Raw genomic sequence first — 113,039 nt, forward strand, 5'->3', positions numbered from 1 at the left:
GTGCCGTGCATCGCAAGGCGGAGGGGCGCCCGAGTACTGGACGTACTCGGGCGCCCCGACAACGCGGCGAGGTGCGGTGCCAGGCGGCGCGGGTCCGGCAAGATCCGGAAGAGACGGCCTAGGCCGGGCGGTCGTCCCACCGTCCGGCCGGCGGGCCGCCGCCGCGTGCCGACACTCCCTAGAACGGCCTGGTCGGGAGGTACTTGCCGTCGAGGGTGATGACGGCGCGCTCGCCGCCTTCGGGATCCGCGACCTTCCTGACGTCCAGCTTGAAGTTGATCGCGCTGATGATGCCGTCGCCGAACTGCTCGTGGACCAGGGCCTTGAGGGTGGTGCCGTAGACCTGGAGCATCTCGTGGAACCGGTAGATGGTCGGGTCGGTCGGGATGCCGCCGGGGATCGAACCCCGGGTCGGGATCGTCTGCAGGAGCAGCGCGGCCTCGGCGTCGAGGCCCAGCAGCCCGGCGACGGCCTCCGCGGAGGCGGCCGGCAGCGGGTGCTGGCCCAGCACCGCGGCGGTGACGAAGGCGACCGACAGGCCGGCCGCGTCGGCGATCTGCTGCCAGCTGAGGTCCTTGCGGATCTTGGCGTCGACGGCGGCGTCGGCCAGGGCCTGGCGGGCGGAGGGGGCGAACTGGGCGTGGATCACGAGGGGTTCCCTTTCAGGGGTGGGGTGGCGGGAGGGGCGGATCAGGCCGCGGGGGCGGCGGCGGGCAGACCGGTGGCGGGGTCGATCTCCTCGACCCTGCCGGTGGGGATGTCGTAGACCCAGCCGTGCAGGGTGACGGCGTCCGCTGCCAGAGCGCGGGCGACCGCGGGATGCGTGGCGAGGTGCGCGAGCTGCGTGGCGACGTTCTTGCGGATCAGATCCCCGACCTCGCCGTGCGGCGTCCCGGCGGGCGCCGCGTGGCGCAGCCAGCCGGCGACGGCGGGCAGCTCGGCGAGGTCCTGGCCGGCGGCGAGGGCGGTCATGGCGCCGCAGGCGGAGTGTCCGCAGACCACGATGGACCGGACACCGAGGACGGCGAGCGCGTACTCGATGCCGGCCGCGACCCCGTCGGCGCCGCTGCCGCCGTCGCCGGCGGCCGCATGGGCCGGTACGAGGTTTCCGGCGGTCCGGATGACGAACAGCTCGCCCGGCTCCCGCTGGGTGATCAGCTCCGGGACGACGCGGGCGTCGGAGCAGCTGATGAAGAGCGTGTGCGGCCGGTGGGTGGTCGCCAGGCGGGCGAAGAGCTCCGCCTTGGCCGGGAAGACGTCCTGCTGAAAGTGCGCGACGCCCTCGGCGAGGTCTTGCACGGTCACTCCCTTCGGTGGTGCCCGCCCTGGTCGGGCTGACGGGTTCCACCCTGCATGAGCTGTACCTATAGCGTCCAATACGCACTACTCATGTTTGCCATTGGTCTCATCTATAGTGGGCTCATGCCCCTGGAACTGCGCCATCTCCGCTATCTGCTGGCCGTGGCCGAACACGGCAGCTTCACCCGCGCCGCCGAGGAGCTGCACGTCTCGCAGCCCACGCTGTCGCAGCAGATCCGGCAGCTGGAGCGGAGCGTGGGGGTCCAGCTGCTGGACCGTACGGGGCGCGCCGTACGCCTGACCGACGCGGGCGCGACCTTCGTCCCGTACGCGCGCCGCGCGCTCCAGGACCTGGCCGCCGCCGAGCGGGCCGTCCTGGACGTGGCGGACCTCTCCCGCGGCAGCCTGCGCCTCGCCATGACGCCGACGTTCACCGCGTACCTGCTGGGCCCGCTGGCCGCGGAACTCCGTGCCCGGCACCCCGGAATCACCCTGAACGTCAAGGAGATGACGCAGGATCGGCTGGAGTCGGCCCTGCTGGCCGATGCCGCGGACCTGGGGATCGCCTTCCAGGGCGGGCACCTGCCCGGCATCGGCGCCACCGACCTGTTCACCGAGTCCCTCGGGCTGGTGGTCGGCCCGGCCCACCCGCACGCCGGCCGTACCGAGCCCCTGCCGGTGTCCGAACTCGCCACGTGCCCGCTCGCGTTGCTCAGCGGCGACTTCGCGACCCGGGCCCACATCGACGCGTACTTCCACCGGCACCGGGTCGAACCGCCGATCGCGGTGGAGGCCAACTCCATCAGCGCCCTCACCGAGATCGTCCGGCGCACCGGGCTCGCCACGGTGCTCCCCGGCGCCCTCACCCGCGACCACACCCCGCTGCACCCCGTCCCCCTCGCCCCCGCCCTCCCCGCGCGGACCGTGGTCCTCCTGCGCCGGGAGAGCGCGTACGAGAGCGCCGCCTCCCGCGCGTTCGCCGCGCTGGCCCGGCAGTGGGCGGACGGCTGAAACCGCGGTCAGGCCGCGAACACCAGCGCCACTTCGGCGGCGTACGCCCGCAGCAGGGGTTCCAGTGCGGCCGGGTCCGCGGCGGGGCCGGGCAGCAGGCGCCGGGCCTCGTCCTCGGTGGCGTGGCTCAGCAGCCACGCGCGGGCCCAGGCCGGGTCGGCGGACCGGTCGGCGCTGCGGATGCGCGCCTCCGCGGCGGCGTAGGCGGCGCCGGGCACCCGGGCGGCGATCACCGGGAACACGTGCTGCTCCTCGGCTTCGATGTGCTCGGCCAGCAGGTCCCGCTGGTCGGCGAGGAGCCCTGCCAACCGCCGGGCGTGGCGCCCCGGTTCGGCGGCGAAGCGGTCCGCGGCCGCGTCGCAGGCGGCCTGGAGCGCGTCGAGCGCCTCGTGGTCGTGGAGGAAGCGCACGATGTCGGCCACCGCGTCGGCCGCGTCGGGTACGGCGTCCAGCACCACCGGCCACAGGATCTCGTCCTCGCCGCGGTGGTGGCCGCGTACGACGGAGTGGTAGCGGTGCACGTACCGGGCGACGGCCTCCGCCCGCGCGGGCCCGGCCGGCTCCGCGGCCGCGGCGAGAGCGGCGAGCAGCCGGGCGAGGCGCTCGATGTCGGCCAGGATCGCGCGGTGGGCGAGCCGGATGCCGGTGAGGTCCGCAGCCGCCGCAGGGTCGTACCGCCGCGCGGGGGTGCCGTGTTCGCTGTCCATGTGCACGACTGTGCACACCCGTCGTCTGCGTCCGGTCAACGTTCGATGAACGCCGCCCGTCCGCTGCGCCATAGGCTCGGGGGATCCGTGCCCCCATCGCCTCGGGAGACCCACCATGCCGCCCACCGGTCCGCAGTCCGCCGATCGCGCGCTGGCGATCCTCGACGCCGTCGCCGACGCGGCCGGGCCGGTCAGCGCCAAGGCGCTGGCACGCCGGACGGAGTGCTCGCTGTCCACCGCGTACCACCTGCTGGCCCCGCTGACCGAACGCGGGTACCTCCTGCGCACCCCGCAGGGATACGTCCTGGGACCGCGCATCCCCGGGCTGCACCGGAGCCTGCTGCGGCAGCTGGAGCCCGCGCCCCGCATGGCCGATCTGCTGACCCGGCTGCGCCGCGCCACCGGCGCCGAGGCCTACCACACCGCCTACCGGGGCGGCCTGATCACCGTCGTCGACACCACCGCCCCGGTCACGGACGAGGCGAACCCGTTCACCCCCGGGCGGGAGACCCGGGCGCACGCCACCGCGCACGGCAAGGCGCTGCTCGCCGAGCTGCCCCGGCCGCTGCGCCGGCGGTACCTGGCCGAGCACGGAATGGCCCGCCTGACCGGGGCCACCATCACCAGCGCCGAGCTGCTGGAGGCGGAGCTGTCCCGGGTCCGGGGGCAGGGTTTCGCCCTCTCCGTCGGGGAGGCCGACCCCTCGTACACCTGCCTGGCCGTCGCCCTGCCGCGCGGGCGCGGCGACGACGGCGACGCGGTGCACGCCCTGTCGGTGTCGCTGCCGACCGGGGAGTTCCGGCGGCGCCCGCAGGAGATCCGCGCCGCGCTCGCGCAGGCCGCGGCGGACTGCGTCTGAGGCCCCCCGGCGGGCGGTTTTTCCGGCCCTGCCGGAAATACAGCGCGATGGGGATGCGCGGCCCGCGACGGCCTGCCAGGCTGGTCGGCATGATCTTCATCGCCGTCAGGTTCGACGTCCGTCCGGAGCACAGCGACAACTGGCTCACCCTCGTGGACGAGTTCACCCAGGCCACCCGCAACGAGCCGGGCAACCTCTTCTACGACTGGTCGCGCAGCGTCGACGACCCCAACAAGTACACGCTCCTGGAAGCCTTCACCGACGCCGAGGCGGGCGCCGCGCACGTCGCGTCCGACCACTTCAAGGCCGGTATGGAGACCCTCGCGGGCGCCATCGCCGCCACGCCGGAGATCATCCACGTCGAGGTGCCCGGCCAGGGCTGGAGCGCCATGGCCGAGCTGTCTCCCCGGGACTGAACCGCGCCGGCCGGCCCGGCTGCTACGAAGAGGGCTCCAGCAGCCGGGCCCCGGCCTCGCGCATCTCGACCTTGCGGATCTTCCCGGTCACCGTCATCGGGAACTCGTCCACGACGTGCACGTACCGCGGGATCTTGAAATGGGCCAGCCGTCCGTCGCAGAACGCGCGGACGGCCGCCGCGGTCAGCGGCTCCGCACCCTCGCGCATCCGCACCCACGCCATCAGCTCCTCCCCGTACTTGGGGTCGGGGACGCCGACGACCTGGACGTCCAGGACGTCCGGATGGGCGTGGAGGAACTCCTCGATCTCCCGCGGGTACACGTTCTCCCCGCCGCGGATGACCATGTCCTTGATGCGGCCGGTGATGCTGAGATAGCCGTCCCCGTCCATCACCGCCAGGTCGCCGGTGTGCATCCAGCGCGCCGCGTCGACGGCCTCGGCCGTGCGCTCCGGCTCGCCCCAGTAGCCGAGCATCACGGAGTAGCCGCGGGTGCACAGCTCCCCCGGCTCGCCGCGGGGTACGGTCCGCCCGGACTGCGGATCGACCACCTTGACCTCCAGGTGCGGGCCGACGCGGCCGACGGTGGACACCCGGCGCTCGACCGAGTCGTCGGCGCGGGTCTGCGTCGACACCGGCGAGGTCTCCGTCATCCCGTAGCAGATGGACACCTCGCGCATGCCCATCCGGTCGATGACCTCCTTCATCACCTCGACCGGGCAGGGCGAGCCCGCCATGATCCCCGTGCGCAGGCTGGACAGGTCGTACGTGTCGAAGCCGGGTGCGGCCAGCTCGGCGATGAACATCGTGGGGACCCCGTACAGGGAGGTGCAGGCCTCCGCCTCGACCGCGGCGAGGGTGGCCTCCGGGTCGAACGACGGGGCCGGGATGACCATCGCAGCGCCGTGGCTGGTGCAGGCGAGGTTGCCCATGACCATGCCGAAGCAGTGGTAGAACGGCACCGGGATGCAGACCCGGTCCTGCTCGGTGTAGTGGCACAACTCGCCGACGAAGAAGCCATTGTTGAGGATGTTGTGGTGCGACAGGGTCGCGCCCTTGGGGAAGCCGGTGGTCCCCGAGGTGTACTGGATGTTGATGGGGTCGTCCGGGCTCAGCCCGGCCCCCGCGCGGACGAGGTCGGCCGGGTCTCCCCGGCGGCCCTGCTCGAGCAGGGCCGTCCACCGCGGCCCGTCCAGCAGGACCGTGAACTCCAGCTCCGGGCAGTGCGGCCCGACCTCCTCGATCATCCCGGCATAGTCGGAGGTCTTGAAGCGCTCCGCCGCGACGAGCAGCCGGATCCCGGACTGGCGCAGGACGTACTCCAACTCGTGCGAGCGGTAGGCCGGGTTGACGGTGACGAGGATCGCCCCGATCTTCGCGGTGGCGTACTGGACCAGCGTCCACTCGGCGCGGTTGGGGGCCCAGATGCCGACGCGGTCCCCCTTGGTGATGCCCAGGTCCAGCAGGCCGAGCGCGAGGGCGTCGACGTCGGCGGCGAGTTCCGCGTACGTCCACCTGCGCCCGGCGGCGAGGTCGACGAGGGCGTCGCGGTCGGGGAACCGGCGGACGGCGCGGTCCAGGTTCTCGCCGATCGTGTCGCCCAGCAGCGGCACTTCGAAGACCCCGGATGCATAACTCGACGACGCGGTGCTCGACGCGGCAGACACACGTACCTCCTGGACTCGGTGGCGGGGCGGGGCCCGGCGGGCCGGCGCCCTCCTCATGATCCTCTCCATCCGGAACCCCGGCCACCCTCGTGGCGCCGTTCCCCCGAAGGGTGTTCCCCGTTCGCCCTGCGGTGTTCAGCGCAGGCAGCCGACGATCCTGACGGAGACCTCCGCGCTGCCGGTGGGTCCGCCCGCCGGGTCGGTGGCGCTGAACACCACCTTGTACGTGCCGTCGGGCAGCAGGGGGACGAGGAAGCGGCCCGACGCTCCCGCGCCCAGGGTCACGGGCCCGTTCGGCCCGTTGATCCGCCAGGTCGTGTACTGCGGGTCGGTGAGGGGCTCGTTGCCCGGGCGGGTCCGGGCCGTGCCGGCGAACGACTCCTCGCAGCCGCGCCTCAGTTGTCCGCCGGCGCCGGGCTGCTGGATGCTCACCGCCGGGGCCTGCGGCTGCTGCCGGGTCGGCGAACTGCTCTGCGACGGGGTGGCCGGCCGGCTCGGACGGCCCGTGGTCGGGGTCCCGGGGCTGTTGGGGCTGCCGGGTGTGGGCGAGGTACCGGGCGAGGCCGACGGGCCCGTCGTGGGCGAGGCGCCGGGGGTCGGGGCGGACGGCGACGCCGAAGGTGCCGCGGAACCCGTGGCGCCCGGCGCCAGGTCGAGTGCGTGCGGCAGTTCCGGCCGGGTCACGGCGGGCGGCGAGGGAGCCTTCGCGGGCTCGGTGGGCTTGGCGTCGATCTTGGCGCAGACCGCGCTGGCGACCAGCTCCTGGCTGTCGGGCACCGGCAGGGCGCGCAATGCCTGGTCGTCCGGGCCGCGGCCGTGCGTGTCGAAGTAGCCGTTGCCGGTGAACGTCTCGCGATCGCTGTGCTCCATCCAGACCGAGTTCTGGTAATCGGAACCGGCCTTCTGCTGGTTCATGCCGGTGACGTGCCATGCCGTCACCTTGCGGCCCGAGGGCTCGCCGGCCGCCGGAGCGTCGGCCGGCGCGTACAGCCAGCCGTCGCCGAAGAAACGCGTCGGGGCCTGCTCGCTGCTCGACTCGTTCACGGCGGGGAACCGGAAGCCTCCGCCGACCACGAGTTTGCCCTTCGGACAGGACACGGCCGCGGCCGCGCTGCCGCCGGCGGTCACTGCCACCTTCGTGGTGGCCACGGAGACGCCTTTGAGCCGGACACAGATCGGCCGGACCACGACCGCGTAGTTCGCCTCCGGGGGCTGCGGGGCCTCGATCCGGGTCTGGTGCTCGATGAATTCCGATCTGCGGATCGGGAACACACCGGCGCTCAGCCGGGTGCCCGGGTTGAGTGAGGCAAAGGGCCAGGACTTGGGGTCGTCGGCCGTCACCTTGGGTGTCAGGCCGTCGAGCGGGACCGGCGCGACGGGGCGGCCCGTCAGGGTGCGTTCGGCCCGGAATTCGACGCCGACCGCGGTGAAACCATCGGAGCACCGGGGCGCGGCGCCGGGGTCGTAGGCAGGCACGGCCGCGAACGGCCCGTCGGTGGTGAGGTCGTGGATGGCCCCGCCATCGCTGGCGGTGGTCATTTTGTTGAACCGGTCGTGGAACGCGTACGCCCGGGCGTTCCAGCCGCTGGTCCAGAACTCCGGACTCGCGTTGACACACAGGGCGTACGAGGTGAGCGTGGCGGGCGTGTCGTCCGGGTTGTACGCGGCAGCCAGCCACGCGTCGCCCACGAAGAGACTGCTCGTGGCGAAGCCGGTGCCGGTGATCGCGTACCCGCCGCCGAGCGCCTTCTCGTGCGTCTGGCAGGGGGCGACCGCCGCCTGCTCGCCGTGCGCCGCGACCGACACCGAGGCACTGCGCTGGACGACCGCCAGCTGCGGTCCGCCGCTGACCGCCCATACGCCGACCCCGACGGCGCCGGACACCACCAGGGCGCCCGCGGCCGCCACGGCGGCCGTCTTGGCGGTGATCGCACTGCCCAGTTTCGCGAAGACTCCGGACCCCATCGTCGACGCCCCCTCCCCCGGCCGCACGTGCGGCACCCACCCGCAGCTGCGGGGCGTGGGCAATGTAGCGCTGCGTGCGATACGCGTCACAGAGGCGTGAAGTATCGGTTCTGCTACGGACTCCCCGCGCGGAGGCAAAGCCGCCCCGGGAGTGGACAGGACGGACGGGCCCCAGGTCGTGTCGGTGGTGGTACCACTGCCACCCCCGATGCGGATGCCAGTGGTATCGAGGGGCGGGGGGCCGGCGCGGGACGATCGGGGGGACCAGCCGGACCCCAGGGGGAGTTCAGAGATGCACGTGTTCAAGAAGCCCGCCCGATGGCTCGCGGCCGCCGCCTGCGGGCTGCTCGCCGCAGCCGTCCTGCCCGTCGCCCACGCGAGCGCCGCGCCCGCGGGCGGCGGAGCTCCGGGCGGCGGGAGCCCGCGGATACCCGGCCGGTATCTGCACCAACAGCTCGACTGGCAGCCCTGCCCCGGCGGTTCGCTGGAGTGCGCCTCGATGTCCGTGCCGCGCGACTGGTACCACCCGGACTCCGGACCGAGCCTGACGGTCGCGGTCTCCCGGCACCGCGCGGCCGATCCGGCGAAGCGCCGGGGCGTGCTCATGATGGCGGCCGGCGGCCCCGGGGCCTCCGGGCTCCCCCGGCCGGCCCGGCTCGCCTCGTACAGCCCGAAGCTGGCGGACGCGTACGACATCGTCAGCTTCGACCAGCGCGGTGTGGGCGCGAGCACGAAGGTGGTCTGCGCGGACCAGGACGAGGTCGACGCCATGTTCGGCGGCGGCGATCTGCGCGACCGGTCGGCGGCCGCCGTCCGGCAGACCCTCGACCGCGCCCGGGACTTCGTCCAGGACTGCAAGCGCAACTCGGGCGGGCTGCTGCCGTACATCACCACCGATCAGGCCGTGCACGACATGGACCTGTACCGGGAGCTGCTCGGGGAGGAGCAGATCTCGTACTACGGGCCCTCGTACGCCAGCTTCCTCGGGGCGTACTACGCCACCGAGTTCCCCCGCCGCGTGGAGCGGGTGGTCCTCGACAGCAACATCGACTTCACCGGGGACTGGCAGTCCTTCCTGACGGGGCAGCCGATGAGTTTCCAGCGCCGGTTCGAGCAGGACTTCCTGCCGTGGCTCGCGAAGAACGACGCCACGTACCACCAGGGCCGCACCCCCGAGGAGGCGAAGGCCTCGTACGAGCGGCTGCGGGCCGCGCTGCACGAGAGGCCGCTGGACGTCGAGGGGACGGTCGTCACGCCCGACCACCTGGACGCGGCGGCCACGAGCGCCCTGTACAACGTCGACCAGTTCGCGGACCTCGGCGCGCTCCTCGGCTTCCTGGAGCATCCGGAGCAGGCACCGGCGGAGACGAGGAAGGCCGTCGCCGGGCGGCTGAAACACGTCATGGGCGCGGACTTCGTGGCCGACTTCTTTGCGGTCACCTGCGGCGACACCCCGTGGAACCGCGACAGCCGGTACTGGGTGAAGGAGAGCGCCGAAGCCACGCGCAGCCACCCCCTGGCCGGGGCGCGGGAGTTGACGTACGCGGCGGTCTGCGCGAACTGGCCGCGTTCCAAGGCGCCGCGCATCAAGGTCACCGGCGAGGGGCTGCCGCCGGTGCTGATGCTGAACTCGAGGAACGACCCGGCGACGTACTACGAGGCCGCCGTACGCGCCCACCGGGGGATGGCGGGATCGCGCCTGGTCACGGTCGAGGGCGGCGACCACGGGCAGTTCCAGAACCACAACGCGTGCGTGGACGCCCACGTCGAGGGCTATCTGCTGGACGGCGCCCTGCCGGCCGGCGACACCACGTGCCCGGCGGCTCGGGGCTGATCCGCGCAGCCGGGTACGGCGGCGCCGTCACTCCTCGATGGCGCCGCCGGTCCGGCGCAGGTGCCGGCGGAAGGTGTAGGAGGGGTCGGCCTCGCGCAGGACCAGGTAGTCGGCGAACGCCGTCTGGCTGCGCAGGGTGTCGCCCGAGCGGATCCGGCGGGCCTGTTCGCGCTCGGTCTCCCGGATCCGCAGCGCGGTGTCCAGCACCTCCTCCACCCGGTCGGCGGCGACGAACAGCACCCCGTCCGCGTCGCCGAAGACGAAGTCCCAGCCGCCCACCAGATGCGGCCCGAACCGGGCGGTGACCAGTGCCTCGGGCTCGCGTTCGTCCAGCCGGACCGGCCCGGGCGGGTGACTTCCGTAGCTGAACACGGGCAGGCCGATCTCGGCCAGCTCGGGCGTGTCGCGGTGCAGCCCCCACACCACGAGGCCCGCGACGCCCGCCGTCTCGGCCTCGAGCACGGCGAGGTCGCCCACGCAGGCCTCGTCCGACCGTCCGCCGTTGTCGATGACCAGGACGTCGCCCGGCTCGGCGGCTCCGTAGGCCTCCAGGAACACGTCGACGCTGCCGTAATGGCGGACCGGGAGCGCGCGTCCCGCGAGCCGGTGCTCCGGCAGCACCGCCCGGATGCCGGGCGGTGCGACGCGCAGCGGAACGCCGATGCGGACGCAGGCGTCGGCCACGAGCGGCGTGGACAGGTCGGTGAAGGCCTTGAGCATGCCGATCCCCTTCTCTCCCGGATCTCCCGGATCTCCCGAACGGACGGCTCGGGTCAGCCACCACCTCCATGGTGCCTTCCCGGCCGCCCGGGGCGCCGGGTTCGGCGTGCGGCGCCCCGGGATGTCGGTGTCAGGGGATGTCGGTGTCCGAGGGCTCCGCCTCGTAGACGTGCGGCTCGTCGCCCTGCCATTCCACGAGCGCCGATCCGCCGAGGACCACCTCGTCGGGATCGGGCACGCCGGCCCGGCGCAGGAACTCGATCACGTCGGCGTCGTGGAAGGCCGTGCCGAGGACCGTGTCCTGCCCTTCGGCGCGCAGGGAGACCCGGCGGCCGCCGGCGGGGGCGATCGGGTGGACGAGGATCGGCGCACGGTGCATGGGCCCAGCCTCCGCCGGGACGGACGGGGCCGCATCCGGACGGAGCGGCCCCGTCCGCCGCCCGGACACCATGACGGACACCAGGACGGACACCAGGACGGGCCCCCTAGAGATCCGCGGTGACCGGGAGAGCCCGCAGGGCGTGGAAGCGGAACGTGGTCGCCCAGGGGAGCTCCTCCACGGGGCGGGCCGGGCGGAGCCCGGGCAGCCGGTCGAGGAGCGTGCCCAGCGCGAGCGTGATCTGCAGGCGGGCCAGCGGAGCGCCGAGGCAGTAGTGCAGCCCGTGGCCGAGCGCGAGGTGGGCCTTGTCCTCCCGGCCGATGTCGAAGCGGTCGGGGTCCGGGTAGCGGGCCGGGTCGCGGTGCGCCGAGGCCAGGCAGAACAGGACCGTGTCGCCGGCCGGGATGCGGACGCCGCCGATCTCCACCGGCTCCGTCGGGAAGCGGCGGATCGCCGTCTGGTTGGGGCCCGCGTGGCGCAGCAGCTCCTCGACGGCCTCCGGGAGCCGGGCGGGGTCGGCGCGCAGGGCGGCGAGCTGGTCCGGGTGGGTGAGCAGGGTCAGGACCCCGCCGGACACGACGTGCTGCACGGTCTCGCTGCCGGCCATCAGGATCAGGAAGGCGAGCGAGACCAGCTCGTCCTCGGTGAGCCGGTCCTCCTCGTCTCGCGCCGCGATCAGGCTCGACAGCATGTCGTCGCCGGGGCGGGCGCGCCGCTGCGCCACCAGATCGACGAGGAACCGGTGGACGTGGCCGACGGCCGCCACGAGCTCCTCCTTCGAGCGCGGGGCGAGCATGGTGGCGACCCAGTCGGAGAACCGGTCCTGATCGGGGGCGGGTACGTGCAGCAGTGCGCCGATGGTCCGCAGCGGCAGCGGTCGGGCGAACTCGGCGACCAGGTCCGCCTCGCCGGAGCGGGCGATCCGGTCGGCGAGGCGGGTGGTCAGCTCGTCGACGGAGTCCTGGATGCCGGCGCGCAGCAGCTCGACGTGCCGGGCGGTGAAGCCCTTCGACACGAGGCGGCGCAGCCGCAGGTGGTCCTCCGGGTCGATGTTGAGGAGGTTGGCGTCGAGGGCCGGAGGGAGGGAGAAGCCGCTGAACCCGGTGGTCGAATGGCGCTTGTTGACGGAGAAGCGCGGGTCGGCGAGCCCGGCCCGTACGTCCGACGCGTGGGTGACCAGCCAGACCGGGGAGCCGTCGGGCAGTGCGACGCGGTGCACCGGTCCGGTGGCCCGCAGTCGCGCGTAGACGGCGTGGGGGTCTCGTGCGAACGACGCGTCGAACGGGCACGGGAGGGGTGGTGTGGTGGTGGTTGCTGCGTTCCGGGTCATGCCTCGTCTCGTTCCTTCTCTGGTGCCGGGGGGCGGTTCGGGTGGCCGGTGCGGGTGGGCCGGTGCGGGTGCGCGCCGGAGGTCACTCGGCGCCGATGCGGCCGCCGAGCCACTCCATCGCGGGCGGGATCTCCCGCCTCCACGTGTTGAAGCCGTGCCCGCCGTGGTCGAGGGTGATCGACGAGACGCGCGCCGGCGCCTTCACCTTCTCGATGAACCTCTGCGTGGGCTTGTAGTTCCCCTCGCCCTGCTGTGAGGTCGCCACCAGGAAGGAGGACTTGCCCTGCGGCAGGTTGTCCAGGCTCCACAGCAGGTCGGATCGTTTCTCCTCGGTGGTGTTCCCGTGGAACAGATCGCCGGAGTCCTCGTCTATCTCCGGCTTGTAGTCCGCCGAGAGCCCCACCCCTGCCGCATAGTGTTCCGGGTGCTGCAAGGCTACCTTCAGCGCGCAGTAACCCCCCGTGGAATCCCCCATGATGGCCCAGCTCGAGGGCGAGGTCCCGACGCGGTAGGCGCCGGAGATCGCCTTGGGCAGGTCCGTACCGAAGAAGGTCTCGCTGAGCGGGCCGCCCGGCACGTCGATGCACTGGGTGTTGCGGGTCGGCACGACCGAGGGCTGCATCATGACCATGATCATCGGCGGCATCTTCTTCTGCTTGGCGAGTTTCCACGCCGTCTTCGGGTAGTCCAGCCCCTTGAGCAGGTTCTCCGCCATCCCCGGGAATCCGGTGAGCACCACGGTGGCCGGGAACTTCCTGTTCTCGTTCCCCTTCTGGAAGTACTCCGGCGGCAGGTACACGTACGCCTGGACGGCGGCCTTGGACCGCTCGCCCTGCACCGTGACCTTCTCGATCTCGCCGCCCACGTGCGGCGTTCCGCCGCCCGGCACGTCCGTCGGCTGCCGGCCGAGGACCCGCACCCCCGGGCCTGCGGCCGCGTCCTCGCCCATGGAGGGCATCGGCCGTTCCATGCCGGCCAGGTCGGCCCAGGAACCGTAGAGCAGGAAGGTCCGGTTGGCCGCGAGGCCGACCGAGGCGAGCAGCAGCACCTGCAGCGTCAGCACCACACCGACCCGGCCGAACAGCGGCCGCCGGCCCCGGCCGCCTAGTCGCGGCCACAGCCGGACGGCGGAAGCGAAGGCCAGCGCCGTGGCGAGTACGACGATGATGAGGAGCGTGCCGCTTGTCAGACTCACGGATCAGGGGAACTCTCTGCGTGGTGTCGGCCCGGACCGGCCGGTCCGGCGGCGCCGCCGGTGCGTGCGCACAGGGCTAGACAGCAACGGGAGCCGATCCGTTCCACACCGTTCCCGGGGACCGGAGCCATCCGGCCAATCTCTTGACATGGGCCTGACATTTCAAGGTCCCTGTGGGACCTTCCCCGGCGTGTCTCGAAAGCTCTCTCCCCCGGCCCTGACGGAAACCGCCCCCGACGGCCGGGTGCACGCCGGCGAGGCCCCCCAAGGCCCCGCTTCCACACCCCACGAGGACGTGGCGAAGAGGAGCGACAGGATGAAGATCTCGACATGGCCGGGCGTGACCGCCCTGGCAGCAGCAGTGATCGTCGGCGGGGCGACGTCGGCGACGGCGCTGGGCCCCACGGCCGATCAGCGGCTCGACGGCGTCATCGTCGTCGCCGGCAACACCTGTACGTGGACCAACGCGCACACCAGCGCCAACCCCCCGAGCGCACTGAGCGTCGACCGCACCACCATCAACACACCGGGCGGCAACCTCGGCTGCAACGGCAGCATCACGGCCACCCTCAACAACAACCCGGCGTTCACCTTCGACGACGCCGCCGGCGTCGCCAGGACCGACGCCATCGACATCACCGGCAAGCAGAGCTTCATCTCCTGCCGTTACAAGGCCACGAACATCACGTGGAACCGTGACGGAGCCACCCGCAAGTACGTCAACCAGGCCTTCACCGCGACCAAGACCTCGGGCAGCTTCCTGTGCCCCGGCTCGGTCACGACGGCGGCCGGGGACGCCTCGATGCTCTTCCACTGATCCCGCACCCGCCGCAGCCCCGCCCGGGGCTGCGGCACACCGCTTGCGACGCCGCTCAGGGCCGGATCTCGAGGGTGCAGCACTTGACGCTGCCGCCGCCCTTGAGGAGTTCGGACAGGTCCATGCCGATGGGGTGGAAGCCGCGCTCGCGCAGCAGGCGGGCGAGCCCCTCGGCCGCCTCGGGAAGCACCACGTTCAGACCGTCGCTGACGGCGTTCAGCCCGAATGCGGCGGCGTCCTCGGCGGACACGAGCAGCGCGTCGGGGAAGAGCGTCTCCAGGAGGGCGCGGCTGCCGGGGGCGAAGGCCTCCGGGTGGTACATGATCTCGTCACCGTCGAGGACGGCGAGCGCCGTGTCGAGGTGGTAGTAGCGCGGGTCGACCAGCTCCAGGCTGACGACGGGCCGCCGGAAGAAGGCCTCCGCCTCCTGGTGGCTGCGCTCGTCGCTGCGGAAGCCGTGGCCGGCCAGGACGAAGCCGGCGGTGACCAGGAAGTCGCCCTCCCCCTCGTTGACGTACTCCGCATCGTGCAGCTCGGTGAAGCCGTTCCCGCGGAACCAGTCCAGGTACGCAGGCCCCTCGGGAACCCGTTCGGCGTTGCGGAAGCGGGCGCCGAGGACACGGCCGTCGACGACGGTGGCCCCGTTGGCGGCGTACACCATGTCGGGCAGGCCCGGCACCGGGTCGATCAGCTCGACGGTGTGCCCGAGCTCGCGGTACAGCTCGCGCAGCCGCTCCCACTGGAGGACGGCGAGGTCGGCGTCCACCGGCTTCGCCGGGTCCATCCAGGGGTTGATCGCGTACACCACCTCGAAGTGGGAGGGGCGGCACATCAGGTACCGGCGCAGGCGCTGCTCGCGCGGCCGGGCGGAGGGCGTCGGGACAGGGCTCATGGTCGCTCCCGGGTGGGGGCCAGGGGTGGTGGCCGGTGTGAGGGGCGGGCTTTCGAGCCGAGCCTGCGCGCCCCGGACGAACGGGAGGTGAAGCGGGCACGGCCGTCGGGCAGCTCCGGTGGGTCAGGCCGGGCAGATGCCGCGTTCGTGGTCGACCGTGGCCGTCGCGCTCGAGTACTGCCACTGCGGGGTCAGGAGCCGGGCGTCGAGCTGCCCGGCCGCCGTCGGGCTCTCCACCACGTAGCCGAAGTCCTGGAGCCACGACGGGTAGAGGTTCTTGGAACCGATGTAGAAGGCCGAGCCGTCCACGGAGACCACCTTGTGGTGCTGCGCGTACGGGTGCCCGTCGGCCCACCTCGGGCTCTGCGCGCTGCGGAACGTGGCCAGCTGGAGGTTCGAGCACATCGCGGCCTTGGCCGCGCCCCGGTCGCCGGTCAGCAGGGCGAGGCGGCCCTGGAGGGTGTCGCTGATCTCCGAGAGGGACTTGATCTGCGAGTAGCCCCCGCTGCCCACGGCTCCGCGGTTGGCGGGGTCGCTGACGACGATGCGGACCTTCACGCCGGCGGCCATCCGCGCGGCGAGGGCGTCGTAGAGGCGGATGTCGTAGCGGGGCAGCGGCGGGCAGGTCGCGTTGACGTCCTGCTGGGAGATCTCGATGTGCCGGTTCGCGCTCGAGATCAGCGTCCGCAGGGCGCTCTCCTCCGGGTTGACCGTGTCGTAGTCGCGGTCGGCGTTGGTGTTGTCGTGCAGGCCGACGGTGCACTTGGTGTCGGAGGCGCTCGGCAGGGTGGGCCGGAAGGCCGAGGACGGGTCGTTGCGCATGATTCCGACGCCGAGTCCGCCGACGGCGACGGCCGGTACGCTGCCCGGGCTCGCCGGCGGCGTGGCCGCAGGCGCGGCCGGAGCGGCGGCCGGAGCGGCGTTCTGGGTCAGCGTGGGCATGCACCCGGCGCCGTTGGACGAGGCGAACCAGACGCTGGCGATGTTCCCCGTGTTGCGGCAGGTCCATGACCACAGCTCGTCCAGGTAGCGGCCGGCGGAGGCGGCGGCCGGCCCGCGCAGGGCGAGGTCGACGTCGGCGACCGGGTGCGCGGTCTCCAGGTAGTCGCCCTTCCAGCTGTTGATGCCGCCGGTGATCACGGACCGGCCGTCGACCACGAGGAGCTTGGAGTGGTTCCACGAGAAAGCCGTCTTCGAGGTCGTCATCGAGGCGACGTTCAGGTCGATGGCGCGGGCGTCCGCACCGAGCCTGGCGACGAGCTCGTCACGGTACTTCGAGGGCATCACGTTCAGGTGGTAGAGGGGCGCGGCACCGACCAGGACGCGCACCTTGAGCTTGTTCCCCCGCGCGGCCGCGGACTTGAGACCCGCCACGAGGGCGTCCTGGAACGCGCCGTCCGGTAACGGTGCGAGAGTCGATATGTCGATGGTCTGCGTCGCCTCGGAGATGTTCTCCGTCATCTTCGAAAGGAGCCGCTCGGTTCCCGGCCGTGCGGTGCAGGTGTCGTCGCCCCAGCAGCCGGGCGTCTGCAGCAGCCAGTCGGCGCCGCCGGGAGTCGAGGCGTCGAGGACGTTGCCGGCGGTGCGCTCCCACACCCGGCCTTCGAGGCCGGGGGAAACCTGGCGGAGCGTCTGCTCCACCGCATCGAGGTGGGGCGCCGGCGCGGCGGGGTCGGCCGCCGCGGCGGCCGTGGCGGTGGCCGGGCCGGCGGTGAACAGGGCCAGCAGGACCGCCGACACCGCCCGGCGGGTGGCGGGAGCGGACGGGCGGAAAAGGGAATGGCGGTGCAATGTGACTTCCTTGCAGGAGGGATCGCCGTCGCCGCGTGGGGGCGACCGGCCAGATCAACTCGCGGAAGTTACCACCGGGTCGGAAGCGCCCGGAATTCCCGCTCATCGGATTCGGCCACCTCGGCGCGGCGGCCGCTGGAGGGATCGCAGCCGGGCCGAACTGGCCGGATTGGACAAGTGGTCGATGGAACGACCACGATGATGCGCGCTAGATCGCGGCCGCTCAGGGGGGCAGAACCGCCCATATGGTGATGTTCCTCCGATCGTTGCGCTACGTCCCCGTTTCCGACACCGGAGAGTTTCCGCCATGAGCTTCGGCGACCCGAACAACCCGTACGGCCAGCAGCCCCCGCAGGGTCAGCCCGGCTACCCGCAGCAGGCTCCCCAGGGCGTGCCGCCGCAGTACGGCTACCCGCAGCAGCCCCCGCAGGGCGTCCCGCCGCAGTACGGCCACCCGCAGCAGACCCCGCCGCCGTACGGCGCTTACCCGCCGCCCGGGATGCCCGGCATGCCCGGCGCCGGTATGCCGCCGCTCGCCCACTGGGGCCAGCGCTTCGGCGCGTACCTGCTGGACCTCCTGATCATCGCGGGCCCGATGTACGCGCTGGGGTTCATCGACCTCGCCACCGCGGAGAACTCGGCCACGGCCGAGCCCGGCATCTTCTTCACGATCGGCGTCCTGTACGCGATCGGCATGGCCGTCTTCCAGCTGTACAAGGAGGGCGCCACCGGTCAGACGATCGGCAAGAAGGTCCTCGGCATCAGCGTGCGCCGCGAGGCCGACGGCAACACCCTCGGCTTCGGCATGGCGTTCGTCCGCAAGCTGGCCCACGCCCTCGACAGCCTCGCCTGCTACATCGGCTGGCTGTGGCCGCTGTGGGACGAGAAGAAGCAGACCTTCGCCGACAAGGTGTGCAGCACCGTCGTGATCACCGTCCCCAAGGGCTGAGGCCGCCCCTCCCCCCTTCTCCCCACCCGGCAGCGGAGCTCCTCCGCTGCCGGGTGGACGCGTTTGCGGCCCCGGAAGCGTTCCGGCGGTACGGTCTCCGAGCCGGGGCCCGCCCCGCCCCGGCGCCCCGACCGTACCGGCCGGCCCCTCCCTGCCGACCCGCTACGAACCCGCCGCCAGCGCCTGCCTCAACCGCCGTGACTGCGTGACGAGTTGCGATGAGCCGCTGCGCGCGGCGGCCTCCGCCAGCCCCGCCGGGGCGGGACCCCGCGCACCGCAGCGCTCCACACAGTCCGCGGCCACCGCCAGCAGCTCGCCCGTGCCCCGCGCGGCGGCGCCCCCGGCCAGCAGCGGCGGCAGCGCCTCCGCGAGCACCGCCCAGGTCGTGGCGTACGCACCGGTGGCAGCGGCCGCGCGCGCCGCCTCGGCCAGCCTGCTGGGCTTCACCGTGCCCAGGCCGAGCAGTTCGGCCAGATCCCGCCCGACCCTCGGGGCGTCCAGCTCGCCGCGGGCCGCGAGGAGCAGCAGTGCGTCCACGGCCGCGCGGCGGTCCTCGGCATGGCCCGCGCCGAGGCCGGTCGCCACCGCCAGGTGCAGGGCGGGGCCCGCCGGTCCGCCCAGCTCCGCCAGCCGCGGCAGCGGCGCACCCGCGCCGCGCTCCCGCGCCGTGGCCCCCGCGGTCACCTCGGGCAGCAGCCAGGCCGCCTGCGTCTCGCGGTCCTCGGGCAGGACGGCCTGCTGGACGAGGCCGCCCTCGCACGTGCGGGAGCAGCTGCGGCCCGGCTCGGCGAGCGCCAGGTCCAGCCTGCGGAACGCCGCCGGGAACTCCTGCCGGACGACGCACCGTTCCCGGGGCTCGAGCACGATCTGCCGGGCCGCCGCCGGGGGCCGGTCCCACCAGAGGCGGCCGGCCTGCGGGTCCGTTGCCGCCGCCGGGACCGCCACGCGGCGCAGCACCGCGGGCGGTTCGCCCGCACCCGTGAGCCAGGCCGCGAGCCGCTCGCCCTCGGGGGTGCCGAGCCCGGCTGCCGCCGGCGCGGCCCCGGGGTCGCACCGTACGCGCAGCAGCGCCTGGGCGAAGTCGGCCGGGGCGGGCTCCGCGCCGAGCCGCCGGTACGCGGCGAGCCGTACGAGGAGCTCCTCGGGCTCCACGGAGCCCGTCTCCCAGGTCGGGGTGGCGAGCAGGAACGGCAGCGGGTCGGTGAGGACGCGGTGCGCGGCCTCCGCCACCCGGGAGGCCGTCACGGCGCTCAGCGCGGCGTGGACGCAGTCCGGCCGGCAGCCGTCACCGCGCGGAACCCGCTCCGGTCCCAGGTCGTACGCACGGACCCGGCCGAGCACCGCGGCCGCCATCAGCTCCAGCCCGGACAGCCGCTCCGGATCCACCGGCCGACCGCCCCCGGGGCGCCACCAGCGGCCGCCGAGGACCGGGCGCAGGGCCTCGGCCAGGGCGGCGCGGTCCTGGTGGGCGTGGCGGACGAGGCCGTCGAGGGCGGACTCGAACGAGGCGGCGGTCTGCTCCCCGCACGCGAGGGAGGCCGCCACCAGACCGACGGTCCCGGCGAGCGTCGGGGGTTCGGCGGCGAGGCGGCGGCGTACCGGCGCCGGGGGCAGGACCTCCTCGTACGCCGGCTCCGCGCAGCTGCCGCCCGCGGACCCGAGCAGCTCCGCGGCGGCGCGCCGGTGGAGCGGGCTCAACGCATCGGTGTGGAGGGCGAGTTCGCGGCGCAGCTCCCGGTCGCCGGGCCGCAGGTGCCGGACGAGCAGCCCGAGGGCACGCTCCTGCAGGGCGGTGTCCTCGTGCCCGAAGGCGTCGGCGACGGTGGGCAGCACCGCGTGCCTGGCGGCCGGGTCGCGTCGTAAGGCCTGGCCCAGGAGCGCCAGTTGGGCGCGGACGAGCTTCTTCTCCGGTCGGCGGAGCAGGGAGCGCGACATCTGCGCGAGCTGCTGCGCCGGCAGCTCGCCCGCCTCGGACAGCCGGGCGAGCACCTGCTGGGCGTGTCCGGCGAGCGGCGACGGCCCGTCGGCGGCCATCGCGATCCAGTCGGCCGTGTGCTCCCGCTCCTCGGCCGGGGTGAGTTCGAGGCGTTCCAGCATGGTGAGGAAGAACTTCAGCTGGTTCTGCCGGCCACCGCGCAGCAGCCGGGCGACGCAGCCGTCGACGAGGACGCGGCGCTCGACGATCCCCTCCTGCGCGAGCGCGGCCAGCTCGGACGGCCAGTGGTTCGGGGCCGTCGGATCGCTGCACCAGTGGAGCGCCTCGGGGGATTGGGCCGTCACGAAGAGCTGGGGCACCAGCTCGCGTGCGTACGGATCCTGGCGCAGGACGATCGACAGCGGGCTGTGCGTGGAGCGGGCGCGGTCCATCGTGAAGATGGACCGGACCCAGCCGTGCACGAACGCGTCGGTGGTGGGAACGCGGCAGCCGGCGAGCCGGACCAGCTCCCGGATCAGCGGATAGTCCGCCTCGGCGGTGGTGGGGAGGTCTGCGAGGCGGTGGGCGAGGTCGCCGAGCCAGCCGGGGTCGCGGTCGGCGAGCAGGCCGAGCAGCAGCCCGGTGGGTAACTGCTGCCCGTCGCGCAGATCGGGCGCGCCGATCCAGGAGGCCGCGGCGGCCGCGTCGGTGTGGCAGCCGGCACCCGCGACGAGCAGGCCGGAGCGGATGCGGTCGCGCTCCTGCCAGTGGTTCCAGTCCCAGCCGCGTATCTCGCGGCGCAGATCGGCGAGTCGGCCGAGCAGCTCCCGGCGCTCGGGCGGCGTGAGCGGCTCGAGCAGACGGGGGATCAGGTCGGTGCGGCCTTCGCGGACCGCCTCGAGTATCGGGTTCATCGGGCTCCTCCGGTGACGGGTCCTGGGGTGGTGAGGGCCTCGCGCTGCGCCGTGCGCCGTGCGGCGCAGCGCCGACGGCCCTGCGGGTGGGCGTGCTCGTGGATCTGCGTGTGGGCTGTGCGCGTGGGGCTGTGCGTGTGGGGCTGTGCGTGCACGGGACTCGGCGGCCACGGTAATCCGGCCCGCGCGCGGCACGTGCCGGCTCAGGCCCCCGGCTGGCCGATTCCCGGTCCTGGCGGCGGTGTTCGCCCGGGGGACGACCACGGCGGCGGTGGCGTCCGGGTCGTGGGCGCCGGGCAGCCGGGGTGGTGGCGGTCGGCGCGCCGGGACATCGTAGGGCAGGCGCTCGCGATGCACCCGGTGCCGGCGCCTGCCTCGTCATCTGCCGCCCGCTTCCGGGTCGGCGCGTGCCCCGTACCCGGCGGAGCGCCGGCCGCGACCGGGCTCGCTCCCCCGGCGCGATCCCCCCAGGGGCCGCCCGGGCGGGCTGCATACGGGCCGTCACCTCGTCGGCCCCGGTGCCGTTAGTGGGGCTGCCGCCCTGCGGGGCCACCGACTCGGGAGGACCTCCGATGCCACGATCCGACCGGCCCCGGCCGTCCCGCCGCCCGGGGCTCCCGGCCCTCCTCGCGCTGCTGGTCCTCGCGGCCGCCCCGGGCGGGACCGCCGCGCTGCCCGTCACCCCGTCGGCGGAGCCCGCCGTGTCCGCCCGGATCGCCGCCCCGGCCGCCGGCCCGGTGCGCGCCGGTGTTCCCGCCGCCCGGGCCGCGGTGCGGCGGCTGCTGCCCCGGCACGCCGGCCAGTTCATCCTCCTGCCCGGTCCCCGCAGCGCCGACGGCCAGGACCGCTTCACGGTGTCCGGCCGGGCCGGGGCCGTCGTCGTCCGGGGCAGTACGCCGGCGACCGTGCTGACCGGCGTCGGCTGGTACCTGCGGCACGTCGCCCACGTGGACATCGGCTGGCCGGGCGACAGCCTGGACCACCTCCCGGACGTCCTGCCCGGGCTCCCGCAGCCGGTTGTCCGCAGCGCCCTCGTCCGCCACCGGTACGCCCTCAACGACACCGACGACGGTTACGCGGGCGCGTACCGCACCTGGGAGGAGCGCCGCCGGCAGATCGACCTGCTCGCCCTGCACGGCATCAACGAGGTGCTGGTCCAGGTCGGCGCGGAGTACCCGTACTACGCGGCCCTGCGGCGGTACGGGTACACGGCGGCGGAACTGCGCGCCTGGATCCCGGGCCCCGCACACCAGAGCTGGTGGCTGCTGCAGAACCTGAGCGGGTTCGGGGGTCCGGTCGGCGAGCGGCTGATCGAGGAGCGGGCGTCGCTCGGCGGGCGGGTCGCCGACGAGCTGCGCGCCCTCGGCATGACCCCGGTCCTGCCCGGCTTCTTCGGCACGGTGCCGCCCGGCTTCGCCGACCGCAACCCCGGCGCCCGGGTACGGCCCCAGGGCACCTGGGACGGGTTCACCCGGCCCGACTGGCTGGATCCCGCCGGGCCCGTGTTCGCCGCGCTCGCGGCCGACTACTACGCGGCGCAGCGCGCCCGGTTCGGCGACAGCGCGATGTACCGGATGAGCCCGCTGCACGAGGGCGGGACGGCGGCCTCCGTCGACGTGAAGGCGGCCGCGGGCGCCGTGCAGAAGGCCCTGGACACGGCCCGCCCGGGGGCGGTCTGGGCGGTGCTGGGCTGGCAGGACGATCCGACGGCGGAACTGCTCTCGGGGGTGGACACCTCCCGGATGCTGATCGTGGACGGGATGTCCGAGCGCTACGAGAACCTGGACCGCGAGACCTCCTGGGCACACACCCCGTACGCGCTGGGCACGATCCACAACTTCGGCGGGCACACGACGGTCGGCGCCAACACCTCCGTCTGGATCGGGCGGTTCGGCGCGTGGCGGGCCGAGCCGGACAGCGCGCTGACCGGCATCGCGTACATGCCGGAGGCGGCCGGGAAGGACCCGGCGGCGTTCGAGCTGTTCACCGATCTCGCCTGGGAGCCCGGGCCGATCGACCAGCGGGCGTGGTTCGCCGCGTACGCGCGCAGCCGGTACGGCGGTGCGGACGCGTACGCGGAGGCCGCCTGGGAGGCGCTGCGGCGCGGCCCCTACAGCACCGGGACGGACTCCGCGCAGCCCCAGGACAGCCTGTTCACGGCGCGCCCGAGCCTGACGGCGAACAAGGCGAGCGCCTGGACGCCCGGGGGGATGCGCTACCCGGCGGCGTCGGTGCGCAGCGCGCTGGACGCGCTGCTCGGGGTCGCGCCCCGGCTGCGCCGTTCGAGCGCGTACCGCTACGACCTGGTGGACACCGCGCGCCAGGCCCTCGCCAATCATGCGCGGGTGCTGCTGCCGCAGATCAGGGCCGCGTACCGGACCGGGGACCTGGGCCGGTTCCGGCTGCTGGTGGCGCAGTGGCAGCGCGACGAGCGGCTGCTGGCGGCCGTCACCGGATCCGACCGGAACTTCCTGTTCGGCCGGTGGACGGCCGACGCCCGGTCCTGGGGCGTGAACGACGCGGAGCGCGACCGCTACGAGTACGACGTCCGCTCCCTGCTGACCACGTGGGGCACCCGTACCGCCAGCGAGCCGCCGTTCGCGCTGCACGACTACGCGAACCGCGAATGGGCCGGGCTGCTGGAGGAGTTCTACGCGCCGCGCTGGGCCCGGTACTTCGCCTCGCTGGACCGGGCTCTGGTCTCGGGTGGGGCACCGGAGGAGATCGACTGGTACGCCGTGGAGGAGGCGTGGACGCGCCGTACGAGCGCCCATCCGACGGAGCCGAGCGGGGATCCGTACGCGCTCGCGCGCGCCGTCGCGGACGCACTGCCGCCCGCGGACGCACGGACCTGAGGCCTCCGGTCAGCCGGTGCCTCGTCGACACGACGTGATCGACACCCCCTAGTCGCCCGGCCTGCGGGGGGCGAGCCGTTCGACGACCTCGGCCAGGTCCTCGCACACCTGCTCGATCTTCAGGCGGATGTTGTTCTGTTCGGTGACCATCGCGGACAGCAGGAGCGCGGTCAGGGCCGCCGAGCCGTTGAGCGCCTGGAGGTTGACCATGATCTCGAAGAGGGTGTGGCCGGCGAACGGTCCGGCCTGATCGGTCGCCGCCCAGATCACCACCACGGACACGACCAGGACGCAGGGCGCGCTGCCGGCCAGCTGGAAGCGCACGGCCGACCAGATCAGCAGTGGGAAGACGAGGAAGAGCACCGACAGGGAGCTCCGGCTGGCCGCGAACGAGACGACCCCGGCGGCGACGGTCAGGGCCACCGCCTCGGCGACGCGGTAGGCGTCATCCGACATGCGGATCGTGGGCAGGACGAGCAGCACCGGGGTCACCACGAGCACCCCCATCGCGTCGCCGGCCCACCACGCCGACCACACCGGCCAGAACCCGCTCGGCGCCAGGTCACCGGTGGCCACCAGCACCCCGGTGCCGAGGGACGCACTGATCAGCATCGGCACGAGCCCGCCCAGGAAGACCAGTGCCAGGCCGTCCCGCAGCCGGTCGATCTCGGTGCGGAAACCCACGCGGCGCAGCAGCAGGTACGCGCACAGCGGGGCGAGGGTGTTCCCCAGGACGATGCCGGCGTCCCGGATCTGGAAACTGCTGAGGTGTTCGATGGCGAGGTACGTGCCGAGGGCGATCCCCGGCCAGATCCGCGGGCCGAACCACAGCAGGGCGGCGACCGCGATGCCCGTGGGCAGCCACAGGGGTGTGACCTCGGCGCCCTCGACGACCACGCGCAGCAGGAGGCCGATCCGTCCGGTGGCGTAGTAGGCGGCGGCGACGCCGAGGATCGCGAGCAGGGTTCCTGCGAGACGTCGCCATTCCTCGGTGCGCACCACAGCATCAGACAACAACCGCCGCCTCCGGGCGGAGCGTGACACGCACTACCAGCGGCGGGGGCCTGCCGCGTCATGGCTGAGGACGAGCACCGCCGCGTCGTCGGCGTGGCCGGTGGAGTCGGCCACCTTCATGATCTCGGCGGCGATCTCGTCGGGGTCGGCGCCCGCCGCCTCCCGGACCACCCGGGCCACGCGGGCCAGTCCGACGTCGATCGGGAACGACGGCCCTTCGACGACGCCGTCGGTGAGCAGGACGATGGAGCCCGCCTGGTCCAGCCGGCGCCGGGTCACCGCGTATCCCGCCCCGGGCTCCACCCCCAGCGGCAGGCCGCCCTCGTCGTCGGTGATGCCGTACCGGCCGTCGACCGTGGCCCAGACGGAGGGCACGTGGCCGGCCCGTGCGCTCTCGAGCTCCCAGGTCTCCGGGTCGAAGCGGAGCAGGGTGCAGGTGGCGAAGAGTTCGCAGTCCATCGACAGCAGTACGTCGTTGGCCCGGCTCAGCACCTCCCCCGGGTCCTCGACCACGGCGGACACCGCGCGCATGCCGACGCGGACCTGCCCCATGAAGGCGGCGGCCTCGACGTCGTGACCCTGTACGTCGCCGATGGAGAAGGCGAGGGCGCCTTCGGGCAGCGGGAAGCCGTCGTACCAGTCGCCGCCGATGTCCAGGCCGTGCCGGGCGGGTACGTAGCGGGCGGCGCTGCGCAGCCCGGGCAGGGCCGGCAGCGAGGCGGGCAGCATCTCCCGCTGCAGGGCCTCGGCGAGCTCCACCCGGGCCTGCTGCATCTCCGCCCCGGCGCGCGCCCTCTCGGTGAGCCGGCCCAGCGTGGTCAGCAGGTCGTCGGCGCTCACCGACTTCGGGGGACGGCGCCGGCTCACGGACCGCTCCCGGGTGCATCCATACGTCCCGTCCCTGCTCTCGGCTCTCGGCTCTCGCCGCGCGCGGTGCGCACGCAGCGCCGAAGATCCGAGCACATCATATTTCCGGCCTCCGGGAGTCGCGACAGATGCGGCCGCGCTCCCCGGGACCGGGCCCGGCGGCTGCAGGTCGGCCGACCACAGGGCGTGAGCTATGTTTGAAGACGAGTGACATGAGAGGGAGGCCCATCGGTGTCATCGGGGCAGCAGGCACGCGCACAGGCGGCTGCGATCACGCCGAGTGGGCAGGCGCCGCCGGTCCATGAGCGCGCCCCGGGCGACCGGGTCCGGGCCCTGTTCGACGGCCACCGGCTGTCCCCCGGGCAGCGCCGGATCGCCCAGTACCTGATCGACCACCTCACCGAGGCCGCGTTCCTGTCGATCACCGAACTCGCGGAGCGGGTGGGCGTCAGCCAGCCGTCGGTGACACGTTTCGCCACCTCCCTCGGGTTCAGCGGCTACCCGGCCCTGCGCGACGCCCTGCAGCCGATGGCACTGAGCGCGGTCGCCGGCTCGCCGGAGACCCGTGAGCAGTTCCGCCGCAACGAGCTGCAGGCCGCCGTGGACGCCGAGATCCTGAACCTGGAGAACGTACGGCGGCTGCTCGCCGACACCGACCAGGTGCTGGACATCGGCCGCGAGCTGGCCCGCTCGGTGCCGCTGACGGTCCTGGGCCTGCGGATCTCGGTCTCGCTCGCGGAGTACTTCGCCTACGCGGCACGGCGCATCCACCCTGATGTGCGGCTGGTGACACGTGGAGGCAGCGTCGCCTACGACGCCCTGCTCCAGTCCCGCGAGGCGGGCGGGACGTGGGCGCTGGCCTTCGCCATGCCCCGGCACGCCAAGGAGACCCTGGCGGCGCTGCGGGCCGCCCGCAGCGTCGGGCTGAAGATCGCACTCATCACCGACACGACGCTGGGCCCGCTGGTGGACGAGGCGGACGTGGCACTGACCGCCGGGACCGGGGCGCGGCTGGTGTTCGACTCGTACGCGGCGCCCGGGATGCTGTCCGCGGCCCTGCTGCAGGCGATGGCCGACGCGGATCCGGAGCGGACGCAGGCGCGCCTCGAAGGGTACGAGCAGGTCGCCGACCAGCACGGATTCTTCCTGTAAGGCCGATTTTCAACCGGTACGAGGCAGTCCACTTTCACGCCGTCCGCGCGTATGTAATTTTTCATTCTCTTGTTTACTCGACGGTATATATGTTTACTAAGCAGCGCGCCGGATCCACCAGACGCCAAGGAGAGCGACCCCACGCCCTCCCAGAACGGGCACCCGCGCGGAACGCTCCTCCTCACGTTCCGCCTCGGTGCCGGTTCCCGGCACTGGGATCCACCAGAGCGCTTGTGGCGGCCTCGGTCAACCCCTGGGCCGAGGCCGCCCGCCAACGTCTCGATCAGAGTTCGACACCATTCGGAAGCGACGAGAATGCGCCAGACGGCCTCCACCACGCTCAGCCCGGACTGGCCTTGTCAGGTCAAGGCCCCCGGTACCCACGACTGGGAACGCACGGCCATGCGCTGGCTGCGGGACCTGCTCCCGGCACGCTACGGCAGCTACTCGACGCTGACGCGCAGCCCCGTCCTCCTCACCCGGCACGCCCAGCTCCAGCTCCAGCACGAGATGCGCGCGGTCCGGGTCGCCCTCGAGACCAGCCGCGCCGAACTGCCCTCGATGGGCGTGGCCGAGTCCGTCATCGAGAACTCGATCCGGATGTACGCCGTCGAGCTCCAGCAGCTGGGCCGGCTCTCCCGCGCGGTACGCCTCGTCGGCGACGCGCTGCGCGTCACGTCGAGCTGACGCGCCGGCTGCCGCGTCACACCCAGTTGACCTGCGCCCGGCTCAGCAGGGGGTCGTCCACCAGCTCCCACAGCGGGACCGCGTAGTTCCCGAAGCCGTAGCGGCCGCCGTAGTGCAGGCCGAGGACGCGGTGGTCGACGAGGTCGAAGACCGGCGAGCCGCTGTTGCCGCCCAGCGTGGAGCAGTCGTGCTTCACCGTGAGCTCGCCGGGCACCAGCCCCGTCGTCGTACCGGGCTGGAGGCGCTTGACGTTGTAGACGTCCATGAAGATGCGGCGCATGGCCTCCGGTTCGTTGCGGCGGCCGTCCTCCGCCGGGTAGCCGATCACGTACACCGGCCGGCCGGGCACGTCGGCGGGCGGATCGGCGGCCACCGCCACCGGGGTCGCCGGAGCCCGGCCGTCCCCGGCCGTGTCGACGCGCAGCAGGGCCATGTCCACGTCGGGGTGGATCCCCACGACCTCGGTGACCGCGAACTCCAGCGAGCCGTCGCCGGGAACGGCGGCCAGCTCCTCGGCCAGGTCCAGCCGCGCGCTCATGCCCGGCCGGAACGTCCAGCCCGCTCCGTCCCCCGTGGCGAACTCGACCGCCACATGACGGTTCGTCATCACGACGCCGGGGCCGACGAGGAACGCGGTGCCCAGCCAGTCCAGACTGGCGTGTCCCGCGACCTCCACCCGGCCCACCCGGGCGATGGACTCCCGGATGGCGGCCCGCTGGCCCTCGAGCACCACCCAGTCACCCTGCTGGGCGGGAAAGTCCTGGCCCTGGATCAGCAGGGCGGGCCGGCCTTCGAGGAGGACGATCGCCTCGACGCCGAAGTACTCGTCGTCGTCGACCTCGTCGGCCCGCCCGGCGGCGAGTTTCTCCAGCCCGCTGACGCCCGCGCTCAGCACCCGCGCCCGCTCACGGCGAGCGAACTCGCCGATCTGCCCGGCCGGCGCCCGGTCCGCCGGGAGGCTCTCCGAGGACTCGAGGATCTCCGCGTCCGCGTCCGCCTCCAGTGCCCGGCGTACCCGTTCGGCGACCGCGCGCAGGTCCTGGAAGACCTGCTCGGGACCGGTCGCCACCGGTGAGCTGCCGCTGCCGCCCATCTCATGCCTCCTCAGGCCGGCCCTGCTGCGCCGGCGCCGACTGCGCCGCCGTGATCTCGGCGTGCACCTCGGGGCTGTGCTCCCGCAGGTGCCGCATGACGCTGCTCATCTGGGTGCCGACGTTGACGAACGCGGTGGTCTTGCCCTGGAAGTTGACGTCCTCGACGCGCCGCGTCCCGCGGTGGAGTGCGACCACCTGCCAGTCGTCGGTGAAGACGGGTGATCCGGAGGAGCCGCCCCGGGTGTCGGTGAAGTAGCGCACGTCGTTCTCGTTCGCCTCGTAGACGAGGTTGTTGCGCAGCGCGACCCGCTTCGGCTGGCCGCCGGGGTGCTGGATGATGTTGACCGCCACCGGCTCCCCGGCGATCGTCAACGGCTCGGTGGCCACCCGCAGAGCCGCCCGGGCCGGCTGGCCGGTGAGCCGCAGGACCGCGTAGTCGAGGGCCTCGTCCCAGGCGACCAGGCCGCTGGCGGCCACCTCCTCGGTCTCCGTGTCGTCCGCGCCGTAGTCGAAGCGCGAGCGGGAGTTCTGCGCCTGCAGCTGGAGGTCCGCGGGGTCCACGACGCCGCGGTCGGTGGCACTGCGGGTCCGGGCGTTCACCACGTGGTGGTTGGTGACGAGCAGGTCCGGGGCGATGAGCCAGCCCGTCCCCGAGTGCGGGAAGCCGTTCGGCTGGAGCGGGGCACCGGCCTGGTACGGCAGGACCTTGATCCGGGCGACCGCCCTTCCCGCCTCCTCACCGCCGCGCAGGAACTCGAAGGGCACCGTGTCGTCCCGATGGATGATCTCCTCTTTCGTCTCCCCGGCGGGCAGCCCGGCCGGCACGTCGGGCTCGCCGGCGGCGTCGCGCGCCACCTCGTCCAGGGCCTTCTGGAAGACGGCGAGCGGACCGGCCTCCACGGTCTGGGCGACGGCGTTGCGCAGCCAGATCTCCAGCGGTACCGAGCCGTCGACCAGCCGCTCCACGCGGTTCATCTCGTTCAGGTCCGAGTGCACCTGCATGCCGGGCGCGGCGATCAGCGGCAGCGTGCCCCGGTACTTGGGCATGATGCCGTCGAGGAGCAGCCGCCGTACCGACGGATCGGCGAGCCCGGCCTCGAGCGAGGCGTCGACCAGCCGGACGATTTCCTCGGAGGGGAGATACGCGTCGCTCATACGGGTTCAGGCCGCTCGCGGGCCGTTCCTTTCGGCTGTGTCGGCTGCTTCTGCTGTTTCTGCTGTTTCGGTAGTGCGTTGCGGTGCCGACGGCGCAGGGCAGGGGCCACCCGCACCCATGGCTGTCGCCACGCCGGAGACGAGCGCGCCGCTGTGGTCGTGCAGCACGAGGAGCCGCCGGGCGAGCGCGTCGAGGGTGCCCCGGTCGCGGGCCTCGCGGAGCATGTCGGCCATGGAGGGCTGTGGCGGGGCCGGGGGCAGCTGCTGCTCCACGGACCGGGCCGGCGTCACGGGGCCGACGGCGTTCTCGAGGATCTTCGTCACGGCGAGCTGCAGCTCGGGCTGCTCCGCCAGCACGCGGACGATCGTGTCCGCGAGGCCGTCCAGGGCCCCGTTGTCGGCGTCCGGCAGTCCCACGACGTCCAGGGTGTGGCCGAGCGCGGCCGGATCGTGCCGGGACACCTCGGCCGCGACGGCCCGGACGAGGACCGGCTGTTCGGCCAGCGCCTCGTCGGGCAGCTGCCGCAGCTGCCGGGCGAGGCGGCGGTCGATGTCGGCGCCGCCTTCGCGCGGCGCGGCCAGCCGGGCCCGCGCCAGCGTGGCTGCCAGGGCATCGAAGTCCCGGCCGAGGCCGGTGGCGATGTCCTCCGCCTCGGCCAGGTCGCGTTCGGCGCCCGGCACGTCGCCGTCCTCCTCCGCGAGCCGCGCGGAGAGCAGCAGCAGCTCCAGCTGCGCATCGACGTCGCCCGCCTCCTCCGCACGGTCGACGGCCTCCTGCGCCGTGTCCCGGGCCTCCGTACGCCGTCCGCTGCGGGCCAGGGTCTCTACGAGCAGGGGATCGAGGGGGCTGCCCGGTGTCCAGGGCCGGCGTTCGGCGAGCCGGGCCGCTGCCTCGTCGGTGAGGCCCTGTGCCAGCAGGTCCTCGACCTCGCGTGCAGCGATGCGCTCCCAGTCCTCCTGGTCGGCCTCGTGCAGCGCCTCGTCGGGGAGGTGCCCGCCGAGGCGGCCGGTCAGGAACGCGGCCGACCGGGAGGTCATGTCCTGGTCCGCGCGCTCGAGGTAGCGCTCGACGCCCTCCTCCCAGCGCTGCTCCACGGAGCGGGGGTTCTCGTTCAGACGCAGCCGGTGGTAGATCTCCTCGGCCCGGGCCTCGAGCCCCTCGCGGGCCGCGTAGTACTCCACCGCGCGCTGCCCGACCGTGCGCATCATGTCGGTGCGTGCGGTGTCCGACAGGCGCAGCATGATGGCCCGCAGGTCGGAACGGTGCCGCAGGGCGCCCGGCCCGGCCGGTTCCATCAGGTCGAGCCGGGCCAGCCGGCCGAACAGGCGGCGCGCCCGCTCCGGGGAGTCCACGTCCAGTCCGCACGCCGGGGCGAGGACGTCCCGGACGAGATCGGGGGTGATGGTGCGCAGCGCCAGGCCCGCCTGGGCGAGGGCGCGCGCCTCCGCGTCGGCGATGTGCTTGAGGATGCGGTCGTACAGGATCCCCTGGACGAGCATCTGGTCGACCTTGCGGTAGAAGTACCGGCGCCGGGCGGGCAGGCTCTCGACCAGTTCGCCGAGCGGGCCGGCCTCCTGGTGGGCGAGCACGGCGGCGTGCGCGGCCAGCTTCAGGCTGAGCGGGTGGCCGCCGATCCGCTCGGCCAGGGCCCGGGCCACGCCCTCGTCCTCGACCCCGCAGGACACGAGGAGCTCCACGGCGGCGTCCGGCTCGAGGTCGCCGAGCGCGATCGTCCTCGGTTCCGCGACCTGCGCCGGGTGGTGGACGCCTGCGCGTCCGGCGACGATGAACCGCAGCCGTGGATACCCCTCGTGCAGCGCCGACCAGATGGCCCACATGCGGCCGAGTACGGGGTTCGCGCGGTACTGGGCCTCCTCGAACGAGTCGATCACGATCACCAGCGGCGGGCCTGCGTCCGCGCCGCCGCCCGCGTCCGCCACCGCCTGGACGAGGCATGCGCAGACCCGGCGGACCAGGTCCGTCTCGCGGGCGCGCGCCCTGCTGTGGAACTGTTCGGCGGCTCCGCGCCCGGCTCCCGAGCGGGTGGTGGAGAGCTGGTACAGCTCGTCGACGGTGTTCTGCTCCTCCCGCTGGGTGCGGGCGGTCTCCTCGCACTCGCCGGCCAGTGCGTCGAACGCGGTGCGGTGTTCGGGGTACTGGACGCCGAGCTGCCGGGCGATGTCGGCGACGAGGGTCACCGGCTCGTGCACCGAGAGCGTGGGCCGCTCGAAGTCCACGTAGGCGAAGGGGAAGTCGTAGGGGAGGTCGAGGAGGAACCTGGCGAGCAGGGTGCTCTTCCCCATGCCCCCCAGCCCGTGGATGAGCAAGGGGGGATCCTCGGTTTCCTTGCCGGGCAGGTCTCCGCCGACGGGGCTTCGGCCCGGCGGCTGCGACAGCGGGACCGCCGTCGGTGCGGGCGGTTCGCGGGGCGGAGAGGCCGGGGGCAGCCCGACGTACGCACGCAGCTCGTCCAGCTCGGCGGCGCGCCCGCAGAACCTGCCCCTGACCAGGCGTTCGAGCGGCTGGCGCAGTCGGGCGCGCTCCAGCAGCCGCTGGACGTGCTCGGGGTCCGGTATCCCGGTCGTGTGCGGGATCTGCACGAGCCACAGCACCGCCTGGAGGATGCCGACGAGCCCGTCGACGTCCTGCTCCCCCAGGGCCGGCGGCGAGCCGGAGAGGTAGGCGAGCGCGAACCGTTCCGGTCCGGGCCCCCCGGGGACCTGGCCGAGGTTGGCCTCCAGGCCGAGGCGTGCGGCCTCCGGGCCCGCCAGGCCGCGCAGTGCCGCCTCGCGGACCTCCTGCCTGAGGACCCAGCCGGCCCGGGGCTGCGTGCCGAGGGTCCTGCAGTCGTGGACGAGTTCCAGCGCCGCCCGGCCGCTGCTCGTCCCCTCGCCGGGCAGCCGCAGCTGCGTGGGATCGAACCCGGAGAGCAGGCTCGCGGCCTCCCGGTACGCCCTGCGGCTGTCCGGGACCGCGGGCGCGGTCCCGGCTCCCGCGACGAGCAGCTCGCCGCGCAGCCGGGCCTCGAGGTCCTCACCGGATCCCAGCGACCGGTAGAGGCGTACCGTCCGTTCGGCCGCGGTGCAGATCTTCCGCATGTAGCTGTCGTCCCCCGGTTGCTGCGCGGCGACGAGGATCGCCGCCACGGCCGCGTCGGTCAGTGCCGCGATCCCGGCCGTGTCCCGCGGCCCGGCGGTGCCCCCCGGTCCGGGCGTCTGGGCGAAGAAGGTCCGGAAGAAGGTGTCCAGATCGTCGGGACCGGCGACCCGCGCCGTGTCCCGGTAGATGTTGTTGCGCAGGTCGTGCGGCAGCTGGCGCATCGTCGGCCCGTAGCCCAGCAGTACGAGCCGGGGCACGGTCTCCTCCTGCACGGGCGTGTAGTCGTAGATGGCTTGGGCCAGCTGGCCGATGCAGTCCCAGACGTCGGAGTTGGTGTCGACCTTGTCGCACTCGTCGAGGACGAGCCAGAACCGCTCGTCCGCGGCCGTGGCGCGGCTGACGATCCGGCGGACGGCGTCGTCGACGCACGGCAGTGGATCGTTCAACTGTGTCGTGTTCAACGGTGAGATGCCGGGGTCCCGGTCCCCGACGAACTCGGCCAGCCGCCGGACCAGCTGGGCGGCGGTCGAGGTGCGCGACAGCGTCACCCGCACCGGGCGGAACCCGCGGTGCTGGCCGAGGTGCCGGATCAGGTTGTAGGTGTACGAGCGCCCGCTGTCGGCCTCGCCGTCGACCACCAGCACGGCCGTCTCGGGGTCGTCGAGGATCTCCCGCAGGCGTGCCCGCAGGTCGGCGCGGTCGATGAACACCTCGGTGCCGTTCTTGAGCACGCAGGCGAGGGAGTGGTCCGGGGCGGAGGCGTGCACGTTCGCGTCCTCGAGCAGCCTGGCCCGGAAGCCGTCGGCCTCCGTGCCGGCCGGCAGGGAGCTCAGCTGATCCAGGCTGACCAGGACGTTCAGCAGGTGCAGCTGCTCCCCGATCTCCCCCCGCGAGGCGCGGACCAGCGTGACGGCGTTGTCCCAGCTCTTGTTGGTCAGCGGGAGATTGCCGATGAACTCCGGGGAAAAGCCGTTCTGGGCGAGCCTGTCATGCGGGTCCGGGGTGTCGAGGAAATATTCGGACACCCACTTGGTGACGAGGCCCCATTCCGTTTCGGTGAGCGGCATACCGCACCTACCCGGCCGCCCCTGACGGGCGACGGCAGACGGATTCGATTGCTATCTGTCATGGTTTCACCCGGTCTGTTGTGTGGCAAGGCGGCCGGTCGTGGAGTGACCGCCGGCCGAGTGCGGGCAGCGCGGGCGTTGCTCCGGCCGCCGCGCCCGATCGAGCGTCGCTGGGCGCCGCGCGGTTCGGCGGGCCCTGCGCCGCGGAACCCATGCCCGAGGTGTCGCCCCATCCGGTGACACCGTGCCCACCGCATCCGAGGAGGACCTCATGCCCGCTGGCGTGTCCATCCACGTAGGACTCAACAACGTCGACCCCCGCAAGTACGACGGCTGGGACGGACAGCTCATGGCGTGCGAGAACGACGCCCGCGACATGGCCGAACTGGCCCGCGGAGTCGGGTTCGACGACACCGTGATCCTGACCGAGGACGCCACCGTCGGCACCGTCACCACCGCACTGCGCAAGGCGGCCGGGAAGCTCGGGGCCGGGGACATCCTGCTCCTCACCTACTCGGGCCACGGCGGCCAGATGCCCGACAGCGACGGCGACGAGCCGGACGAACTCGACGAGACCCTCGTGTTCTTCGACCGCCAGTTCCTCGACGACGAGCTGCACCGGGAGTTCCAGCGGTTCCACAAGGACGTCCGCATCATCACCTGCCTCGACTGCTGCCACAGCGGCACCGCCACCGAGCTGATCGACGCCCCGGCCCAGGGGGAGGCGGTCCGCCTCATGCCGGTCCTGAAGCAGCAGCAGATCTTCGAGCGGGACAAGGCGTTCTTCCAGGACCTCCAGCGCGAGCTGCGGGGTACGAACGGCGACGGCGGGGAACCCGGCGTGGTGCTCATCTCCGCATGCCAGGACGACCAGGTCGCCCTGGACGGCCGCGTCAACGGCAAGTTCACCGAGACCCTGCTGCGGGTCTGGAACGGCGGGGAGTTCAGCGGCGACTACGAGACCTTCCACCACGACATCAAGAAGCGCATGCCCGCCACGCAGATCCCGAACTTCTTCACGACGGGCAACCCCGACGCCGGGTTCCTCTCCCAGAGGCCCTTCACGATCTGAGAATCGGTTCGGTCACCGAACTGATTTGCTACGGTGGGCCCATGACGCTCCCCCGCGACTACCGCGGCCAGTCCTGCTCCCTCTCCCGCGCCATGGAGGTCGTCGGCGAGCGCTGGACCCTGCTGATCGTGCGGGACGCCTTCTTCGGAGTCCGGCGGTTCGGGGACTTCGCCGGCCACCTCGGCATCCCGCGCGCGGTCCTCACCGACCGGCTCGCCGGTCTGACCGCGGCCGGGGTGCTGGCCCGCGTCCCCGGGGACGGCCGGCGCGAGGTGTACGCCCTCACGGACAAGGGGGTCCGCCTCTGGCCGGCCGTCCGCGCACTGTCCCTCTGGGGCGAGGAGCACCGGCCCGCACCCGGCGGGCCCCGCCGGGTCTTCCTGCACGCCGCCGACGAGGCACCGGTCGCCGTCGACGGGCACTGCACGGGCTGCCACGCACCCGTCGAGGTCGCCGACCTCATCGTGGCGCCCGGTCCCGGACTGCCGCCGCCGTCCGCCGATGACGATCCCGTCACCGCAGCCCTGCACCGACCGCACCGGCTCCTGCAGCCGCTGCCCCTCACGAAAGGCTCTCCCGTATGAGAATCCTGACAGTCGGCGCCGGCGCAGCAGGCGGCTGGTTCGGCGCCCGCCTCGCCCACGCCGGGCAGGACGTCACCTTCCTGGTCCGCCCGGAGCGGGCCGCCGCCCTGCGCGGGCGCGGGCTGCGGGTCACGGGCCTCGGCGAAGACCTCACCCTCACCCCGCAGTTGGTGACCGCCGACGCGCTGGCGCACCCGTACGACCTGGTCCTGCTCTCGGTGAAGTCCACGGCGCTCGACCGCGCGGCGAAGGACCTGGCCCCGGCGGTCGGCCCGCGGACCGCGATCGTGCCACTGCTCAACGGCATGGCCCATCTCGACCACCTCATAGGCCACTTCGGCGGCGCGCCGGTCCTCGGTGGCGTGGCCAAGGTGGTCACCACCCTGAACGAGCACGGCGACATCGTGCGCATGGCCCCGCCGTCCACCCTGCTCACCGGTGAACTCGACGGCCGGCCCTCCGCCCGCGTGGACGCCGTACGCGCACTGCTGACCGGGGCGGGCATCGACAGCCCCGAGACCCCGGACGTCGTTGCCGCGATGTGGCACAAGTGGGTCTTCATCACCACCCTGGCCGCCGTCACCTGCCTGGCGCGCGGCTCCGTCGGCGAGGTCGGCGCCGTTCCCGGCGGCCGCGACCTCGGGCCGGCCGTGCTCGCCGAGGCGGCGGCCGTCTCCGCCGCCGCGGGCCATCCCGTACCGGAGGCCGAACTCGCCTTCACCACCCGGACGGTGACCACGACCGGATCCCCGCTCACCCCGTCGATGTACCGGGACCCTGGTCGCCGGACGCCCCACGGAGGTCGAGCACGTCTTCGGCGACCTGGTCGCCCGAGCCCGTACGCTCGCCGTGCCCACCCCGCTGCTGGACCTCGCCACCCTGCAGCTGAGGGTGCACCAGCGGCGCGCGGTGCAATTCCAAAACGGTGGGTGACCTCCGGCGCGGTCCGTCGTTGAACACGGCGGTCAAGCGAAGTGCACCAGCGAAGTCCCGGGTCTCCCCGCGAGGCCCGGGACTTCGTGTGCCGCCCCGTGCCGGTCCGGGTCGGATGAGGCCGTTGCCCCTGGCGCAGAGGGCGGCCCGGGTGGGTCGCGCAGGCCCAGCCGGCTCGGAACGCTCCCGCCGAGCTCGACCCCGGCTACGACGGCGCCCGGCAGGGCGGCACCCCGCTCTGCCCGCCGGCCACGTTCGGTGACGTGTACCACCGCATGGTCACCGGCGCCGGACGTGCGCCGCCGCACCGCGACGTCCACGTCGTCGTGCTCGGCAAGGGGCGGCTGGAGCCGGTGCCGCCGCCCTTGGCCCGGGCCCGCCCGATCACCCGTTCGTGACCCGCACCGGCGGCCCGGCGCGGCCCTGGGAAACGAACCCGCTGGTCAGGGGGGACGGAGGGTGACAGACTGAAACGGCTTCAGGTCAACCCAGGAGGACAACATGGCAGAAGAGTCGGACACCCCGCAGGGCGAATCGGCGGCCGAGGAGGCCAAGCGCAAGTTCCGGGAGGCCCTTGAGCGCAACGCCCGCAGTGCCCATGCACAGCAGGCTCACCAGAGCCGGGCGAAGATCCAGGGCGCCAGCGGTGGCGCCGGCGGCAAGAACAAGAAGACCCGCCGCAAAACGGGCTGACCTGCCGCGGTCTCCACGGCGATGCCCTGAAGATGTCGGAAGAGGGGGCCGCCTCCAGCTCACAGAGCCGGAGGCGGCCCCCTTTGCGCACTGGGCCACTCGGGTGACAGGCAATAACCAAGCCCGCCGTCGGCAGTTGATCAGCTCGTCCCGCCGGGGGCAGCCATCCCAATGCAACAGTGCGACAGAAGGAACCTCCTCATGCTCAAGAAGATCATGGCCACCACTGCGGTCACCGCCTCCGTGCTGGGCCTCGGCGCCGCGGTAGCCGCCCCGGCGATGGCGATCGGCAACGACAACGGCATCACCACGATCAACGGCAACGAGGCCTCCCAGATCTACGGCAACCAGCAGACCGAGGGCGCGATGAGCCCGCAGCTCAGCCTGGTCCAGGGCACCCTCAACAAGGCCTGCATCGGCCTGCCGGCCAAGGTCAACGCCCAGTCGCTGCTGGCGCTCATCGCCAACGTCGGCGTCCAGGACATCAACGTCGCGTCCAACCCGATGAACCAGCAGTGCACCGAGAACTCCACCCAGGCCAAGGGTGACGAGACCGCCTCGCACATCCTCAGCAACATCCCGGTCCTGTCGGGCAACGGCTCCGCCTTCAGCTAGTCGCCCCTCGACGACCGGCGGGGCCCGTACGCGCGATGGCGCGTACGGGCCCCGCCCGTTTGCCCGAACACGATAAAAGTTGGTCTAGACCTTGACAGGTCCAGACCAGCTTCGCTTCAGTGGCGGTACTTGCCCCCCACGGCAACTCCCCCCACTGAAGGAGCAGTTACGTGATACGTGCGCTTCGCCGCCGCGCCCTCGCCCTGGCCGCCGCCGCGGCGGCCACCTTCGGCCTCGCGGTCGCCCTCCCCGCCTCCTCCGCCTCCGCGGCCGCGGCCTGCGTCACCCCGTGGGCCTCGTCCGCCGTCTACACGGGCGGCATGAGCGCCTCGTACAGCGGGCACAACTGGCAGGCCAAGTGGTGGACCCAGGGCGAGACGCCCGGCACCACAGGGCAATGGGGCGTCTGGTCCGACCTCGGCTCCTGCGGCGGTGGCGGCGGCCAGGACCCGAACCCCGGCAACCCGTCCGGATTCGTCGTCTCCGAGGCCCAGTTCAACCAGATGTTCCCGAACCGGAATTCCTTCTACACCTACAACGGCCTGGTCTCGGCCCTTTCGGCGTACCCCGCCTTCGCCAACACCGGTGACGACACCGTCAAGCGGCGCGAGGCGGCCGCCTTCCTGGCGAACGTCTCGCACGAGACGGGCGGGCTCGTGTACATCGTCGAGCAGAACACCGCGAACTACCCCCACTACTGCGACGCGAGCCAGCCCTACGGCTGTCCCGCGGGACAGGCCGCCTACTACGGCCGCGGCCCGATCCAGCTCAGCTGGAACTTCAACTACAAGGCGGCCGGCGACGCGCTCGGCATCAACCTGCTCGCCAACCCGTACCTCGTGGAGCAGGATCCGGCCGTCGCCATGAAGACGGCCCTGTGGTACTGGAACACCCAGAACGGTCCGGGCACGATGACCGCCCACGCCGCGATGGTCAACGGAGCCGGCTTCGGCGAGACGATCCGCTCCATCAACGGCTCCCTGGAGTGCAACGGCGGCAACCCCGCCCAGGTCCAGAGCCGGATCAACGCGTACCAGAGCTTCACGCAGATCCTGGGCGTGACACCGGGCAACAACCTCGGTTGCTGACCCGTCCGGCCGCCGCTCTGCGCCCCCTCAGCGGGTGCGCAGGGTGGTGGCCAGCTGGGCTCGGGAGCGTACGTCGAGCTTCTGGTAGATCCGGGTCAGCCGGGCCTCGACCGTCTTGACGCTGACGAAGAGCTTCGCGGCCGCCTCCTGGTTGCTGGCGCCCTCGGCGACGAGCAGGGCGAGCCGGGCCTCCGCCTCCGTCAGGGCGGCCAGGGCCACGGCCGTACCGCCCCCGGCCGGCGCCGGTTCCCGGTGCTCGGCGGCGAGTTCCGCCCAGGGCTTCGCGCCGGCCGCGGTGAACACCTCGGCCGCCGCCCGCAGCGCGGCGCGGGCCGGCGCGCGCCGGCGGCGGCGCCGTTCCACCCGGGCCAGGGCGAGCAGCGTACGGCCGCGTTCCACCGGCAGCTGGAGCGCGCCGAACCGGTCCGCCGTGGCCTGCAGCAGGTGCACGGCGGCCTCGGCATCGCCGTGCGCGGACAGGCACAGCCCGCGGGCCCGGTCGAGCGCGGCCACCACCGTGGTGCGCCCCAGGCCGACGGCGACCGTACGGACGGCGCCGAGCAGTTCCGCGGCCTCGTCGGGCGCGTCCGCAGCCACCAGGGCCTCGGCCAGCTCTCCGTGCCAGCGCAGGATCGAGGGGTCGACGACCTGCTGGGCCGCCTCCAGGTCGGCCACCCGGCGCAGCGTGGCCACGGCCTTCGCGGCCTCCCCCGTCGCCAGCTCGGTCAGGCCGAGCGCGTACAGGCTGCGTGAGAGGAACACCTGGTCGTGCTCCTCCTCCGAGGCCTGGATGCCGCGCCGGGCGTATCCGGCGGCGCGCGCGAAGCTGCCGCCCATGGCCTCGGCCATCGCGGCGGCGTACCAGGCGGGGCCGGGCGAGAGCCCCGCCTCGATGGTCAGTTCCAGGGCGCGGCGGGCGTGCGCGGACGCAGCCGTGCACCGGCCGCGCCGCAGTTCGACCTCGGTGAGGCTGCGCAGCACCTCGAAGACGTCCTCGGCGGATCCGGTGCGCCGGACGGCGGGCAGCAGGACGAGCAGCTGGCGCCGGGCGTCGGCGAGGCGGTCGTCGAAGAGGGCGTGCCGGACGGCGAGGTACTGCGGCGCGTTGCGCATCCCGAGCGGTACCTCGGGCGCGGGCAGGGCCAGGGCCTCGGCCAGGATGTCCTCGGCGTCCGGGTCCCCGAGGATGCGGCCCATGCGGGCCCGTACGGTCAGCGCCATGGCCTCGGCGACCTGGTCGCCGCCCTTCGCGGCGAGTGCGCCGGCCTCGGCGGCCGCGTCGCGGGAGCGGACCGGATCGCCGTCGCTGAGGTTGTACTTCGTGGCGATGCGCAGCTGCACGGCCGCCTGGAGGGCGGGGTCCGCGGCGGCGTCGTCCATCGCGCACGCGAACGTCTCGTCGAGGTCGGCGAGGGCCTGTCCGGCGGCGTCGATCACGGCGAGCCGGGCCCGTACCCGGTCGGCGGGCGAGGCGTCGCGGGCCAGTACGGCGCGGGTGGCGCGGCGTGCGAGATCGGCGCGGCCGGCCCAGCCGGCGTCCTCCGCGGCGGCGACGAGGCGGGCCAGTTCGTCCCCGGGCCGGTTGGTCGGCGTACGTTCGGCCGCGAGCAGGCCGAGTTCGGCGGCCAGGGCGCGCTTGCCTCGTCTCCGGCAGGCCGCGGCGGCCTCGGTGATCTCGGCGGCGAGCCATTCGTCGGGGGTGTCCACGGCCAGTGCGCGGTGTCGTACGGCCTGGACGGGGTCGTCGACGGCGGCGGCGAGCGCGGCGTGTCCGGCGGCGCGTTCGGGCCAGCCGGCGTCGGCGGCCAGGGCCATGGGCAGGGCGCCGGCGGTGAAGGCGACGGCGCCGTCCTCCCCGACCGTGACCAGCGCGGCCCGTTCCGCCTCGGCGAGTTCGGCCTCGGCGTCGGGCCGGCCGGCCCGGCGCAGCAGGGCGGTCGTCGGGCGGGCCGCGAGGGCGGCGAGCAGCAGGGTGCGGCGGGCCCGGGCCGGGGCTTCGGCGAGGAGCCGGCGGGCGACCTCGCGGGCCTGGCCGGACAGGGGCAGGGGGTCGGCGTGGTGGGCGCTGGCGTCGCGGGCCTCGGCGGCTTCGGCGAGGGAGTGGCCGAGGGCGAGGGCGAGCCGGGGGTTTCCGCCGCTGGCCTGGTGGATGCGGCCGGCGAGGCGGGCGGGGAGGCCGTGGCGGGCGAGGAGTTCGGCCACCTCGTCGGCGCCGAGCGGGGGGACCCGGATCTCGGGGGTGCCGGGGCCGCACAGGGGGCCGCCGACGGGGGCACCGCCCTGGACGCACTCGGCCACGAGGACCCGTACGCGGGGCGGGGTCAGGCGCAGGGCGAAACGGAGCAGATCGGTGCTTTCCGCGTCCAGCCACTGGGCGTTGTCGAGGACGAGCAGGACGGGGGTGCGGGCGGCGAGCGTGCGGAGCACCTCGACGACGGCGAGGCGCAGCGCGACGTGGTCGCGGCCGGCCCGGGGTGCGTCGGCCTCGCGGCACAGGAGGGCGATGGCGGTGCGCTGGGGTCCGGAGAGCCGTTCCAGCGCGGCGCAGGGCACGGAGGCGAGGAGCGCGGCGGCGGAGGCCTCCGGTATCCACTGGTCGGCGGCCTCGGGGGCGAGGCGGAGCACGGTCTCGTGCCGGGTCGCGGCCGCGGCCGCGAGCGTGCCGGCCACCTCCGTCTTGCCCGCGCCGGCGGGTCCGGTGAGGAGCGCCCGCCCGTGCGTGGTCAGCGCGCGTTCGACCGCCTTGATCAGTTCACCGTGTCCGACGGTCGTGTCAGCGTTCCCCGTCGCCGCCACCACGCACAGCCACCAGCCTCTCGGTCCCCACTCTGTGCCTCTCCTGTGAGACGCGACAATACGAGGTCGGATGCCGGGTGGACACGGATTGTGACGCAGAATTCAGTCAGCTGTCAGGAAACGGCTGCGGACCTGCCGATACGCGATGTATCAGCAGGTCCGCGGGGCTCAATGGTCCGTACTATCGGGCCTTCAGAAGCCGAGGCTCCAGTAGTCGATGAAGCCGGTGTCGCCGCCGGCGTTGTCGTTGACGCGGAGCTTCCAGGTGCCGTTGGCGACCTCGGACGAGGCGTTCACGGTGTACTGCTGGTTGATGTTGTCGGTGCCGCCGCCGGCCCGGTTGCTCAGGGTGTAGACCGAGCCGTCCGGGGCCACCAGGTCGACCTTCAGGTCACCGATGTAGGTGTGCTTGATGTCCACGTTGACCTTGAGCGCGGCCGGGGCGTTGCCCGCCACTCCGCTGACCGTGATCGGGCTCTCGACGGTGGTGTTGTCGCCGATGTTCACGTTCGTGGTGTTCTCGAAGGCCGGAGTGGTCGGCGAGGTCACGGCGTTGACGGTGGCGGCAGCGTCGGCGAGACCGGCGCCGCAGCCGCCGGTGCAGGTGCCGGCGAGCGGGCGGGCGTTGGCCTTGATGGCCGCCTCGACCTGCGCCGGGGTCAGCGAGGGCTTGGCGGCGACGACGAGCGCGGCGAGACCCGCGATGTGCGGGGCGGCCATGCTGGTGCCCTGGTAGGGCTTGTAGATCTCGGAGCCCGGGGTGGTGGCGCCGTTGTTCAGGGTGGAGAGGATGCCGTTCTCGGGGGTGGTGACGGTGCCGGGCGTGTCGGTGGCGCGGCGGGTCTCACCGCCCGGCGCGGCGATGTCGACCTTGGCGCCGTAGTTCGAGTAGAACGAGCGGTCACCGGTGCGGTTGGTCGCGGCCACGGAGACCACGTTGTTGCAGCTGGCCGGAGAGAAGCCGGCCGCGTCCGCGTTGCTGTTGCCGGCGGCGACCACGACGGTGGTGCCGCGGGCGACGGCCGCGTTGATCGCGTTCTGGTAGGACGCGGTGCAGGCGCCGGAGCCGCCGAGGCTCATGTTGATGACCTTGGCGGGGGTGGCGTTCGCCGGGATGCCCGCGACGGTGCCGCCGGAGGCCCAGGTGATGGCGTCGACGATGTCGGAGGTGGTGCCGCCGCACTTGCCGAGCACGCGGACGGGCTGGATCTTCGCGTTGTACGCGATGCCCGCGACGCCCTTGGCGTTGTTGGTGGCGGCGGCGATGGTGCCCGCGACGTGGGTGCCGTGCCAGGAGGAGCCGCTGGCCGGGGAGCCGGTGCCGCACTCGTTCGCGGCGCTCCAGTCGCCCTGGTCGGCCGGGTCGCTGTCGCGGCCGTTGCCGTCGCGGGCGCCGGTGGAGTCGCTGATGAAGTCGTAGCCGGCGACGATGTTCGGGGCCACGTCGGAGTGGGCCACGTAGCCGGTGTCGATCACGGCGACGGTGACGCCGGAGCCGGTGGTCTTGTCCCAGGCCGCCGGAACGTTCATGCCGGCGGTGGGCTCGAAGAGGTCCCACTGCTTGGCGTACTCGGTGTCGTTCGGGGTGGCCATCGCGTAGGCGCGGGAGTCCGCCTCGACGTACGCGACGTCCGGGTCGGCACGGAACTGGGCCATCACGTCGGCCGCCTCGGCGGGGGCGACGGAGCCGCCGAGGTTGACGAGGGCGGCACCGGTACCGAGGCGGCGGTCGAACTTCGCCTTCTTGTTGCCGGCCTTCTTGCCCTTGGCGGTGGCGTCGTCGGCCGCGGCCTTGTTGGAACTGGCCTCGGTGGCCGAGGACTTGTAGCCGACGATCAGGTTCTGCACCGGCGCGGCAGCGGGGGCGGCGGGCGCGCCCGCGGCCGGGAGGGTGGAGGCGGCGGCCGGGGCCGGCGCGGGCTCCGCACCGGTCAGGGCCACGGAAGCGGTGGCGGAGCCGGCGAGCAGGGTGACGGACATCGCCACCACGGATATGAGCCTGCGTCTCGTTGCGTGCACGGTGTTCCCTTTCGCGAGCCGTTTCCGGGCAAGCCGGAGCGGGCGGTTGGAGCTGTGTGGGAGGTGAACCGGCGGCTACGGGGCCGGGGACGGGTTGGTCACGCCCGTCCCGGCCACCGCTGCTCGCCGCGTTGCCCCGGCCGCTTCGGCGGGGCAGGGGCAACGGCGGTGCGGGCGATCCCCCCGGCCGTACGGCTTCACACCATGTGGGGTTGGCGCGGGGTCCGTTCGGGGTGGGAAAGATCGCCGGTGGGCAGACAGTAGGCAACGCGAGGATGAACCCGATACCGGGAAAACCCTTGTCCACCCCCCTGACGCCCCCCTACACCTCCCCGGGACCCTACCTCCCGCCCTCCTGGGCCCTCCCGCGGGGGTGTCCCGCCCAGCGCGGGCCGACCACGCCTCGAGGCGTCCTCCGGCGGCAGCCGCAGAGCGGGCTCAGGACAAAAGCCGGCATGCCTCCCAACCCGGGCAGGACCCCAGCCCGCAGCCCGGCACGGCCTGCCCCCGGTGAGGGGTCAGGCCGTGCCGGGCTGCGTTCGTTCGAGGTCCCGTGCGCCGCGGGGCGGCCTCAGCGGGTCGGGCAGACGCGGCCGACCGACCTGAGTTCGTCCTCGGTGAGGTTCCGGTTGACGGACCGGCAGATCTCCTTGATCGATGCATCGGGATCGCGGACGACCCACAGCCGCACCGTCGCGTCCTCGCTGCCGCTGGCAAGGGTGCCGGAGCCGAACATCACCGACTCCACCACGGCGGTGTGGCCGGACAGCTTGCTGCGGACCTTGCGCGTGGCCACGTGCCACAACCACACGTCCGAGTCGTCGCTGCCGGTGGCCAGCGTTTGTCCGTCCCTGCTGAACGCCACCGCGTGCACCGGGTACGTGGAGCGCGGCAGGGTGCTGCGATGCCGGCCGGTGTCCCCGTCCCACAACTTCACGGTGCCGTCGCGGCTGCCCGTGGCCAGGGTGCGCCCGTCGGGGCTGAACGCCACCGAGCCCACCTCGCCGGTGTGGCCGGAGGGCGTTCGGAGGAGGTTGCCGGTCTTCACGTCCCACATCCGCACCGAGCCGTCGGTGCTGCCGGTGGCCAGGACGTGCCCGTCGGGGCGGAAGGCCACCGAGCTCACCGGCTTGCCGGTGCGGCCGGACAGCGTTCTGAGGAGCTTGCCGCTCTCCCCGTCCCACAGCCGCACCGTCTTGTCGTCACCGCCGCTGGCGAGGACGCCGTCCTTGCTGAACGCCACGGAGCGCACCGCCCCGGTATGCCCCGGCAGCGCGCGGGCCGTGCCCGTGTCCAGGTCCCACAACCGCACCGTCCTGTCGTCACCGCCACTGGCGAGGGTGCGCCCATCGGGGCCGAACGCCACCGCCCGCACCGGGCCGCCGAGGGCGGGAAGCGTTCTGCGGAGCCTGCCGGTCTTCACGTCCCACAACCGCACGGTCTTGTCGTCACTGCCGCTGGCGAGCGTGCGCCCGTCCGGACTGACCGCGACCGACCGGACCGCGCCGGTGTGACCGGACAGCGGGGGGCGGGCCATGTCCGTGTCCGTGTCCCACAGGCGCACCGTCCTGTCGTCACCGCCGCTGGCGAGCGTGCCGTCCCGGCCGAACGCCACCGACCACACCCCGTCCCCGTGGCCGAGCAGCGGGGGGCGGCTCGTGCCTGCGTGCAGATCCCACAACCGCACCGTGCGGTCGGAGTTGCCCGTGGCCAGAGTGCGCCCGTCCGGGCTGAACGCCACCGACCACACGCTGTCGCCGTGGCCGGCCAGCGGCGGGCGGCTCGTGCCCGCCTCCACGTCCCAGAGCCGCACGGTGCCGTCGAGGCTGCCGGAGGCGAGCGTGCGCCCATCGGGGCCGAACGCCACCGACTCCACCGCTCTCGTGTGGCCGGACAGCGTCCGCGCCGTACCCGCGTCCACGTCCCACAACCGCACCGTGCCGTCCTCGCTGCCGCTGGCGAGCACGCCGTCCCGGCCGAACGCCACCGAGACGACCGGTCCGGTGTGGCCGGACAGCGTACGCGCCGTACCGGCGTCCACGTCCCACAACCGCACCGTGCCGTCCTCGCCGCCGCTGGCGAGGACGCCGTCCCGGCCGAACGCCACCGACCGCACGGCGCCGGTGTGGCCGGACAGCGTTGTGCGGAACCCGCCGGTCTTCGCATCCCACAACCGCACCGTCCTGTCGCCGCTGCCGCTGGCGAGCGTGCGCCCGTCGGGACTGAACGCCACGGCCCGTACCGCGCCGCCGTGGCCGGACAGCGGGGGGCGACTCGTACCCGTGTCCACGTCCCACAACCGCACCGTCCTGTCGGTGCTGCCGGTGGCGAGCGTGTGCCCGTCGGGGCTGAACGCCACCGACCACACCGCTCCCGTGTGGTCGGACAGGCGCCGCCGCAGCGGGAGGGCGGCGGCAACGTCCAGACTCTTGATCGACTCGAGGGTGTGCCTCTCCCGGTACGCCTTGATGGCCAGCAACGCGGCAAGGTCGGGGTTCGCGCTGATGAGCGTCTCGGACTGGGCGGCGAGCTCGCGGGAGAGGGCCGTACGGCGCTGGACCTCGGCCGCCCGCCACTCCCAGACGGCTCCGCCCACGGCGACGAGCGCCATGACGAGCAGGGCGGCAAGGATCACGATGGTGATCTTGCTGCGCCGGATGACGGCCAGTTGGCGCTGCTGGCTCGCCGCGAGGAAGTCCCAGATGTCGCGCGGCAGGCGGCGTTGCTGCTGCCACTCGAGGCCTTCGGCGAGTGCCGTCCCCCCGAGGAGGTCCCCCGGATCGCTCCTCTTCTTCCAGCGTTCCTGCCGTTCGCGGGTGCCCTCGAGCCAGTCCTGGAAGCGGTGGTCCTGGCTGACCCAGTCGCGCAGCGTGCCCCAGTCCTGGATGAGTGCGTCGTGGATCAGTTCGGCGACCGGCGGGCCGGCCGGCGTGTCGGCGCCGTCGGGGCTGCGGGGCGTGTGCGTGGTGATGATGCGGTAGCCGGTGAGGGCCTCCAGCACCTCGTCGACGGCCCCGCCGGCGTCGGGGCCGGCGTGGGGGTCGGCCGCCAGGTCGCGCAGGTCGTGCAGGGGGACCTGCGCGCGGATCGCGGGAATGTGGTGGGCCGGGTCGGCCGGCCGCACCAGAGAGGTCAGGATCCGCTGCGCGACGAGCCGGTGATCGGGGGGCAGCTGGTTGAGGGCCGTCTCGCACCACGTGGTCATGCTGCCCCTGACTCCGCCGATGCGCCGGTACGCCTCGTGCGTGAGGTATCCGTCCTGGCGCCTCTGCCACAATTGACTGAGCGTCAGCTCCAGTAGGGGGAGTGCCGTGACGGGTGCCTCGCGGGTCGCAGCGCCCTCGGGCGCGATGTCCAGGACGTCGCTGATGATCTCCTCGGGCAGCCCGTGCTGGAAACGGGCCCCCAGGTCCTCGGCGGGCTTGGTGATGATGTCGTGCAGGTCTTCCTGGCTCAGCGCACTCGGTACGTTGAGGAGCCCCGGCATCGCCGCCTCCACGATCCGGGCCAGGGCCGCCAGCTGGGGGTAGAAGTCGTCACGCATGACCAGGATCACGCTCAGCTCGGCATGCGACTTCACCGCTTCGGCGATCTGGTCCGTCGCGGCCTGGCGGTGTGCGTGCTGCCGGCCGTTGCCGGACGGAGCGAGCAGCTCTTCGAACTGGTCGATGACCAGGACGACGCGCTCGTAGGCGGGTTCGGCCTCGAGTCTGCGGGTGACGGCTGCGGCGATCCCGTCGGTGGCGGCCCCCGGAAGCCCGGCGCGCTCGATCTCGAGCAGCAGGTTCTGCCGCGGCCGGGCGACGACGTGCAGCCAACGGTCGCTGCCGGGCAGTCCGCCCTGCGCCAGCACGGGCAGGACGCCGGCTTCGACCAGGGAGGACTTGCCCGAACCGGAGGGGCCGAGCAGCAGGGTCACCCGCCGCTGCCGGGCCAGGCTCGCGATGACCTGCCGTACGGCGTCCTTGCGGCCCTCGAACCAGTGGGCCTGCTCCGCGGTGAACGGCTCCAGCCCCTGGTAGGGGCACACGTCCTGCTCCACCAGACCGGGCCAGACCTCGCGCAGGACCCGTACGGGGGTGACGTAGGCGATGCCCAGCCCCCGATCGTGCTCGTCCGGGGCGGTGATCTCGGTGAGCATGCCGATGACCAGGCCGGTCTTGGTGTCGAGGATCGGCCCGCCGCTGAACCCGGTGGTCAGGGAGTTGGCGTCGGTCAGCTGGAGGCGCTCGCTCCTGCCCTCGATGGCCGGCAGCCAGTTCCCGGCCCGACCGTAGCCCCAGTGTCCGCCCGGCGGTGCCTGGGCGGGGAACCCGAACGAGACCACCTCGTGGCCCTCGCTGCCCGCGGCAGAGCCCAGCGCAAGCGGCTCCACGTCCGGCGGGGCGCTGCTCAGGCGGACGACGGCCACGTCCTCGTGCTCGGGGGCCCGCCACGGCTCTTCGAGGACCTGTCCCTCGACCCGGGGCGCGCCGGCCGCGCGCGGGAAGACCAGCTGCAGGCTCCCGCCGGGCCCGGATCCGGCGCCGGTGACGACGTGCGCGCAGGTGACGAGGACGTCCCTGGCCACCAGGAAGCCCGCGCCGGCCACCGCCCCGCCGGCACCGAGGATCTGGGCCACGGCAGGCGGGATTCCCGCTCCCGGGGTGTGGGCGCCCTGCGGCCCCCCGGTGGCATCCGGCCCCTCGGCAGCGCTGTCCACCCGGGTCAGCCCCTGCTGCCGTCCGGGCCCGGTCGTGCGGCGGCGGACGCCTTCCATGCCACGGTCACGTTCAAGTGGCAGCCGGCGCCGGTCTTGGTGATCACCGCCCCGGCCTCGAACGCGAGGTCGACACCGAATCCGACCACGATCTCGTCGGGCCGGGCCTTGCGCAGTTGGTCGAGCGTGGCGCGGACCGCCTCCGTGATCGGAACCAGCGCCTCTTGCAGCGTCTCCGGCAGGTCGTGGATGGCGTCGGCGAGGCGACCGGCCTTCACCGGCCCCTCCAACGCCACCGATCCGGGCGTGGCCTCGATCAGAAGGCCGCCCCCGCCGTCCAGGGCGATCCGAGCCAGAGTTGCCACAACTCCTCCTCCACCCGCGCTGTTGGGCTGAGGCCGCTCATGGCCGCGAAGCGGGACGGCGATGGCGTCGGGCGTCGGCGGCCCGTGCGATCGAGCGATCTGCGCGCGCGTACGAGCCCGCTGCCGGGTCCCGACCATCATCGTCGGGCCCGGGCACGTGCCGCATCCCGGGCTGGGCCGTACGGGGCCGGCCCGTCAGGACCGCGGCTGCGGTTCGTGGTGCCTGCGGAAGTAGGTCCAGCTGTTCTCGTTGGGTTCGGTCCACTTCTCCGGGGCGTGCGCGTACTCGGGGTGGTGGGCGGCGATGTGGGCACGGGTGCGCTCGGGGACCTCGGCGTAGGAGGCGAGCTTGCGGCCCCGGCAGTGGAAGGTCAGTCCGCCCGGCCTCTGGCCCTGTTCCATCCAGGGCAGCCACGGGGACATCCGCATCCAGGACATGGTGCACGGGACGCCGGGCTCGTCGGTGGCGAGCACCGAGCGCGGCGCGAAGAACTGGAAGAGCTCCAGCGCCCTGTACGTGTCGTCGGCGGAGTTCAGCGGGTAGTCGGCGACCGGCAGCGGCGAGGGGTGGGCGAGCGGGATCTCCAGGCTGAAGCAGACCTGGTCCCCGAGCTCGGTCAGCGGGACCGGGAACGGCCGCAGCCGCAGATTGGCCGGATCGTTCCAGATGTGGATCACCGGCTTGCCCTCCCAGGTGTCCAGGATCTCCCGGGTCTGCGGATCCAGGTAGAACGCGGCCTCCCTGGTGAGCAGTTGGAAGCCGCCGCTCTCCGGGTCCTCGACGAGGCGGGCGACGTTGACTCCTTCGAAGCCGAAGAGGCGCCGGTACGGCTGGTCCGGGGCCCAGGAGTGGACGTCCCCGGACCACCAGAAGGTCACCTCGGCCCCGTCGAGCGAGGCGCGGGTGCGGGCGAACGCGTGCAGGAGCTCAGCGGGTGTCATGCCGGGTACTCTGCGCGGTCGCCCGCCGGCTCGGCAAGCTTGCGGGCCGCGGCCTGGCCGACATGCGGATGGCAGGTTGACGCTGCGGCGCGCAGCGGCGACCGTGACCCGCATGCGGAACGAACGCCGACTGCTCACACTGCTCGTCTGCCTGGTGCTCGGCATCGGGCTGACCGCCGCCGTGCTGGGCGCTGCCCGGGTGGCGAGCCCCGACGGGACGGTGCATTCCGGGATGAACTCCCGTGACTACGTGGACATACAGGACGTACCGCTCGGCCCCCGCGAGCCGTCGGCGGGGCCCGACGCCTCGACGGGCACCGTGACGGTCGACTGCGGGCGCAACGAGGAGCGCCACTACAACGAGGACAACCTGGTGGTGTCGCCGGGACTGCGCTCGGGCGCCCACCACACCCACGCGTACGTGGGGAACCTGTCCACGAACGCGATGTCGACCGACGCCTCCCTGGCCGCCGCCGCGACCAGCTGCCGCGGGGGCGACCGGTCCACGTACTACTGGCCCGTCCTGCGCCGGCTGGACCGGGCGGGCAGCCACCCGCACGAGAGCTCCGCCGGGCACGGCAACTCGGGCGAGATCCTGCCCGAGGCGGCGGTCTCCGTGGAGTTCCGCGGCAGCCCGGTGGGCAAGGTCGTGCCGATGCCGCGCTTCCTGCGCGCGATGACCGGCGACGCGGTGGCGTACACGGCCGCGAGCGACGCCGACGTCCGCGCCCGCTGGGGCTGTTCCGGTACCCCCGGCCGGTTCACCACCCGCTACCCGCGCTGCCCCGCCGGTGAACGCCTCACCCGGACGCTCGTCTTCCCCAGCTGCTGGAACGGTCTGGACACCGAGAGCCCGGGCCACCGCTCGCACCTGGGCTTCCCCGCGGCCAACGGCGTCTGCCCGCAGGGCACCTTCGCCGTTCCGCAGCTGCGCATCTCCCTCGCGTACGAGGTGGCGCCGGGCGTGCCCGTCGCCGTCGACTCGTTCCCCGAGCAGCGGCACAGCCCGAAGACGGACCACGCGATGTTCGTGGACGCCATGACGGACGGGCAGATGGCCGCGATCGTCGCATGCCTCAACGAGGGGCTCGGCTGCCGCACCTGAGGACCACCCCGTCGAAGTGACGGGGGTCACATGAACCAGGTCCCGTCGGGCGGCGTGTTCTGTCCGCACCAGATGGGCGAGGAAGACGGAGAGGGTGAGATGGCCGGACCACTGTGGCCCCGCACGCGGCGGGGCTCGACCGACGAGGCATTGATCAGGTCGGTCTACGAGGAGCACGGCCACGCCCTGCTCGCCTACGCCACCCGGCTGACGGGGGACCGGGCCACGGCCGAGGACGTCGTCCAGGAGACCCTCATACGGGCCTGGCGGCATTCCGAGGTCCTGGTCAACGGAAAGGGTTCGGTGCGCGGCTGGCTGCTGACGGTGGCCCGCAACATCATCACCGACCGCTACCGGGCCAAGGCCGCCCGCCCCGCGGAGGTTTCCGGGGCCGCAGCCGCTCCCCCGGTCGAGCTGGACCACGCCGATTCGGTGGTGGACACGATGACCGTGCTGGGTGCGCTCGACCAGCTGTCCCCGGAGCACCGGGACGTGCTGAAGGAGTTGTACTACCGCCAGCTCAGCGTGGCCGAGGCGGCCGACAGCCTGGGCATCCCGGCGGGCACGGTCAAATCACGTGCGCACTACGCCCTCAAGGCGCTGCGCGAGGTGTTCCGACAAGGCAGTACCAGGGAGGGCAATCGAATGGGCAGGCCGCCCCAGCAGCCCGCCGGACTGCGTGAGGTGGTGGCATGAACCGGCAGCGGCACGAGGAGGAACTGCTCGGCCCGTACGTTCTCGGCGTCCTGGAGGCGGAGGACGTGCGCCGGGTCGAAGAGCACATGAGCGGCTGCGTGCAATGCCGTGAGGAGGTGGCCGCGTTGCGCGAAATGGAAGCGGCATTGGGCGAGGTGCCTGTGGAGGCCTTCCTCGACGGACCGCCGCAGGGCGGTGATCTGCTGCTCCAGCGCACGCTGCGGCAGATGCGGGGCGAGGCGTCGGGCGAGCGGCGCCGACGCTGGAGCGTCGCAGGACTGGCCGCGGCGGCTTCGCTGGCCGCCGTGTTCTGGGCCGGGGCGCAGCTGGGCTCCGCGGACGGCGGGCCGGTCGCCCAGCCGCTGCCGCCGGCGCCGACGGTCACGGCGCAGCCGTCACCCCCGGTGGCGGGCACGAAGGTGGCCTCGGCCACCGACCCGGGCAGCAACGCGCGGATGACCGTGCAGGTCACGCCCGCCGCCAAGTGGGTACGGGTGCACGCGGCCGTGGCGGGGATCCCGCCGGGCGAGCGCTGCCTGCTGATCGTCGTCGGGAAGGACGGCAAGCGCACCTCAGCGGGCAGCTGGGTCGTCGGCAGCCAGAACGGCGAGGGCAAGGGCGCCTCGCTCGACGGCTCGGCGGCGGTGGACCCGGCCAACGTCAAGGAGGTCGTGGTCGAGAACGAGTCGGGCAAGCGGTTCGTGTCCGTGCCCATGCCGGTGTAACCCGGCGCAACCCCGCCGACGGGGGGGGTGACGACGGGAGAGGAGCCCGGGCGGCCGAGTGACGGCCGCCCGGGCTCGTTGCCGCGCACGGCCACGCGCATGCCGCCGGGAAACCGTTTCTCCTCGTCAGCCCCGGTGGGCACACTGAACCCATGCCAGATCCAGTCGAACACCTGCTCGCCGCACTCGATCCGCTCCCGCACGCCGACCGGTTGCGGCTGCTCGCCACCACCGCCCGGGACCTCGCCCGCAGTGGCGAACTGCCCGGCGTACTGGACGGCCTGGCCGGCCGGGGCCGCTACGAACGTCGGCTGGCCGCGCTGGCGGCCCTGGCGGGGCGGCAGACCGAGTACCTGGCGCAGCGGCTGGCCGACCCGGACCCCACGGTGCGGTCCTTCGCCCACCGGGCCGTACGCACCCTGCCCGTGCCGGACGAGGCGATCGAGGCGGCGTACGAAGACGCCTCCGCAGAGATCCGCCGGCAGCTGACGCGGGCCGTGCTCCGCGGCTCGCGCCGGGAGCTCGCGCAGCGGCTGACGCCCGTCCTGCGGGCCCAGTGGGGCGACGGCGAGGCCGCCTGTCTGCTCCCGGCCTGCGGGCCGGAGTTCGTCTCCGCTCTGCTTCCGGAGCTGGCCCACGCCGTCACGCACTGGGGGCGGCTGGGCCGCTGCCATCCCGGCCCGGTGCTGGACCAGGCGGCGAGCGAACTGGCGGAGCTGCCGGAAGGGCTGCGCGCGAGCTGGTGGGACCGTCAGGCTCCGGGGCTGGCCGCGGCCCTGCCCGCCGAACCGGAGCGCGTGCTCGGCCTGCTGGAGCAGTACGGGCCGGGCGTGCTGCCCCGGCGCCTGGAGGACCGGATCGGCGATCTGATCGCCGCGGACGCGGAGCGGTTCGTCCGCTGGCTGACCGCCCCGGATCGGGCGGACGGGTACCGGGAGCACCTCCTTGCGCCCTCCCGGCTGCGGCAGCTCGTCCGGGCCGATCCGCCGTCCCTGCCCGCCCTGGGCCGACGCTGGGCCGGGCGCCCCGCGTACCTGGCCGCGCTGTTGAAGGCGCTGCCTCCGGGCCGGCGCGCGGCGTTCCACGACGCGGCCACCGGGCACGTCCCCGCCCCCGACGGGACGGTTCCCGACGACGTCCTGGCCGTGCTCCCGCGCGAGCGCCGCCAGGCCGTGGCGCGGCGCCGAGCGGACCGCGCCCGCCGGGAGGCCTGGGCGACCGACCGGCTGCTCGAAGCGGTCGCGCATCTTCCGGTCGACGAGGCCCGGCCGGAACTCCTCGCCAGGACGCGGAGCTCCGATGCCGATACCCGCCGGGCGGCCTGGCCGAGGCTCGTCGAGAACGCGGTCCACGCGCGCGACGCCGAAGCGCTGGGCGAAGTGCTCGAACTGATGACACGGCGGCTGCGCAACGACCGCGACCCCGTGCGCTCGGCCGCGCTGGCGGCGCTGGCCCGGGTGCCGTTGCCGCTGCTGGCCGCCGAGGCGTCGGTCGCCTGCCTGGACCGGATCGCCGTGGACGCCGTCGAGGCGCGCGACTGCTCCGCCGCGACGCACGGGGCCCTGGAGCGCCTGGTGTGCGCGGTGGTGGAGGACCCGGCTCCCCCCTCGGCGCTGCTCGACTGGGCGCTGCGCGCCCTCCACGGGCTGGTCGCCCGCAGCGGCCGCCTCGTGCACGGCGCGTACGGGAGCGTGCTGCCGCCCGGCCGGGCGCAGCGGATCCTCGACGTCCTGCGTCCCTGGCTCGACGCCCGCGCCGCCCAGGGCGAGTACGCGCCGCTGCTCACGTTCGCGGCCCACCTGGGAGAGCGCGGCCACCGCATGCCGGAGCTCCAGCGGATGCTCGACGAGGCTCGCCTGCGGTGCACGGACGGGTTGTTCCCGCAGTTCGCCCGGGTCTGGCTGTCGGATCCGGCTACGCGCGGCGAGCGGGTGGCCGCGCTGCTGGAGCAGGAGCCGTCGGCGGTCGCACTGGAGCCCGTACTGGACGCGCTGTCGGCGCACCGCACCGATCTGCTGGACTCCGTACTCGCCGCGCGCCCGCCGTACGGCCGGTTCCTGCGGGAGGGAGCGGTGCGGCCGCTCCCCCGGTTCGACTGCGCGGACCGGTGGGTGCCCCGCCAGCAGGAGGAGGCGGCCTGGCTGGCCGAGGTCGCCGTCGGCGACGAAGCCAGGGCGGCGTACCAGCGGGCGGACGTCCTGCGCGGCGCGGCGCGGATCCCCGACCACGGGCTGGAGCTCGTGCGACGTCACGCGCGCTCGGCGGACACCCGGCTCGCGGAGACGGCGCTGGCCGCCGCGGCGTGGACGGTGGAGCCTGCGCTGGTCCTGCCCGAACTGCTCGCGCACGCGGGCGACGACCACGCCCGGGTCGCGGTGTACGCCGCCGGGCGGGCGGCGGCGGGGACTTCCCCGACCCGGCTCGCGGAGCTGCTGGACGGGCTGTTGGCCGCGCCCTCGGGCGTCAAGGTGACCAGCCGCAAGGAAGCGGCCCGGCTGACCGCGCGGTTCCTGCCGCCCCGCCGGGCCGCGGTGCTCCTGGCGCGCATCGCCGGCGGCGCCGACAGCCACCCCGACGTGGTGACCGCCGCCGTGAGCCTGGCGATCGGGCTCCTGGGGACCGGGGAGGTCTGGCCCCTGCTGGAGACGGCTGCGCAGAGCGGAACCCCGGAGGCCGGGGCGGTGATCGCGGGTACCCCGGCGCTGTGGGTGGCGCCGCAGCACCGGCCGCGCTTCGCCCGGCTGGTGGCGCTGCTCGCCGCCTCTCCCCACCGCTCCGTGGCCGCTCGGGCGATCGAGGAGCTGCCGGACTGGGTCGCGTACGCACCCGAGGTCGCGGACCCCGTACGGCGCGCGGTGTGCGACCTGTCGCCGGACCCCGGGTGGAAGGGCGCGGCCGCGGCGCTGGAGAAGATCGCCGGTTCGGGGCTGCCGCACCCCGTCGGCGGCGGTGAGCCCGGGAGCCAGTTCCACCGTGCCGTGGACGGGCTGCTGGCCGTCGTACGGTCCGGTGACGACGCGGAGGCGGAAGCCGAGCGCGATCTGCCGGCCCTCCAGCGGGTGCGGTTCCTGAGCCGGAGCGTCTCTGCGGAGCACCGGGAGCTGCGCGCCGCCCTGGTGCGGCAGCTCGACGGTGAACCCGCCCTGGCCACGGACCGCGTGGCGCTGCTGCGGCGTTCGGTCGACCTGCGCGCGGACCTGCCGGAACTGCGGGCGGCCCTGGACGCCCTCGCGGCGGCCCACGAGGGCCGGCCCGGGCTGGCCGCGTCGACCGCGGGCTCGCTGCGCGACGGGAACCGGCACGGCGACCGGGTCGGGGACCCCGCCGTGGTGCTGGAGGCCGTACGCGGCCTCGCAGACGACGGCGCCCCGGTTCCGGGGTTGTTCGCCGTCGCGCTCACCTCGGCGATGGGCGGTCGCTGCGGCTGGCCGGCCGAGTGGCGTGCGCTGCTGCGGGAGCTGAGGAGGCACGCGCACCTGGAGGTACGGGACGCGGCACTCGTGGCCACCACGCACCCCGAGTGACCGGCGGCCGCAGGCCAAAAGGCCCGCATCCCCATCCGGACCGATCATCACATTGCGGTCCATGACATCCTGTGACGTCACAACTCGCCGGACGGGATCGGCGGACGTCCGGGGAATATGGGGAAGGTCGATGAGGCTCTGCTTCCTGGTGGAGGAGCACTACCGCCACGACGGCATGCCGAACGAGGTGATCCGGCAGCTGACCGCTTGGGGGCACCGGGTCGACGTGGTGCGGCCGGGCGGCTCGTTGCTGCGGATGACCGAGGTCGTGGCCTCGGGCACGCACGACGCCTGGGTGCTCAAGACGGTGTCGGGCGGGCCCGGGCTGACCCTGCTGGAGGCCGCGGCCGCGGCAGGGGCGACCACGGTCAACGACGCCCGCTCGATCCGGGGCGTACGGGACAAGGCGCTGGCCGCCGCCATCGGCCGGACGCGGGGGCTTCCGATGCCCCCGACGTACGCCGTGGCGCAGCCGGAACTGCTGCGGGAGATACCGGCGGCGGAGTACCCGCTCGTCGTCAAGCCCGCGGACGGCAGCTCCGGGCGGGCCGTGCACCTGGTGTCCTCGCCCGCGGAGCTCGAGGCGGTCCTGCCCGCGCTGGCGGGCGAGCACATGCTCATCGCCCAGCCGTACGTGCCCAACTCGGGCACCGACATCAAGGTGTACGCGGTCGGCGGGGAGCTGTTCGCCACCGAGCGCTGCTCGCCCCTGCACCCGGATCCGGCGGTGCGGGAGCGGCGCGTACCGCTGTCGGCCGAGGTGGCGGCGATCGCCGCACAGGTGGGGGCGGTCTACGGGCTCGACCTGTACGGGGTCGACGTGCTGCTCGGTCCGGACGGGCCCGTGGTGGTGGACGTGAACGACTTCCCGAGCTTCCGTCAGGTCCCGGACGCGGCGGCCCGGGTGGCCCGGGCCGTACTCGGGCTGGCACGGACGGGCAGCCCGGCGGCAGCGGCGGCAGCCGTGTGCCGGCCGCGGGCGCCGCACCAACTGCCCGTCTCGATCCCGGCGCAAGGGTCGCCCGTACAGGCGTCCGCGGTGCCGGGGGCGCCGGTACAGGCGTCCGCGGTGCAGGCGTCCGCGCGGGCCGGCGAGGCCGCCCTGTGAGGGTCTGCCTGGTCACGCCGGAGCCCGGCCATCCGCTGCTGGCCGCCGCCGCGGCGCTGCTCGAAGCCGCCGGGCACCGGGTGGAATCACTGGATCCGGGTGCGGTGGACGCAGCCCCCGCGGACCTGGCCGACGTCTACCTGCTGAAGTCGAAGACACCGCAGGGCCTGGACCTCGCGCGGGAGCTGGAGCGGCGCGGGGCCCCGGTGCTGAACTCCGCGGCGGCGACCACGCTCTGCCAGGACCGCACCGAGATGGCGGAGCTCGCCCTGCGCGCCGGTCTGCCGTTCGCGGGCACCCGCACGTACGGCTCCCTCGCGGCCTGGGCTGCGGATGAGCCGCTCGGCGGCTCGCCCCTGGTGGTCAAGAGCCGGCACAGCCGCAGGCACGATCTGGTCGCCCGGGTCGACGACGACGCCCGGCTGCGCGAGCTGGCGGACGCCTGGCCGCAGGAACCGGTCGTGGTCCAGGAGTTCGCGCCCAACAGCGGCTGGGACCACAAGCTGTGGGCGATCGGCGACCGGGTCTTCGCCGCCCTGCGCCGCTCCGAGCTCGCACCGGAGGGCAGCGGTCCGGCCCGGTCGCTCCCCCTGGCCGAACTGCCGCCCGGCTGGGCGGACCTGGTGCTGCGGACCGGCGAGGCGTTCTCGCTCGACGTCTACGGGGTGGACCTCATCGACACCGGCGACGGCAGTCCGCTGATCGTGGACGTCAACGCCTTCCCCGGCATCCGCGGCCAGGCCGGCGCCCCCCGGGCCCTGGCCGCACTCGCCCTGGCCCGGGCCGCCGGCTAGACGGCCTGGGTCGTGGCGTCGAAGTACCGTCAGGGGCCCCAGCCGGGCGGGGGAATCCGACCCGGCGGGGCGTGTCGGGGGCCGGGGGTGCGGCGGGGGCCGTGAGGATCGGCGGATGGGCGTCGTGCTGCCGGTCCTCTTCGCGCTGTTCGCGGCGCTCAGCAATGCGCTGGCCACCGTGCTCCAGCGGCGGGCCGCGCTGACCGTGCCGCAGAGCAAGGGCTTCCGGTTCGGCCTGGTCCTCGACCTGCTGAGGCGGCCCGTGTGGATCGCCGGGATCCTGGCCGTGATCGCGGCCGGGGTCGGGCAGGCCGCGGCGCTGGCCACCGGTGCGCTGGTCCTCGTCCAGCCGCTGTTCGTGCTGGAGCTGCCGCTCGCGCTGCTCATCGCCTCACTGGTGGCCCGGCGGCGGCTGCCGGGGGCACTGTGGCTCGCCGTGGCGGGGGTGGTGGCCGGGCTCGGGGTGGCGCTGGCCGCGGCCTCCCCCGCCGGGAACCGGACGCACGTGCCGATCGACCGGTGGATCCCGGCCCTCGCCGTGTGCGCGGCCGTCGTCGCGGCGCTCGCGGTGGCCGGGCTGCGCCGCCCGCCGGGGCGCGCCCGGGCCGGCTGCCTCGGCGCGGCCACCGCCGTCTGCTACGCGCTGACGGCCGCCCTGATGAAGCACTCCGTGTACGTCCTGACCGAGGGCGGCATCGTGGCCTTCCTGACCACCTGGCAGACCTACGCCTTCGGCGCGACCGGCATCTGCGCCCTGCTGCTGCTCGAACACGCCATGCAGGGCGGGCCGCTGGTCGCCTCGCAGCCCGCGCTGACTCTGGGCGATGCGGGCATCAGCATCGCGCTGGGCGTGGTCCTGTACGAGGAACACCTGCGGGCGGGGTGGTGGCTGCTCCCCCAACTGCTGGGCGTGGCACTGATCTGTGCGGGCGTCGTCGCCCTCGCGCGGGCCGGTACGGGTGCTCCCTGACGCCGGCGTCGGGTGCGGGGTAGCGTGCCGGGCAGTCGAGTGGAGGGCGGTTCCCATGCGCGCGGTGGTGTTCGAGCAGTACGGGCAGCCGGCCGAGGTCCGCGAGGTGCCCGATCCGAGTCCGTCGCCGGGCGGGGTCGTGGTGCGCGTCGAGGCGACGGGGCTGTGCCGCAGCGACTGGCACGGGTGGATGGGGCACGATCCGGACATCGTGCTGCCGCACGTGCCCGGGCACGAACTCGCCGGCGTGGTGGAGGCGGTGGGCTCCGGGGTCGTGGGCTGGCGGCCCGGGGACCGGGTCACCGTGCCGTTCGTCTGCGCCTGCGGGAGCTGCGCCCAGTGCGCGGCCGGCGACCAGCAGGTGTGTGCCCGCCAGACGCAGCCCGGGTTCACGCACTGGGGGTCGTTCGCGCAGTACGTGGCGCTGGAGCAGGCCGACGTCAATCTCGTGGCCGTGCCGCGGGAGCTCTCGTACGTGACGGCCGCCGGGCTCGGCTGCCGGTTCGCGACGGCGTTCCGGGCCGTGGTCGCGCAGGGGCGGGTGGCGCCGGGCGAGTGGGTCGCCGTGCACGGGTGCGGCGGGGTCGGGCTGTCGGCGGTGATGGTCGCGGTGGCGGCCGGGGCGCGGGTGGTCGCCGTGGACACGGCTCCGGGGGCGCTGGAGCTGGCGCGGGAGTTCGGGGCGGCGCACTGCGTGGACGCCTGGGCGGGCGGTACGGCCGACGCCGTACGGGAACTGACGGGCGGCGGCGCGCACCTCTCGCTCGACGCCCTGGGTTCGCCGGTGACCGCGGCGGCGTCGGTGGCGGGTCTGCGCCGACGGGGGCGGCACGTACAGGTGGGGCTGCTGCCGGCAGCGGCCGGGGAGACGATCCTGCCGATGGAGCAGGTGATCGGCTGGGAGTTGGAGATCCTGGGCAGCCACGGCATGGCCGCCCACGCGTATCCGCCGATGATGGAACTGGTCCGGTCCGGGGCGCTGCGGCCCGACCTGCTGGTCACCTCGACGATCGGGCTCGACGCGGCCCCGGCCGCCCTGGCCGCGATGGACACGGCACCCGGCCGCGGCGTCACGATCATCCTGCCGGGAGCGTCCGCGCAGGTCTGAGCTACGATCGCCGCGCGTTGACCGAATCGTCTTCCAGGAGGTGGCCATGGGCCTCAGCCCTCACGGCAGAGTGCCGATATCCGTGACCGCCGTGTTGGTGGGCGGCCTGCTGCTCGCCGGCTGCTCCGGCGGCGCGTCCCCGGAACCGCAGAACTCCGCCTCCCCGACGCCGGGCACGAGCGGGACGCCGACGGCCGCGTCGCCGACGCCCCCGCCCGCCGTCGCCTCTTCGGAGCCGGCCGAGACCCCGGACCCGACGGCCACCCCCGGCGCCCGTCCGAAGCAGTCCTCGTCCCCGCCGCGCTCCTCGCAGATCCCGCAGAACCCGAACCGCGGCCCCAACCCCCCGCCGGCTCCGCCGCGGCCCAGCCTGACTCCGGACTGGACGCCCAACCCGAAGTACACCATCGCGCCGCTGCCTTAGGCCGTGTCCTCCAGGCCCGTGACCTCCCGGACGTGGCGCAGGCTCGGCTCCAGCAGGACCGCGTGGAGCTGCTGGAAGACCTGGCGGGCGGCCACCGCGTTCCAGTCGGCCGGCAGGAGTTCGCTCGGCAGGCCCGGGTCGAGGTACGGGAGGCGGCGCCACTGGGTGAGCAGCGGCACGTAGTGGCGGAACGCCTCGGCCGGGCCGGGCTCCCCCTCCGCCGCGAGGCGCTTGGCGACGGGGGCGTAGGTGTCGGTGAAGGCGGCGTACTGCGTCTGGATCGCCGGGAAGTCCCACCACTCGCTCACGGTCTGCGCCAGGTCGCTGAAGGCGGCGTAGTCGGCGGCGAACAGGTGCACGTACTCGCTGAGGCCGAGCCGTACGAGCATGCCGCGGGCGTCTTCGAGCAGCCGCCCCGGGGCCAGCCACACGCCCGGGGCGATGTTGCCGAAGCCGAGCCAGGTCAGCCGGGTGCGCAGCTGGTAGCGGTGGGAGCGCTCGGACTCCGGTACGGAGAACACCGCCATGGCCCAGCCGTCGGCCAGGTCGGCGGGTTCGAGGCTGGCGAAGATGCGGCGGTCGCCCTCGTCGAAGACGGGGTGCACGGCCGGACTGAGCCGGTATCCGGTGGCACCCCGGCGCTCCGGTTCGAGGACGCCGCGCTTCTTGAGCCGCGAGATCGCCGACCGCACTGCCGGGCCGTCGACGTCCAGCTCGCCCATCAGCGTGATCAGGTCCGCGATGGAGATCCAGCCGCCGAGGCGGCGCAGGAACGCTCCGTAGACCGTGTTGATCAACGAGCTGGGCCTGAGGGGGCTGTCCGACATGATCGCCTTCCGTTGTACGCGGTCGCGATCATATCGAGCCCGCCCCGGGCCCTGCGGGTGACTACTGCGGCAGCGGGGCCTCCGCATACGCGCCGGAGAGCAGGTGTCCCGCGCCCGGGGCCAGCGCCGGCAGGTCGAGGGCGCGCAGCATCTGGTGGGCGGTGCAGACGGCCGCCGACACCACCGGCTTGCCCAGGAGCTGTTCGGCCTCCTCGATGGCGCCCAGGGAGGGCATCTGCACGCAGGCGGAGAGCACGACCGCGTCGGCGTCCGCGTACTCCAGCGCGCGGGCGAGGCCGGGCAGCCTGGCCGGGTCGTGGGCGGCCACGTCGAGGTTGTCCGGGATTTCGAGGGCCGTGTAGTCGAGGACCTCGATGCCCTCGTGGGTGAGGTAGTCCACGACGGTCCGCGTGAGCGGGCGCATGTACGGGGCGAGCAGGGCGATCTTGCGCGCGCCGATGGTGTGCAGTCCGTGGACGAGGGCGCCCGCGCTGGTGACGACGGGTGCGGGGGCGCCGTTCTCGACCGTACGGGAGTGCAGCCGCTGCTCCGAGGTGCGGTGGTAGCCGAGGCCCATGCTCATGATCGCCACCAGGCAGGCGTAGCCGAGGACGTCCACGCGGGCGTCGGACAGTTCGACGGCGCAGCGGTCGGAGTCGGCGTCCATGGCCTTGAGCTGCTGCGGCGTCACATGGGTCATGCGCATCCGGCTGGAGTGGAAGGTGAACCTCTCGTCGGGCAGGACCGCCTGGCGGGCGCGCAGGATGGCGGGGACCTCGGTCTCCATGGTCACGTTCGAACTCGGCACGATCTGGCCGATGCGGTAGGTGCGGGGCGGCACGGGCACTCCTGGGTGCTTGCTGGACGTACGGGGATCAGCGGGCGTCGACGACGGGGTTGGCCAGGGTGCCGATGCGCTCGACGGTCGCCTCGACCGTGTCACCCGGGACCAGGAACTCAGGCGGCACCATGCCGGCGCCGACGCCGGAGGGCGATCCCGTGGCGATGACGTCGCCGGGCTCCAGGGTCACGCCGGAGCTGATGTCCGCGATGAGGCGGGCGATGGGGAACAGCATGTGCCGGGTGTTCGACTTCTGCTTGGTGACGCCGTTGACGCGCAGCGAGAGGTCCAGGGCCATCGGGTCGGGGATCTCGTCCGCCGTGACCACCACCGGGCCGAAGGGCGCGTACGAGTCCTGCCCCTTGGAGAAGAACCACTGGCCGGAGCGGCGCTGGTCGCGGGCGCTGATGTCGTTGACGATGCTGAAGCCGAAGACGTGGTCGTACGCGTCCTCCTCGCTCACCCGGAACGCGGTACGGCCTATGACGACGGCCAGCTCGCACTCCCAGTCGAGCTGCCGGGTGAGGTCGCCGTTGTGCAGGATCGGCGCGCCGGGGCCGGTGACGGCCGTCGCGGGCTTGCTGAACAGCACGGGGCGGGGCGGGAGTTCCTTGTCGGTGTCCAGGCTGCGGCTGGACTCCTCGACGTGCTCGACGTAGTTGAGGCCGACTCCGATGATCTTTCCGGGGCGCAGCGGGGCGGCCAGGGTGACGTCTTCGAGCCGGTGGAAGGACCCGGCCGGCCGGGCGGCGGGATCGGCCTCGATCAGGCGCCGGGCGGCCTCCTGGGCGGTGGGGCCCGCCTGGACGAACGCGAGCAGGTCGTGCGGGAGGTCCACGCCGGCGCGGCCGGCCAGGACGGCGAGGTCGAGGACGAGACCGTCGACGTCTGCGCCGAGGCGGGGGGCCGGGTCGCCGGTGGTGGTGAAGGTCAGCAGTCGCATGGCGGGCTCCTCGGGGTCAGGCGGTGGCGGTCGGGGCGGCGGCAGCCGGGGCGGCGGGCATCGGCTGGTGGCCGTCGTTGTCCGGGTACGCCTCTTCGCGGTGGAAGCCGAGCGAGCGCATGACCGGGAAGTCGTTGAAGGAGAACAGGCAGGCGTCCTCGGACTGATCGAGGTTGTGGTGCTCGTGCCAGGCCCAGGAGGGGACGCAGAAGATGTCGCCCTGGCGCCATTCGAAGCGCTGCCCGGCGACGACCGAGACCCCGTGTCCCTTGGCGGCCGTGTAGATCACCGAGCCGGTGTGCCGGTGGGCGCGGGTGGCCTGCCCGGGGCGCAGCAGCTGCATGTGGGCGCCCATCGTGGGCATCACCGGGCCGCCCGTGACCGGGTTGGTGTACTCGGCGATGACCCCGTCGTACGGGGATCCCTCGCTCGCCTTCGCCAGGCCGAGCAGGGCCTCGTACGTCGGCTCCCAGGGGTAGGCGAGCAGCGGCGAGTAGGGCCGGCTCCAGCGTTCCGAGCCGTACGGGAGCAGGTTCGCGCTGTACTGGAGCACGGAGGAGTTGACCACCTTCCCGGGCGTCTGGTGGAGCTCGGGGTGCACCTCGTAGAACCCGGCGTCGAGGGCGTTGACGAGCGGGATGTCGAGGCCGTCCTGCCAGATGACGGGCGCGTCGTCGGCGTCGTTGCCGTGCTCGTGCCAGGTGCCGTTGGGGGTGATCGCGAAATCGCGCGGGCCGACCTTCAGCTTCTGGCCGTCGACGACCGTCCAGGCGCCGGTGCCCTCGTGGACGAAGCGCAGGGCCGCGGCCTGGTGGCGGTGGGCGGTCATGGCCTCGCCGGGGCCCATGATCTGGAGCCCGGTGTAGAGGAGGCCGGCGGCGGCGCTGACGTCCTTGCGGCCGGGGTTGACGAGCATCACGACGCGGCGGCCGGCGTCGTCGGCCTTGACCAGGCCAAGGGCCTTGTGGACGAGGGGCCGCAGCTCCTCGTAGCGCCAGAGCACGGGTACGGACTTGGGCTGCGGGTACCAGGGCTCGATGTCGTTGGCGACGGTCCACAGCGCGCCGGCGTCCAGGGCCTCGAGCTCGCCGTAGTAGTGCTCGAGTTCGGGGGTGTCGAAGACCCGGGCGCGGCCGAGCATGGTGTCGTCCTGCTCGATGGTCATGCGTCCTCCTCAGCGGTGGTGGTCAGGGGACCCGCGGGCGGTGCGGTGAAGGTCACCGGCGGGCGGGGGCGGTTGTCGACTTCGAGGCGGAAGATGTCGAAGCGGTTGTAGTGGCCGGTGATGTCGTGCATCTGCTTGGGCTGGATGCAGCGGCCGAGGTCGATCTCGCCGTAGACGATGCCCTCGTCGTCGACGAGCGGTTCGCTGACCGGGCGGCCGTCGGGGCCGAAGATCCCGGACAGGGCGCTGCGGGGCCGCTGGAACAGGGCGCGCAGCTCCTCGTCGTCCCCGGCGAGGGTGTCGACGATCTCCGGGGAGACGGTGGAGCAGGCGACGACGGAGAAGACCTTGCCCTCGAAGCTGTGGGCGGCGGTGCGGACGGCGATGGCGTCGGCCATGTCGTAGTCGGCCGGGGCCACGGGCAGGGCGATGTAGCAGGAGGCGTGGACCAGTTCGCCCTGCGCGAGGAGGGTGAAGCGGGCCAGGGTGTTGGTGTTCTCGCCGCAGGCGAGGGCGCCGAGCGGGCCGACGGGGGTGGGGTGGACGCGCAGGGAGCTGCCGTCGCCGCCGGTCCAGGTGAGCTTCTCGGCCCAGGTGGGCACCAGCTTGCGGTGCACGCCGAGGAGTTCGCCGTCGGGCCCGATGGTGAGCAGGGTGTTGTAGAGGACGCCGAGGCTGTGCGCGGCGCGTTCGTTGACGCCGATGACGAGGACGACCCCGTACTGGCGGGCCGCCGCGCGCAGGGTGTCGACGTACGGGCCGGGGATGTCGACCGAGGCGCGCTGGAGGCGCTCGAACCAGGGCGAGCCCTGGACGGGGTTCATCGTCCAGTTCCAGTAGGGGTAGCCGGGGACGAACACCTCGGGGAAGACGACGAGTTCGGCACCGTTCGCGGCGGCCTCGGCGATCAGCGCGACGGCCTTGTCGACGGTGGCGGCGGGGTCCAGGTAGACCGGGGAGGCCTGGACGGCGGCCGCCGTGAAGCGGGGCAGGTGGTGCAGGGGCGGGCGGTGCGGGGGCAGGGTCTCCATCAGGGTCTCCTCAGTTGGCCGGCGCGGTGGCGGCGAGGCGCGGCAGCCAGCGCTGGTGCACCGGCGCGGCGGGCTGCCGCAGCAGCTCCAGGCGCGGCGGGACCCGGTCGGTGCGGGCGGCGGGCGGTCTGCCGCTGCCCGCCTTCCAGGAGGGCGCCCACGGCGCGGCGGGCCCGTGGTAGCCCTGGGCGGCCGCGGCGTGCAGGGTCCACAGCGGGTCGTGCAGGTGAGCGCGGCCCACCCCGCAGAGGTCGGCCCGGCCGGCCAGGATGATCGAGTTCACGTCGTCGTACGTGGAGATCGCGCCGACGGCGATGGTGGGGACCCCGGTGGCGTTGCGGATCAGATCGGCGTACGGGGTCTGGTAGCTGCGGCCGTAGCGGGGCCGCTCGTGGGCGACGACCTCGCCGGTGGAGACGTCGATCCCGTCGGCGCCGGCCTCGGCGAGGGCGCGGGCGACGGCCACGGCGTCGGCCTCGCTCAGGCCGCCCTCGGCCCAGTCGGCCGCGGAGATCCGCACGAGCAGGGCCTTGCCGGCGGGCCACACCGCCCGTACGGCGTCCAGCACTTCGAGCGGGAAGCGCAGCCGCCCGGCGAGGTCGCCGCCGTACGCGTCGGTGCGCAGGTTGGTCAGCGGCGAGAGGAACCCGGACAGCAACTGCCCGTGCCCGTACTGGAGTTCCAGCACGTCGAAGCCGGCCCGGTCGGCGCGCCGGGCCGCGCGGACGAAGTCCCGTACGAGGACGTCCATATCGGCCCGGGTGGCCTCGCGCGGGACCGGGCTGCGCTCGTCCCAGGCCAGGGCCGACGCGGCGATCGGCCGAGCGTCCCCGGTACCGGCGCGGCGGCCGGCGTGGGTGAGCTGGATGCCGAGGCAGGTGTCGGACTGGCCGTGGACGAAGTCCGTGATCCGCCGCCAGGCGGCTTCCTGTTCGTCGGTGTAGAGGCCGGGGCAGCCGGGGGCGTCCCGGCCTTCGGCGCTGACGGCGGTCATCCCGGCGAGGACCAGGCCGGAGCCGCCGAGCGCCTGGGTGCTCAGGTGGACGAGGTCGAAGTCCCCCGGGATGCCGTCGCGGGCGGTGCCGAGGGCGGTGGGCGGCACCACGACCCGGTTGCGCAGGAGCAGCCCGCCGAGCGGGAAGGGGCGGAACATCGGGGGCACGGGAGCGGAGGGGTTGACGGCGGTGGTGAACTCCTCGTCGCGCACGCGCAGGTTGTCGTAGGTGACGCGGCGGCTGCGGGTCAGCAGGTTGAAGGCGAACTGGGGTGGTTCCTGGGCCGTGTAGCGGCCGATGTTCTCGAACCATTCAAGGCTGGCCTGGGCGGCGCGCTGGGTCGATTCCACGACCGGACGGCGCTCGTCCTCGTACGCGGCGAGCGCGCCGGGCACGTCCGGGTGCTCGTGCAGACAGGCCGCCAGGGCCAGGGCGTCCTCCATGGCCAGCTTGGTGCCGGAGCCGATGGAGAAGTGGGCGGTGTGGGCGGCGTCCCCGAGGAGGACGATGTTCTCGTGCCGCCAGGTGCGGTTGCGCACCGTGGTGAACCGGAGCCACTTGGAGTTGTTGGGCAGGAGCCTGTGCCCGTCCAGATGGCCGGCGAGCATCTCCTCGCAGCGGCGGATGCTGTCCGTGTCGCTGGTGCCGGGCGGGTGGTCGCGGTCCGCGAACTCCGCGAAGCCCGCGCGCCGCCAGGCGGCCTCGTCCATCTCCACGATGAACGTGGAGCGGGTGGAGTCGTAGGGGTAGGCGTGCACCTGGAGGGTGCCGAAGTCCCGCTCCTCGACGAGGAAGGTGAAGGCCTCGAAGACCTTGTCCGTGCCGAGCCACATGTAGCGGCCGGAGCGTTCGTCCAGGTCGGGCCCGAAGGTGTCCGCGTACGCGGCGCGGGTGGCCGACCGTACGCCGTCGCAGGCGACGACGAGGTCGTACGAGGCCGCCAGCTCGGCGGCGGGCGGGGCCTGCGTGCGGTAGCGGACGTCCACCGCCAGGGCGGCGCAGCGCTCCTGGAGGATCCGCAGCAGCTGCCGGCGGCCGAGGGCGGCGAAGCCGTGGCCGCCGGAGGTGAGGGTCCGGCGCCGGTAGGTGACGTCGATGTCGCTCCAGCGGGCGAACTCGGCCGACATGGCCGCATAGATCTCGGGGTCCGCCTGCGCGATGCCGTCGAGGGTCTCGTCGGAGAAGACGACCCCGAAGCCGAACGTGTCGTCGGGGGCGTTGCGCTCCCAGACGGTGACGTCCCAGTGGGGGGAGAGCTGCTTGGCCAGGGCTGCGAAGTACAGCCCGCCGGGCCCTCCTCCGATGACTGCTACGCGCACGGCGTACCTCCTCGTGGTTCCGGAACAACATATGGTGCAGATTTGGCGACCGTCAACAATGCTCGACATCTCTCGTGAGGAGTTCCGGTGCCTGCGGGCCCGACTTCGTCAGCACTTCGCGCACGTCGGCGGGCCAGGGCGTGGTCCCCGTCGCGCGGGAGGCGGAGTGGGCGATGACCATCCGCCCGGCGGCGGCCTCCACGCCCCCCTCGCCGTGGACCGTGAACACGTAGTGCAGGGAGCTGGCGCCGACCTTGGCGACGCTCAGCTCGATGCGCACGGCCTCGCCGAACCAGAGCCGGGCCCGGTAGTCGGCCTCGAAGTGGACGCGCGGGGTGCTGCCGAAGAGGTGCGCGAGGCCCAGGCGGCGCAGCAGCACGGCCTCGGCCGCCTCGACCCAGCGCACGACGGTGGAGTGGTGGTAGTGCCCGGCGGCGTCGGTGTCGGGCCATTCGATGCGGCGCTCGATGACCACGCCGGGCAGGTGCGCAACGAGCGCCTCGGGGCAGCCGGCGGCGCATCCGGCGTCGGCGCCGGTCCCGGCTTCGACCGGGGCCGGGTCGGGGGCCGGGGCCGGGGCTCCGGCGGCCCGGGCGGACCCGGGATCCGGCACCCCGGCGCCGGAGCGGGCCCATTCGCGCAGTTCGCCGCGCTGGAGCTTCCCGTTGCCGGTACGCGGGAGGCGCGCGACGAACTCGACGGCACGCGGGTACTTGTACGGGGCGATGGCCCCCTTGACGTGGGCCTGGAGCTCACGGACCGTCGCCTCGTCCGCCGGGACACCGGCCCCGAGCACGACGTACGCCTTGACGAGCATGCCGCGCCGGTCGTCGGGGGCGCCGACGACCCCGCACTCCTCGACGTACGGATGGGCGGCCAGGGCCTTCTCGACCTCCGGGCCCGCGATGTTGTAGCCGGAGGAGACGATCATGTCGTCACTGCGGGCCACGTACCAGAAATAGCCGTCGGCATCGCGGACGTAGGTGTCGCCGGTGATGTTCCAGCCGTTCCTGACGTACGCCGTCTGGCGCGGATCGTCGAGATAGCGGCAGCCGGTGGGTCCGGTGACCGCCAGCAGCCCGGGCTGCCCGTCGGGGACGGGGTTGCCGCCCTGGTCCACCACGGCGGCGCGGTAGCCGGGCACGGGCAGGCCCGTGGCGCCGGGCCGGATGTCCCCGTCGGCCGCGGAGATGAAGACGTGCAGCATCTCGGTGGCGCCGATGCCGTCGATGATGCGCAGTCCGGTGGCGGCGTGGAACTCCTCCCACACGGCGGCGGGCAGCGCCTCTCCGGCGGACACGCAGCGGCGCAGCCCGGCCAGTCGGCCCGCCGCGCCGGCGGCCATGATCGCGCGGTAGGCGGTGGGCGCGGTGAACAGGACGGTCACGCCGTGCTCGGCGACGAGGTCGGCCAGCTGCTCCGGGCCCGCCTGCTCGATCAGCAGGGTCGCGGCCCCGACGTGCAGCGGGAAGACCACGAGCCCGCCGAGGCCGAAGGTGAAGGCGAGCGGCGGCGTACCCGTGAAGACGTCGTCGGGGCGGGGTTTCAGCACGTGCCGGGAGAAGGTGTCCGCATTGGCGAGCACGTCGCGGTGGAAGTGCAGGGTCGCCTTGGGGCGCCCGGTCGTACCGGAGGTGAAGGCGATCAGCGCCACGTCGTCCGCGGCGGTGGGGACGGTGGCGAACACGCCGCTCTTGGCCGCCGAGCGCGCGGTCAGGTCCCCGTCCCCGGGGCCGCCGTAGGCGAGAACCGGCAGCTCGGCGAGGCCTTGACCGGCGGCCGCGGCGAGTTCGCCGAGGTAGCGGTGGTCGCACACGGCGACGGTGGGACGGCTGATCTCGCAGAGCTCGGCGAGTTCGGCGGCGCGCAGCAGCGGCATCGTCGTGACGGCGACGCCGCCGGCCTTGAGGACGCCGAACCAGGCGGCCACGAGCCAGGGGTTGTTGGGGGCGCGCAGCAGGACCCGGTTGCCGGGGACGAGGCCGAAGTCCTCGGTGAGGACCTGGGCGACCTGGTTGGCGCGCTGCTGGAGCTCGCCGTAGGTCCAGCGCTCGGTCGGGGTCAGCAGACAGGTGCGGTCGGGGCCCCAGCGCTCGACGGCTTCGTCGAGCAGGCGTCCGGCGCAGTTGAGGCGGTCGGGGTAGGCCAACTCCGGTAGATCGAAGTGGAGTTCGGGCCAGAGGGGGAAGGCCGGCAGCCGGTCCCTGCAGAAGGGGTCGGCGTGGGCGGAAGGGGAGAGCTCCATGGGGCGGCACCTCAATCAGGGAGCAGCGGGGGAGATGCGGAGCAAGTTATCTCGATAATTTTGCGTCCGTCAACATTCCTCGATATTTCTTTGGACGCCGGGCAGCCTCCGGACCGCCAGCACACCGGTTCAGGCGGCCGGCGCGACCGGCAGGCAGAGCCGTACGGAAGTGCCGAACTCATGCGCCATGACCGAGAGTTCGCCGCCCGCCTCGGCCGCGAGCAGCTGGACGATGAGCAGCCCGCGGCCACTTTCGGCATCCGGGCCGACCTCGGCGGCGGGATGGGGCAGCCGGGGCGGCCGGGCCCCCTGGTCGGCGACCTCCAGCCGCAGCCATCCCCCGCCGAAGGCCACCCCGACCCGCATCCGCCCGGTGGCGGCGGCGGCGTGCCGGACGACGTTCCCGGCGAGTTCGCTGACGGCCAGCAGCAGTACGTCCACGACCTCGGCGGCGATGCGCCAGCCCTCCAGCACGACCCGGACGCGGGCCCGCACCAGCGGTACGGCGACCGCGGCGGGCTCGACCGCCCACTGGGCGAAGCTGCGGACCCGGGCCGGGGCCGCGGCAGCGGCAGCGGCCGGGGCGCCGGCGGGCTGCGCGGGGACGGCGGCGACCGGGGCGGCCCCGGCGGGAAGGGTGGCGGTGGTCAACATGACGTGCTCCCGGAGGGGAATGCGACGCCGCCCGTTGAGTGTCTCGTGTAACTACCCAGGAACTCGGAGGCCCGATGGGCTTGTGGTCAGCGGAAACGCGTCGCTAGAGTCGTGATTACACGTGTAACACGCTAAGCCTCCCCGGTGCCCCGCGCAAGCATTTCGGACAAACGTTACGAAGCCTGGGCCGCCCGCACCGGGACCCGCCGGCCTCCGAGGCCGCACACCGAATGGGATGAGCCGTAGATGACGCAGTCTCCCCCGGCCGAGTTCGACATCGCCGACATGACCTGGCCGCCCCCGCCGTTCCAGCAGCCCGTACCGCCCGTGACCGGCGCGGACGGCGTACGCCGCTTCGACGGGATCACGTACGCGACCACCCCCGGCTACCGCCCCCGCCTCCTCGACGTACAGCTCCCCGCGGGCGAAGGCCCGTTCCCGGCGGTCGTCTGGATCCACGGCGGCGGCTGGCTGGACGGCGACCGCCGGTACCCGCCGCCGACCGTGCCCGCCGCCCTGCTGCACGGTGCGGTCCTCGGCGCCGGGCTCGCGCTCGTCTCCATCGACTACCGGCACAGCCTCGAGGCCCCGTTCCCCGCGCAGCTGCACGACGTCAAGGCCGCGATCCGCTACGTGCGGCGCTTCGCCGCCCCCCTCGGCATCGACCCGGACCGGATCGGCGTCTGGGGCGAGTCGGCGGGCGGCCACCTGGCCGCGCTCGCCGGGCTCGTCCGCCCGGGCAGCACGGATGCCGGGACCCTGGCGGCACTGGAGGGCTCCCACGGGGTCGGCTCCGGCGACACCGGTGTCCTGGCCGTCGTCGACTGGTACGGGGTCCACGACCTGGTGGCCCTCGCGGCGCACCCGCTGCCGATGCCGACCGGCGCCGAGTTCCCCAACCCGTACGACGCCCTCCTGGGCGTTCCCGCGGCCGAGCAGGCGGAGCCGGCCCGGGCCGCGAGCCCGGTCACGTACGCCGTCCCGGGCTCGAACCCGCCGCCGTTCCTGCTGGTGCACGGCACCGCGGACGGGCTCGTCCCGTACAGCCAGAGCGAGGCACTCGCCGAGGCGCTGACGGGCGCGGGAGGCGAGGTGGCGCTGCAGCCCGTGGAGGGCGCCGACCACATCTTCCTCGGCTCCCCCGACGTCCCCGCGATCGTCGCGCAGAGCGTCGCGTTCCTGGCCCGGCACCTGGGCGCGGGGGCCTGAGCCCCCGCCCCGTCCCGGACACACCGCTCCACAGACCGGTCCCACCGTGGGGGCGCGGCCCGGCCGCGCCCCCACGCGCACGTCGAAAGGCAGTCATGTCCCGGCACACACTCACTTCGGTCCGCCCCGGTGCGGCCCGGCCGGAGGCGGCGGACCTGCGCCGCCGCCCCGGCACCCTGCTCCTGGGCGTGCTGCTGCTCGCCCTGACCGCGGCACTGGCCCTCACCGTCCGCACGGACGTCGCGAACCCGCCGTTCCAGGGAGCGGACGACCGGTGGCTGCGCTGGATGGGCGGCCCGCACGACGGGCTCCCCGCGGCCCCCGCGGCCGTCCTCAACTGGTTCGGCGGCCCGCTGGGCGTCGTCGTGCCGCTCGGGATGCTGGTCTTCCTGCTCGTCCGCAGGCGCTGGACTTCGGCGGGCTTCCTGCTCGGGGTCTACCTCGCGGGCAACATGCTGGTGGTGCAGGCGCTCAAGCACCTGGTGGACCGCCCGCGCCCGGCGCACCCGCTGGTCCGCGTCGACCACGGTTCCTTCCCCTCGGGCCATGCGGCGGGGGCGGCACTGCTCGTCGTACTGGCCGGCGTCCTGCTGGTCCCGGCGGCCCGGCGGCGGACGTGGTGGGCCGGCGGCGTGGTGTTCACCCTGGCCATGATGTGGAGCCGCACCTGGCTCCACGCCCACTGGCTCACCGACACGGTGGCCGGTGCAGCGGCCGGCGCGGGGGCCGCACTCCTGGCGTGGTGGGCCTTCGCCCCCGCCCTCGCCCGGGAGCAGGCCCGACGGCCGCGGTCGTCGACCCCCGCGCGAACCCGCTAGGCCGGGCGGGTTGCGCCGCCGGGGTGTCGGACCTGCGGCGCTCGGACGTGCGCGTGAACCGGGCCGCGGCACGGCACCGTCGAACTTGGCCGTCGAGCCGGGCTCAGGACGTGGCGCGGTGGACGAGGAGGGCCTCGATCGCCGGGACCGGCGGCGTCCTCCCCGTCTCGATCAGCTCGTGGAGGGCGTCGGCGACCCGGGCCGCCGACGGCAGGTCCAGGCGGACCGTCGTGAGGGGCGGTTCCTGGAGGGAGGCGAGGACCAGGTCGTCGGAGCCTACGATCGCGACCTCGTCCGGTACGGCGATGCCCTCGGCCCGGAGGGCGTGCAGGAGCAGCGCCGCGTACTCGTCGTTGTAGGCGAAGACGGCGTCCAGACCCAGGCTCGGCCAGCGCCGGGCGAGGGCGGTCGCGGACTCCCCGGTGTACGCGAGCTCCACGGGGGTCACCGTCGCCATGTGCCGGGCCGCGACCGACTCGGCCCCGGCGAGGCGCGGGCCGGCGAGGGTGCCGAGGCCGCGTTCCCGGGGCATGACCACGCCGATCCTGCTGCGGCCCCGGGCGATGAGGTGCTCGGCCGCGGTGGCGCCGATGTCCGCGTGGTCGAAGCCGATCGTATGGACGCCCTCCACCGGGCGGGCGGCGAAGGCCAGCAGACCGCGCACCCCGGCGCGGGTCAGCAGCTCGGCGGCCTGGGCGGTGAAGCGGTCGCCGTCGAGGGCGACGACGGCCGCCGGGCGCAGTTCGGCCCAGGCCCGGGCGGCGTCGAGGGGGTCGGCGAAGCGGCCCGCGTGCAGGACGGCCGTGTAGCCGTGGCGGTCGAGCTCGCTGTGCAGGTCGTCGACCCAGTCGCTGACGAGCCGGCCGATCGCGGAGATCGACGCGGGCATCAGGACGAGGTTGCTGCGGCCGGCCCGCAGGGACCGGGCTGCGGCGTGCGGTACGTAGCCGAGCTGCCGGGCGGCGTCGAGCACCCGCGTACGGGTGCCCTCGCTGACGCGGTGGCCGGGGGTGTCGTTCAGCACGAACGAAACGGTGGCGCGTGACACCCCGGCCAGCCGGGCCACGTCGGCGCTGGTGATCGACACGGGCGACGCGGGGGTGCTCGTCTCCTTGGGCTCCCTGGGCATGGTCCTCGGTGCTCCCTTGGGTCGACTTACACCTCTCCTCCCAGGTTACACGAGTTAGATCATCGATCCCTGCGGGTTTCGTGCAGGCGGCGCGAGGGCCCCGCGAGGTCGTCGAAGGCGGTGACGACCGAGTCGAAGCGCATCGTGGTCCGCGTCCGCGCGCCGTACCGGTGCCACTGCGGCATGCCGGGGTGGTTCGGGTCGCCGGTGCGGACGAACGCGATCCAGGCCCGGTGCATGGTCTGCGCGAGGCCGTCGCGGACGGCGGGGGCGAGCCCGGCGAGGAAGGGTGCGTGCGACCACTGTTCGAAGTTGTCGAAGACGAAGGGGAGTTCGAGGCAGTGCGCGGCGCCGAGCCGGCCCTCGTACGCGGGCGTGGGGAGGTCGAACTGATAGGCCCAGACGGGGTGCTCCGAACCGGCCCTGGCCTCGGCCAGCCCGAGGGAGGGGACCCGGAAGAGCTCGTCCGTGATCAGGTCCATGAGGACGCCGGCCGGACCGGCGCCGGGGCGGGCCGCCTCGTACGCGGCGTAGACCTCGGGTGCGGCCCCGGCCCCGAAGGTCTCCGCGATCCGGTCGGTCACCTGCTCCCTGGTGGCGGCCGCGTACCCCTCGTCGAGGCCGAAGCCGAAGTTGGCCTCCTCGCGGGTCCACCCGATCATGACGTCGACGCCCGCCGCGGCCCCGTGCAGCAGGGCCTGCGCCGGATGGCGCTCGAGCGTTTCCCCGTCGACGACGGGCAGGAACGGCGTCGGCCAGTAGCCCCACCGCATCGTGCGGGCGAACAGGCCGCCGGCCGCACCGATCAGGGCCGGCCAGGGCAGTGCGCGCAGCTCCTGTGCGGTCTTGGCGCCGGCCAGCTCCCGAAAGGCCTCGGTGCGCTCCCGGTACGCATCGGGGTCGGGCAGGTCGAGCCCGAACGGCGGGCTCTGCAGGATCACCCGCCGGATCAGGCCTGCGGCCTGCGGGTGCCCGGCGAGGGCCGCGGTGGAGACGGCTCCGCCGGACTGGCCGGCGACGGTGATCCGGTCCGGGTCGCCGCCGAAGGAGGCGATGTTCTCCCTCACCCAGTGCAGGGCGGCGAGCTGGTCGGAGAGCCAGGGGTTGGCCACCTCGTCGCCCTCCGCCCCGCCGGCGCCCTCCGGAGGGAGGTAACCGAGCGGTCCGATGCGGTAGTTGATGCCGACGAACACCAGGTCGCCGTCCCGCGCGAAGGTCTCGCCGCCGTAGCCGGGCAGCGAGCCCGACCCGGAGACGAAGCCGCCGCCGTGGATCCACACCAGTACCGGACGGCGGGCGTCGTCCGCCGCGGGCGTCCAGACGTTGAGGGTGAGGCAGTCCTCGTCGAAGGGGGGCGAGCCGTGACCGCCGAGGACCGGATCGCCGCCTTCCACGTACATCTGCGGGGCGCTGGGGCCGTCCGCGCTCGCCTCGCGCGTGCCACTCCAGCCGGGATGCGGCCGGGCGGGCCGCCAGCGCAGGTCGCCGACGGGGGGTGCGGCGTACGGGACCGCCCGGAAGACGCAGAGCCCGTCTTCGATCGCGCCGCGCAGTCGCCCTGCGGGGAGGTCGACCACGGGGGGCGGGGTGCGGTTGTCGGTGTGTGCCATGGGGCCCTTCCTTCGTCGCTCCGGGGGCCGGCGGTGCGGTGGGCGCACGCCGGCCCCCCGTGCGAGGGTATGGCGATTAATGGACGACCGTCAATGATTCTCTATATATCTCGTTGGCCTGCGGCCCTCACAACCACAGGCTGTCGGCCGCGACCCGCTCGGCCTCGATCCGCAGGAGCGGCGCGAACGCCCTCCACAGCAGCATGCAGCTGCCGGCGCCGGCCAGCGCCCCGGCGACGGTGTCGCTGAGCCACTGCGCGTGCAACCAGGTCCGGCTGCCCATCATGGCGACGACGTACAGCGCCGCGAAGAGCCACCACCAGCGGCGGGCCCGCGGGGGGAACACCAGGACGGCGGCCACGAACACCAGCGTCACGGCGGTGAACACCTGGCCGGAGGGGAACGAGCCGTCGTTGACCAGGACCCACGGATGCGGCGGGCGGGGCCGGTCGACGAGGTGCTTGAGCGGGAGCACCAGGAGGACGTTCGCCGCGATGCCGGCGGTGAGGGCGAACAGCCCGGACCGCCAGCGCCCGTAGACGCAGAGGCAGCCGACCAGACCGAGCGGCAGGACCGTGCCGAGCGGGCCGCCGAGCCGGTCGAAGAGGGTGGCCAGGCCGGTGAGGGCGTCGGCGCGCGAGCCGTCCATGGACGCGGCCCAGCTGTCGTCGAGCCCCTGGAAGACGGGGCGTTCGCCGACCGAGACCAGGAGGCCGATCAGCAGCGATCCGAGGAGGAGCGCGGCGCCGACGGCGACCGCGTGGCGGGGCGGGTCCGCCGGGAGGTGGTGCCGGGGGGCGGGGATCAGGGGCGGGGATGCGCGGTGCCCGGACCGGGGCACGGCGGAGGAACGTGGCATGACAGGCCTTTCACGGTGGTCTCCCCGGGCGGTGGGGGCACGCAGAGAGCAGGCACAGGGGGTGGAGGACTTCACGGGGCCGAAGGCAGGGGGCCGGGGCCCGAGACCGCGGGCGTGAGACCGGGGACCGGAGACCGGAGGAAGCCGGCCGCGGGCTCGTGCGGTGAGCGGCGACGGGAGTCGTCGCGATGCGGCACGGAGTATTGCGGATGCGTGACCGTCGCCACAAGCGCAAGAGGGATTCCGGACACAACAGCCCTGCTCAGTGGCCTTGGGGTGATGGTTACACGTCCTCGCAGAGTTACCCGCCGGTCGGTCACGATCCGCACATCGCCACCTCTCAGCCTCTAGCGACGCCCTGAAATGGGTGCTACACAGTGTCCAAGCGCCGAAGGTGACACGTGTAACAACATCATGTGAACCGCAGCGCCCGCCGAGCCTTCCCAGGCGGCAGCACCTCGCCGCAGCCCACGCAGGGTGCACCCCTCTCCGCCACGGGCCCCCGCGCCGAGCCTCTCCACACCCCTTCTCGCCCCGTCCCCCGAGGAGTCGTCATGGCCCAGAACGAACTGGTCGATTCACCCGCCCCGGCGGATCCCGAACCTCCCCGCCAGCGCGCGCTGCTGCCCCTGCTGCTGGTCGCGAACTCCGCCCTCATGGCGGTCTACATGGGCGTCGGGTCGATCCTGCTGCCCACGCAGGTCGCGCAGATCGCCCCCGACGACAAGGTCGCCGTACTCGGTGTGATCGGCGGGGTCAGCGCGGTCTTCGCGACCGCGTTCAACCCGATCGCCGGCGCCCTCTCCGACCGCAGCGGCCGCCGCAACCCCTGGATCCTCGGCGGCGCCTTCGGCTCGCTCGCCGCCCTCGCGTTCCTCGGATACGCGACCATCGCACTGCTCGTCGGCATCGGCTGGTGCCTCGTACAGGCGACCATGAACGTCTACCAGGCCGCGGTCACCGCGATCGTCCCCGACCGGGTGCCCGTCGCCCGGCGCGGCACCGCGTCCGCGCTGGTCGGGCTGGGCCTGCCGATCGGCGGCACGGTCGGAGTGCTGATCGCCTCCAGGACCGCGGACCACCTGCGGACCGGGTACCTGGTCTTCGGCGCGATCGTCGCCGCCTCCGCACTGCTGCTCACCCTCCTGTGCCGGGACGTGCCGCGCACCGGTCCCGCCCCGGCCGCCGTCCCGAAGCGGGCTCAACTCGCCGCGTTCCTCTCGGCGTTGGCCAATCACGACTTCCGGTGGGCGTTCATCGGCCGGGCCCTGATGGTCCTCGGCTACTTCTCCGTCGTCGGCTACCAGCTGTACATCCTGGACGACCACATCAGCCTGCCCTCCGGGCTGACCCCGCCCGCCGCGATGGCGGTGCTCACCCCCGTGTCGATGGTCGCGATGGCCGTCTCGACGGTGGTGGGCGGGATGCTGTCCGACCGGTGGGACCGCCGCAAGGTGTTCGTCGGCGTCTCGGCCGCCCTCGCCGGGCTCGTCATGGTGGTCCCCGTCGTCAGCCCCACCTGGACCGGCATGCTCGTCTTCAGCGCGCTCAACGGGCTCGCGTTCGGCTGCTTCATGGCCGTCGACACCGCACTGGTCACCCTGGTCCTGCCCCGCGCCGAGGACGCCGCCCGCGACATGGGCGTCCTCAACATCGCCAACGCCGGGCCGCAGATCATCGCCCCGTTCGTCGCCTCGGCCGTGGTGACCGCCCTCGGCGGATACACCCCGCTCTTCCTCGTCGGCGGGGCCCTCTCGCTGATCGGCGCACTCGCCATCCTCCCGATCCGCAGCGTGCGCTGATCCCCGTCCCCGGGCCGCCGTTGCCGCATCGCGGCGGCCCGGTTCGAACTCCGGCGGGCACATGCCGAGGGTCGTGTGCCCGCCGGTCCTGCACCACACCCTCCTCGCACCACCCCTACCGCACCCTCGCCTTCCTCCCCTCCCAAGGAGTTCTCTGTGAGACGCAAGCGAGTTCTGCCGCCGACCGTGTTCATCGTGTGCACCGCAGCCCTCGCGGGTACGGCGCCCGCGGTCGCCTCGCCGCAGACCGCGCCCGCAGCGAGTACGGCGGCGCCCGCGGCCCCGCTGCGGATCCTGCTCACGAACGACGACGGCTACAACGCGCCCGGCATCCGCAAGGCGTTCGACCGGCTGACCGCCGCCGGACACGACGTCACCATCGTCGCCCCGCTCACCAATCAGAGCGGCACCGGCACGAAGATGATGAGCGCCCCCACCGTCGCGGTGAAACACCCCGAGCCGAAGGTGTGGGCGGTGGACGGCACGCCCGGGGACTCCGTCGCCTTCGGCCTCTCCGAGGTCTTCGAGGGACACGCCCCCGACCTGGTGGTCTCCGGAACGAACTTCGGCCCGAACGTGGCCGGTCTCGCCACCCACTCCGGTACGGTCGGCGGCGCAGTCGCCGCCCTCGAGAGCGGCGTCCCGGCGATCGCGCTGAGCACGGGCGGCATGGCCGCGCCCGATCCGACCGCCACCGTCAACGCGATGGACCCCACCATGGACTTCGCGGTGAAGCTGATCGACCGGCTGCGCAGCCGGGCGAAGTCGGGCCCGCTGCTGCCGAAGGGCGTCGGCCTGAACGTCAACCACCCGATCGTCGGCGCGGACGGCAAGGGCACCGCGTCCGGTGTGGCGGCGACCTTCCAGGACCCGCAGGCCCCGCTCCAGGCGGACTACACCGACTCCGGGGACGGCACCTGGAAGGTGACCGTACAGGTGCGCCCGCAGCCGGCCGCCAAGGGCGGTGACGTGGAGGCGGTGAGTGCGGGCAAGATCGCCGTCAGCCCGATGAACGCCGACTGGAACACCGGGCCGGCCGACTTCGCGGTCACCTCGGCCCTGATCGCCGGGCTCCGCCCATGAGGCGGCCGCGTACGGCACGGTCGCTGCTGGCCGCCGCCTGTGCGCTGGCGGCCCTGCTCGCCCCGGCGCTCCCCGCGGCGGCAGCCACGGCGGCCCCGTCCGGCGGTTCTGCGCGCCCGCAGGCCACCGTCGCGCAGGGCGTCCTGCGCGGGCAAGGCCATGACGGCACCGGCGGCGGCGCGCAGGAGTTCCTCGGCGTCCCCTACGCCGCTCCCCCGGTCGGGGAGGCACGGCTGCGCGCGCCGCAGCAGCCGCGCCGCTGGACCGGGGTCCGGGAGGCGGTCCGACAGGCCCCGGCGTGCCTGCAGTTCTCGCCGTTCGGGCTGCGTGATCCGCAGGCCGTCAGCGAGGACTGCCTGTACCTCGACGTGTACCGGCCCCGCACGGCCCGTGCCGGGGACCGGCTGCCGGTGATCGTGTGGCTGCACGGGGGTGCGTACAGCCAGGGCACGGGCACGCAGTTCGGCGGCCGCACCATGGCCGATCTCACCGGCAGTGTCGTCGTCAGCATCAACTACCGCCTGGGGCAGCTCGGTTATCTCGGGCTGCCCGAGCTCGCCGGGGAGGATCCGCAGCGTTCCGGCTCCTTCGGGCTGATGGACCAGATGGCCGCGCTGCGCTGGACCCGGGAGAACATCTCCGCGTTCGGCGGGAACCCCGGGAACGTCACGGTCTCCGGTCAGTCGGCGGGCAGCGGTTCCGTCTGTGCGCTGCTGGCCGCGCCGTCTGCGGCCGGGCTGTTCCACCGGGCGGTGCTGCAGAGCGGGCCGTGCACGCTGCTGCGTCCGCCGGACGGCGCGCAGGCCGCGTCGCAGGCGCGGGCCTTCGCCGCGGCCGCGGGCTGTACGGATCCGGCCGCGGCTGCCGGATGCCTGCGGGCCGCGTCCGGGGCGGCGCTGATCGAGGCGGCCCGTACGGTGCCCACCTCGGGTCCGGCGTCCGGCGACGGGCTGCTGCCGGTCGATCCGGCGACGGCCATCGGGAGCGGGCACTGGAACAAGGTGCCGGTGCTGATCGGGAGCACCCGGTCCGAGGCGCGCCTGTTCGTCGCCCTGACCCAGCCGTACCTGACGCAGGAGCAGTACACGGCGCAGGTCCTGGCGGGGTACGGGGCGGCCGGTCCGGAGGTGCTCGCCCGGTATCCGGTGTCGGCGTACGGGTCGCCGTACCTGGCGCTGTCGGCGGTCACGACGGACTCGACGTTCGCCTGCCAGACGGCGTGGACGGCGCAGCTGTTCGCCTCGCAAGTGCCCACGTACTTCTATGAGTTCGACGATCCGAACTCGCCGACGCTGGCGGGGGCGCAGGTGCCCGGTCTCGACGAGTCGAACGCGCACAGTGCGGAGCTGGCGTATCTGCACGACTTCACCATGGGCGACCGGCCGCTGACCGCGGAGCAGGTCGCGCTCGCGACACGGATGAAGCGCTACTGGGGTGCGTTCGCTCGCTACGGCGTCCCGGCGGCGGCGGGGCAGACGGCGTGGCCTGCGACCGGGGCCGGGGCCGCTGCCACGGTGCTCACCCTCGGCCCCGCGGCGACGCGGACCGGGACCTCGTTCGGGTCGGACCACCAGTGCGCGTTCTGGCGGACGCAGCCGCCCCGGCCGGTGTAGGTCCGGCCTGGCGCAGTGGATACGGGGGCGGCCGCGGCCCGGGATCTCGAGGATCCCGGTGCCGCGGCCGCGCTGCGCCTCGGCCGAGCGGTCCCCGAAGCCGCCCGGTCAGGCGCTCGTGCTGCGGGACCTGCGGCGGCGCAGGGTGAACGTGCCCGCCGCGAGGGCCACGAGGACGGCCCCGACGGTCAGCATCCAGGCCGGGATCCCGCCGACGGTGAGCAGTTCGCCGGTGTAGATCACCTTGCGGTACGGGGTGTCGGCGGCGGTGGCGCGCAGTTCGTGGTCGCCGTCGATGCGGCCCGGCTGCGGGAACTCCTGGTCGATCGCCGTCAGGAACGCCGGCTTGCCGCCGGTGAGCGGGGCGAGAGCGCCCTCCGGGGTGACCGTGCCGGCGAAGGTGACCTTCGGCTTCGCGCCGCCGATCGGGGAGGCGGGCTCCATGCGGTGGTCGGCCAGGATGTACAGCCCGAGGGACTGCGGGGTCTTGGCCAGCCGGGACAGCCGCATCGGATAGACCAGCCGGTCGCTGTCGAAGCGGATCTTCAGTGGGTCGAGGGCGCCCGTCAGGGTCTTGCCCTGCTGCCGGGGGGCGAGGCGTACGGCCACGTACTCCCACTTCTGGTCGACGTACGGCTTCAGCTCGGCGGTGAGGCCGTCGGGCAGCTTGAAGCCGTTGGTCTCCAGCCAGTTGCGCAGTGCGCCGGGGTCGGTCGCGGTGAGGCGTGCGACGTCGAAGTCGCCGAGCTGCTCGCGGCCGACGACGCCGACCGAGGGGTCACCGGCGCCGGGCGCTGCGGCTCCCACGGAGTCGCCCGTGGCGGCGGAGAACGGCCAGTCCCGGTCGCGCGGCCAGAAGTGGCTGCGGGTCTTGAACTCGGGCCGGGTCAGCCAGGTCAGCTGCCGGAACATCTCCCCGTCGCCCAGCTCCACCGTGGCCCGTCCGGGTACCGGCATGATCCAGGCCGCCCGCGGGGCGTCCCCGCGGACGACGAACCGCATCACGATCTGTTCCGTGCGGCCGTCGAAGCGCACGACGGAGGTCTCCCGTTCGACGCCGATCCGGGCGTAGCCCTCGGGGATCATCGCGCCGCAGCCGCAGGCGTACGCCGGGCTGATCAGGGATCCCAGCTGTGTCGCGAGCAGGGCCAGCAGCAGGGTGGCAATTCTTCGTTTCATCCACACGGGGTCTCAGACGTGGGCCCCCGTGATCCGGTTCCGGCCAAGATCCGGGACGCGTTCCGGCACGCGGTGCGGGACCTGGTTCGGGACCCGGTTCGGGGCTCGCTCCGGGCCCCGCTCCCGGTCCTGGTCACGGGGCCGTTCCGACTGGCGGAACCCCCTGGTCAGGCCGGTTCCCGATCCCCATACTGCTCGCATGAGAGGGACGGACAACACGCCGCGCAGCAGCCCCCTGGTGCCCGACGCGGTGGGGGCGGAGATCGCCCGGCACGACTGGGAGAGCGTCACGTGCGGCTGCGGCCGCAGCGCCGGGCATCTCGTGGACACCTTGTGGGCGGCCGCCGAGGGACATCCGGCCGCCTTCCGCGCGTTGGAGGGCCACGCCTTCCTGTCCGGCCGTCTGCACCCGCCCGCTCCGGCGGTGTGCGGGGTGCTGATGGCCGTCTGGTCGGCGGGCCCGCCGCGGCTGTCCACCCGTGAGGCCCTGCTGTGGACACTGCTGTCCCTGCTCGGCGCCGAGGACGACGGATCCGCGTACGAGGCCGGGCTGTACGGGCAGTGCGCGGCGTTCGTCCGTGCCGGTCTGCCCTCGCTGCGCCGCGCGGCGGCCGCCGCTCCGGGCTCCGTGTCGGCCGCCTACGTGGACGGCGTGGTGGAGCTGCTCGGCCTGGGTTCCTGACGGTCCTGCCGCGGGACGCCAGCGGCGGTAAGGCAGCGCCGCAGCAGTTCCGGGGTGACGTCCTCCAGGGACTGCGCGAAGGTGCGTACGGGCGTGGCCGGCACCTCCAGCAGCGACGGCACCACCAGTACCCCGCACCCGGCGGCCTCCGCGGAGGCCGCGCCGTCCGGTGAGTCCTCCACCGCCACGCAGTCCCGTACGTCGGCGCCGAACCGCTCGGCGGCGCTCCGGTACGGGTCCGGGTGCGGCTTCGTCCGGTCGGTGTCGTCGGCGGACAGGGTGAACGCGAACGGGACGTGGGCCAGCGAACCGCCGACGACCGAGTCGACGACCAGCCGCGGCGAGGCGCTGACCAGGGCGAAGGGCACGCCCTCGGCCTCGAGCGCGGTCAGCAGGTGCTGGGCGCCGGGCCGCATCGGCGCCCCGGCCTCGACGCGGCGGAAGAAGTCCGCGGTCAGGGCCTGCGCCACCTCGGACGGATCTCCCCCTCCGCAGACCCGTACGAGGTGGGCGGCGGTGTCCTCGACGGCCCGGCCGACGACCTCGGGCGCGTCCGCGCCGGTGAGTTCGTGGCCGAGGCCCTGCGCGATCCGCTCGGTGGTCCGCCACCACAGCACCTCGGTGTCGACCAGGGTGCCGTCCATGTCGAACAGGACTGCGGCGAGGCCGGTCACGCGGACCGGGCCACGACGAGCACCGGACGCTCGGCCAGGCCGACGGCGGCCCGCGCACCCGGCGCCAGCTCGCCCGCGTCCCGCGAGGGCAGGTCCGCCTTGACGCGGGTACCGCCGGGCAGTTCGAGGTGGAGCCTGGTCACCGCGCCGAAGAAGGACGCGGAGACCACGGTGGCCGTGCCCCCGGGGTCGGCGGTCGCGGTGACGTTCTCGGGCCGGACCAGCACCTCCACCTCCCGCGTCGCCGTCGGGACCGGGCCGTCGACGGGCAGCCGGGAGCCGGCCACCTCCACCAGGCCGGTGTCGGTGAGCCGCCCGGGCAGCCGGTTCATCGTGCCGACGAACTCGGCGACGAACGGCGTCGCGGGGCGCTCGTACAGCTCGGCCGGGGCGGCGCACTGCTCGAGGCGGCCCGCGTTCAGGACGGCGACCCGGTCGGCCATCGACAGCGCCTCCTCCTGGTCGTGCGTGACGAACACGGTGGTGATGCCGAGGGAGAGCTGGAGCCTGCGGATCTCGTCGCGCAGGTTGGCGCGTACCTTGGCGTCGAGCGCGGAGAGCGGCTCGTCGAGCAGCAGCACGCGCGGGCGCAGGGCCAGGGCGCGGGCGAGTGCGACCCGCTGCTGCTGGCCGCCCGACATCTGGTGCGGGTAGCGGTCGCCGTGGTCCGGGAGGCCGACCAGGTCGAGGAGTTCGGCGGCGCGCTCGCGGCGCTCGGCCGCGCCGACCTTGCGTACGCGCAGGCCGAAGGCCACGTTGTCGCGGGCGCTGAGGTTCGGGAAGAGGCTGTACGACTGGAACACCATTCCGGCGTCGCGCCGGTTGGCCGGTACGCGGGTGATGTCCTGTCCGTCGACCAGGACTTCACCGGAGTCGGGCTGTTCGAAGCCCGCTACCACGCGCAGTGCGGTGGTCTTTCCGCAGCCCGACGGGCCGAGCAGGGCGACGAGTTCGCCCGGCTCGATGGTCAGGTCGAGCCCGTCGAGGGCGACGGTGGTGCCGAACGCCCGCCGCAGACCGCGGAATTCGACGCGCGCGCCCACGGAGGCTGCGCAGTCATCGGAACCCTCGGACTGCCTGGCCGCGGGAAGGGTGGTGGACATGGAGGTCAGGACTCCTTGTGGGAGGTGGGGGACGTACGGGGGGCGGAGGACACCGTGGCGGGGTTGGTCCCGGCCCGCGACAGGACGAGCAGCAGCAGCCAGGTGATGAGCAGGCTGAGGATGGAGACGGCGACCGACATCCGGGCGTGGGCTCCGGAGATCGTGACGATCCACACGGCGAAGGGCCTGAAGCCCAGCAGGGAGGCGATGGTGAACTCGCCGAGGACCAGGGCCAGCGTGAGGAAGGCGGCTCCGGCGAGCGAGGACCGCAGGTTGGGCAGCAGCACGCGCAGGACCACGTACGGCCAGCTCGCGCCGCAGCTGCGGGCGGCCTCGACCAGCGTCGGCACGTCGATGGCGCGCAGCCCCGCGTCGAGCGAGCGGTAGACGAAGGGCAGCGCCAGCACGGTGTACGCGAGGACCAGGACGACCGGGAACTGCTCGTTCTGCACGGCCAGGAAGGTCTGGTAGAAGGGCGTGCGCGACAGGTGCTCGGGGCCCCAGCGCAGCACGGTGGTGATACCGGTGACCAGTGCGATCGGCGGGACCACCAGCGGCAGCATGCACATCACCTCCACGACCGGGCGCAGCCGCGGCGAGCCGAGCCGTACGGCGACCAGCGCGGGCACGGCGAGCAGCAGCGACAGCGCGATGGTGGCGGCGGCCAGCCCGAGGGAGAGCAGCATGCTCTCGGTGAACCCGTCCGCGGAGAGCAGCTGGGTGTACGCCTCGAAGCTGACGCCCTGGCCGGGCACGTGCACGGTGAAGACGAAGGAGGCGATGAGCGGGACGAGGAAGTACGCGCCCGCCAGCAGGAGTACGGCTCCGCGCCAGACCCGGGGACGGGGGCGGCGGCGCGGCCCGCGGGCCGGGGCCTGCGGTGTGGAGCCGGCGGGCGCCGCCCCGGTGTCCGGGGCGGTCGGTGCGGGCGTCGGGGTCATCGCAGCCATCGGGCGCTCCGTCGCTGGAGGGGCAGGTAGACCGCCATGACGAGGCCGGCGATCAGGATCATGTCGAGGCCGAGGGCGAGCGCCACGTTCTCCTGTCCGGTCAGTACGTTGCCGGACAGCGCGTCGGCGATCTTCAGCGTGACCAGCGGTACGGAGCCGCCGACGAGGGCCGCGGCCGTGGCGTGCGCGGCGAACGCGGTGCCGAAGAGCAGCACGAACCCGCCGAGCAGCGAGGGCGCGAGGACGGGCAGCCCGACGTGGCGCCAGAACTGCCATCCGGTGGCCCCGTTGTTCTGGGCGGCTTCGCGCCATTGCGGGCGCAGTCCGTCCAGCGCCGGGGCGATCACGAGCACCATGAGCGGGATCAGGAAGTACAGGTAGACCACGGCGAGGCCGGTGAAGGAGTAGAGGCTCCAGCCGAGGCTCGTGAGGTCGGCGAGCTGAGTGACGACTCCGGAGATGCCGACGGTGGCGATGAACGCGAACGCGAGCGGCACGCCGCCGAAGTTGGCGAGGACGCCGGAGGCGGTCAGCGCGGCACTGCGCAGGGCCTGGGAGCGGGAGGTGACCACCGCCTGGGCGATCAGGACCCCGAGCAGGCCGCCTACGACCGCGGTGAGGGCGGAGAGCTGCACGCTGCCGATGAGCGAGCCGAGGTAGGGGCCCTGGAGCGAGCGCGCGAGGTGCTCGCCGGTCACCTGGGTGGCGCCGCTCGACGGGTCGGTCCGGGTGACCGCGCCGAAGGCGATGGCGCCGAGCGGGACGCCGAAGCAGAGCCCGGTGAAGACGAGGAGCGGGAGGGCGGCGAGCCAGGTGCGCGGGCCGCGCCGCCGGCGGCGGCTGGTGCTGCCGCCGGCGGTGCCCTCCGGGTGGGAGGCGGGGGTGGAGGGGGACATCAGGAGAGGGCCTTGTCCCACTTCTCGGCGAGGGTGGCCTTGGCCTTGTCCAGCTCCGCGGAGGCGGGGAAGGCCGGGGTGCCCTGGATCTGCGGGAGCGCCGCGGCGGCGCCCTTGTCGACGGTGCCGTCCTGGGTCATGAACGGGAGCAGGACCGGGCGGGCGTGGCCCTTCAGCCACAGGTTCTGGCCCTCGGCGCTGTACAGGAACTCCATCCACAGGCGGGCGGCCGCCGGGTTGGGGGCCTCCTTGTTGATGGCCTGCGAGTAGTACTGGGCGTAGACGCCGTCGGTGGGGACGGCGACCTTCCAGTCGACGCCCTTGCCCTTGAACTGCTCGGCGTAGCCGGCGTTCAGGTAGTCCCAGTCGATGGAGATGGGCGTCTCACCCTTCTCGACGGTGGCCGGGGTGGACTCGACCGGGATGAAGTTACCGCTCTTGCGCAGCTGCCCGAAGAAGTCGATGCCGGGCTGGACGTCCGCGAACGAGCCCTTGTTGGCGAGGGCGGCCGCGTAGACGCCGCCGAAGGCCGAACCGGACTTGGTCGGGTTGCCGTTGAGGGCGACCTTGCCCTTGTACTCGGGCTTCTGCAGGTCCGCGAAGGTCGTCGGGCAGTTCGGGATCCTGGCCGCGTCGCAGCCGATGGAGATGTAGCCGCCGTAGTCGTTGTACCAGCGGCCGTCGGCGTCCTTCTGGCCGGCCGGGATCTTGTCCCAGGCGGTGACCTTGTACGGGGCGAACAGGTTCTCGCCGGCTCCGCTGCGCGCGAAGGCGATGCCGAGGTCCATGACGTCGGGGGCGCGCTTCTGGCCCTTGCGGGACTTCACGGCGGCGATCTCGTCGGAGCTGGAGGCGTCCGGGTTCTCGCTGTTGACCTTGATCTTGTACTTGGCCTCGAAGGCCTTGATGATCTCGCCGTAGTTCGCCCAGTCCGGCGGCAGCGCGATGACGTTGAGCTGGCCTTCCTTCTGGGCGGCCGCGACGAGGGCGTCCATGCCGCCGAGGTCGGTGAGCGAGACGGCGGCGCCCGGCTGGACCTTGGACTTGCCGTCGGCAGCACCGGCGGCCTGGTCCGGAGCGGCGCCACACGCGCTGAGCGTGGTGAGGACGGCGGCGCTGAGCAGTACGGCTGCACCACGGCGGGCGGAGGAACTGAGCACGGTCTCTCCCGGAGACGGGTTCCTGACGGGGGTCTACTTGTCTGAACAAGTTGGCTCCAGTTCGCCCGGCCTCGCTGTACGGACGGTGAACGGGGGCTGGACCGCGGGGCACGGCTCGACGAAGAGACGAGAATGACCGAAAGAAGCCGTGACAGGAGAGGTGTAATGATCTTCGGGGCCTAGGTCGGCGGGCAGTTCGGGATACGGTCGTCGGCAGATTCGACAGCGAGGGGGCGGCACGCGATGGGCACGGTCCGGTACCTGGAGATCGCCGGTGCACTGCGCACGGCGATCCTGTCCGGCGAGTACGCCGTGGGCGCCCAGCTGCCCTCGGAGAGCGATCTGGCCGCCCGCTGGTCCGCCTCGCGCGGAACCGTCCGGCAGGCGGTGGCCACGCTCGCCGCGGAGGGGCTGATCGGTTCCCGGCAGGGCGCCCGGAGGATCGTCCTGCGCCACGAGCGCCGGCACAGCTTCGGCGAGCTGAACAGCTTCGCCCAGTGGGCCGAAGGGCTCGGCCAGGAGGTCACCAGCCGCTTCCTCTCCCGGGTGCGCCGGCCGGCCACCGCCGAGGAGGCGGAGCGGCTCGCGCTCGCGCCGGGCACCGTGGTCCTCTACGTCGTACGGCTGCGGTTCCTCGACGGGGAGCCCACCATGGTGGAGCGGACCGCGTACGCCGACTGGGTCGCGGCCGCGGTCGAGGCGATGGCGGACGACGTCCGCTCGGTGATGGACGGCCTCGCGCACGGCTCCGGGATCGTCGCCCACTACGGCGAGCACCTCATCGACGCACTTCCGGCCGGCAGCGAGGACGCCCGGCTGCTGGAGATCCGGCGCGGCAGCCCGCTGCTGCGCCAGCGGCACGTTTCCGCCACCGCCACCGGTCGCCCGATCGAGTGGACGGACGACCGCTACCGCGCAGGGAGCGTCACCTTCAGTGTGAGCAACTCCGCGGTAGCCACCCCCTTGGAGCGCCGTACGGGCGACGGGTGAGGGTGCGGGTGCGGGGTCAGCGGGCGGCCTCGCCGAGCTGCTCGGCGAGCTCTTCGGCGATCGCCCCGGGCAGCCAGTCCGCGACCCGGCCGAAGCCGAAACCCAGGCCGACGGCCCGGCTGTTGTCCAGGGCGTAGGCGCGATCGAAGGAGAACGGCGAGGCGGGGGCGCCCTGTTCGACGATCCGGTGGCGCGCGGGGCGGCCGACCCGGTCGGCGACCAGCCCGCACAACCCGAGGACGTCGAGCGCTCCGTGGGAGGCGGCGTCGACCGCACCGGTGAAGGACTGCCCGGCCGTCCACTGCAGGAAGCGGGCGATCTCCCGGTGGTGGATGAAAGAGGTGGCCTGCGGGGCGGCGTGGACGTCCACCGGGGCCCCGGCCGCGATCCGCCCGACGTAGTGCGCGAGGCGCCCGGTGAACTCCTCCCGGCCGCCGCCGAGGACGTGCGCGGTCCGTACGGCGGCGAAGCCGAAGGGGCTGCCGCCCTCCGGGCCGTCGCCCTCCCCCGCACCGCGCAGGACGGCCTCGGCCTGCCGCTTGCCCTCGGCGTAGGCGCGGGCCTCGGGGGTGGGCGGCGCGGGGTCGTAGACCTCCATCGTGGAAGTCATCACGTACCGCGCGGTCCGGCCCGCGAAGACCCGGCGGGCGACGGCGGCCTGCCGCGGCGTGTAGCAGACCTGGTCGACGACGGTGTCGAAGGTGCGCGAGCCCAGGGCGTCGAGCAGCTGCGCCGCGTCGTCGCGGTCGGCGACGAGACGGCCCACGCCGGGCGGCGGGGCGGCGGAGCCGCGGTTGAGGACGGTCACCTCGTCGCCCGCGTCGCGCAGGAGGGTGACCAGGTGCTTTCCGAAGTACCGGCTTCCGCCGATCACAAGAATCTTCTGCATGGCTTCGACTGTGCCGCTGTATCGTCCCCAGCGGAACCGATCACCTGCTGAACGGGTATGAAGGAAAACTGATGATCGATGTGCAGCGGCTTCGCATCCTGCGCGCCGTCGCCGAGCACGGCAGCTTCAACAAGGCGGCCGGGGCCCTGCGGCTGACCCCGTCGGCCGTCTCGCAGCACATCGCCTCGCTGGAGCGGAGCCTGGGCCACCCGGTGGCGGTGCGCAGCACCCGCGGGGTCACCCTGACCGAGCCGGGGCGGCTGCTGGTGGAGGCGGCGGAGACGATCTCCGCCGAGCTGGACCAGGTCCGCCACGAGATCGACCGGCTGACGGCGGGGCGGCCCCGGCTGACGGTCGCCACGTTCACCAGCGGCGGCCGTCATCTGCTGCCCGCGGCGCTGGCCCGGTTCGTGGCTGCGCACCCGGATGTCGAGCTGACCGTACGGGAGGCCGAACCGGAGGCCGCGGTGCCGTTGGTGCGCAGCGGCGGCGCCGACCTCGCCCTGACCTATCACTTCGACGGCCCGCTGCCCTTGCAGGCCGGGCTCGACTGGACGCCGCTGATGGACGATCCGCTGTGGCTCGTGCTGCCGAGCGGGCACCGGCTCGCCGGCCGCGACTCGCTGGGCCTCGCCGAACTGGCCGCCGACCGCTGGGTGCTCGGCTGCCTGAAGACGGAGGCGTACCTGCGCAGGTACGCGGCGCTCGCCGGCTTCGACCTCCGGGTGGCGGCCTCCACCACCGACTACTTCTTCGCGCAGACCCTGGTCGCCGCGGGTGTGGGGGTCGCGCTGATCCCGCACGTGTCGCTGGCCCCCACGGCCTCGCTCACGGTCGTACGGGTCGAACCTCCGCGCCCCGCACGCCACATCGGGGTGGTCACCCCGCGCCGGCGGCGCCCCCACCCGTACGCGCAGGCGCTGACGGCGGCTCTGGCCGGGGCGGCGGTGGAGCGGTGAGCGGGCACCTGCTGGCCGGTCTCGCCGCCAACCCGGCGCTGCCGGCCGAGCTGCTCGCCCGGCTGATCGAGCGACTGCTCGCGCGTTCGGCCTCGGGCCCGGACGAGAGCCCGGAGGAGGCGGACGCGGAGCTCGCCCGGGTCCTGAGCGAACGCCCGGACCTCGGGCCCGCCCGGGTGGCCGCGCTCGCCGCGTGCGACGAGGACGCCGCACTGCATCTCGCCCGTGCGGGCCTGCTGGACGCCGCCGGTGTGGATCCGGCGGCCCGGCCGGCCGTGGCCCTCGCCCTGCTGGACGAGGGCGCCGGACCGCCCGGCTGGGCCCGCCTGCTGGCAGCCCATCCGGACCGGGAGATCCGCCGACGGCTGGCCTCCGTGCCCGGTCTCCCGCTCGATGTGTCGGAGGCGCTGGCCGCCGATCCGGATGTCGAGGTGGTCGCGGAGCTGGCCCTGTGGACCACCGAGCCGTCCGTCGCGGGGCCCCTCGCGGCGCATCCGCATGCCGAGGTGCGCCGGGGGGCCGCGTCCAACGAGGCCACCCCGCCCGCCGCACTGGCCGCGCTGATCACCGGCGAGGGGCTCGCTCCGGCGCGCTCCTGCCTGGTCTGCGACCGCGAGGAGATCCCCTTCACGCACGATCCGTACTGCCCCCGGACGGACTGCGACCTGCGCGGCGGCGCGGCTTGCGCGGGTGGGCACGAGTCCACCCTGCACGAGATCCGGCAGCAGGCCGCGCGCAACCCTGCCACGCCCACGGCCGCCGCGGCCTCCCTCGCCGACCATCCGTCCCTGCTGATCCGCTGGGCGCTGGCCGAACGGACCGACCTGTCCCAGGAGTTGTACGCCCGGCTCGCCGAGGACCCGATTCCGGGGGTGCGGTCCGAGGTGGCCGAGAACCCCGCGATCGGCGAACCCCTGATCCGGGCCCTGGCCGCCCGCTGCGGGAAGGGCGGGAAGAACGCAAAGGGCGGAGCCGGCGGGGACGAGGTCGCCCACAGCCTCGCCCGGCACCCGCGGCTGCCGCTCGACGTCCTCGCGCACCTGGCCCGGGAGACCCGGATCGGGCCGGCCCTGTTGCCGCGGATCGCCGGCGCCGTGCCCGCCGAGCTCGCGCAGGCCGCCGCGTCGGCGGATGCCCGCGTACGGATGCTCGTGGCCCAACGGCGCGATCTGGAGCCCGAATTGCGCGACACCCTGGCGGCCGACACGGATGCGGCGGTGGTCAAGGCCGTCGCCCCGCACCCCGGCCTGTCCGAGGAGCAGCTGCGCGCCATGGTCGGGCTGCACGGCGTACGGGTCCTCGCGCGGGTGGCGGCCAACCCGGGCGCCCCGCCGGCCCTGCTGGAGGAGCTGGCCCGGCACGATCCGCCGGTGCGGCGGGCCTTCCGCGAGATCGCCGGCCACCCGAACGCGACGGCCGGGGCGCTCCTGCCCGCCCTCGCCGACGAGAGGGCCCGGCCGCGAGCCGCCCGCCACCCGGCCCTGCCCGCGGCGGTCCTGGCCGATCTCATCACCGACCCCGATCCCGAGGTGGCGCGGGCGGCGGCCGCCAACCCTTCGCTTCCGGTCGACGTGATGACGGACCTGCTCGGGGACCTGCTCAACCACCGGTGGGGGGAACGGGACGGGGCGTCAGACCGCCGCCCGTCAGGGCCTCGACCGGGGCGCCCGCCTCGAGGGTGACGGGGATGCCTCCGGTGGCCGCCTCCAGGCGCGCCTTGTACTCCTTCGACGCGGCGCCTTCGGCGGAGGTGCTGACGGTGATCCCGGTCGCGCCGGCGCTCGCGTGCCCGGTGTAGACGGGGAAACGGTCCTTCAGCTGGAAGGCCTTCTCGACCGCGGCCATGAGCCTGCGGTGCGTGTACGGGCTGAGATAGAGGTCTGCCCGGCCCGGGTCGGCCTCCGGATCGGCCGCGTGCACCGCCTCCAGCAGCTTGCGGCCGCGGGCGAGGTCGGTGACGCAGAGGACCACCCGGCCCGGGGGCTGGTCGGTGATCTGCGTGGCGTAGACGTCGGCGAACGCGCCGTACCCCTGCTTGCCGATGGCCGCCGACAGGCGTGCCCCCTCAGGGGTGTTGCCCTGGCTCCGGTCGGTGGCGGTCGGCTCGGCGCCGCGGGCGGTGACGTCGAGCGCGGGACACCGCCCGTCCTGCGCCGGCGCGGGGCTGCCGGGGGCCGGCGCGGTGCTGCCGGGCGCGGGCGGAGGCGTGGCGGCCGGAGCGGCCGGTGCGGCCCGTCCGCAGCCGGTGAGCAGTACGGCGGCGGTCACGGCGGCCGTGCAGGCGTGCTGTGCGACAGTGCGGCGGAGCATCATCGGTGTCCCCCCTCGCGAACCGGTGCCGGTCGGCACCTCTGGAACGCCTGGCCCGCCGCAGCGGTTCCGCGCACCCCGAGGCCGGCTCGGAACGCCGCTCAGGCGCCCGGGTCGTCGACGATCCGGCCGTCGCGCAACTCCACCACGCGGTCGGCGAGTTCGATCAGGTTCTGGTCGTGGGTGGCGACCAGGACGGTGACGCCCTCGCTGCGCACCACCGCGCGCAGCAGCTGCATGATCGAGCGGCCGGTCTCGGAGTCGAGCTGGCCGGTCGGCTCGTCCGCGATGATCAGGGCCGGCTCGTTGGCCAGGGCGCGGGCGACGGCGACCCGTTGCTGCTGTCCGCCGGAGAGCTCGCCGGGGCGCTGGTCCATGTGGTCGGCCAGGCCCACCAGGGCCAGCAGGGTCCGGGCGCGCTCCTCGCGCTGCTGCGCCGGCACCTTGCGCATCCGCATCGGGATGCCGACGTTCTCGAGGGCGGTCAGTACGGGGATCAGCCCGAAGGACTGGAAGACGAAGCCGATCCGGTCGCGGCGCAGGGCGAGCAGTGCGGCCTCGTCCAGCCCGGCGAGATCGGTGCCGTCGAGCGTGACGGTGCCGCCGGTCGGGGTGTCGAGACCGCCGACCAGATTGAGCACGGTGGTCTTGCCGGAGCCGGACCGGCCCTTGAGGGCGGTGAGTTCGCCGCGGCGAATCTCGAACGACACCCCGCGCAGCGCGTGGACGGCCCTGGGTCCGCTGCCGAAGCTCCGGTGGAGGTCCCGCACCGTCACCATGGCTGCCGGTGTGCCGTTCTGATGCTGCGTCATGCTCAGGTTCTCCCTGGAATCGGCCCGGCGGACACCGTCTGACATCCCGCCCTTTCGCATTTGCTCATCCGTCACATCATTCACGCAAGTCCCTTCCGGTCCCTTCCGCTCGGCATTCGAATCTGACAGCATCGTCCGCTATCCGGTGCCAACGGTCCGGATGGGGGAGGAAAACGGCACATGCTCGGCTTCGTCGTGCGCCGGCTCCGGGGGCGGCTGCCGCTCGCCGCCGCCGTACTGCTGACCGTACTGATCACCACGACCGTGCTGACCGCACTGCTCGCGTTCAACCGCAGCGTGGGCGAGGCCGGGCTGCGCCGGGCGCTCCAGGCACCGGGCCAGACCCGGACCACCGTCCTGGTCACCGGCGAGCATCCGGCGGCCGCGCGCGGCAAGGACGACGCGGCCGTACGGGCCTTCTCCGACGAGGTGTTCGGCCGGCTGCCGGTCACCGTCGAGAGCGTGGCGCGCAGCCGCTCGTACGGGCTGCCCGGCGTGCGCGCCCCCGGCCGGGAGGCCGATCTGACCCTGCTCGCGGCCCTCGCCCGGGACCGCGTGCGCCTGGTCTCCGGGCAGTGGCCCGAGCCGGCCGCCGCGCCGGGCGGCCGGGTGCAGGCGGCCGTCCCTCAGGCGGCCCTGACCCGGCTCGGGCTGGCGCCGGGCGCGCTCCCCGCCGAGGTCCGCCTCGACGACCGGTACGGCGGCGCCCCGCTCACCGTGGTGGTCACGGGCGTGTACCGTGCGGCCGACCCCGACGCCGCGTACTGGCGGCTCGACCCGCTCGGCGGCCGGGAGTTCCAGGTCGGCGGTTTCACCACGTACGGACCGCTGCTCGTGGACGACACCGTCTTCGGCGCCGGCGGGCTCGTGCAGAACGGCCGCGACTCCCTCCTCACCGCCGACTTCGCCACCGCCCGCGTCGCCGAGACCGGGGCGCTGCGGACCCGCGCCGCCGACGCCGCGGACGCCCTCCCCGGCGCCTCGGGGCTCCACGCCAGGACCGAACTGCCGGAGCTGCTCGGCGAGCTGGAGTCCGGGCTGCTCGTCGCCCGGTCCACGCTGCTGGTCGGCGCACTGCAGCTCACCGTCCTGGCCGCGGCCGCACTGCTGCTCGTCTCCCACCTCCTGACGGGCCGGCAGGAGACCGAGCGCCTGCTGCTCGCCGCACGCGGCGCCTCCCGGCGCCGCCTCGGAACCCTCACCGCGGCGGAAGGCCTGCTGCTCGCGTTGCCGGCCGCCGTCCTCGCACCCCTGCTCACGCCGCCGCTACTGCGGCTGCTCGCCGACTTCGGACCGCTGTCCCGGGTGCCGCTGGACAGCTCCGGGACCTGGCTGCTGTGGCCGGTCGCGGCGGGCTGCGCCCTCGCCTGCGTCCTGCTGACCGCGCTGCCCGCCGTACTGCGCGGGGCGGCGGCCGCGGCCCTGCGCCACGCGCGCGGGCGGCAGCTGCTCACCGCGCGCGCCACCCGTTCCGGGGCGGACCTCGCGCTGGTGGCGCTGGCCGCCCTCGCGTACCAGCAGCTGTCCCGGTACCACGACGCCGGGCACGGGACCGGCCGGCCCGGGGGCTCCGGCGCGTCCGGCGCTCTGGGCATCGACCCGGTGCTGGTCGCCGCGCCGAGCCTCGCACTGTGCGCCGGCACCCTGCTGGTGCTGCGGATCCTGCCGTTCGCCGCCGCCCGGCTGGGCGGGCGGCTCGCGGCGCGCGGGCGCGGCCTCGGCCCGGCGCTGGTCGGCTGGCAGCTGGCCCGGCGGCCCGCTCGCGCCACCGGTCCGGTGCTGCTCCTCGTCCTCGCCGTCTCCAGCGGGGTCCTGGCCCTCGGCCAGCACAGCGCGTGGTCCGCCTCCCAGCGCGACCAGGCCGACTTCGCCACCGCGGGCGGGCTGCGGATCTCCGGCGCCGATCTGTCGGCCATGGGCCAGGGCGGCCGGTACTCGGCGCTGCCCGGCGGCGAGCGGGTGATGCCGGTGATCCGCGAGCAGCAGGAGCTGGTGGGCGGTACTCCCGCGGAGTTGCTCGCGCTGGATGCCAGGGCCGTGGCGGAACGGGTGCCGCTGCGGCGCGATCTGCGGGACGGGCGCCCGATGGCCGAACTGTTCGCCCCGCTCGCCGCCGGCGCGGGAACCGCGGGTGCGGGCGGCATCGCGCTGCCCGGCACGCCCGTGCGGATCGACGTCGACGTGACGCTGCGCGGGGAGCACGGCGGCAACCCCGGCATCTCGCTGCTGCTGCGCGACCGGTTCGGCCTCACCTTCCGGACACCGGTGATGACGATCCCCGCCGACGGCGAGACCACCCTCTCCGCGCATCTGGGCGCCCTGACCGACGCCCCCATCGGGTCGGCCGCCGCGCCGCTGAGCCTCGTCGGCATGACGGTCGGATACTCCGCCCTGGTGCCGGAGGCCTGGGAGTTCCGGCCGTCCGCCGGAGAGCTGGCCGTCCGCCGGATCTCCGTCTCCGACACGGCGGGCGGCGCGGCCGTCGCCCTCCCCCCGTCCGCGCCGGCCGGCTGGCAGCTGTCGGCGCCGAGCCTCAAGGACGGGGCCGCCGCGGTGCCGCTGCCGGGCGCCGCCGACGGCTCGGAGCTGTTGCGGATGAGCTACCACGGCGGGACCGACGCCCCGGGCGGCATCGGCGTCATGCTGACCCCCGCCGGCACGCCGCCGGCCGCCGGCGAGCTCCCGGGCATCGCCACGCCCGGCTACCTGGCCGGTGTGGGAGCGAAGGTGGGCGATACCATCCCCGTCCGGTTCGGCGGCTCGACGCTACGGGTCCGGGTGACCGCGGCCGTGAGCTCGCTGCCCGTGGCAGGGGACACCGCGCTGGCCGTCGATCTGGCCGCCCTGGGCCGGATGTTCGCGGCCGAGAACGGGCGCGCGCTGCCACCGCCCACCGAGTGGTGGCTCCCGGCGGCCTCCGCCGACGACCCGCGCCCCGCACGGGCGGCCGCCGAACTGCGCTCCGGCGCCGGCCTGCAGAAGGTGGAGCTGCGCGAGGAGGTGGCCGCCGCACTGCTCGGCGATCCGCTGAGCGCGGGCCCGCAGGGCGCGCTGGCCGCCCTCGCCGTCGTGTGTGCGGTGCTCGCCGCGATCGGCTTCGCGGCCTCGTCCGCGGCGGCCGCGCGGGAGCGGACCCGGGAGTTCACCGTGCTGTCGGCGCTCGGTGCGCCCCGGCGGAGCCTGGCCCGTACGGCTGCCGCCGAGGGTCTGGTCCTGGTCGGCCTCGGCAGTGCCGTGGGGGTGGGGCTGGGCGCCGCGATCGTCCACCTGGTCGTGCCGCTGATGGTGCTGACTCCGGCCGGCCGCCGCCCGCTGCCACCCGTGGTGGTGGATCTTCCGGACGGCCGGACGCTGCTGCTGGCCGCCGCGATCGCCTTGCTTCCGCTGCTGTCGGCCCTGGCCGGCGGCCGACGTGACCAGAGCGCCCGGGGCATCGCCGCCCGGCTGCGGTACGTGGAGGAGATATGACCAGCCCGGCCGCACCGGACGCCGGCACGGCGCCCGAGTCCCCGCCCGGCACCGCGCCCGGCGCCCGGCCCGCCACCGCCTCCCGGTCCGGTATCCGCCGGGCGCCCTGGGTGCGCACCCGACTGAGTGCGGCGCCGCTGACCGCGCTGCTCGCCGCCGCGCTGGCCTTCGTCACCGTGCTGCTGTCGGCCGCCCTGCCGCGCGCCATGGACCGCGGCGCCGATCAGGGGCTGCGGGCCTTCCTCCACGACCGCGGCGCGAGCGCGACGAGCGTGCTGGTCGCCTCCCCCGCGCAGGACGGGCCGCAGAGCCCGCAGGGCCTGGACACGGCGCTGGCCGCCCTGCTCGCCCGGACCGGCCCCGGATACCGCATCGCGCCGAGCGGGCCGGTGTACGGCGCCCGGGGCGTCAAGCCGCGCTCCCTCGACAATCCCGAACTGGCCCGCCCCGAGGGCGTCTCGCCGGTTCTCCACCTGATGCACGTGCACGGGGCCGAGGAGCACGTACGCCTCGTGGAGGGGCGCTGGCCGGGCGGCGGGAGGTCGGACGGCCCGGTCCCCGTCGCGCTGCCGCAGCAGACGGCGCAGACCCTCGGCGCCAAGGTCGGCACGGTGCTGCGGGGCTCCTCCGCCACCTCCGAAGGCATGAGCGCCGAGGTCGTCGGCCTCTACGCCGCGCACGACGACGCGGACGTCTTCTGGACCGACCTGCCCTGCCCCACCCACGCCTGTCAGCGGTACACCCGCAAGCCGCTGCCGGAGATGTACTGGGAGGCCGCCGGCCTCGTCGGCCCGGACGACCTCGCCCGGCTCGGCGCATGGGGCGGGCAGGCCGAGGAGTTCTGGCGGCTCCCGGTGGACACGGACGCGCTCCGGGCCGATCAACTGCCCGCCACCGGACGCCGGATCGCCGCGTACATGGCCGGCCAGACCGCCACCGACCTGGCGCAGGCCACGGGCCGGCCCAGGCTCCGGATCAGTTCCGCGCTGCCGGCGCTCCTCACCCAGGCGCGGGCCCGGGAAGCGGCCGCCGCGCCGCTCGCCGCGATCGGCCCGGCGGGGGTCGCCGGGGTGGCCGTCGTGGTGTTCTGCCTGGCCGGCGCGCTCACCGGGGACCGGCGCGAGGCCGAGCTGCGGCTGCTGCACGCCCGCGGCGGGTCCCGCCGCGGCATCCTGCTGCGCCTGCTCGGCGAGGGAGCCGTCACCGTCCTGCCGGCCGCCGCCCTCGCCACCGCGCTGGCCGTCCTGCTGCTGCCCACCCCGCGCTGGACGGCCACCCTGCTCGCCGCATCGGCCGCCGCGCTGTTCGCGCTGCTCGCCTTCCCCGTACGGGCCGCCGCGATGCTGTCCGCACGGCGCGGCCCGCGCCCCCGGCGCAGGCCGGCCGGCGAGCTGCTCGTCCTCGTCGCAACCGCCGCCGCCGTGTTCGAGGTCCGGCTGCGCGGGGTCGCCCCGGCCGGGGAGGGCGTGGACCCGCTGCTGGTCGCCGCCCCGCTGCTGCTCGCCCTGTGCGGGGGCCTGATCCTGGCACGGCTCGTACCCGCCCTCGTCGGAGCGCTGGCCTGGCTCGCCGGACGGCGGTCCGGACTCATCGGCTTCCTCGGGCTGGCCCGCGCCGCACGCGGCGCCGGCGGCCGGCGCCGCCCCTCCGTACTGCCGGTGGTCGCCCTGCTGCTCGCGATCACCACGGGAGGCTTCGGGGCCGCCGTCCTCGCCACCGTGGACAGCGCCAGGACCGAGGTGGCGCGGGTGAACGTGGGCGGTGACGCGCAGATCACCGCACCCTACGGGGAGATGCTGCCGCAGTCCCTCCTCGAGGCCGCCGCCGCACTGCCCGGGGTACGGCTGTCCGTACCGGTGTGGACGGACGACGACGCGTTCGTCTCCGGCACCGAGCAGGGTTCCACCAAGGTGCGGGTGGTCGTCGCCGATCCGGTGACGTACGCGCAGCTGGCCCGGGCCGTGGGGTCGGGCGGGTTCGACCCGGCCCGGCTGGCGGGCGGCGGTGCCGGAGCGCCCGTACCCGCCCTGTTCAGCCGTGACTTCGCCCGGCTGGCCGGCCCCGGCCCGCACGAGCTGCACCTCGACAACTCCGTGTCGTTGCCGGTCAAGGGGGCGGGAGTGGTCGAGGACACGCCCGCCCTGCCGGGCGTCGGCGGCTCCTTCCTCGTGCTGCCGGCCGGCCCGGCCACGGCGGCGGCAGCCCAGACGACCCACCCGACCCGGTGGTTCGCCCTCGGCTCCCCCGGCAAGGCCGCGCTGGACGAGCTGGTCCGCGCCGCGCCCCGCGGCCCCGCCTTCGAGGGCTGGGCCGTGCACACCAGCGCCGACGAGAACGCCCGGCTGGCGCGCGACCCGCTGGGGCGCTCGGCCGCCCGGCTGTTCTGGGCGTCGGTGGCCGGCGCGGGGGGCCTCGCCCTGCTGGCCGTCCTGCTCACCATGGTCCGGGCCGCGCCCGAACGGGCCGCGCTGCTCGCACGGTTGCGCACCATGGGCCTGCGCCCCCGGCAGGGCGTGGCGCTGATCCTGACGGAGGCGCTGCCCCAGGCCCTGGCCGCCGCACTGGGCGGCGCCCTGGTCGCGGCGGCCGCCGTGGCCCTGCTGGGTCCGGCCGTGGACCTGTCCGCACTGGTCGGCTCGCGTGCGCACACCGGGGTACGGCCGGCCGTGTGGCCCGTTGTGGCACAGGCCCTGATCCTGGCCGGGCTGGTCGCGGCGGCCGTGCTCGCCGAGGCGGCCGTGACCGGGCGGCGCCAGATCACCACCGAGTTGAGAGCGGGAGACCAGCGTTGAACAGCGACCAGCCGACCTACGAAGAGCTGCGCCGGCAGGCCCTGGCCGCCGCCGAGCCCCGGAGCATCGGGGCGGACACGGCGATCGCCTGTGACCGCCTGGTCCGGATCTTCAGCAGCGACGGCATCGAGGTGCAGGCCCTGCAGGGGCTGGAGCTGACCGTCGCCCGAGGGGATCTGGTGGCCCTCGTGGGTGCCTCCGGCAGCGGCAAGTCCACCCTGCTCAACATCCTGGCGGGCCTGGACGTGCCCACCGCGGGCACCGCGACCGTCGGCGGCTACAACCTGCTGGAGATGTCCGCGAAGGACACCCTGCGCTACCGCCGCGAGGCGGTCGGCTTCGTCTGGCAGCAGACCGCCCGCAACCTTCTGCCCTTCCTGACGGCAGCTCAGAACGTCGCGGTGCCGCTCCAGTTGGGGGGCGGCGGCGGGCGTGGTGCGGCGAAGCGCCATGCCGCGCGGGTCGCCGACCTGCTCGAGGCACTCGGGATCGGCCACCTCGCCGACCGCCGCCCCGCGCAGTTGTCCGGCGGCGAGCAGCAGCGCGTGGCCGTCGCCGTCGCCATGGCCAACAACCCGCCGGTCCTCCTCGCGGACGAGCCCACCGGCGAGCTCGACTCCGAGACCGGCGCCGCGATCTTCGAGGCGTTCCGCACCGTGAACCGGGAGCTCGGCGCCACGGTCGTGATCGTGACGCACGACCCGCTCGTCGCGGGCGAGGTCCGCCGTACGGTGGCCATCCGCGACGGCCGCACCAGCAGCGAAGTACTGCGCCGCACGGTCACGGACGAGCACGGCGCGGAGTCGGTGAGCGAGCGCGAGTACGTGATGCTGGACCGGACCGGCCGCGTGCAGCTCCCGTACAAGTTCCTGGAGGCCCTCGGCATGGAGCACCGCGTGGCGGTCGACCTGGCCCCGGACCACATCGAGATCCGCCCCGACTCCGCGCGGGACCCGGCCTGAGCCGGGTGCGGCCGCCCCGACCCGGACCCGAACCGGCCGGTCGGCCGCCCCCGTACGGCATGCGCGGGCGCAGGGTGAACGAACAGGTGGGCGTCACTTCCGTGGGGCGGGTGTCGTTAGGGGCTCGGGGTTGACTCTGGGGGCGAAGGGATGACGGAATGCGGCAGTTTCCTCTGGAGATGCACCACATGGCACCCGGACGGGTCGTCGAGTGGCGGTTGCGGTCCACGGCCGGGGCGGCGGCGGACGCCGGCGCCGCGGGCGGTGCGCCGGGCGGTGCAGCGAGCGATGCGGCGGGCCGGAGGGCTTCGTTCAACCAGGACAAGCACTTCACCGTCGCCGAGGAGAGCCGCGGCGCCGACGACCCGGTGGCGTCCTGGGTCGCGGTCACCTTCGAGGTCGCGGGTGCCCTCGACGAGCAGGCCCTGACCCGTGCCCTGCTGGCCTTCGTACGCCGGCACGAGGTGCTGCGGTGCGAGTTCCGGCGTCTTGCGGGCGAGTTGGCGTGCGAGCCCATCGATGCCGGCGAACTCGCCCTCGACTCCGCTCCCGTGGCCTCCTTCGAGTCCTCCGAGGCCCTGCGCGGCTTCCTCGCCGAGCGGTTCACACGCAGCATCGACACCCTCTCGTGGCCGCTGTTCACGATGGGCGCCGTCCTGCGCGAGGACTCCGCGACCGTCTACCTGGCCTTCGACCACATCGTCTGCGACGGCCTGTCGATGCCGATCGTCGTCCAGGAGGTGCAGAACGCGTACGAGGCGCTGCTCCGCGGCGAGGACATCGATCTGCCGCCCGCGCCGAGCTACCTCGACTTCGCCGAGGAGCAGCGCCGCCGCTACCTCTCCATCGACGCCGACGACGAACGCCTCGGCTACTGGAAGTCGTTCATGGCGCGCAGCGGCGGCGAGTTCTTCCCCCGGTTCCCGCTCGAACTCGGCGTGGAGCCGGACCGGATGTACCCGATCGTCAACGAGGCCTCGACGCTGCTGGACGCCGCCGAGGCCGAGGTGTTCGAGAAGGCCTGCCGGGCCGTCGACGGCAAGCCGTTCATGGGGGTCCTCGCCGCCGTCGCGGTCTGTCTGCGCGAGGCGGGCGGTCCGGGCGTGTACCGGGGCTTCATGCCGCTCAGCGAGCGCGGCCGGGGCGGCTGGGCGAACTCGGTGGGCTGGTTCGTCAACACCCTGCCCATCGAGTTCGACGCCTCGCCCGGCCGGGACTTCGCCCAGGTCATCGCGGCGGTCCGGACCGGGTTCGGCGAGATGATGAAGCACATCGACGTGCCGTTCGTCCGGGCCTGGCAGCTGCTGGCGCCCACCGAGTTCGCCGCCCGCTCCTGGCCGTACCCGGTGAACTTCTTCTCGTACATCGACGTCCGCAAGTGTCCCGGCGCCGATCGGCACGAGGACTGGCGGCCGACCTCGCACGTGTGGTCGGCGCGCGCCAACGGCGCCTGCTCCTGGTTCCAGCGGGACACGGACGGCCTGCACATGAACTCGCTCTACGTCGACACCGCCGCCGCACGCCGGACCATGGACGACTTCCAGGAGGCGCTGCGCCAGACGGTCCGGGAGATCGCCCGGCACGGCGCGTTCCGCCGGCCGATCGCGCTGACCTCGCCGCGCCGCGCCGCGGGCACCCCGCTCGGCGCGGCCCCGTACGCGCGCCGCCCCTGAGATGCCGGCCGCCCGTGTTCACGCGCGGGCGGCACGCCCCAGCAGCAGCGCCTGTTCCCGTGCGTTGCGGGTGAGCGAGGCGGCGCGTTCGAACTCCGCCCTGGCCTCCTCCCGGCGGCCCAGCCGCTCCAGCAGGTCGCCCCGTACGCTCGGCAGCAGGTGGTAGGCGCGCAGGGCCGGCTCCTCCGCCAGGGCGTCGACCAGCGGGAGCGCCGCTTCCGGGCCCTCGGCCATCGAGACGGCGACCGCCCGGTTGAGTTCCACGACCGGTGACGGAACCAGCTCGACGAGCCGTCCGTACAGGGTGGCGATCGTCGCCCAGTCCGTGTCCTCGTAGCGGACGGCCTCCGCATGGCAGCCGGCGATCGCGGCCTGGACGGAGTACGGGCCGCTGCCCGCGTGCTGCATCGCCAGGGCGCCGCGGCGGATCAGCATCCGGTTCCACTGGGACCGGTTCTGGTCGGCGAGCAGTACGGGCTCGCCGTCGGGGCCGGTGCGGGCGGAGATCCGGGAGGCCTGGAACTCCAGCAGGGCCGCCAGTCCGTGCACCTCGGGCTCCTCGGGCATCAGGGCGGCCAGTACGCGGGCCAGGCGCAGGGCGTCCTCGCACAGGGCGGGGCGGACGAGGTCGTCGCCGGCGGTCGCCGCATAGCCCTCGTTGAAGATCAGGTAGATGACCTCCAGGACCGAGGCGAGCCGCTCCTCGCGGTCGGTTCCGTACGGGACCTCGAAGGGCACGTCCGCCTTGGCGAGCGCCCGCTTCGCCCGGACGATGCGCTGGGCGACGGCCGGCTCCGAGGCCAGGAAGGCGCGGGCGATCTCCTGGGTGGTCAGTCCGCCCATCAGGCGCAGGGTGAGCGCGATCCGGGCCTCGGTGGCCAGGACGGGATGGCAGGCGGTGAAGATCAGCCGCAGCAGGTCGTCGTCGATGTCGTCCGGGGCCGACGGCTCGGCGGGCGGCGGCACGTCCTCCAGGGTCCGGCCGACCTCGGCCAGCTTGCGGGCGTACGTCTCCTTGCGGCGGACGAGGTCGATCGCGCGGTGTTTGGCGGTGGCCATGAGCCAGGCGCCCGGCTTGTCCGGGACACCCGACTCCGGCCACCGTTCCAGGGCGGCGACCAGCGCGTCCTGGGCGATCTCCTCGGCGATGCCGAGGTCGCGCACGATGCGCGCGACACCGGCGATGATCCGCGCCGACTCGATCCGGAACACCGCTTCGACCGCCTGGGTCGCACTCACTGCCGTCACGGCCACCCATCAGAGCAGCCGTGACGGGGCAGGGCAAACGCGGGGCGGGGCGCAGCCGCGTCCGGTCAGCCCCCGTCGATCTGGCGCAGCTCGGCGCCGACCGTCCACTCCACGGGGTGGATCTCGAGGAACCGCTTGGTCCACTCCAGCGCCTCGGCCTTGTCCTTGGCCTGGAGGATGGCGTAGCCGCCGACGACCTCCTTGGTCTCGGTGAAGGGCCCGTCGGTGTAGCTCAGCTTGCCGCCGGACCAGGTCACCCGGGTCCCCTCGGAGGTCGGGAGCAGCCCGGCGGTGTCCAGCATCACCCCGGCCTTGGTGATCTCCTCCATCAGTGCGCCCATCCGCTGCCCGAACTCGGGCGGGAACTCGGTGTCGGCGGGAAGGGCCTGCTCGTCGATACGGATCATGGAAAGGAAGCGCGGCACGGTGACTCCTCGGTCGGACGGACGGGGCCTTTCCCCGCCTCTCACTCCTGCGTCGAACGGGAGGCGCCCGGATCGACAGCTCCCCGGAGATTTCTTCAAAGGAATCTTCCAGGCCGAAAAGCCGTACCCGCGAGTAGGATCGCGGGCTCCGGCCCCTTCGAGAGGACCTTCCGATGCCGCGCACCCCTTCCTCCCCCGTCCTGCTCGCCGGTCTGCTGGCGACCGCGGGCGTCGCGCATGCGGTCGTACCGAAGCAGTTCGACGCCACCGTCCCGAGCTCTCTGCCCGGCACCCCGCGGCAGTGGACGTACGCCAGCGGCGCGGTCGAGCTGGCGCTCGCCGCCGGTGTCGCCCATCCGCGCACCCGCCGGGTCGCGGCGCTGGCCGCCGCGGCCTTCTTCGTCGGTGTGTTCCCCGCGAACGTGAAGATGGCCGTCGACGCCCGCCGCCGCTCCCCCGCCGTGCGTGCCGTGACGATCGCCCGGCTGCCGCTTCAGCTCCCGCTGGTCCTGTGGGCCCGGAACGTGAGCCGCGGCGCCGCCGGCTGACGCCCCGCCACCGGGATCGCGGACCGGGGTCAACGGCTGTCGCCCGACCAGTCCCAGTGGTCCGGGTCGGCCGCGCGGCGGCGGTAGTGGGCGCGGCCGCCGGCGCCGTAGCGGCCTATCTCGGTGGGGAGCCGGGCCTCTTCGGCGAGTTGGGGCGAACTCCAGCCCGTGATGTCCAGGAGGAGCCCGTCCAGGGGGCCGCCCACGAGTTCGCCGTAGACGTGGCCGGGGCGCGGGCCGGGGTCGGGGTCGTCGTGGTCGGCGCCGTAGACCCGGCGCCGGAGCATCCTGTCGTCCATGCCGCCCAGCTTCACAGACACCACTGACAACGAGCCCGTGCCGGCGGGGCCGACCTGCCGCGGGGGCGGCCCGGCCTCAGCCTTCGAGCAGGCGCTGCCCGACGTACTCCCCCGGCGCGGCCCCGCCCGGCACGGCGAACAGGGCGGACGCCTCGTGTTCGGTGTAGCGCGCGAGGGAGTGTCGCCGAAGTGGCGTCGGCCGCCCGAAGGGCGGTGGCTGGCGGGGTCTGGTGCGTGCGATCGCAAGGCGGAGGAGGGAGGCGACGCGGAGCGTCGTGGACCGACGACAACGCGGCGAGCGTGCGTGCCAGACCCCGCCAGCCAGACGGGACTTCGACGACACGAACCAGGGCGTCGCCCCGGGCCAGGTGCTGCTGGACGGGGACGAAGCCCGTACGGGGGTCGGCCTGCCAGGCGACGAAGAGCAGGCCCGCGTCCGGCGTCCCGTCGGGGCGCAGGCCGTCGTAGTACGACCAGCCGCGCCTCAGCATCGTGGCGCCGGCGTTGGTGCGCGGCGCGGCCAGCCGGACGTGGGCGTTGGTCGCGATGACGGGGATCCCGTCGGGCCTTGCGGCGTCCAGGTCCACGGGGGTGCGCTCGGTGCCGCCGGTGAGCGGGGCGCCGTCGGCCACGCGCCGCCCCACGGCCTGTTCGCGATGGTCGACGGGCAGCCCTTCCCAGGTGTCGAGGAGCATCCGGATCCGGCGTACGACGACGTAGGAGCCGCCGGCCAGCCAGCCGGGCGCATCGGGGCCGGTGACGAGGATCCGGGCCCGCAAGGCGGGGTCGTCGGCCGGGGCCGGGTTGGCCGTGCCGTCGAGCTGGCCCATGAGGTTGCGGTGGGTACCGGACCCGGTTCCCGCAGCCGCGGCTCCGGACGGCCGGGTGAAGCCGGGCATCACCCAGCGGGTGCGCGCCGCGCCCCGGGCCAGCCGCTGCAGGGTGCGCAGGGCGTGCACGGCGACGAACGGGTCGTCGGCGCAGATCTGCACGAACAGGTCCCCGCCGCAGCGGGCGGGGTCGAGCCGGTCGTCCGGGAAGGCGGGCAGCGCGGCGAGGGCCTGCGGCCGGGCGGCGGCCGGCCCGAGCCGGTCGAAGAGGCCCGCCCCGAAGCCGAAGGTGGCGGTGAGGGCGGCCGGTCCGGCGCCGAGGGCGACGCCCGTGTCGTTCCCGGCTCCGGCCGGGGGCTCGCCGCGGCTCATCCGGGCGGCCGCCTCGGTCCAGGTCCGCAGCAGGGCGGCGGTCCGCGCCCGGCCGGTGCCGGGCTCGAGGTCGAGGGCGGCGAGGTGGGCGTACGGCTGGCGCCGGGTCAGGATCCCCGCCTGGTGCGGGCCGTGGAAGGGGATGACGGCGGCGGGCCGCGCTTCCCCGCTCCGGGCGCCGGCCGTCGTCAGTGGGCCGCCGCCCGCGGCCAGGGCGGCCAGTCCCCCGGCTCCGAGCAGGGCCCGGCGGGCGACCCGGGACCGGCCGCTGCCGGGCTCGTCGGCCGCTGCCGTCACTTCGCCCCGTCGACCACCGGGTCGACGGCCCCGACCCACAGCCGGTTCAGCTCGGACACGTACCGGCCGCCCTTGGTGTCCTGCGGTACGACCAGGCGCGGCCCGGCCGCGTCGTCGAAGGGCACGCCGTCCTCGGAGACGGCGAGGAGGATCTGGCTCTTGGCGAACCCGGGGTCGATCTCGGCCCAGGCGAAGACGGCGCGGTAGTCGCCGCCGCCGGTCGCGGCGACCACCCCGCGCAGGTGGCCGTTCTTCTTGCTCTGGTCGAAGCGCGGCTCCGCCGTCTTGAGCACCTCGTGCAGCGGCACGCCCTGGTACGTGTGCTCCTGATCGCCCTTGGCACTGGTGAACTTCACCGCCGCCGAGGTCTGGGGCAGCGCGCGCAGGTCGGCGAGGGTGAGGGTGTAGGGCTTGCCGACCTCGCCGCCCACGCGTACCTCGCCGGGCTTCAGCGGCGCGACGGAGGCCTTCGCGGACGCGCCGGCCCCTGCGCCTGTGGGCGCGGAGGCGGAGGCCGGGGCCGCCTTGCCCGTCTCGGCGTCCTTCCCGTCCGCCGAGGTGCCGCAGCCGGAGAGCACCAGTGCGCCCGCCGCGAGCGCGAGGCCCGCCCTCCGGGCCTCCCGAAGTCCCCGGGCTGCGCGGGCTCTCTCACGGTTCCTGCGACGTTCCATGGACGACCCCTCCCGACAACGCCGATCAACTGCCTCGCAGATGCAAGGCGATCAGCCCTCTGGCGGCGAAAATGCCGTGCGCAACATACAGGAAGACCCGCAGTTGCCCCAGCCTGCCGCAACCGCGCTGGAGCATCGACCGAACGGCCTGGCCGCAACCCTCGCCAAACGGTCCCGCCCCTTGGCGGAAACACCCGTTCCGGACGGGATTTCGGGGTCGGCGGGGCCGGCGGCGATGATGGGGCCGACCGGCCACGGTCACTCGGCACACGAAGTCGGCACACGAAGCAGGAGCACCGCCCATGGCACGTCGGGTACACCAGCCGCTGGAGGACCAGGAGTTCGACTTCATCCTCGGCATGGCCGAAGGACCGGTTCTCGCCTACTTCATCGGGACCTGGCCCAAGGCCCTCGAGTCCTGCCGGGCGATGGACGCGCTCGTGGCCGAAGCAGCCGAGGAGTACGGCACGCGACTGACGGCCGTCCGCACCGACATGACCCGCTGCCCCGGGCCGACCAGGCGCTTCGGCGTGACCGGCGCGCCCACCGTCGTCCTCGTCGAGGACGGCGAGGCCGTGGCGAGCCGGGCCGGCGCGATGAGCCGCGCGGAGCTCCGGGAGTTCCTGGACGCCCACCTCTGAGCCGCTCGGCGGCCACTCGGACGGGCGGGCCGAAGTGGGCTGTCTGGCCGAAACTGGCATAGGTCGGATAGGTGCCTAGGGCATGTAATGGGTTCCGGTGAGACGGACACACGGAACCATGCTTACGAGGTGCTGCATGTCAGAGACCGTTGCCTTCCCTCAGGACCGAACCTGCCCCTACCACCCGCCGGCCGCCTACCGACCCCTGCGCGAGGGCCGGCCGCTCTCCCGGGTCACCCTCTTCGACGGCCGCTCGGTCTGGGTGGTCACCGGGCACGCCGAGGCGCGCGCCCTGCTCTCGGACGGACGGCTCTCGGCCGACCGGCAGAACGAGGCCTTCCCCGCCCCCACGAAGCGGTTCAAGGGCCTGCAGAACCGCCGCACGGCCCTGCTCGGCGTCGACGACCCCGTGCACAACACCCAGCGCCGGATGCTCATCCCGAGCTTCACCCTGAAGCGGACGGCCGCCCTGCGGCCCGCGATCCGGCAGACCGTGGACCGGCTGATCGACGACATGGTCGCCAGGGGGCCACAGGCCGAGCTGGTCAGCGCCTTCGCCCTGCCCGTGCCGTCGATGGTGATCTGCGCCCTGCTCGGAGTCCCGTACGAGGACCACGAGTTCTTCGAGGCGCAGTCCCGGCGGCTGCTGCGCGGACCGGAGCTCGCCGACGTGGAGGACGCACGGTCCCGGATCAACGGGTACCTGGCCGGCCTGATCGAGCACAAGCGGACCCACCGGGGCGACGGACTGCTGGACGAGCTCGTCGAGCGGCGCCTGGAGACCGGTGAGACCGACATCGACGAGCTGGTCTCCCTCGCCGCGATCCTGCTGATCGCGGGCCACGAGACCACGGCGAACATGATCTCGCTCGGTACCTTCACCCTGCTGCGGCACCCGGAGCAGCTGGCCGAGCTGCGCGCCGACCCCTCGCTGATCACGGTGGCCGTGGAGGAGCTGATGCGCTTCCTGTCCATCGCGGACGGGATGCTGCGGGTGGCGACGCAGGACATCGAGATCGGCGGGGTGACGGTCCGGGCGGACGACGGGGTGATCTTCTCCACCTCCGTCATCAACCGGGACGCTGCGGTGTTCGAGGATCCCGACGCGCTCGACTGGCACCGGCCCGCCCGGCACCACGTCGGGTTCGGTTTCGGTGTGCACCAGTGCCTCGGGCAGAACCTGGCCCGCGCCGAGATGGAGATCGCCCTGGGGACGCTGTTCGCGCGGCTGCCGGGGCTCCGGCTGGCGGCCGAACCGGACCGGATCCCGTTCCGGCCCGGCGACACCATCCAGGGCATGGTCGAACTCCCCGTGGCATGGTGAGAGGCATGTCGCCACAGCGCATCGACATCGACACGGCCGTCTGCATCGGCGCCGGGCAGTGCGCCCTGACCGCGCCCGACGTGTTCACCCAGGACGACGACGGCTTCAGCCAGGTGCTCCCGGGCCGGGAGGACGGCAACGGCAGCCCGCTGGTCCGCGAGGCCGCCCGCGCCTGCCCGGTCGCCGCCATCCGGATCCGGGAGGAGTGAGCGGCGCAGGCGAAGCGGAGCCACCCCTTCGCGGGGCCCGTACGGCTCAGAGCAGGGCGACGGCCCGGCGCTCCAGGTCCAGCGAGCGGTCCACCAGGTCGGCGCAGGCGTCGAACAGGGCCCGCCGCGCGCCGGCGTCGCAGTCCGGGTCGGCCGTACGGGCCAGGCTCGCCAGCTGCGACCAGTGCCGGGCGGAGTCCCGCATGAGCGAGGCCGCCTCCGGCCGCCCGGCGAGGTCGAGGAAGTCGGCGTACAGCGGCCGGGTGGCACCGGGGGCGGTCCACTCCTCCTCCAGGCAGGCGTACAGCCGCCCGGTGCCGGCGCGGAAGAGCTCCGCGGAGCCGCCGAAGCGGCGTTCCCAGCCCGTCGCGGTGGTCCGGTCGCGCAGCTGCGCGGCCAGCTTCTCCATCCCGGTGAAGCCGAAGTTGACGTCGAAGTGGTTGCCGAGGACCGGCCCGGTGAGGCGGGCGGCGGTCGCGGCGATCGCCCCGTCGACGTCCGGTTCGCCCTCGGGCGGCCCGGTGGGCACGATCAGCTGGTGGCGGCCCTTGCGGTGCGCGGTCCAGGCCGCGCCGAACTCCTCGCGGTCGATCCGGTAGGGGACTTCCGCACCGTCCGCGATCAGCAGGTCGTCACCGTCGTACCCGGCGATGACGACGGTGTACGGGTCGGCGCCCGTCAGCTCCGCGTCGGCGTCGGCTTCGTGCCAGGGCAGCGAGGACCGGTCGACGACGCAGAAGGCGGGCTGACCGCCGTCGAGCGCGGCGCGCACCCTGCCCCAGCGGGGCTTGGTGGCGCGCGTGGCGTCGTAGGGGATGTGCAGGCGCCGCAGCGCGACCTGCACCCAGGGCTCGGGGTGGGCCTGCGCGACGATCGTCGCGATGGGCGCCCGGCCGGCGTACTCGAACACGAAGTACATGAAGCCGATCCCGCCGGCCAGGCCCGCGATCAGCTCCTCGTCGTGGGCGCTGCCCAGGGCGTGGCGGATCAGGGAGGCCTCGCGGTGGCGTCCGGTCCCGAAGTCTTCGTACACGAGCACAGTCATGCGATCAGCCTATCCGTGCACGCTCCATGGACCTGACGGCGACTTCCTGTACAGTTGTCCAGGAAATTCGGTCAAGGGAGGCTGCCCCGTGCACACCGTCGCTCAGGTCCTCATCGGCGTCGTCGCCGCTCTGCACGTGTACTTCCTGGTCCTGGAGATGTTCCTGTGGCAGCGGCCGCCCGGCCGGGCCCTGTCCGGGTTCGACGAGGACCTCGCCCGCCGCACCGCACCGCTCGCCGCCAACCAGGGCCTCTACAACGGCTTCCTGGCCGCCGGCCTGGTCTGGTCGCTGGTCATCGACTCGCTCGCCACGCAGGTCTTCTTCCTCGTCTGCGTGGTCGTCGCCGGGGCGTTCGGGGCCGCGACCGCCAATCGCCGCATCCTGATCGCCCAGGCCCTGCCCGGCGCGCTCGCCCTGGGCGCGGCGCTGCTGGCCGCATGAGCCCGGAGCACCCCGTGAGCCCCGAGGACCCGCGGACGGCCCGCACCAAGGCCCGGCTGCGCGAGAGCCTGCTCGCCGAGTGCGCGGACCGGCCGCTCGGCGAGGTCAGCGTCTCTGCGGTGGTCCGCCGGGCCGGGGTCGGCCGCGCCACGTTCTACCTGCACTACGAGGACCTCCCGGCGCTGGCCGTCGACGCGTGCGCCGATGTGGTGCACGCGGCGGTCGACGCCCTGCACGCCTGGCAGACGGAGCCGGGGGCGCGGGCCCCGGTACGGCCGCCGGCCGCGCTGGCCGGCTTCCTCGCCGGCGCCGCCGCACATGCGGCCCTCTACCGCACCCTGCTCCTGCCGGGCGGTACGGGCCCGCTCGGCGAGCGGCTCCACCGGGAGCTGCGCGCCCGGGCCCGCGCCGAACGCACGGCGGCCGGCGCGCCGAACGCCGACCTGGTGGCCTCGGCGGTGGCCGCGACCTTCACCGGGATCCTCGCCGACTGGCTGCACGACAGCGTTCCGGGCTCCCCGACGGAGCTGGCGGACCACGTCTGGCCGCTGCTGCTGGCCCTGCACCGCGCGGGCTCCCTGCCGCCCGCGCCATGACAGCGATGAGCCCCGCCGGACCGACCGGCGGGGCTCATGTCACGGGCTGGGCTCGTGAAATGGCGTCACCTGAGGGGGACCACATTCTCCGCCTGCGGGCCCTTGGGGCCCTGGGTGACGTCGTACTCGACCTTCTCGTTCTCCTGCAGCTCCTTGAAGCCGGTGCCCTGGATGGCGGAGAAGTGCACGAACACGTCGGGGCCGCCGTCGTCCTGCTGGATGAAGCCGAACCCCTTCTCCGAGTTGAACCACTTCACGATGCCTGTTGCCATCTGTACGGATCCTTCTCAACGTTCCACGCGGACCGCACGTGCGGTGCAGCCGTCTCCATCCTGCCCACCCGTCCCGCGCGCCACACCCCAGGCGCGGCCAACCGGGGACACTTAGAACATTCGTTCACACACCGCCGTCCCCCGCGGGTGACAGCTCGGCGGGCCGGGGCCGGGCGGCGGCCGCCGCGGAGCGCCGGGGTCCGCCGGCCCGGCAGCCCAGGCACTGCGCGTGCCCGGTCCGGGCGACGGTGTCCCGGGTGCGCCAGTCCCAGTCGGCCCGGGGGCGGGGGCCACTGGGCTTGCCCCAGCCGGCGAGGTGCAGGACCCAGGTGACGACTCCGGCCGCGGCGACGAGGCCGAGGCCGAGCCAGATGCCGGGGGTCCAGGCCGCGCACACGGCGACGCCGGCTCCGGTGCAGCCCAGCAGGGCGAGGGCGGTACCGGTCCAGCCGGCGACCGTGTGACCCATGTCGACGTCTCCGTGTGCGCTCATGATTCTCCCCGGACGGACGGGCGGCAGTAGGCTCGGACGGCGAGATGCCTTAGTGAACAAGATAAGCATCTCACGAGCTAAGTTACTTAGATGCTAAGGAGTATCTGCGTGCAGGGCAAGTCCCGCCCCGCGGCCACGCCCGCGGAGGCGCTGTCGCGCATGGACCGGTACGTGGCGCTGGGCCTCATCGGCCAACAGGAGGTGGCGCAGCTGCTGGGGCTGAACGTCACCGACCTGACCTGCCTGGGCCACATCCTGGGAGCAGCGGACACCCCGCTGGGCGCCGGCGACCTCGCCGAGCTGACGAACCTGACCACCGGGGCCGTCACCGGGGTGCTCAACCGCCTCGAGCGGGCCGGATACGCCCGCCGGCAGCCGGATCCCGCGGACCGGCGCCGGGTGCGCGTGGTCGCCGATCCGGCGGCCGCCGCCCGGGTCTTCGCCGTCTACGAGCCCTTCTACGCCCGGCTCGGCGCGGTGTTCGCCGAGTACTCCCCCGACGAGATCGCCGTCATCGCCGACTGGTTCGCGCGGGCGACGGTCGAGATGACCGCCCACCTCGCCGAGGTGCGGTCCGGGCAGCTCGGTCCCGTGACCCCCGGTTCCCCGACGCCTTAGTCCCGGGGCGCCGCGGCCCCGATGGTAAAATTTCTCTTTTCACGTCTCACGGAAGGTTCTGCATGAGGAACCCGTCAGCTCACGGGCGTTTCGGCATCAAGGCCGGAGCCAAGGCAGGCCCCAAGGGCGGTGCGAAGTCCGGCGGCAAGACCCCCCGGACCGCCCCCCTGCAGGGCGAGTTCGCGATGCCGAAGACGGTCGAGCCGGCGCTGCCGCCGGTGGAGGCGTTCTCCGAGCTCGACCTGCCCCGTGAGCTGGTGACGACGATGACCGACCTGGGGGTGACGGAGCCCTTCCCCATCCAGGCGGCCACGCTCCCCAACTCCCTGGCCGGCCGGGACATCCTCGGCCGCGGGCGGACCGGCTCCGGCAAGACCCTGGCCTTCGGCCTGGCGCTGCTGGCCCGCACCGCGGGCCGCAAGGCCGACCCGAAGCGCCCGCTGGCACTGGTCCTCGTACCGACGCGCGAACTGGCGCAGCAGGTGACCGAGGCGCTGACCCCGTACGCGCAGGCCCTGGACCTGCGGATGGCCACGGTGGTCGGCGGGCTGTCGATCGGCAGGCAGGTGAGCGCGCTGCGCACCGGCGCCGAGGTCGTGGTGGCCACTCCGGGGCGCCTGAGCGACCTGGTGGGGCGGCGGGACGTCCACCTGGAGCGGGTGAGGATCACGGTCCTCGACGAGGCCGACCAGATGTGCGACATGGGCTTCATGCCCCAGGTCACCGAGATCCTCGACCAGGTCCACCACGCCGGGCAGCGGATGCTGTTCTCGGCCACCCTGGACCGCAATGTGGACCAGCTCGTGCGGAGCTACCTGAAGGACCCGGTCTCCCACTCCGTCGACCCGTCGGCGGCCTCGGTGAGCACGATGGACCACCACGTGCTGCACATCCACTCCGCCGACAAGTACTCCACGGCCACCGAGATCGCGGCGCGCGAGGGCCGGGTGCTGATGTTCCTGGACACCAAGCACGGCGTGGACCAGTTCGTGAAGCACCTGCGGGCCATGGGCGTACGGGCGGAAGGGCTGCACAGCGGCAAGTCGCAGCCGCAGCGCACGCGGACGCTCGCCCAGTTCAAGACCGGGGCCGTCACGGTCCTCGTCGCGACGAACGTCGCCGCGCGCGGCATCCACATCGACGACCTCGACCTCGTC

The 113,039-nt window shown here is 73.9% G+C and carries 95 protein-coding genes and 3 pseudogenes (1 of these 98 running past the window's edge); 47 read left to right on the top strand and 51 right to left on the bottom strand.

All coding sequences use genetic code 11. From position 1 onward, the window contains the following. Positions 1 to 178: 178 nt before the first annotated feature. Both cynS and ACFYXK_RS26135 read right to left on the bottom strand, forming a co-directional pair. Positions 179 to 649: a cyanase gene (gene cynS / locus ACFYXK_RS26130; protein WP_389413307.1), complete on the bottom strand. Its 471-nt coding sequence runs from the start codon at positions 647 to 649 to the stop codon at positions 179 to 181. Between the two features lie 41 nt (positions 650 to 690). Continuing rightward, a complete protein-coding gene (locus tag ACFYXK_RS26135; protein ID WP_389413308.1) occupies positions 691 to 1,299 on the bottom strand; it encodes a carbonic anhydrase in 609 nt (202 codons plus the stop codon). Positions 1,300 to 1,422: 123 nt separating this feature from the next. Here ACFYXK_RS26135 and cynR point away from each other — a divergent pair, with 123 nt between their 5' ends. Beyond that, positions 1,423 to 2,310, top strand: a complete 888-nt coding sequence (gene cynR / locus ACFYXK_RS26140; RefSeq protein ID WP_389413309.1) for a transcriptional regulator CynR — start codon at positions 1,423 to 1,425, stop codon at positions 2,308 to 2,310. Positions 2,311 to 2,318: 8 nt separating this feature from the next. Here the strand turns inward: cynR and ACFYXK_RS26145 are convergent, their stop codons facing one another. Then, complete coding sequence (locus tag ACFYXK_RS26145; protein WP_389413310.1) at positions 2,319 to 3,017, bottom strand: hemerythrin domain-containing protein; 699 nt, start codon at positions 3,015 to 3,017, stop codon at positions 2,319 to 2,321. A gap of 115 nt (positions 3,018 to 3,132) precedes the next feature. Between ACFYXK_RS26145 and ACFYXK_RS26150 the strand changes: the two genes are divergently transcribed. After that, complete coding sequence (locus ACFYXK_RS26150) at positions 3,133 to 3,876, top strand: IclR family transcriptional regulator (RefSeq protein WP_389413311.1); 744 nt, start codon at positions 3,133 to 3,135, stop codon at positions 3,874 to 3,876. Positions 3,877 to 3,965: 89 nt separating this feature from the next. Next, complete coding sequence (locus ACFYXK_RS26155; protein ID WP_389413312.1) at positions 3,966 to 4,292, top strand: putative quinol monooxygenase; 327 nt, start codon at positions 3,966 to 3,968, stop codon at positions 4,290 to 4,292. A 22-nt stretch (positions 4,293 to 4,314) separates the two neighbouring features. On the opposite strand, the gene ACFYXK_RS26160 is transcribed toward ACFYXK_RS26155, so the two are convergent. Both ACFYXK_RS26160 and ACFYXK_RS26165 read right to left on the bottom strand, forming a co-directional pair. Then, entirely contained in the window at positions 4,315 to 6,015 is a 1,701-nt protein-coding gene (locus ACFYXK_RS26160; protein ID WP_389413313.1) for an AMP-binding protein, read from the bottom strand. 78 nt (positions 6,016 to 6,093) lie between these two features. Next, complete coding sequence (locus ACFYXK_RS26165; RefSeq protein ID WP_389413314.1) at positions 6,094 to 7,923, bottom strand: hypothetical protein; 1,830 nt, start codon at positions 7,921 to 7,923, stop codon at positions 6,094 to 6,096. Positions 7,924 to 8,215: 292 nt separating this feature from the next. Here ACFYXK_RS26165 and ACFYXK_RS26170 point away from each other — a divergent pair, with 292 nt between their 5' ends. Further along, positions 8,216 to 9,757 carry an alpha/beta hydrolase gene (locus ACFYXK_RS26170; RefSeq protein ID WP_389413315.1) on the top strand — a complete coding sequence of 514 codons (1,542 nt, stop codon included), beginning with the start codon at positions 8,216 to 8,218 and terminating at the stop codon, positions 9,755 to 9,757. A gap of 27 nt (positions 9,758 to 9,784) precedes the next feature. Here ACFYXK_RS26170 and ACFYXK_RS26175 read toward each other — a convergent pair whose 3' ends face one another. The 4 genes from ACFYXK_RS26175 to ACFYXK_RS26190 form a co-directional block, all read right to left on the bottom strand. After that, positions 9,785 to 10,477, bottom strand: a complete 693-nt coding sequence (locus tag ACFYXK_RS26175; RefSeq protein WP_389413316.1) for an RraA family protein — start codon at positions 10,475 to 10,477, stop codon at positions 9,785 to 9,787. A gap of 130 nt (positions 10,478 to 10,607) precedes the next feature. Continuing rightward, the gene (locus ACFYXK_RS26180) at positions 10,608 to 10,856 is read right to left on the bottom strand and encodes a hypothetical protein (protein WP_389413317.1); all 249 of its coding nucleotides are present in this window, start codon (positions 10,854 to 10,856) and stop codon (positions 10,608 to 10,610) included. Positions 10,857 to 10,962: 106 nt separating this feature from the next. Next, the gene (locus tag ACFYXK_RS26185) at positions 10,963 to 12,186 is read right to left on the bottom strand and encodes a cytochrome P450 (RefSeq protein ID WP_389413318.1); all 1,224 of its coding nucleotides are present in this window, start codon (positions 12,184 to 12,186) and stop codon (positions 10,963 to 10,965) included. An 82-nt stretch (positions 12,187 to 12,268) separates the two neighbouring features. Beyond that, positions 12,269 to 13,381: an alpha/beta hydrolase gene (locus ACFYXK_RS26190; protein ID WP_389413319.1), complete on the bottom strand. Its 1,113-nt coding sequence runs from the start codon at positions 13,379 to 13,381 to the stop codon at positions 12,269 to 12,271. 316 nt (positions 13,382 to 13,697) lie between these two features. On the opposite strand from ACFYXK_RS26190, the gene ACFYXK_RS26195 reads away from it, so the two are divergent. Further along, entirely contained in the window at positions 13,698 to 14,198 is a 501-nt protein-coding gene (locus ACFYXK_RS26195) for a hypothetical protein (RefSeq protein ID WP_389413320.1), read from the top strand. A gap of 55 nt (positions 14,199 to 14,253) precedes the next feature. Here ACFYXK_RS26195 and ddaH read toward each other — a convergent pair whose 3' ends face one another. Continuing rightward, positions 14,254 to 15,090 (bottom strand): dimethylargininase, encoded by an 837-nt coding sequence (gene ddaH, locus ACFYXK_RS26200; RefSeq protein WP_389413321.1) that lies wholly within the window; start codon positions 15,088 to 15,090, stop codon positions 14,254 to 14,256. Between the two features lie 123 nt (positions 15,091 to 15,213). Beyond that, positions 15,214 to 16,881 (bottom strand): phospholipase D-like domain-containing protein, encoded by a 1,668-nt coding sequence (locus tag ACFYXK_RS26205; protein ID WP_389413322.1) that lies wholly within the window; start codon positions 16,879 to 16,881, stop codon positions 15,214 to 15,216. A 307-nt stretch (positions 16,882 to 17,188) separates the two neighbouring features. Here ACFYXK_RS26205 and ACFYXK_RS26210 point away from each other — a divergent pair, with 307 nt between their 5' ends. Beyond that, the gene (locus ACFYXK_RS26210) at positions 17,189 to 17,830 is read left to right on the top strand and encodes an RDD family protein (protein ID WP_389413323.1); all 642 of its coding nucleotides are present in this window, start codon (positions 17,189 to 17,191) and stop codon (positions 17,828 to 17,830) included. 162 nt (positions 17,831 to 17,992) lie between these two features. Here the strand turns inward: ACFYXK_RS26210 and ACFYXK_RS26215 are convergent, their stop codons facing one another. Next, positions 17,993 to 20,659: a DUF6493 family protein gene (locus ACFYXK_RS26215; RefSeq protein ID WP_389413324.1), complete on the bottom strand. Its 2,667-nt coding sequence runs from the start codon at positions 20,657 to 20,659 to the stop codon at positions 17,993 to 17,995. Between the two features lie 572 nt (positions 20,660 to 21,231). Between ACFYXK_RS26215 and ACFYXK_RS26220 the strand changes: the two genes are divergently transcribed. Continuing rightward, positions 21,232 to 23,514, top strand: coding sequence for an alpha-N-acetylglucosaminidase (locus ACFYXK_RS26220; protein ID WP_389413325.1), 2,283 nt, complete (start codon positions 21,232 to 21,234; stop codon positions 23,512 to 23,514). 48 nt (positions 23,515 to 23,562) lie between these two features. Here ACFYXK_RS26220 and ACFYXK_RS26225 read toward each other — a convergent pair whose 3' ends face one another. Together ACFYXK_RS26225 and ACFYXK_RS26230 are read right to left on the bottom strand one after the other, a co-directional pair. Next, the gene (locus ACFYXK_RS26225) at positions 23,563 to 24,516 is read right to left on the bottom strand and encodes an MASE1 domain-containing protein (RefSeq protein ID WP_389413416.1); all 954 of its coding nucleotides are present in this window, start codon (positions 24,514 to 24,516) and stop codon (positions 23,563 to 23,565) included. 45 nt (positions 24,517 to 24,561) lie between these two features. After that, positions 24,562 to 25,395, bottom strand: a complete 834-nt coding sequence (locus ACFYXK_RS26230) for a PP2C family protein-serine/threonine phosphatase (protein WP_389413326.1) — start codon at positions 25,393 to 25,395, stop codon at positions 24,562 to 24,564. A gap of 231 nt (positions 25,396 to 25,626) precedes the next feature. On the opposite strand from ACFYXK_RS26230, the gene ACFYXK_RS26235 reads away from it, so the two are divergent. Both ACFYXK_RS26235 and ACFYXK_RS26240 read left to right on the top strand, forming a co-directional pair. After that, positions 25,627 to 26,547, top strand: a complete 921-nt coding sequence (locus ACFYXK_RS26235; protein WP_389413327.1) for a MurR/RpiR family transcriptional regulator — start codon at positions 25,627 to 25,629, stop codon at positions 26,545 to 26,547. 315 nt (positions 26,548 to 26,862) lie between these two features. Further along, positions 26,863 to 27,234 (top strand): hypothetical protein, encoded by a 372-nt coding sequence (locus ACFYXK_RS26240; RefSeq protein ID WP_383511616.1) that lies wholly within the window; start codon positions 26,863 to 26,865, stop codon positions 27,232 to 27,234. 16 nt (positions 27,235 to 27,250) lie between these two features. Here ACFYXK_RS26240 and ACFYXK_RS26245 read toward each other — a convergent pair whose 3' ends face one another. From ACFYXK_RS26245 to ACFYXK_RS26255, 3 genes are read right to left on the bottom strand one after another with little or no spacing between them, the layout of a single operon-like run. Continuing rightward, positions 27,251 to 28,327, bottom strand: coding sequence for a trypsin-like serine peptidase (locus ACFYXK_RS26245; protein ID WP_389413328.1), 1,077 nt, complete (start codon positions 28,325 to 28,327; stop codon positions 27,251 to 27,253). Position 28,328: 1 nt separating this feature from the next. Next, a complete protein-coding gene (locus tag ACFYXK_RS26250; RefSeq protein WP_383511613.1) occupies positions 28,329 to 29,483 on the bottom strand; it encodes a trypsin-like peptidase domain-containing protein in 1,155 nt (384 codons plus the stop codon). 6 nt (positions 29,484 to 29,489) lie between these two features. Continuing rightward, the gene (locus ACFYXK_RS26255) at positions 29,490 to 33,650 is read right to left on the bottom strand and encodes a hypothetical protein (protein WP_389413329.1); all 4,161 of its coding nucleotides are present in this window, start codon (positions 33,648 to 33,650) and stop codon (positions 29,490 to 29,492) included. A gap of 271 nt (positions 33,651 to 33,921) precedes the next feature. Here ACFYXK_RS26255 and ACFYXK_RS26260 point away from each other — a divergent pair, with 271 nt between their 5' ends. From ACFYXK_RS26260 to ACFYXK_RS26295, 8 genes and pseudogenes are all read left to right on the top strand, one after another. Next, complete coding sequence (locus ACFYXK_RS26260; protein ID WP_389413330.1) at positions 33,922 to 34,722, top strand: caspase domain-containing protein; 801 nt, start codon at positions 33,922 to 33,924, stop codon at positions 34,720 to 34,722. 41 nt (positions 34,723 to 34,763) lie between these two features. Continuing rightward, positions 34,764 to 35,306: a winged helix-turn-helix transcriptional regulator gene (locus tag ACFYXK_RS26265; RefSeq protein ID WP_389413331.1), complete on the top strand. Its 543-nt coding sequence runs from the start codon at positions 34,764 to 34,766 to the stop codon at positions 35,304 to 35,306. Next, positions 35,303 to 36,022 (top strand): annotated as a pseudogene (locus ACFYXK_RS26270) (ketopantoate reductase family protein); the annotation flags it as partial. The gene ACFYXK_RS26265 and the pseudogene ACFYXK_RS26270, both read left to right, overlap by 4 nt. Positions 36,023 to 36,128: 106 nt before the next feature. Continuing rightward, positions 36,129 to 36,239 carry a hypothetical protein gene (locus tag ACFYXK_RS26275; RefSeq protein WP_389413417.1) on the top strand — a complete coding sequence of 37 codons (111 nt, stop codon included), beginning with the start codon at positions 36,129 to 36,131 and terminating at the stop codon, positions 36,237 to 36,239. Positions 36,240 to 36,502: 263 nt separating this feature from the next. Further along, a complete protein-coding gene (locus ACFYXK_RS26280; protein WP_389413332.1) occupies positions 36,503 to 36,637 on the top strand; it encodes a hypothetical protein in 135 nt (44 codons plus the stop codon). 103 nt (positions 36,638 to 36,740) lie between these two features. Beyond that, the gene (locus ACFYXK_RS26285) at positions 36,741 to 36,932 is read left to right on the top strand and encodes a DUF5302 domain-containing protein (RefSeq protein ID WP_362629783.1); all 192 of its coding nucleotides are present in this window, start codon (positions 36,741 to 36,743) and stop codon (positions 36,930 to 36,932) included. A 201-nt stretch (positions 36,933 to 37,133) separates the two neighbouring features. Next, a complete protein-coding gene (locus ACFYXK_RS26290) occupies positions 37,134 to 37,547 on the top strand; it encodes a rodlin (protein ID WP_389413333.1) in 414 nt (137 codons plus the stop codon). Between the two features lie 170 nt (positions 37,548 to 37,717). Continuing rightward, a complete protein-coding gene (locus ACFYXK_RS26295; RefSeq protein WP_389413334.1) occupies positions 37,718 to 38,635 on the top strand; it encodes a glycoside hydrolase family 19 protein in 918 nt (305 codons plus the stop codon). A gap of 27 nt (positions 38,636 to 38,662) precedes the next feature. Here ACFYXK_RS26295 and ACFYXK_RS26300 read toward each other — a convergent pair whose 3' ends face one another. From ACFYXK_RS26300 to ACFYXK_RS26320, 5 genes are all read right to left on the bottom strand, one after another. Next, complete coding sequence (locus ACFYXK_RS26300; protein WP_389413335.1) at positions 38,663 to 41,434, bottom strand: AAA family ATPase; 2,772 nt, start codon at positions 41,432 to 41,434, stop codon at positions 38,663 to 38,665. Between the two features lie 189 nt (positions 41,435 to 41,623). Beyond that, on the bottom strand, positions 41,624 to 43,411 hold the full coding sequence (locus ACFYXK_RS26305; protein ID WP_389413418.1) for a S8 family serine peptidase: 1,788 nt from the start codon (positions 43,409 to 43,411) through the stop codon (positions 41,624 to 41,626). A 610-nt stretch (positions 43,412 to 44,021) separates the two neighbouring features. After that, a complete protein-coding gene (locus ACFYXK_RS26310) occupies positions 44,022 to 48,209 on the bottom strand; it encodes a trypsin-like peptidase domain-containing protein (RefSeq protein WP_389413336.1) in 4,188 nt (1,395 codons plus the stop codon). Then, positions 48,158 to 48,514 (bottom strand): CU044_2847 family protein, encoded by a 357-nt coding sequence (locus tag ACFYXK_RS26315; RefSeq protein ID WP_389413337.1) that lies wholly within the window; start codon positions 48,512 to 48,514, stop codon positions 48,158 to 48,160. The genes ACFYXK_RS26310 and ACFYXK_RS26315 overlap by 52 nt, the downstream gene beginning before the upstream one ends. A 195-nt stretch (positions 48,515 to 48,709) precedes the next feature. Beyond that, positions 48,710 to 49,456 (bottom strand): DUF1838 family protein, encoded by a 747-nt coding sequence (locus tag ACFYXK_RS26320; RefSeq protein WP_389413338.1) that lies wholly within the window; start codon positions 49,454 to 49,456, stop codon positions 48,710 to 48,712. Between the two features lie 112 nt (positions 49,457 to 49,568). Here ACFYXK_RS26320 and ACFYXK_RS26325 point away from each other — a divergent pair, with 112 nt between their 5' ends. From ACFYXK_RS26325 to ACFYXK_RS26365, 9 genes are all read left to right on the top strand, one after another. After that, on the top strand, positions 49,569 to 50,561 hold the full coding sequence (locus ACFYXK_RS26325; RefSeq protein ID WP_389413339.1) for a DUF1996 domain-containing protein: 993 nt from the start codon (positions 49,569 to 49,571) through the stop codon (positions 50,559 to 50,561). Between the two features lie 99 nt (positions 50,562 to 50,660). After that, the gene (locus ACFYXK_RS26330) at positions 50,661 to 51,257 is read left to right on the top strand and encodes a sigma-70 family RNA polymerase sigma factor (protein ID WP_053787647.1); all 597 of its coding nucleotides are present in this window, start codon (positions 50,661 to 50,663) and stop codon (positions 51,255 to 51,257) included. After that, a complete protein-coding gene (locus ACFYXK_RS26335) occupies positions 51,254 to 51,982 on the top strand; it encodes an anti-sigma factor family protein (protein WP_389413340.1) in 729 nt (242 codons plus the stop codon). The genes ACFYXK_RS26330 and ACFYXK_RS26335 overlap by 4 nt, the downstream gene beginning before the upstream one ends. 152 nt (positions 51,983 to 52,134) lie before the next feature. Continuing rightward, entirely contained in the window at positions 52,135 to 55,506 is a 3,372-nt protein-coding gene (locus ACFYXK_RS26340; RefSeq protein ID WP_389413341.1) for a hypothetical protein, read from the top strand. 130 nt (positions 55,507 to 55,636) lie between these two features. Then, positions 55,637 to 56,614, top strand: coding sequence for a RimK family alpha-L-glutamate ligase (locus ACFYXK_RS26345; protein WP_389413342.1), 978 nt, complete (start codon positions 55,637 to 55,639; stop codon positions 56,612 to 56,614). Continuing rightward, the gene (locus ACFYXK_RS26350) at positions 56,611 to 57,408 is read left to right on the top strand and encodes a RimK family alpha-L-glutamate ligase (protein WP_389413343.1); all 798 of its coding nucleotides are present in this window, start codon (positions 56,611 to 56,613) and stop codon (positions 57,406 to 57,408) included. The genes ACFYXK_RS26345 and ACFYXK_RS26350 overlap by 4 nt, the downstream gene beginning before the upstream one ends. Before the next feature lie 115 nt (positions 57,409 to 57,523). Further along, entirely contained in the window at positions 57,524 to 58,378 is an 855-nt protein-coding gene (locus ACFYXK_RS26355) for a DMT family transporter (RefSeq protein ID WP_389413344.1), read from the top strand. Between the two features lie 55 nt (positions 58,379 to 58,433). Next, the gene (locus ACFYXK_RS26360; protein ID WP_389413345.1) at positions 58,434 to 59,486 is read left to right on the top strand and encodes a zinc-dependent alcohol dehydrogenase family protein; all 1,053 of its coding nucleotides are present in this window, start codon (positions 58,434 to 58,436) and stop codon (positions 59,484 to 59,486) included. Positions 59,487 to 59,568: 82 nt separating this feature from the next. Beyond that, entirely contained in the window at positions 59,569 to 59,910 is a 342-nt protein-coding gene (locus ACFYXK_RS26365) for a hypothetical protein (protein WP_389413346.1), read from the top strand. Here ACFYXK_RS26365 and ACFYXK_RS26370 read toward each other — a convergent pair. The 9 genes and pseudogenes from ACFYXK_RS26370 to ACFYXK_RS26410 all read right to left on the bottom strand — a co-directional run bounded on the left by ACFYXK_RS26370 (position 59,907) and on the right by ACFYXK_RS26410 (position 69,930). Further along, positions 59,907 to 60,737: a PaaX family transcriptional regulator C-terminal domain-containing protein gene (locus tag ACFYXK_RS26370; protein WP_389413347.1), complete on the bottom strand. Its 831-nt coding sequence runs from the start codon at positions 60,735 to 60,737 to the stop codon at positions 59,907 to 59,909. The two genes, ACFYXK_RS26365 and ACFYXK_RS26370, sit on opposite strands and share 4 nt — an antisense overlap. A gap of 61 nt (positions 60,738 to 60,798) precedes the next feature. After that, positions 60,799 to 61,524 (bottom strand): Asp/Glu racemase, encoded by a 726-nt coding sequence (locus tag ACFYXK_RS26375; RefSeq protein ID WP_389413419.1) that lies wholly within the window; start codon positions 61,522 to 61,524, stop codon positions 60,799 to 60,801. Between the two features lie 88 nt (positions 61,525 to 61,612). Then, positions 61,613 to 62,521, bottom strand: coding sequence for a fumarylacetoacetate hydrolase family protein (locus tag ACFYXK_RS26380; protein WP_389413348.1), 909 nt, complete (start codon positions 62,519 to 62,521; stop codon positions 61,613 to 61,615). Between the two features lie 16 nt (positions 62,522 to 62,537). Then, on the bottom strand, positions 62,538 to 63,686 hold the full coding sequence (locus tag ACFYXK_RS26385) for a cupin domain-containing protein (protein ID WP_383511571.1): 1,149 nt from the start codon (positions 63,684 to 63,686) through the stop codon (positions 62,538 to 62,540). Then, positions 63,683 to 64,717, bottom strand: a complete 1,035-nt coding sequence (locus tag ACFYXK_RS26390; RefSeq protein WP_389413349.1) for a carbon-nitrogen hydrolase family protein — start codon at positions 64,715 to 64,717, stop codon at positions 63,683 to 63,685. Before ACFYXK_RS26390 ends, ACFYXK_RS26385 begins: the two co-directional genes overlap by 4 nt. Positions 64,718 to 64,727: 10 nt before the next feature. Beyond that, on the bottom strand, positions 64,728 to 67,031 hold the full coding sequence (locus ACFYXK_RS26395; protein ID WP_389413350.1) for an FAD-dependent monooxygenase: 2,304 nt from the start codon (positions 67,029 to 67,031) through the stop codon (positions 64,728 to 64,730). Positions 67,032 to 67,083: 52 nt separating this feature from the next. Continuing rightward, positions 67,084 to 67,644, bottom strand: a complete 561-nt coding sequence (locus ACFYXK_RS26400) for an acyl-CoA thioesterase (protein WP_389413420.1) — start codon at positions 67,642 to 67,644, stop codon at positions 67,084 to 67,086. Positions 67,645 to 67,665: 21 nt separating this feature from the next. Further along, positions 67,666 to 69,276, bottom strand: a pseudogene (locus ACFYXK_RS26405) (AMP-binding protein); the annotation flags it as partial. A 129-nt stretch (positions 69,277 to 69,405) separates the two neighbouring features. After that, positions 69,406 to 69,930, bottom strand: coding sequence for an ATP-binding protein (locus ACFYXK_RS26410; protein WP_389413351.1), 525 nt, complete (start codon positions 69,928 to 69,930; stop codon positions 69,406 to 69,408). A gap of 246 nt (positions 69,931 to 70,176) precedes the next feature. Between ACFYXK_RS26410 and ACFYXK_RS26415 the strand changes: the two genes are divergently transcribed. Beyond that, positions 70,177 to 71,139: an alpha/beta hydrolase fold domain-containing protein gene (locus ACFYXK_RS26415; protein ID WP_389413352.1), complete on the top strand. Its 963-nt coding sequence runs from the start codon at positions 70,177 to 70,179 to the stop codon at positions 71,137 to 71,139. 95 nt (positions 71,140 to 71,234) lie between these two features. Continuing rightward, positions 71,235 to 71,957, top strand: coding sequence for a phosphatase PAP2 family protein (locus ACFYXK_RS26420; RefSeq protein ID WP_389413353.1), 723 nt, complete (start codon positions 71,235 to 71,237; stop codon positions 71,955 to 71,957). A 103-nt stretch (positions 71,958 to 72,060) separates the two neighbouring features. Here the strand turns inward: ACFYXK_RS26420 and ACFYXK_RS26425 are convergent, their stop codons facing one another. The 3 genes from ACFYXK_RS26425 to ACFYXK_RS26435 all read right to left on the bottom strand — a co-directional run bounded on the left by ACFYXK_RS26425 (position 72,061) and on the right by ACFYXK_RS26435 (position 75,555). Continuing rightward, on the bottom strand, positions 72,061 to 73,086 hold the full coding sequence (locus ACFYXK_RS26425; protein WP_389413354.1) for a LacI family DNA-binding transcriptional regulator: 1,026 nt from the start codon (positions 73,084 to 73,086) through the stop codon (positions 72,061 to 72,063). Between the two features lie 59 nt (positions 73,087 to 73,145). After that, a complete protein-coding gene (locus tag ACFYXK_RS26430) occupies positions 73,146 to 74,696 on the bottom strand; it encodes a carboxylesterase/lipase family protein (RefSeq protein WP_389413355.1) in 1,551 nt (516 codons plus the stop codon). A 127-nt stretch (positions 74,697 to 74,823) separates the two neighbouring features. Then, the gene (locus ACFYXK_RS26435) at positions 74,824 to 75,555 is read right to left on the bottom strand and encodes a phosphatase PAP2 family protein (RefSeq protein WP_389413356.1); all 732 of its coding nucleotides are present in this window, start codon (positions 75,553 to 75,555) and stop codon (positions 74,824 to 74,826) included. A gap of 554 nt (positions 75,556 to 76,109) precedes the next feature. On the opposite strand from ACFYXK_RS26435, the gene ACFYXK_RS26440 reads away from it, so the two are divergent. The 3 genes from ACFYXK_RS26440 (at position 76,110) to ACFYXK_RS26450 (ending at position 80,053) form a co-directional block, all read left to right on the top strand. Continuing rightward, positions 76,110 to 77,357, top strand: coding sequence for an MFS transporter (locus ACFYXK_RS26440; protein ID WP_389413357.1), 1,248 nt, complete (start codon positions 76,110 to 76,112; stop codon positions 77,355 to 77,357). Positions 77,358 to 77,513: 156 nt separating this feature from the next. After that, on the top strand, positions 77,514 to 78,440 hold the full coding sequence (gene surE, locus ACFYXK_RS26445) for a 5'/3'-nucleotidase SurE (protein ID WP_389413358.1): 927 nt from the start codon (positions 77,514 to 77,516) through the stop codon (positions 78,438 to 78,440). Beyond that, positions 78,437 to 80,053, top strand: a complete 1,617-nt coding sequence (locus ACFYXK_RS26450; protein WP_389413359.1) for a carboxylesterase/lipase family protein — start codon at positions 78,437 to 78,439, stop codon at positions 80,051 to 80,053. The genes surE and ACFYXK_RS26450 overlap by 4 nt, the downstream gene beginning before the upstream one ends. A 108-nt stretch (positions 80,054 to 80,161) precedes the next feature. Here ACFYXK_RS26450 and ACFYXK_RS26455 read toward each other — a convergent pair whose 3' ends face one another. Beyond that, a complete protein-coding gene (locus ACFYXK_RS26455) occupies positions 80,162 to 81,232 on the bottom strand; it encodes a DUF2330 domain-containing protein (RefSeq protein ID WP_389413360.1) in 1,071 nt (356 codons plus the stop codon). A 199-nt stretch (positions 81,233 to 81,431) separates the two neighbouring features. On the opposite strand from ACFYXK_RS26455, the gene ACFYXK_RS26460 reads away from it, so the two are divergent. After that, positions 81,432 to 81,914: a hypothetical protein gene (locus ACFYXK_RS26460; RefSeq protein WP_389413361.1), complete on the top strand. Its 483-nt coding sequence runs from the start codon at positions 81,432 to 81,434 to the stop codon at positions 81,912 to 81,914. Here ACFYXK_RS26460 and ACFYXK_RS26465 read toward each other — a convergent pair. Genes ACFYXK_RS26465 through ACFYXK_RS26485 form a run of 5 tightly spaced genes read right to left on the bottom strand, consistent with a single transcriptional unit; the run spans position 81,872 to position 86,697 of the window. Further along, positions 81,872 to 82,588, bottom strand: a complete 717-nt coding sequence (locus tag ACFYXK_RS26465) for an HAD family hydrolase (RefSeq protein WP_389413362.1) — start codon at positions 82,586 to 82,588, stop codon at positions 81,872 to 81,874. The genes ACFYXK_RS26460 and ACFYXK_RS26465 overlap by 43 nt on opposite strands. Continuing rightward, on the bottom strand, positions 82,585 to 83,691 hold the full coding sequence (locus tag ACFYXK_RS26470) for an ABC transporter ATP-binding protein (RefSeq protein ID WP_389413363.1): 1,107 nt from the start codon (positions 83,689 to 83,691) through the stop codon (positions 82,585 to 82,587). Before ACFYXK_RS26470 ends, ACFYXK_RS26465 begins: the two co-directional genes overlap by 4 nt. 5 nt (positions 83,692 to 83,696) lie before the next feature. Then, positions 83,697 to 84,641 (bottom strand): ABC transporter permease, encoded by a 945-nt coding sequence (locus ACFYXK_RS26475; protein WP_389413364.1) that lies wholly within the window; start codon positions 84,639 to 84,641, stop codon positions 83,697 to 83,699. Beyond that, positions 84,629 to 85,537: an ABC transporter permease gene (locus ACFYXK_RS26480; protein WP_389413365.1), complete on the bottom strand. Its 909-nt coding sequence runs from the start codon at positions 85,535 to 85,537 to the stop codon at positions 84,629 to 84,631. Before ACFYXK_RS26480 ends, ACFYXK_RS26475 begins: the two co-directional genes overlap by 13 nt. After that, positions 85,537 to 86,697 carry an ABC transporter substrate-binding protein gene (locus ACFYXK_RS26485; RefSeq protein ID WP_389413366.1) on the bottom strand — a complete coding sequence of 387 codons (1,161 nt, stop codon included), beginning with the start codon at positions 86,695 to 86,697 and terminating at the stop codon, positions 85,537 to 85,539. The genes ACFYXK_RS26480 and ACFYXK_RS26485 overlap by 1 nt, the downstream gene beginning before the upstream one ends. Before the next feature lie 243 nt (positions 86,698 to 86,940). Between ACFYXK_RS26485 and ACFYXK_RS26490 the strand changes: the two genes are divergently transcribed. After that, the gene (locus tag ACFYXK_RS26490; RefSeq protein ID WP_389413367.1) at positions 86,941 to 87,687 is read left to right on the top strand and encodes a GntR family transcriptional regulator; all 747 of its coding nucleotides are present in this window, start codon (positions 86,941 to 86,943) and stop codon (positions 87,685 to 87,687) included. Positions 87,688 to 87,703: 16 nt separating this feature from the next. Here the strand turns inward: ACFYXK_RS26490 and ACFYXK_RS26495 are convergent, their stop codons facing one another. Next, positions 87,704 to 88,576, bottom strand: coding sequence for an NAD-dependent epimerase/dehydratase family protein (locus tag ACFYXK_RS26495; protein ID WP_389413368.1), 873 nt, complete (start codon positions 88,574 to 88,576; stop codon positions 87,704 to 87,706). Positions 88,577 to 88,647: 71 nt separating this feature from the next. Here ACFYXK_RS26495 and ACFYXK_RS26500 point away from each other — a divergent pair, with 71 nt between their 5' ends. Both ACFYXK_RS26500 and ACFYXK_RS26505 read left to right on the top strand, forming a co-directional pair. Beyond that, positions 88,648 to 89,535 (top strand): LysR family transcriptional regulator, encoded by an 888-nt coding sequence (locus ACFYXK_RS26500; RefSeq protein ID WP_389413369.1) that lies wholly within the window; start codon positions 88,648 to 88,650, stop codon positions 89,533 to 89,535. Then, positions 89,532 to 91,217: a hypothetical protein gene (locus ACFYXK_RS26505; protein ID WP_389413370.1), complete on the top strand. Its 1,686-nt coding sequence runs from the start codon at positions 89,532 to 89,534 to the stop codon at positions 91,215 to 91,217. Before ACFYXK_RS26500 ends, ACFYXK_RS26505 begins: the two co-directional genes overlap by 4 nt. Here ACFYXK_RS26505 and ACFYXK_RS26510 read toward each other — a convergent pair. Both ACFYXK_RS26510 and ACFYXK_RS26515 read right to left on the bottom strand, forming a co-directional pair. After that, entirely contained in the window at positions 91,135 to 91,848 is a 714-nt protein-coding gene (locus tag ACFYXK_RS26510) for a hypothetical protein (protein ID WP_389413371.1), read from the bottom strand. The genes ACFYXK_RS26505 and ACFYXK_RS26510 overlap by 83 nt on opposite strands. 98 nt (positions 91,849 to 91,946) lie before the next feature. Then, a complete protein-coding gene (locus ACFYXK_RS26515) occupies positions 91,947 to 92,657 on the bottom strand; it encodes an ABC transporter ATP-binding protein (RefSeq protein WP_389413372.1) in 711 nt (236 codons plus the stop codon). A 180-nt stretch (positions 92,658 to 92,837) separates the two neighbouring features. On the opposite strand from ACFYXK_RS26515, the gene ACFYXK_RS26520 reads away from it, so the two are divergent. From ACFYXK_RS26520 to ACFYXK_RS26535, 4 genes are all read left to right on the top strand, one after another. After that, positions 92,838 to 96,125 carry an FtsX-like permease family protein gene (locus ACFYXK_RS26520; protein WP_389413373.1) on the top strand — a complete coding sequence of 1,096 codons (3,288 nt, stop codon included), beginning with the start codon at positions 92,838 to 92,840 and terminating at the stop codon, positions 96,123 to 96,125. Then, entirely contained in the window at positions 96,122 to 98,917 is a 2,796-nt protein-coding gene (locus tag ACFYXK_RS26525) for a hypothetical protein (protein WP_389413374.1), read from the top strand. Before ACFYXK_RS26520 ends, ACFYXK_RS26525 begins: the two co-directional genes overlap by 4 nt. After that, positions 98,914 to 99,879 (top strand): ABC transporter ATP-binding protein, encoded by a 966-nt coding sequence (locus ACFYXK_RS26530; RefSeq protein WP_389413375.1) that lies wholly within the window; start codon positions 98,914 to 98,916, stop codon positions 99,877 to 99,879. The genes ACFYXK_RS26525 and ACFYXK_RS26530 overlap by 4 nt, the downstream gene beginning before the upstream one ends. Before the next feature lie 158 nt (positions 99,880 to 100,037). Further along, positions 100,038 to 101,552, top strand: a complete 1,515-nt coding sequence (locus tag ACFYXK_RS26535) for a condensation domain-containing protein (RefSeq protein ID WP_389413376.1) — start codon at positions 100,038 to 100,040, stop codon at positions 101,550 to 101,552. 18 nt (positions 101,553 to 101,570) lie between these two features. Here ACFYXK_RS26535 and ACFYXK_RS26540 read toward each other — a convergent pair whose 3' ends face one another. Further along, positions 101,571 to 102,791, bottom strand: a complete 1,221-nt coding sequence (locus tag ACFYXK_RS26540) for an RNA polymerase sigma factor (protein WP_389413377.1) — start codon at positions 102,789 to 102,791, stop codon at positions 101,571 to 101,573. A gap of 74 nt (positions 102,792 to 102,865) precedes the next feature. Further along, complete coding sequence (locus ACFYXK_RS26545) at positions 102,866 to 103,225, bottom strand: YciI family protein (RefSeq protein WP_383511513.1); 360 nt, start codon at positions 103,223 to 103,225, stop codon at positions 102,866 to 102,868. 173 nt (positions 103,226 to 103,398) lie between these two features. Here ACFYXK_RS26545 and ACFYXK_RS26550 point away from each other — a divergent pair, with 173 nt between their 5' ends. Next, positions 103,399 to 103,773 carry a hypothetical protein gene (locus ACFYXK_RS26550; RefSeq protein WP_389413378.1) on the top strand — a complete coding sequence of 125 codons (375 nt, stop codon included), beginning with the start codon at positions 103,399 to 103,401 and terminating at the stop codon, positions 103,771 to 103,773. A gap of 29 nt (positions 103,774 to 103,802) precedes the next feature. Here the strand turns inward: ACFYXK_RS26550 and ACFYXK_RS26555 are convergent, their stop codons facing one another. The 3 genes and pseudogenes from ACFYXK_RS26555 to ACFYXK_RS26565 form a co-directional block, all read right to left on the bottom strand. Beyond that, positions 103,803 to 104,072 (bottom strand): hypothetical protein, encoded by a 270-nt coding sequence (locus ACFYXK_RS26555; protein ID WP_266632093.1) that lies wholly within the window; start codon positions 104,070 to 104,072, stop codon positions 103,803 to 103,805. 344 nt (positions 104,073 to 104,416) lie between these two features. Beyond that, positions 104,417 to 105,610: pseudogene (locus ACFYXK_RS26560) on the bottom strand (Dyp-type peroxidase); the annotation flags it as partial. Beyond that, positions 105,568 to 106,242: a molybdopterin-dependent oxidoreductase gene (locus tag ACFYXK_RS26565; RefSeq protein ID WP_389413379.1), complete on the bottom strand. Its 675-nt coding sequence runs from the start codon at positions 106,240 to 106,242 to the stop codon at positions 105,568 to 105,570. The gene ACFYXK_RS26565 and the pseudogene ACFYXK_RS26560, both read right to left, overlap by 43 nt. A 302-nt stretch (positions 106,243 to 106,544) precedes the next feature. On the opposite strand from ACFYXK_RS26565, the gene ACFYXK_RS26570 reads away from it, so the two are divergent. The 3 genes from ACFYXK_RS26570 to ACFYXK_RS26580 all read left to right on the top strand — a co-directional run bounded on the left by ACFYXK_RS26570 (position 106,545) and on the right by ACFYXK_RS26580 (position 108,416). After that, the gene (locus ACFYXK_RS26570) at positions 106,545 to 106,883 is read left to right on the top strand and encodes a thioredoxin family protein (RefSeq protein WP_389413380.1); all 339 of its coding nucleotides are present in this window, start codon (positions 106,545 to 106,547) and stop codon (positions 106,881 to 106,883) included. A 136-nt stretch (positions 106,884 to 107,019) separates the two neighbouring features. Next, positions 107,020 to 108,207 carry a cytochrome P450 gene (locus ACFYXK_RS26575; RefSeq protein ID WP_389413381.1) on the top strand — a complete coding sequence of 396 codons (1,188 nt, stop codon included), beginning with the start codon at positions 107,020 to 107,022 and terminating at the stop codon, positions 108,205 to 108,207. Between the two features lie 5 nt (positions 108,208 to 108,212). Further along, positions 108,213 to 108,416 carry a ferredoxin gene (locus ACFYXK_RS26580; RefSeq protein WP_389413382.1) on the top strand — a complete coding sequence of 68 codons (204 nt, stop codon included), beginning with the start codon at positions 108,213 to 108,215 and terminating at the stop codon, positions 108,414 to 108,416. Between the two features lie 46 nt (positions 108,417 to 108,462). Here ACFYXK_RS26580 and ACFYXK_RS26585 read toward each other — a convergent pair whose 3' ends face one another. Next, positions 108,463 to 109,461, bottom strand: a complete 999-nt coding sequence (locus tag ACFYXK_RS26585) for a BtrH N-terminal domain-containing protein (protein WP_389413383.1) — start codon at positions 109,459 to 109,461, stop codon at positions 108,463 to 108,465. A gap of 88 nt (positions 109,462 to 109,549) precedes the next feature. On the opposite strand from ACFYXK_RS26585, the gene ACFYXK_RS26590 reads away from it, so the two are divergent. Further along, the gene (locus ACFYXK_RS26590) at positions 109,550 to 109,903 is read left to right on the top strand and encodes a DUF1304 domain-containing protein (RefSeq protein ID WP_389413384.1); all 354 of its coding nucleotides are present in this window, start codon (positions 109,550 to 109,552) and stop codon (positions 109,901 to 109,903) included. Then, positions 109,900 to 110,499, top strand: a complete 600-nt coding sequence (locus ACFYXK_RS26595) for a TetR/AcrR family transcriptional regulator (protein WP_389413385.1) — start codon at positions 109,900 to 109,902, stop codon at positions 110,497 to 110,499. Before ACFYXK_RS26590 ends, ACFYXK_RS26595 begins: the two co-directional genes overlap by 4 nt. A gap of 65 nt (positions 110,500 to 110,564) precedes the next feature. Here the strand turns inward: ACFYXK_RS26595 and ACFYXK_RS26600 are convergent, their stop codons facing one another. Further along, positions 110,565 to 110,771 carry a cold-shock protein gene (locus ACFYXK_RS26600; RefSeq protein WP_030295647.1) on the bottom strand — a complete coding sequence of 69 codons (207 nt, stop codon included), beginning with the start codon at positions 110,769 to 110,771 and terminating at the stop codon, positions 110,565 to 110,567. Between the two features lie 124 nt (positions 110,772 to 110,895). Beyond that, complete coding sequence (locus tag ACFYXK_RS26605) at positions 110,896 to 111,264, bottom strand: HGxxPAAW family protein (RefSeq protein WP_389413386.1); 369 nt, start codon at positions 111,262 to 111,264, stop codon at positions 110,896 to 110,898. A 108-nt stretch (positions 111,265 to 111,372) separates the two neighbouring features. On the opposite strand from ACFYXK_RS26605, the gene ACFYXK_RS26610 reads away from it, so the two are divergent. Both ACFYXK_RS26610 and ACFYXK_RS26615 read left to right on the top strand, forming a co-directional pair. After that, positions 111,373 to 111,882, top strand: a complete 510-nt coding sequence (locus ACFYXK_RS26610; RefSeq protein WP_389413387.1) for a MarR family transcriptional regulator — start codon at positions 111,373 to 111,375, stop codon at positions 111,880 to 111,882. 62 nt (positions 111,883 to 111,944) lie between these two features. Continuing rightward, positions 111,945 to 113,039 carry the 5' portion of a DEAD/DEAH box helicase gene (locus ACFYXK_RS26615; protein ID WP_389413388.1) on the top strand. Its footprint extends 405 nt past the window's final position, so 1,095 of the gene's 1,500 nt are visible here — the first part of the coding sequence; its start codon is at positions 111,945 to 111,947; its stop codon lies beyond the right edge, outside the window.

Source organism: Streptomyces sp. NPDC002209 (genome assembly GCF_042890265.1).
Taxonomy (GTDB): Bacteria; Actinomycetota; Actinomycetes; order Streptomycetales; family Streptomycetaceae; genus Streptomyces.

Bases quoted from the DNA above. Each gene is read 5' to 3' on its own strand.
- ACFYXK_RS26245 (WP_389413328.1), bottom strand. From the start codon at position 28,327: ATGGGCGGCAGCGGCAGCTCACCGGTGGCGACCGGTCCCGAGCAGGTC.
- ACFYXK_RS26495 (WP_389413368.1), bottom strand. From the start codon at position 88,576: ATGCAGAAGATTCTTGTGATCGGCGGAAGCCGGTACTTCGGAAAGCAC.
- ACFYXK_RS26330 (WP_053787647.1), top strand. From the start codon at position 50,661: ATGGCCGGACCACTGTGGCCCCGCACGCGGCGGGGCTCGACCGACGAG.
- ACFYXK_RS26410 (WP_389413351.1), bottom strand. From the start codon at position 69,930: ATGTTGACCACCGCCACCCTTCCCGCCGGGGCCGCCCCGGTCGCCGCC.
- ACFYXK_RS26360 (WP_389413345.1), top strand. From the start codon at position 58,434: ATGCGCGCGGTGGTGTTCGAGCAGTACGGGCAGCCGGCCGAGGTCCGC.
- ACFYXK_RS26175 (WP_389413316.1), bottom strand. From the start codon at position 10,477: ATGCTCAAGGCCTTCACCGACCTGTCCACGCCGCTCGTGGCCGACGCC.
- ACFYXK_RS26160 (WP_389413313.1), bottom strand. From the start codon at position 6,015: ATGAGGAGGGCGCCGGCCCGCCGGGCCCCGCCCCGCCACCGAGTCCAG.
- ACFYXK_RS26325 (WP_389413339.1), top strand. From the start codon at position 49,569: ATGCGGAACGAACGCCGACTGCTCACACTGCTCGTCTGCCTGGTGCTC.
- ACFYXK_RS26550 (WP_389413378.1), top strand. From the start codon at position 103,399: ATGCCGCGCACCCCTTCCTCCCCCGTCCTGCTCGCCGGTCTGCTGGCG.
- ACFYXK_RS26255 (WP_389413329.1), bottom strand. From the start codon at position 33,650: ATGCCGCTCACCGAAACGGAATGGGGCCTCGTCACCAAGTGGGTGTCC.
- ACFYXK_RS26420 (WP_389413353.1), top strand. From the start codon at position 71,235: ATGTCCCGGCACACACTCACTTCGGTCCGCCCCGGTGCGGCCCGGCCG.
- ACFYXK_RS26425 (WP_389413354.1), bottom strand. From the start codon at position 73,086: ATGCCCAGGGAGCCCAAGGAGACGAGCACCCCCGCGTCGCCCGTGTCG.
- ACFYXK_RS26475 (WP_389413364.1), bottom strand. From the start codon at position 84,641: ATGGCTGCGATGACCCCGACGCCCGCACCGACCGCCCCGGACACCGGG.
- ACFYXK_RS26565 (WP_389413379.1), bottom strand. From the start codon at position 106,242: ATGGAACGTCGCAGGAACCGTGAGAGAGCCCGCGCAGCCCGGGGACTT.
- ACFYXK_RS26240 (WP_383511616.1), top strand. From the start codon at position 26,863: ATGCGCCAGACGGCCTCCACCACGCTCAGCCCGGACTGGCCTTGTCAG.
- ACFYXK_RS26415 (WP_389413352.1), top strand. From the start codon at position 70,177: ATGACGCAGTCTCCCCCGGCCGAGTTCGACATCGCCGACATGACCTGG.
- ACFYXK_RS26165 (WP_389413314.1), bottom strand. From the start codon at position 7,923: ATGGGGTCCGGAGTCTTCGCGAAACTGGGCAGTGCGATCACCGCCAAG.
- ACFYXK_RS26595 (WP_389413385.1), top strand. From the start codon at position 109,900: ATGAGCCCGGAGCACCCCGTGAGCCCCGAGGACCCGCGGACGGCCCGC.
- ACFYXK_RS26265 (WP_389413331.1), top strand. From the start codon at position 34,764: ATGACGCTCCCCCGCGACTACCGCGGCCAGTCCTGCTCCCTCTCCCGC.
- ACFYXK_RS26435 (WP_389413356.1), bottom strand. From the start codon at position 75,555: ATGCCACGTTCCTCCGCCGTGCCCCGGTCCGGGCACCGCGCATCCCCG.
- ACFYXK_RS26170 (WP_389413315.1), top strand. From the start codon at position 8,216: ATGCACGTGTTCAAGAAGCCCGCCCGATGGCTCGCGGCCGCCGCCTGC.
- ACFYXK_RS26180 (WP_389413317.1), bottom strand. From the start codon at position 10,856: ATGCACCGTGCGCCGATCCTCGTCCACCCGATCGCCCCCGCCGGCGGC.
- ACFYXK_RS26575 (WP_389413381.1), top strand. From the start codon at position 107,020: ATGTCAGAGACCGTTGCCTTCCCTCAGGACCGAACCTGCCCCTACCAC.
- ACFYXK_RS26260 (WP_389413330.1), top strand. From the start codon at position 33,922: ATGCCCGCTGGCGTGTCCATCCACGTAGGACTCAACAACGTCGACCCC.
- ACFYXK_RS26185 (WP_389413318.1), bottom strand. From the start codon at position 12,186: ATGACCCGGAACGCAGCAACCACCACCACACCACCCCTCCCGTGCCCG.
- ACFYXK_RS26570 (WP_389413380.1), top strand. From the start codon at position 106,545: ATGGCACGTCGGGTACACCAGCCGCTGGAGGACCAGGAGTTCGACTTC.
- ACFYXK_RS26250 (WP_383511613.1), bottom strand. From the start codon at position 29,483: ATGAGCGACGCGTATCTCCCCTCCGAGGAAATCGTCCGGCTGGTCGAC.
- ACFYXK_RS26580 (WP_389413382.1), top strand. From the start codon at position 108,213: ATGTCGCCACAGCGCATCGACATCGACACGGCCGTCTGCATCGGCGCC.
- ACFYXK_RS26605 (WP_389413386.1), bottom strand. From the start codon at position 111,264: ATGAGCGCACACGGAGACGTCGACATGGGTCACACGGTCGCCGGCTGG.
- ACFYXK_RS26335 (WP_389413340.1), top strand. From the start codon at position 51,254: ATGAACCGGCAGCGGCACGAGGAGGAACTGCTCGGCCCGTACGTTCTC.
- ACFYXK_RS26320 (WP_389413338.1), bottom strand. From the start codon at position 49,456: ATGACACCCGCTGAGCTCCTGCACGCGTTCGCCCGCACCCGCGCCTCG.
- ACFYXK_RS26305 (WP_389413418.1), bottom strand. From the start codon at position 43,411: ATGTCCGTCACCCTGCTCGCCGGCTCCGCCACCGCTTCCGTGGCCCTG.
- ACFYXK_RS26490 (WP_389413367.1), top strand. From the start codon at position 86,941: ATGGGCACGGTCCGGTACCTGGAGATCGCCGGTGCACTGCGCACGGCG.
- ACFYXK_RS26355 (WP_389413344.1), top strand. From the start codon at position 57,524: ATGGGCGTCGTGCTGCCGGTCCTCTTCGCGCTGTTCGCGGCGCTCAGC.
- ACFYXK_RS26585 (WP_389413383.1), bottom strand. From the start codon at position 109,461: ATGACTGTGCTCGTGTACGAAGACTTCGGGACCGGACGCCACCGCGAG.
- ACFYXK_RS26345 (WP_389413342.1), top strand. From the start codon at position 55,637: ATGAGGCTCTGCTTCCTGGTGGAGGAGCACTACCGCCACGACGGCATG.
- ACFYXK_RS26600 (WP_030295647.1), bottom strand. From the start codon at position 110,771: ATGGCAACAGGCATCGTGAAGTGGTTCAACTCGGAGAAGGGGTTCGGC.
- ACFYXK_RS26460 (WP_389413361.1), top strand. From the start codon at position 81,432: ATGAGAGGGACGGACAACACGCCGCGCAGCAGCCCCCTGGTGCCCGAC.
- ACFYXK_RS26555 (WP_266632093.1), bottom strand. From the start codon at position 104,072: ATGGACGACAGGATGCTCCGGCGCCGGGTCTACGGCGCCGACCACGAC.
- ACFYXK_RS26370 (WP_389413347.1), bottom strand. From the start codon at position 60,737: ATGTCGGACAGCCCCCTCAGGCCCAGCTCGTTGATCAACACGGTCTAC.
- ACFYXK_RS26535 (WP_389413376.1), top strand. From the start codon at position 100,038: ATGCGGCAGTTTCCTCTGGAGATGCACCACATGGCACCCGGACGGGTC.
- ACFYXK_RS26510 (WP_389413371.1), bottom strand. From the start codon at position 91,848: ATGATGCTCCGCCGCACTGTCGCACAGCACGCCTGCACGGCCGCCGTG.
- ACFYXK_RS26455 (WP_389413360.1), bottom strand. From the start codon at position 81,232: ATGAAACGAAGAATTGCCACCCTGCTGCTGGCCCTGCTCGCGACACAG.
- ACFYXK_RS26210 (WP_389413323.1), top strand. From the start codon at position 17,189: ATGAGCTTCGGCGACCCGAACAACCCGTACGGCCAGCAGCCCCCGCAG.
- ACFYXK_RS26375 (WP_389413419.1), bottom strand. From the start codon at position 61,524: ATGGAGACCGAGGTCCCCGCCATCCTGCGCGCCCGCCAGGCGGTCCTG.
- ACFYXK_RS26195 (WP_389413320.1), top strand. From the start codon at position 13,698: ATGAAGATCTCGACATGGCCGGGCGTGACCGCCCTGGCAGCAGCAGTG.
- ACFYXK_RS26220 (WP_389413325.1), top strand. From the start codon at position 21,232: ATGCCACGATCCGACCGGCCCCGGCCGTCCCGCCGCCCGGGGCTCCCG.
- ACFYXK_RS26310 (WP_389413336.1), bottom strand. From the start codon at position 48,209: ATGGAAGGCGTCCGCCGCCGCACGACCGGGCCCGGACGGCAGCAGGGG.
- ACFYXK_RS26440 (WP_389413357.1), top strand. From the start codon at position 76,110: ATGGCCCAGAACGAACTGGTCGATTCACCCGCCCCGGCGGATCCCGAA.
- ACFYXK_RS26145 (WP_389413310.1), bottom strand. From the start codon at position 3,017: ATGGACAGCGAACACGGCACCCCCGCGCGGCGGTACGACCCTGCGGCG.
- ACFYXK_RS26470 (WP_389413363.1), bottom strand. From the start codon at position 83,691: ATGTCCACCACCCTTCCCGCGGCCAGGCAGTCCGAGGGTTCCGATGAC.
- ACFYXK_RS26290 (WP_389413333.1), top strand. From the start codon at position 37,134: ATGCTCAAGAAGATCATGGCCACCACTGCGGTCACCGCCTCCGTGCTG.
- cynR (WP_389413309.1), top strand. From the start codon at position 1,423: ATGCCCCTGGAACTGCGCCATCTCCGCTATCTGCTGGCCGTGGCCGAA.
- ACFYXK_RS26480 (WP_389413365.1), bottom strand. From the start codon at position 85,537: ATGTCCCCCTCCACCCCCGCCTCCCACCCGGAGGGCACCGCCGGCGGC.
- ACFYXK_RS26520 (WP_389413373.1), top strand. From the start codon at position 92,838: ATGCTCGGCTTCGTCGTGCGCCGGCTCCGGGGGCGGCTGCCGCTCGCC.
- ACFYXK_RS26450 (WP_389413359.1), top strand. From the start codon at position 78,437: ATGAGGCGGCCGCGTACGGCACGGTCGCTGCTGGCCGCCGCCTGTGCG.
- ACFYXK_RS26150 (WP_389413311.1), top strand. From the start codon at position 3,133: ATGCCGCCCACCGGTCCGCAGTCCGCCGATCGCGCGCTGGCGATCCTC.
- ACFYXK_RS26525 (WP_389413374.1), top strand. From the start codon at position 96,122: ATGACCAGCCCGGCCGCACCGGACGCCGGCACGGCGCCCGAGTCCCCG.
- ACFYXK_RS26285 (WP_362629783.1), top strand. From the start codon at position 36,741: ATGGCAGAAGAGTCGGACACCCCGCAGGGCGAATCGGCGGCCGAGGAG.
- ACFYXK_RS26385 (WP_383511571.1), bottom strand. From the start codon at position 63,686: ATGACCATCGAGCAGGACGACACCATGCTCGGCCGCGCCCGGGTCTTC.
- ACFYXK_RS26380 (WP_389413348.1), bottom strand. From the start codon at position 62,521: ATGCGACTGCTGACCTTCACCACCACCGGCGACCCGGCCCCCCGCCTC.
- ACFYXK_RS26500 (WP_389413369.1), top strand. From the start codon at position 88,648: ATGATCGATGTGCAGCGGCTTCGCATCCTGCGCGCCGTCGCCGAGCAC.
- ACFYXK_RS26515 (WP_389413372.1), bottom strand. From the start codon at position 92,657: ATGACGCAGCATCAGAACGGCACACCGGCAGCCATGGTGACGGTGCGG.
- ACFYXK_RS26215 (WP_389413324.1), bottom strand. From the start codon at position 20,659: ATGAACCCGATACTCGAGGCGGTCCGCGAAGGCCGCACCGACCTGATC.
- ACFYXK_RS26430 (WP_389413355.1), bottom strand. From the start codon at position 74,696: ATGGCACACACCGACAACCGCACCCCGCCCCCCGTGGTCGACCTCCCC.
- ACFYXK_RS26340 (WP_389413341.1), top strand. From the start codon at position 52,135: ATGCCAGATCCAGTCGAACACCTGCTCGCCGCACTCGATCCGCTCCCG.
- ACFYXK_RS26390 (WP_389413349.1), bottom strand. From the start codon at position 64,717: ATGGAGACCCTGCCCCCGCACCGCCCGCCCCTGCACCACCTGCCCCGC.
- ddaH (WP_389413321.1), bottom strand. From the start codon at position 15,090: ATGAGCCCTGTCCCGACGCCCTCCGCCCGGCCGCGCGAGCAGCGCCTG.
- ACFYXK_RS26155 (WP_389413312.1), top strand. From the start codon at position 3,966: ATGATCTTCATCGCCGTCAGGTTCGACGTCCGTCCGGAGCACAGCGAC.